This window comes from Paenibacillus sp. JSM ZJ436, from assembly GCF_044383795.1.
GTDB lineage: Bacteria > Bacillota > Bacilli > Paenibacillales > Paenibacillaceae > Paenibacillus_AQ > Paenibacillus_AQ algicola.
The window spans coordinates 1-95359 of sequence record NZ_JBISEO010000013.1 but is presented as its reverse complement, the minus strand read 5'-3'; the positions used below and the strand labels follow the sequence as shown (position 1 = coordinate 95359).

General features: G+C 51.7%; 100 protein-coding genes, 2 tRNA genes, 1 other RNA gene and 1 pseudogene. 66 read left to right on the top strand and 38 right to left on the bottom strand.

Annotated elements, in window-relative coordinates:
- Positions 1-169: pseudogene (locus ACH6EH_RS15835) on the bottom strand (IS256 family transposase); the annotation flags it as partial.
- Here ACH6EH_RS15835 and ACH6EH_RS15830 point away from each other — a divergent pair.
- The 13 genes from ACH6EH_RS15830 to ACH6EH_RS15770 all read left to right on the top strand — a co-directional run bounded on the left by ACH6EH_RS15830 (position 132) and on the right by ACH6EH_RS15770 (position 15103).
- Complete coding sequence (locus tag ACH6EH_RS15830; RefSeq protein ID WP_397333024.1) at positions 132-803, top strand: SIR2 family protein; 672 nt, start codon at positions 132-134, stop codon at positions 801-803. The pseudogene ACH6EH_RS15835 and the gene ACH6EH_RS15830 overlap by 38 nt on opposite strands.
- Positions 793-2478: an ATP-binding protein gene (locus ACH6EH_RS15825; protein ID WP_397333023.1), complete on the top strand. Its 1686-nt coding sequence runs from the start codon at positions 793-795 to the stop codon at positions 2476-2478. Before ACH6EH_RS15830 ends, ACH6EH_RS15825 begins: the two co-directional genes overlap by 11 nt.
- Positions 2479-2921: 443 nt before the next feature.
- Entirely contained in the window at positions 2922-3305 is a 384-nt protein-coding gene (locus tag ACH6EH_RS15820) for a hypothetical protein (RefSeq protein ID WP_397333022.1), read from the top strand.
- A 176-nt stretch (positions 3306-3481) separates the two neighbouring features.
- Positions 3482-5092: a Na/Pi cotransporter family protein gene (locus ACH6EH_RS15815; RefSeq protein ID WP_397333021.1), complete on the top strand. Its 1611-nt coding sequence runs from the start codon at positions 3482-3484 to the stop codon at positions 5090-5092.
- A gap of 166 nt (positions 5093-5258) precedes the next feature.
- On the top strand, positions 5259-6899 hold the full coding sequence (locus tag ACH6EH_RS15810; protein WP_397333020.1) for a GAF domain-containing sensor histidine kinase: 1641 nt from the start codon (positions 5259-5261) through the stop codon (positions 6897-6899).
- Positions 6900-6926: 27 nt separating this feature from the next.
- Positions 6927-7580 carry a response regulator gene (locus ACH6EH_RS15805; protein WP_397333019.1) on the top strand — a complete coding sequence of 218 codons (654 nt, stop codon included), beginning with the start codon at positions 6927-6929 and terminating at the stop codon, positions 7578-7580.
- Between the two features lie 195 nt (positions 7581-7775).
- Positions 7776-8399: an FMN-dependent NADH-azoreductase gene (locus ACH6EH_RS15800; protein ID WP_397333018.1), complete on the top strand. Its 624-nt coding sequence runs from the start codon at positions 7776-7778 to the stop codon at positions 8397-8399.
- A gap of 129 nt (positions 8400-8528) precedes the next feature.
- Positions 8529-8993, top strand: a complete 465-nt coding sequence (locus ACH6EH_RS15795) for a small multi-drug export protein (protein ID WP_397333017.1) — start codon at positions 8529-8531, stop codon at positions 8991-8993.
- Positions 8994-9202: 209 nt separating this feature from the next.
- Positions 9203-10540, top strand: a complete 1338-nt coding sequence (locus ACH6EH_RS15790) for an alpha/beta hydrolase (protein ID WP_397333030.1) — start codon at positions 9203-9205, stop codon at positions 10538-10540.
- The gene (locus ACH6EH_RS15785; RefSeq protein ID WP_397333016.1) at positions 10494-11654 is read left to right on the top strand and encodes an alpha/beta hydrolase; all 1161 of its coding nucleotides are present in this window, start codon (positions 10494-10496) and stop codon (positions 11652-11654) included. Before ACH6EH_RS15790 ends, ACH6EH_RS15785 begins: the two co-directional genes overlap by 47 nt.
- Positions 11655-11670: 16 nt before the next feature.
- Complete coding sequence (locus ACH6EH_RS15780) at positions 11671-12648, top strand: LacI family DNA-binding transcriptional regulator (RefSeq protein WP_397333015.1); 978 nt, start codon at positions 11671-11673, stop codon at positions 12646-12648.
- A gap of 80 nt (positions 12649-12728) precedes the next feature.
- Positions 12729-14072 carry an MFS transporter gene (locus ACH6EH_RS15775; RefSeq protein WP_397333014.1) on the top strand — a complete coding sequence of 448 codons (1344 nt, stop codon included), beginning with the start codon at positions 12729-12731 and terminating at the stop codon, positions 14070-14072.
- Between the two features lie 113 nt (positions 14073-14185).
- The gene (locus ACH6EH_RS15770) at positions 14186-15103 is read left to right on the top strand and encodes an aldo/keto reductase (protein WP_397333013.1); all 918 of its coding nucleotides are present in this window, start codon (positions 14186-14188) and stop codon (positions 15101-15103) included.
- 64 nt (positions 15104-15167) lie between these two features.
- Here the strand turns inward: ACH6EH_RS15770 and ACH6EH_RS15765 are convergent, their stop codons facing one another.
- The 3 genes from ACH6EH_RS15765 to ACH6EH_RS15755 are packed head-to-tail and all read right to left on the bottom strand — an operon-like array spanning position 15168 to position 18037.
- A complete protein-coding gene (locus ACH6EH_RS15765; RefSeq protein WP_397333012.1) occupies positions 15168-16028 on the bottom strand; it encodes a sugar phosphate isomerase/epimerase family protein in 861 nt (286 codons plus the stop codon).
- A 29-nt stretch (positions 16029-16057) separates the two neighbouring features.
- Positions 16058-16936 carry a sugar phosphate isomerase/epimerase family protein gene (locus tag ACH6EH_RS15760; protein WP_397333011.1) on the bottom strand — a complete coding sequence of 293 codons (879 nt, stop codon included), beginning with the start codon at positions 16934-16936 and terminating at the stop codon, positions 16058-16060.
- Between the two features lie 42 nt (positions 16937-16978).
- On the bottom strand, positions 16979-18037 hold the full coding sequence (locus tag ACH6EH_RS15755) for a Gfo/Idh/MocA family protein (RefSeq protein ID WP_397333010.1): 1059 nt from the start codon (positions 18035-18037) through the stop codon (positions 16979-16981).
- A 132-nt stretch (positions 18038-18169) separates the two neighbouring features.
- Here ACH6EH_RS15755 and ACH6EH_RS15750 point away from each other — a divergent pair, with 132 nt between their 5' ends.
- Together ACH6EH_RS15750 and ACH6EH_RS15745 are read left to right on the top strand one after the other, a co-directional pair.
- Complete coding sequence (locus ACH6EH_RS15750) at positions 18170-19030, top strand: AraC family transcriptional regulator (RefSeq protein ID WP_397333009.1); 861 nt, start codon at positions 18170-18172, stop codon at positions 19028-19030.
- 151 nt (positions 19031-19181) lie between these two features.
- Positions 19182-19265: transfer RNA gene (locus ACH6EH_RS15745), tRNA-Leu, on the top strand.
- A 118-nt stretch (positions 19266-19383) separates the two neighbouring features.
- On the opposite strand, the gene ACH6EH_RS15740 is transcribed toward ACH6EH_RS15745, so the two are convergent.
- From ACH6EH_RS15740 to ACH6EH_RS15730, 3 genes are all read right to left on the bottom strand, one after another.
- Positions 19384-20034: a universal stress protein gene (locus ACH6EH_RS15740; RefSeq protein WP_397333029.1), complete on the bottom strand. Its 651-nt coding sequence runs from the start codon at positions 20032-20034 to the stop codon at positions 19384-19386.
- Positions 20035-20129: 95 nt separating this feature from the next.
- Positions 20130-20318: a hypothetical protein gene (locus tag ACH6EH_RS15735; protein ID WP_138226379.1), complete on the bottom strand. Its 189-nt coding sequence runs from the start codon at positions 20316-20318 to the stop codon at positions 20130-20132.
- Positions 20319-20420: 102 nt separating this feature from the next.
- Positions 20421-21035: a helix-turn-helix domain-containing protein gene (locus tag ACH6EH_RS15730; protein ID WP_138226378.1), complete on the bottom strand. Its 615-nt coding sequence runs from the start codon at positions 21033-21035 to the stop codon at positions 20421-20423.
- Positions 21036-21283: 248 nt separating this feature from the next.
- Here ACH6EH_RS15730 and ACH6EH_RS15725 point away from each other — a divergent pair, with 248 nt between their 5' ends.
- From ACH6EH_RS15725 to ACH6EH_RS15710, 4 genes are all read left to right on the top strand, one after another.
- Positions 21284-21571: a Dabb family protein gene (locus tag ACH6EH_RS15725; protein WP_138226377.1), complete on the top strand. Its 288-nt coding sequence runs from the start codon at positions 21284-21286 to the stop codon at positions 21569-21571.
- Between the two features lie 11 nt (positions 21572-21582).
- The gene (locus tag ACH6EH_RS15720; protein WP_138226376.1) at positions 21583-22002 is read left to right on the top strand and encodes a DUF86 domain-containing protein; all 420 of its coding nucleotides are present in this window, start codon (positions 21583-21585) and stop codon (positions 22000-22002) included.
- 97 nt (positions 22003-22099) lie between these two features.
- Positions 22100-22609, top strand: a complete 510-nt coding sequence (locus ACH6EH_RS15715; RefSeq protein WP_397333008.1) for a DUF948 domain-containing protein — start codon at positions 22100-22102, stop codon at positions 22607-22609.
- A 21-nt stretch (positions 22610-22630) separates the two neighbouring features.
- Positions 22631-22981, top strand: a complete 351-nt coding sequence (locus ACH6EH_RS15710) for a YtxH domain-containing protein (protein ID WP_397333007.1) — start codon at positions 22631-22633, stop codon at positions 22979-22981.
- Positions 22982-23069: 88 nt separating this feature from the next.
- Here the strand turns inward: ACH6EH_RS15710 and ACH6EH_RS15705 are convergent, their stop codons facing one another.
- Positions 23070-24158 (bottom strand): nitric oxide synthase oxygenase, encoded by a 1089-nt coding sequence (locus ACH6EH_RS15705; protein ID WP_397333006.1) that lies wholly within the window; start codon positions 24156-24158, stop codon positions 23070-23072.
- A 260-nt stretch (positions 24159-24418) separates the two neighbouring features.
- On the opposite strand from ACH6EH_RS15705, the gene racE reads away from it, so the two are divergent.
- The 5 genes from racE (at position 24419) to ACH6EH_RS15680 (ending at position 27723) form a co-directional block, all read left to right on the top strand.
- The gene (gene racE / locus ACH6EH_RS15700; RefSeq protein WP_138227814.1) at positions 24419-25225 is read left to right on the top strand and encodes a glutamate racemase; all 807 of its coding nucleotides are present in this window, start codon (positions 24419-24421) and stop codon (positions 25223-25225) included.
- Between the two features lie 172 nt (positions 25226-25397).
- Positions 25398-26600 carry a M14 family zinc carboxypeptidase gene (locus ACH6EH_RS15695; protein WP_397333005.1) on the top strand — a complete coding sequence of 401 codons (1203 nt, stop codon included), beginning with the start codon at positions 25398-25400 and terminating at the stop codon, positions 26598-26600.
- A gap of 142 nt (positions 26601-26742) precedes the next feature.
- Positions 26743-27018 carry a hypothetical protein gene (locus tag ACH6EH_RS15690; protein ID WP_138226371.1) on the top strand — a complete coding sequence of 92 codons (276 nt, stop codon included), beginning with the start codon at positions 26743-26745 and terminating at the stop codon, positions 27016-27018.
- A 91-nt stretch (positions 27019-27109) separates the two neighbouring features.
- Positions 27110-27340, top strand: a complete 231-nt coding sequence (locus tag ACH6EH_RS15685; RefSeq protein WP_138226370.1) for a YuzB family protein — start codon at positions 27110-27112, stop codon at positions 27338-27340.
- A 116-nt stretch (positions 27341-27456) separates the two neighbouring features.
- Positions 27457-27723 (top strand): hypothetical protein, encoded by a 267-nt coding sequence (locus tag ACH6EH_RS15680; RefSeq protein WP_138226369.1) that lies wholly within the window; start codon positions 27457-27459, stop codon positions 27721-27723.
- 78 nt (positions 27724-27801) lie between these two features.
- On the opposite strand, the gene ACH6EH_RS15675 is transcribed toward ACH6EH_RS15680, so the two are convergent.
- Positions 27802-28950: a THUMP domain-containing class I SAM-dependent RNA methyltransferase gene (locus tag ACH6EH_RS15675; protein ID WP_138226368.1), complete on the bottom strand. Its 1149-nt coding sequence runs from the start codon at positions 28948-28950 to the stop codon at positions 27802-27804.
- Between the two features lie 194 nt (positions 28951-29144).
- Here ACH6EH_RS15675 and ACH6EH_RS15670 point away from each other — a divergent pair, with 194 nt between their 5' ends.
- On the top strand, positions 29145-29783 hold the full coding sequence (locus ACH6EH_RS15670; protein WP_397333028.1) for an O-methyltransferase: 639 nt from the start codon (positions 29145-29147) through the stop codon (positions 29781-29783).
- 92 nt (positions 29784-29875) lie between these two features.
- Here ACH6EH_RS15670 and ACH6EH_RS15665 read toward each other — a convergent pair whose 3' ends face one another.
- The gene (locus ACH6EH_RS15665) at positions 29876-31087 is read right to left on the bottom strand and encodes an MFS transporter (RefSeq protein WP_397333004.1); all 1212 of its coding nucleotides are present in this window, start codon (positions 31085-31087) and stop codon (positions 29876-29878) included.
- 242 nt (positions 31088-31329) lie between these two features.
- On the opposite strand from ACH6EH_RS15665, the gene hemE reads away from it, so the two are divergent.
- The 7 genes from hemE to ACH6EH_RS15630 all read left to right on the top strand — a co-directional run bounded on the left by hemE (position 31330) and on the right by ACH6EH_RS15630 (position 37905).
- Positions 31330-32376 (top strand): uroporphyrinogen decarboxylase, encoded by a 1047-nt coding sequence (hemE, locus tag ACH6EH_RS15660; protein WP_138226366.1) that lies wholly within the window; start codon positions 31330-31332, stop codon positions 32374-32376.
- 31 nt (positions 32377-32407) lie between these two features.
- A complete protein-coding gene (gene hemH / locus ACH6EH_RS15655) occupies positions 32408-33343 on the top strand; it encodes a ferrochelatase (protein ID WP_397333003.1) in 936 nt (311 codons plus the stop codon).
- 132 nt (positions 33344-33475) lie between these two features.
- Positions 33476-33628 carry a hypothetical protein gene (locus ACH6EH_RS15650; protein ID WP_175415303.1) on the top strand — a complete coding sequence of 51 codons (153 nt, stop codon included), beginning with the start codon at positions 33476-33478 and terminating at the stop codon, positions 33626-33628.
- Positions 33625-34404, top strand: coding sequence for a glycerophosphodiester phosphodiesterase (locus tag ACH6EH_RS15645; protein WP_138226364.1), 780 nt, complete (start codon positions 33625-33627; stop codon positions 34402-34404). The genes ACH6EH_RS15650 and ACH6EH_RS15645 overlap by 4 nt, the downstream gene beginning before the upstream one ends.
- Entirely contained in the window at positions 34401-35024 is a 624-nt protein-coding gene (locus ACH6EH_RS15640) for a fumarylacetoacetate hydrolase family protein (protein WP_397333002.1), read from the top strand. The genes ACH6EH_RS15645 and ACH6EH_RS15640 overlap by 4 nt, the downstream gene beginning before the upstream one ends.
- 23 nt (positions 35025-35047) lie before the next feature.
- Positions 35048-35848 carry a DUF92 domain-containing protein gene (locus ACH6EH_RS15635; RefSeq protein ID WP_397333001.1) on the top strand — a complete coding sequence of 267 codons (801 nt, stop codon included), beginning with the start codon at positions 35048-35050 and terminating at the stop codon, positions 35846-35848.
- Positions 35849-35967: 119 nt separating this feature from the next.
- Positions 35968-37905 (top strand): ABC-F family ATP-binding cassette domain-containing protein, encoded by a 1938-nt coding sequence (locus ACH6EH_RS15630; protein ID WP_397332999.1) that lies wholly within the window; start codon positions 35968-35970, stop codon positions 37903-37905.
- Positions 37906-38047: 142 nt separating this feature from the next.
- Here the strand turns inward: ACH6EH_RS15630 and ACH6EH_RS15625 are convergent, their stop codons facing one another.
- The 6 genes from ACH6EH_RS15625 to ACH6EH_RS15600 form a co-directional block, all read right to left on the bottom strand.
- On the bottom strand, positions 38048-38392 hold the full coding sequence (locus ACH6EH_RS15625) for a hypothetical protein (RefSeq protein ID WP_397332998.1): 345 nt from the start codon (positions 38390-38392) through the stop codon (positions 38048-38050).
- Between the two features lie 258 nt (positions 38393-38650).
- Complete coding sequence (locus ACH6EH_RS15620) at positions 38651-39685, bottom strand: M42 family metallopeptidase (RefSeq protein WP_397332997.1); 1035 nt, start codon at positions 39683-39685, stop codon at positions 38651-38653.
- A gap of 101 nt (positions 39686-39786) precedes the next feature.
- Entirely contained in the window at positions 39787-40173 is a 387-nt protein-coding gene (locus ACH6EH_RS15615; protein ID WP_397332996.1) for a LapA family protein, read from the bottom strand.
- Between the two features lie 82 nt (positions 40174-40255).
- Positions 40256-42046 carry an oligoendopeptidase F gene (pepF, locus tag ACH6EH_RS15610; RefSeq protein ID WP_397333027.1) on the bottom strand — a complete coding sequence of 597 codons (1791 nt, stop codon included), beginning with the start codon at positions 42044-42046 and terminating at the stop codon, positions 40256-40258.
- Positions 42047-42251: 205 nt separating this feature from the next.
- A complete protein-coding gene (locus tag ACH6EH_RS15605; RefSeq protein ID WP_138226354.1) occupies positions 42252-42434 on the bottom strand; it encodes a hypothetical protein in 183 nt (60 codons plus the stop codon).
- Positions 42435-42438: 4 nt separating this feature from the next.
- Positions 42439-42672 carry a hypothetical protein gene (locus tag ACH6EH_RS15600; protein ID WP_138226353.1) on the bottom strand — a complete coding sequence of 78 codons (234 nt, stop codon included), beginning with the start codon at positions 42670-42672 and terminating at the stop codon, positions 42439-42441.
- 176 nt (positions 42673-42848) lie between these two features.
- Between ACH6EH_RS15600 and ACH6EH_RS15595 the strand changes: the two genes are divergently transcribed.
- From ACH6EH_RS15595 to ACH6EH_RS15580, 4 genes are all read left to right on the top strand, one after another.
- A complete protein-coding gene (locus tag ACH6EH_RS15595) occupies positions 42849-43046 on the top strand; it encodes a cold shock domain-containing protein (RefSeq protein ID WP_138226352.1) in 198 nt (65 codons plus the stop codon).
- A 233-nt stretch (positions 43047-43279) separates the two neighbouring features.
- Positions 43280-44362 (top strand): tetraprenyl-beta-curcumene synthase family protein, encoded by a 1083-nt coding sequence (locus ACH6EH_RS15590; RefSeq protein ID WP_397332995.1) that lies wholly within the window; start codon positions 43280-43282, stop codon positions 44360-44362.
- Positions 44363-44381: 19 nt separating this feature from the next.
- Positions 44382-45353: a 6-phosphofructokinase gene (gene pfkA / locus ACH6EH_RS15585; protein WP_397332994.1), complete on the top strand. Its 972-nt coding sequence runs from the start codon at positions 44382-44384 to the stop codon at positions 45351-45353.
- Between the two features lie 102 nt (positions 45354-45455).
- Complete coding sequence (locus tag ACH6EH_RS15580; RefSeq protein ID WP_138226349.1) at positions 45456-45662, top strand: DUF3906 family protein; 207 nt, start codon at positions 45456-45458, stop codon at positions 45660-45662.
- 121 nt (positions 45663-45783) lie between these two features.
- Here ACH6EH_RS15580 and ACH6EH_RS15575 read toward each other — a convergent pair whose 3' ends face one another.
- From ACH6EH_RS15575 to ACH6EH_RS15560, 4 genes are all read right to left on the bottom strand, one after another.
- Positions 45784-47151: an MATE family efflux transporter gene (locus tag ACH6EH_RS15575; protein WP_397332993.1), complete on the bottom strand. Its 1368-nt coding sequence runs from the start codon at positions 47149-47151 to the stop codon at positions 45784-45786.
- Between the two features lie 99 nt (positions 47152-47250).
- Entirely contained in the window at positions 47251-48408 is a 1158-nt protein-coding gene (locus ACH6EH_RS15570; RefSeq protein ID WP_397332992.1) for a putative glycoside hydrolase, read from the bottom strand.
- A gap of 291 nt (positions 48409-48699) precedes the next feature.
- Positions 48700-48903, bottom strand: a complete 204-nt coding sequence (locus tag ACH6EH_RS15565; RefSeq protein WP_397332991.1) for a hypothetical protein — start codon at positions 48901-48903, stop codon at positions 48700-48702.
- 152 nt (positions 48904-49055) lie between these two features.
- Entirely contained in the window at positions 49056-49877 is an 822-nt protein-coding gene (locus ACH6EH_RS15560; RefSeq protein ID WP_397332990.1) for a YitT family protein, read from the bottom strand.
- Between the two features lie 288 nt (positions 49878-50165).
- Between ACH6EH_RS15560 and cshA the strand changes: the two genes are divergently transcribed.
- On the top strand, positions 50166-51788 hold the full coding sequence (gene cshA / locus ACH6EH_RS15555) for a degradosome RNA helicase CshA (protein WP_397332989.1): 1623 nt from the start codon (positions 50166-50168) through the stop codon (positions 51786-51788).
- Between the two features lie 70 nt (positions 51789-51858).
- Here cshA and ACH6EH_RS15550 read toward each other — a convergent pair whose 3' ends face one another.
- The gene (locus ACH6EH_RS15550) at positions 51859-51984 is read right to left on the bottom strand and encodes a YjcZ family sporulation protein (RefSeq protein WP_138226344.1); all 126 of its coding nucleotides are present in this window, start codon (positions 51982-51984) and stop codon (positions 51859-51861) included.
- A gap of 171 nt (positions 51985-52155) precedes the next feature.
- Here ACH6EH_RS15550 and ACH6EH_RS15545 point away from each other — a divergent pair, with 171 nt between their 5' ends.
- The 3 genes from ACH6EH_RS15545 to ACH6EH_RS15535 all read left to right on the top strand — a co-directional run bounded on the left by ACH6EH_RS15545 (position 52156) and on the right by ACH6EH_RS15535 (position 53770).
- On the top strand, positions 52156-52962 hold the full coding sequence (locus tag ACH6EH_RS15545) for a YesL family protein (RefSeq protein WP_138226343.1): 807 nt from the start codon (positions 52156-52158) through the stop codon (positions 52960-52962).
- A 41-nt stretch (positions 52963-53003) separates the two neighbouring features.
- Positions 53004-53195, top strand: a non-coding RNA gene (ssrS, locus tag ACH6EH_RS15540) — 6S RNA.
- Between the two features lie 182 nt (positions 53196-53377).
- The gene (locus ACH6EH_RS15535; protein WP_138226342.1) at positions 53378-53770 is read left to right on the top strand and encodes a DUF1499 domain-containing protein; all 393 of its coding nucleotides are present in this window, start codon (positions 53378-53380) and stop codon (positions 53768-53770) included.
- A gap of 71 nt (positions 53771-53841) precedes the next feature.
- On the opposite strand, the gene tpx is transcribed toward ACH6EH_RS15535, so the two are convergent.
- Positions 53842-54360, bottom strand: a complete 519-nt coding sequence (tpx, locus tag ACH6EH_RS15530; RefSeq protein ID WP_138226341.1) for a thiol peroxidase — start codon at positions 54358-54360, stop codon at positions 53842-53844.
- A gap of 117 nt (positions 54361-54477) precedes the next feature.
- Here tpx and ACH6EH_RS15525 point away from each other — a divergent pair, with 117 nt between their 5' ends.
- Together ACH6EH_RS15525 and gltC are read left to right on the top strand one after the other, a co-directional pair.
- Positions 54478-55098 carry a rhomboid family intramembrane serine protease gene (locus ACH6EH_RS15525; protein ID WP_397332988.1) on the top strand — a complete coding sequence of 207 codons (621 nt, stop codon included), beginning with the start codon at positions 54478-54480 and terminating at the stop codon, positions 55096-55098.
- Positions 55099-55158: 60 nt separating this feature from the next.
- Entirely contained in the window at positions 55159-56085 is a 927-nt protein-coding gene (gene gltC / locus ACH6EH_RS15520; protein ID WP_397332987.1) for a glutamate biosynthesis transcriptional regulator GltC, read from the top strand.
- Between the two features lie 250 nt (positions 56086-56335).
- Here the strand turns inward: gltC and ACH6EH_RS15515 are convergent, their stop codons facing one another.
- Both ACH6EH_RS15515 and ACH6EH_RS15510 read right to left on the bottom strand, forming a co-directional pair.
- Positions 56336-57013 (bottom strand): zinc metallopeptidase, encoded by a 678-nt coding sequence (locus ACH6EH_RS15515; protein ID WP_138226338.1) that lies wholly within the window; start codon positions 57011-57013, stop codon positions 56336-56338.
- A 25-nt stretch (positions 57014-57038) separates the two neighbouring features.
- Complete coding sequence (locus ACH6EH_RS15510; RefSeq protein ID WP_233281010.1) at positions 57039-57488, bottom strand: MerR family transcriptional regulator; 450 nt, start codon at positions 57486-57488, stop codon at positions 57039-57041.
- A 316-nt stretch (positions 57489-57804) separates the two neighbouring features.
- Here ACH6EH_RS15510 and ACH6EH_RS15505 point away from each other — a divergent pair, with 316 nt between their 5' ends.
- Genes ACH6EH_RS15505 through ACH6EH_RS15495 form a run of 3 tightly spaced genes read left to right on the top strand, consistent with a single transcriptional unit; the run spans position 57805 to position 61058 of the window.
- Entirely contained in the window at positions 57805-59199 is a 1395-nt protein-coding gene (locus ACH6EH_RS15505; RefSeq protein WP_397332986.1) for an ammonium transporter, read from the top strand.
- 42 nt (positions 59200-59241) lie between these two features.
- The gene (locus ACH6EH_RS15500) at positions 59242-60321 is read left to right on the top strand and encodes a DUF294 nucleotidyltransferase-like domain-containing protein (RefSeq protein ID WP_397332985.1); all 1080 of its coding nucleotides are present in this window, start codon (positions 59242-59244) and stop codon (positions 60319-60321) included.
- On the top strand, positions 60318-61058 hold the full coding sequence (locus ACH6EH_RS15495; protein WP_397332984.1) for an exonuclease domain-containing protein: 741 nt from the start codon (positions 60318-60320) through the stop codon (positions 61056-61058). Before ACH6EH_RS15500 ends, ACH6EH_RS15495 begins: the two co-directional genes overlap by 4 nt.
- A 4-nt stretch (positions 61059-61062) precedes the next feature.
- Here the strand turns inward: ACH6EH_RS15495 and ACH6EH_RS15490 are convergent, their stop codons facing one another.
- On the bottom strand, positions 61063-61569 hold the full coding sequence (locus ACH6EH_RS15490; RefSeq protein ID WP_397332983.1) for a Mov34/MPN/PAD-1 family protein: 507 nt from the start codon (positions 61567-61569) through the stop codon (positions 61063-61065).
- A gap of 103 nt (positions 61570-61672) precedes the next feature.
- Here ACH6EH_RS15490 and ACH6EH_RS15485 point away from each other — a divergent pair, with 103 nt between their 5' ends.
- Positions 61673-62227: a TlpA disulfide reductase family protein gene (locus ACH6EH_RS15485; protein ID WP_397332982.1), complete on the top strand. Its 555-nt coding sequence runs from the start codon at positions 61673-61675 to the stop codon at positions 62225-62227.
- A gap of 67 nt (positions 62228-62294) precedes the next feature.
- On the opposite strand, the gene cimA is transcribed toward ACH6EH_RS15485, so the two are convergent.
- Entirely contained in the window at positions 62295-63914 is a 1620-nt protein-coding gene (gene cimA / locus ACH6EH_RS15480) for a citramalate synthase (protein WP_138226332.1), read from the bottom strand.
- A 195-nt stretch (positions 63915-64109) separates the two neighbouring features.
- On the opposite strand from cimA, the gene ACH6EH_RS15475 reads away from it, so the two are divergent.
- The 3 genes from ACH6EH_RS15475 to ACH6EH_RS15465 all read left to right on the top strand — a co-directional run bounded on the left by ACH6EH_RS15475 (position 64110) and on the right by ACH6EH_RS15465 (position 67462).
- Entirely contained in the window at positions 64110-65468 is a 1359-nt protein-coding gene (locus ACH6EH_RS15475; RefSeq protein ID WP_397332981.1) for a DNA polymerase IV, read from the top strand.
- A gap of 150 nt (positions 65469-65618) precedes the next feature.
- Complete coding sequence (locus ACH6EH_RS15470; protein WP_397332980.1) at positions 65619-65858, top strand: ferredoxin; 240 nt, start codon at positions 65619-65621, stop codon at positions 65856-65858.
- Between the two features lie 179 nt (positions 65859-66037).
- Positions 66038-67462 (top strand): L,D-transpeptidase, encoded by a 1425-nt coding sequence (locus ACH6EH_RS15465; RefSeq protein WP_397332979.1) that lies wholly within the window; start codon positions 66038-66040, stop codon positions 67460-67462.
- Positions 67463-67486: 24 nt separating this feature from the next.
- Here the strand turns inward: ACH6EH_RS15465 and ACH6EH_RS15460 are convergent, their stop codons facing one another.
- Positions 67487-67618 carry a hypothetical protein gene (locus ACH6EH_RS15460; protein WP_267900153.1) on the bottom strand — a complete coding sequence of 44 codons (132 nt, stop codon included), beginning with the start codon at positions 67616-67618 and terminating at the stop codon, positions 67487-67489.
- Between the two features lie 188 nt (positions 67619-67806).
- Between ACH6EH_RS15460 and ACH6EH_RS15455 the strand changes: the two genes are divergently transcribed.
- Genes ACH6EH_RS15455 through ACH6EH_RS15445 form a run of 3 tightly spaced genes read left to right on the top strand, consistent with a single transcriptional unit; the run spans position 67807 to position 70211 of the window.
- The gene (locus tag ACH6EH_RS15455; RefSeq protein WP_397333026.1) at positions 67807-68901 is read left to right on the top strand and encodes a quinone-dependent dihydroorotate dehydrogenase; all 1095 of its coding nucleotides are present in this window, start codon (positions 67807-67809) and stop codon (positions 68899-68901) included.
- 28 nt (positions 68902-68929) lie between these two features.
- Complete coding sequence (gene yjbM / locus ACH6EH_RS15450) at positions 68930-69748, top strand: GTP diphosphokinase (RefSeq protein ID WP_397332978.1); 819 nt, start codon at positions 68930-68932, stop codon at positions 69746-69748.
- Entirely contained in the window at positions 69741-70211 is a 471-nt protein-coding gene (locus ACH6EH_RS15445; RefSeq protein ID WP_138226328.1) for a DUF309 domain-containing protein, read from the top strand. Before yjbM ends, ACH6EH_RS15445 begins: the two co-directional genes overlap by 8 nt.
- A gap of 122 nt (positions 70212-70333) precedes the next feature.
- On the opposite strand, the gene ACH6EH_RS15440 is transcribed toward ACH6EH_RS15445, so the two are convergent.
- Positions 70334-70783: a PCYCGC motif-containing (lipo)protein gene (locus ACH6EH_RS15440; RefSeq protein WP_397332977.1), complete on the bottom strand. Its 450-nt coding sequence runs from the start codon at positions 70781-70783 to the stop codon at positions 70334-70336.
- Positions 70783-71304 carry a thioredoxin family protein gene (locus tag ACH6EH_RS15435; protein WP_397332976.1) on the bottom strand — a complete coding sequence of 174 codons (522 nt, stop codon included), beginning with the start codon at positions 71302-71304 and terminating at the stop codon, positions 70783-70785. The genes ACH6EH_RS15440 and ACH6EH_RS15435 overlap by 1 nt, the downstream gene beginning before the upstream one ends.
- Positions 71305-71483: 179 nt before the next feature.
- On the opposite strand from ACH6EH_RS15435, the gene ACH6EH_RS15430 reads away from it, so the two are divergent.
- From ACH6EH_RS15430 to ACH6EH_RS15420, 3 genes are all read left to right on the top strand, one after another.
- Positions 71484-73169, top strand: coding sequence for an RsmB/NOP family class I SAM-dependent RNA methyltransferase (locus ACH6EH_RS15430; protein ID WP_397332975.1), 1686 nt, complete (start codon positions 71484-71486; stop codon positions 73167-73169).
- On the top strand, positions 73166-73951 hold the full coding sequence (locus ACH6EH_RS15425) for a pseudouridine synthase (protein ID WP_397332974.1): 786 nt from the start codon (positions 73166-73168) through the stop codon (positions 73949-73951). The genes ACH6EH_RS15430 and ACH6EH_RS15425 overlap by 4 nt, the downstream gene beginning before the upstream one ends.
- A gap of 109 nt (positions 73952-74060) precedes the next feature.
- Positions 74061-74861, top strand: coding sequence for a Cof-type HAD-IIB family hydrolase (locus ACH6EH_RS15420; RefSeq protein ID WP_138226323.1), 801 nt, complete (start codon positions 74061-74063; stop codon positions 74859-74861).
- Between the two features lie 154 nt (positions 74862-75015).
- Here the strand turns inward: ACH6EH_RS15420 and ACH6EH_RS15415 are convergent, their stop codons facing one another.
- Positions 75016-76179 carry a GGDEF domain-containing protein gene (locus tag ACH6EH_RS15415; RefSeq protein WP_397333025.1) on the bottom strand — a complete coding sequence of 388 codons (1164 nt, stop codon included), beginning with the start codon at positions 76177-76179 and terminating at the stop codon, positions 75016-75018.
- Positions 76180-76290: 111 nt separating this feature from the next.
- On the opposite strand from ACH6EH_RS15415, the gene ACH6EH_RS15410 reads away from it, so the two are divergent.
- Positions 76291-77421, top strand: a complete 1131-nt coding sequence (locus ACH6EH_RS15410; protein WP_397332973.1) for a glycosyltransferase family 4 protein — start codon at positions 76291-76293, stop codon at positions 77419-77421.
- Between the two features lies 1 nt (position 77422).
- Here the strand turns inward: ACH6EH_RS15410 and ACH6EH_RS15405 are convergent, their stop codons facing one another.
- Positions 77423-78469, bottom strand: a complete 1047-nt coding sequence (locus ACH6EH_RS15405) for a YkvI family membrane protein (protein ID WP_138226321.1) — start codon at positions 78467-78469, stop codon at positions 77423-77425.
- A 170-nt stretch (positions 78470-78639) separates the two neighbouring features.
- Between ACH6EH_RS15405 and ACH6EH_RS15400 the strand changes: the two genes are divergently transcribed.
- The 4 genes from ACH6EH_RS15400 to ACH6EH_RS15385 all read left to right on the top strand — a co-directional run bounded on the left by ACH6EH_RS15400 (position 78640) and on the right by ACH6EH_RS15385 (position 80404).
- Positions 78640-79215: a xanthine phosphoribosyltransferase gene (locus ACH6EH_RS15400; protein ID WP_138226320.1), complete on the top strand. Its 576-nt coding sequence runs from the start codon at positions 78640-78642 to the stop codon at positions 79213-79215.
- Positions 79216-79324: 109 nt separating this feature from the next.
- Entirely contained in the window at positions 79325-79654 is a 330-nt protein-coding gene (locus tag ACH6EH_RS15395; RefSeq protein WP_138226319.1) for a hypothetical protein, read from the top strand.
- Between the two features lie 134 nt (positions 79655-79788).
- On the top strand, positions 79789-80007 hold the full coding sequence (locus ACH6EH_RS15390) for a hypothetical protein (protein ID WP_138226318.1): 219 nt from the start codon (positions 79789-79791) through the stop codon (positions 80005-80007).
- A gap of 67 nt (positions 80008-80074) precedes the next feature.
- Positions 80075-80404: a carboxymuconolactone decarboxylase family protein gene (locus ACH6EH_RS15385; RefSeq protein ID WP_397332972.1), complete on the top strand. Its 330-nt coding sequence runs from the start codon at positions 80075-80077 to the stop codon at positions 80402-80404.
- Positions 80405-80513: 109 nt separating this feature from the next.
- Here ACH6EH_RS15385 and ACH6EH_RS15380 read toward each other — a convergent pair whose 3' ends face one another.
- A complete protein-coding gene (locus ACH6EH_RS15380) occupies positions 80514-80936 on the bottom strand; it encodes a YhjD family protein (RefSeq protein ID WP_397332971.1) in 423 nt (140 codons plus the stop codon).
- A 168-nt stretch (positions 80937-81104) separates the two neighbouring features.
- On the opposite strand from ACH6EH_RS15380, the gene ACH6EH_RS15375 reads away from it, so the two are divergent.
- Together ACH6EH_RS15375 and ACH6EH_RS15370 are read left to right on the top strand one after the other, a co-directional pair.
- Positions 81105-81188: transfer RNA gene (locus tag ACH6EH_RS15375), tRNA-Leu, on the top strand.
- A gap of 160 nt (positions 81189-81348) precedes the next feature.
- Positions 81349-82167 (top strand): divergent polysaccharide deacetylase family protein, encoded by an 819-nt coding sequence (locus tag ACH6EH_RS15370; protein ID WP_397332970.1) that lies wholly within the window; start codon positions 81349-81351, stop codon positions 82165-82167.
- A 55-nt stretch (positions 82168-82222) separates the two neighbouring features.
- Here ACH6EH_RS15370 and ACH6EH_RS15365 read toward each other — a convergent pair whose 3' ends face one another.
- A complete protein-coding gene (locus tag ACH6EH_RS15365; RefSeq protein ID WP_397332969.1) occupies positions 82223-84451 on the bottom strand; it encodes a methyl-accepting chemotaxis protein in 2229 nt (742 codons plus the stop codon).
- A 197-nt stretch (positions 84452-84648) separates the two neighbouring features.
- Positions 84649-85392 carry an N-acetylmuramoyl-L-alanine amidase gene (locus ACH6EH_RS15360; RefSeq protein ID WP_397332968.1) on the bottom strand — a complete coding sequence of 248 codons (744 nt, stop codon included), beginning with the start codon at positions 85390-85392 and terminating at the stop codon, positions 84649-84651.
- A gap of 147 nt (positions 85393-85539) precedes the next feature.
- Here ACH6EH_RS15360 and ACH6EH_RS15355 point away from each other — a divergent pair, with 147 nt between their 5' ends.
- Positions 85540-85734, top strand: a complete 195-nt coding sequence (locus ACH6EH_RS15355) for a YqzE family protein (protein WP_138226305.1) — start codon at positions 85540-85542, stop codon at positions 85732-85734.
- Between the two features lie 51 nt (positions 85735-85785).
- On the opposite strand, the gene ACH6EH_RS15350 is transcribed toward ACH6EH_RS15355, so the two are convergent.
- The 3 genes from ACH6EH_RS15350 to ACH6EH_RS15340 form a co-directional block, all read right to left on the bottom strand.
- Positions 85786-86871: a hypothetical protein gene (locus ACH6EH_RS15350; RefSeq protein ID WP_397332967.1), complete on the bottom strand. Its 1086-nt coding sequence runs from the start codon at positions 86869-86871 to the stop codon at positions 85786-85788.
- A 125-nt stretch (positions 86872-86996) separates the two neighbouring features.
- The gene (locus tag ACH6EH_RS15345; protein WP_397332966.1) at positions 86997-87974 is read right to left on the bottom strand and encodes a YqhG family protein; all 978 of its coding nucleotides are present in this window, start codon (positions 87972-87974) and stop codon (positions 86997-86999) included.
- A 2-nt stretch (positions 87975-87976) separates the two neighbouring features.
- Complete coding sequence (locus ACH6EH_RS15340; protein WP_397332964.1) at positions 87977-89806, bottom strand: DEAD/DEAH box helicase; 1830 nt, start codon at positions 89804-89806, stop codon at positions 87977-87979.
- Between the two features lie 59 nt (positions 89807-89865).
- Between ACH6EH_RS15340 and ACH6EH_RS15335 the strand changes: the two genes are divergently transcribed.
- The 3 genes from ACH6EH_RS15335 (at position 89866) to ACH6EH_RS15325 (ending at position 93959) form a co-directional block, all read left to right on the top strand.
- Positions 89866-92640, top strand: a complete 2775-nt coding sequence (locus tag ACH6EH_RS15335; protein WP_397332963.1) for an adenosylcobalamin-dependent ribonucleoside-diphosphate reductase — start codon at positions 89866-89868, stop codon at positions 92638-92640.
- Positions 92641-92852: 212 nt separating this feature from the next.
- Entirely contained in the window at positions 92853-93035 is a 183-nt protein-coding gene (locus tag ACH6EH_RS15330; RefSeq protein ID WP_397332962.1) for a tyrosine-type recombinase/integrase, read from the top strand.
- Positions 93036-93518: 483 nt separating this feature from the next.
- The gene (locus tag ACH6EH_RS15325) at positions 93519-93959 is read left to right on the top strand and encodes a hypothetical protein (protein WP_397332961.1); all 441 of its coding nucleotides are present in this window, start codon (positions 93519-93521) and stop codon (positions 93957-93959) included.
- Positions 93960-94517: 558 nt separating this feature from the next.
- Here the strand turns inward: ACH6EH_RS15325 and ACH6EH_RS15320 are convergent.
- Positions 94518-95359 (bottom strand): IS3 family transposase (locus ACH6EH_RS15320; RefSeq protein ID WP_397332960.1); only part of this gene is annotated, 842 nt, incomplete at its 5' end.

The following is a 95359-nucleotide window of genomic DNA, read 5'->3' as shown; positions in this document are numbered from 1 at the left end:
TCTTCACGACATGCTTCTCGTAACCCAAATGCTGGTCCATTTCGGCCTCCAGCATTTCCTGAAGTGTTTCTGCAAACAGATCTTTCAAGGCGTTTTGTGCATCCTGCGCGGTCACCAGATTATTCTCTTTAATGAAGGCGCGCAACTGTTGTTTATCCCAAAGTCCCATGTGTGCTCCCAACCTTTCTACTATGTTTCATTTTAATAGTTTTGGGAGTTTACACAATCTATTTTACAGACTCTCACAAACTAAAAGTATGAATTTATTTAAGCTTCATGGGTCATTATCCTGGAAGTTTGACGATTCCAAACCACCATATGGAATTACTGAGCAACAGTATGATTTTGCTGAAAATGGGGAAATGAAGACCATCTTACCTGAATGTATTATTTATCCAGTTCAAAGTAAAAAGAAGCATTCATTGGATTTACCATATAGTGAAATGTTCAGACAGTTTATTGAGTTTGTTAACAAACCTAGTTCTACATTGATTATTATGGGATACAGTTTTTTAGACGAGCATGTAAATGACATTATTACAAATGCCCTCACAAATCCCAGTTTTAATATGATTGTATTTTCTTATCTTGATGAAGATAGTCCATATATATCAGAGTACCAGAAACGCTTATTTGAAAGAAGTAGAGAAGATTCAAGAATAATCATGTTCTCTGGCTCTGTACTTGGAAATTTTGAGTATATAGTCAAGTATTTAATCCCTTATGCTGATGATACTAATTTTGATGCTGTCTTGTTTAATACCTATAAGAATTTAAAGGGCGATCACTCTCATGTTAAATAATGAAAAAGTATTTGGTAAGATTGTCAAAATCGAAGGAATACATGTCTTAATAGAGATTACCGAGAAAGACATTGCAAATAAGATTTCTCTTTTTATGGGAAGTGGAGACTTTGCCGTGTCTATAAATAAACTGTTGTTTTCAGTTTTGCCTAGTGGGAAAAAGGTTGTTGGAAGGATAACTAAAATTTTTGACAGAAATATGTTTGACCAAAACTCTATCTTTATTAATGCATCAGATCGCTTTTTAATAGAAGCCGATTTAATCGGAATTCATGATGATTATTTGAAAAAATTCGATTCTGGAATTAACCACTATCCAATTATTGGTAGTGAAGTCTATGCAGTAAATGAACGAATACAAAAAGCAGTTTTGGATATTGGATCAAAGTGGAGAATTGAGGTAGGTAAAAGTTTTAATGACCCTAACATTTCGATCTCAGCTAACCCAGATATTTTATTCGGGAAGCATCTAGGTGTATTCGGTAATACTGGTACAGGAAAGACCTGTACACTTGCCTCGATAATTCAAGGGATTAAGCGGAGAATATACAAAAATATAGATGGTAGCAAGAGTGAGATAAGTCCAAAAATTATTATTTTCGACTCTAATAGTGAGTATGACCGAGCTTTTTCAAGAGAAGAATTCAAAGTAAGGATTATAACAAAAAACGAACTTAAACTACCGCATTACCACCTTAATTTTTCTGAATACTATAAATTTTTAGGTGCGAGTCAAGGTGTGCAAGCTCCTGTTCTTAAGGCTTCGATAAAACAACTACGGGTAAGAGAAAACGACGGTAAGAAATTCAAATTGTCGGATGTCCCAACTGAAATAAAAAAATACTTAATGGACCAAGCAGTAAAAGGTGCAGACAACGAGAGAAACAAAACCTTTAGTTTCTCACAATGGTACGGCTGGAATGCAACAATGATAAACAGAATAGAAAGATTAATTGAAGACGAAGATTTAATTTCTATGATAGAGACTGATTTAAATACTGTTGAAGAAATCTTACAAAGTGATGACGAAGTTATATTAATTCAAGCCGATTTTAATAAAGATGAGCTAGATATTGTCATGTTTTTATTCAGTAAGCTAATTTATGAGTGGTCAATAAAGAACAGAGACAATCAAAAGAAAAATCATGTTCTAATTCTTTTTGAAGAGGCTCATCGCTATATAAATGAGGATGACGCGGAGGAATACAAACTTGGCAGTTTTTATATTGAGCGACTGGCAAGAGAAGGACGGAAATTTGGTATTAGTTTAATTATTTCAAGTCAAAGACCGTCTGAATTGTCTACAACAGTAGTATCTCAATGTAATTCCTTTATAGTGCACAGGATTACGAATAAGAGAGATTTCGATGTTATTAATAAGATTTTAAGTACAAACAATCAGAATCTGTTAAGCATTATTCCCGGGTTAGAAAAACAATACGCAATAGTAGTTGGTGAAGCATTTGGATATTCAGATGTCATTAAATTATTTGATGCAAACCCCACACCAAAAAGTGATGATCCAGAAGTTATCTCCAACTGGAATTATACCACGAAAGATATAGGGGATGTACAAGTGGGTTTGGACAATGAGAGTGCATTGGATGAATTTATTAGAGAAATTATTGATCATACACAGACGAAAAGTATCGATAGTAATGATGATTTGGAATAGCATTATTACGGTAACAAACCGGTAACAAAATGCCGATAATGACCTGAATTTACCGATAACCAGAGATAATGCAAACTGGCAAAAACCCAGACAGGGCAAGGCATCCAATACTTTGTGATAACCAGCAATAACGGTTTAATGAACCTTGGCAGCGATGAGGTCAGGGGTTCGATCCCCCTAGGCTCCATATGAAATAAAGCCGCTAAACACAAGGGATTCCGAGTGCTTGGCGGTTTTTTCTATGCCCGAAACAGCAATGATTAAAGATCGGAACTTTCGAGTGTTTTGAGATTACACCAGAGCATCATGTTTCTTGATAACAGAGAAATCGCCTTGTCCTCTTTTTTAATACCGAAACTTGTCGAATGCAATCTGGATAGCGTATAATAACAATTGACAAACATTATACATACATCATACAAATCAGAACGGGAGCGATGCAGATGTCATCTACAAAAATTTTGGACCAGGACCACAGAATTATCGAGATTGTGTGGGAACAACAAGCACAGCCCGAGGATTTTGATCATATTACATCTCAGATTGAGCGATTTGCGCTGCAGCTGGGTGGGACCTTTGACGTACTAGTCGATATGCGGAAGGTGAAGGCATTCATCCCGGAGTCTCAGGCGAAGCTGGTGGAGCACCAGAAGGAGCTGCTGAAATTTGGCATGCAGCGGGCTGCTGTCATCGTGGACGGGGTCATCACCAAGATGCAGCTGAACCGCTCGGCCAGGCAGTCACAGCACAGCACGGAGTCGCATTGGAACAGCTATGAAGAAGCGCTGTCGTTTCTCAAAGAATCAAGCCCTGCCCTACATTCCTGATTGGCGTGTATATGATCCCAAATCTTGATCCATAGTAAGGCAGGATGTTTTTTCACAAGCTCTTAGAACGAAAGTACATCCTGACTTTACAAAAATATAATTAGTAATTTATATTCCCTTTACAATGTGCTAAATTAAGTATGGTATGTAACCACACAACTAGAGGGGGATCTATTTTGGATTGGCAGGAGATTTTGTTTAAATTTGTTGGAGGGCTGGGTATTTTCCTCTTCGGCATTAAATATATGTCGGATGGACTCCAAAAGTCGGCAGGCGACAAAATGCGCGGCATTCTGGAGCGGTACACCTCTAATCCGATTCTCGGCGTGCTGGTCGGTATTTTCGTCACGATCCTGATCCAGACGTCAACCGGTACGACCGTTATGGCGATCGGCCTCGTGAATGCGGGCTTGATGACGATGAGACAAGCCATCGGGGTCGTCATGGGTGCCAATATCGGTACCACGCTGACTGCCTTCATCGTCGGGGTCAAGATTGAAGAGTACGCTCTCCCGATTATCGCGGTGGGTGCTTTCTTCCTGTTCTTCATCAGCAAAAAAAGCTATCAGTATATCGGTCAGATCATTTTCGGCTTCGGTACACTGTTTCTGGGTCTTTCGACGATGGGCGGCGGACTGAAGCCCCTGCGTGAGCTGGAGGCCTTTACAGGCTTTATGGTCGACCTGGCCGATCAGCCGATCCTGGGCGTTCTAGTTGGCACCGTGTTCACGATGATTGTCCAGAGCTCCAGTGCGACCATCGGGATCCTGCAGACCATTGCAGACGAGGGTATGGTCAGCCTGCGCGGTGCGCTGCCAATTCTGTTCGGGGATAACATCGGAACGACGATTACGGCGGTGCTGGCTTCGATCGGCGCTTCGGTGGCTGCCAAACGGACAGCGCTTGTGCACGTCATTTTTAACGTGATGGGTACGATTATCTTTACGCTGCTGCTGGTTCCGGTGGAGAAGCTCGTCCTGTGGTTGGGCGAGGATGTGAACATCCGGATGCAGATTGCGTACGCGCATGGCTTGTTTAACTTTACGAATACACTGATCTTCCTGCCGTTGATTCCTGTGCTGGCGTGGCTCGTGACGAAGAGCATTCCGGGCAAGATGGAGGAAATTCAATTCAAGGCGATCTATCTGGACGACCGGTTGCTGGCAACCCCGGCGATGGCGCTCGGACAAGCTCAGCACGAAATTGTGCGCATGGGACGCTATGCACATGAGTCTTTCAAGGATGCGACCGGCTTCTTCTTTAGCAAGGACAGTAAATTGGCGGAGGCTTCCTTCCAGAAGGAGGAGCTGGTCAATGAGCTGAACCGCAAGATCACGGACTATATTATGAAAATCCATCAGATTGGCTTGTCGCCAGGTGAATCCGAGAGCGCTACGGGTTGGTTCCAGACCGTAAGTGATCTGGAGCGGATTGGCGATCATGCCGAGAATGTAGTGGAGCTTGCGGAGTTCCGGTTCAGCAATAAGCTGGATCTATCTGCGGATGCGGAGAACGAGCTTCGGACCATGATGGAGGTGGCGGATCAGGCAGTATCCCAAGCACTGACGGCGCTGGAGCATCATGATGTAGATGCGGCGAATGAGGTGCTGGTCCTGGAAGGCCGGCTGGATGAGCTGGAGGCTGAATACCGCCAGAATCATATCAAGCGCCTGAATCAGAACCTCTGCTCCGGCGGAACCGGCACGATCTATCTGGATCTCCTGACCAATCTGGAGCGGATTGGCGACCACAGCAAGAACATTGCTCAGTTTGTTCTGAGTAAATAATGCAGTTCGGTTTAATCTGCCGGCAGGGCCTGAGGGTCCCTGCCGGTTTTTTTCGCTGTCTTGACATTGCTTCCGGGTGGAGGATCAGCTATAATCACGGCATCTTGGACCTCGACAGGCAAGCTTTGAACCAATGAGGATTTTCGGTATGGGAGGGACCGCCGGCATGACAAGAGAGGCTCGGCAGTATGAGCTTGTCGCTCTAAAGGAAATTGCAGAAATACTGAACAGCATGAACGAGATGAAGCCGATGCTGGATCAGGTGCTTCACAAGCTGCTGGAGGTTACCCGGTTTTCCGCGGGCTGGATTTTTATTATGGATGAACCGGGAGCGGACGCCGGTCGAGCCTTCTGTCAGTTGCCGGAAGCCTTGGATGCTAACGGCCAGGCGGCGATGAGAGGGCGCGAATGCGGGTGCATGGAGGGCTTCCGTCAAGGTACGCTGAAGCAGGCGGTCAACATTATTGAATGCTCCCGCATTGCCTATGCAGTTTCCAACCAGCTGGGTGATACACAAGGGATCTCTCACCATGCAACGGTGCCGCTGCGGGCCGGTGGAGATGCCTTTGGGCTGTTGAATGTCGCAGAAGCCGGGCGTGAACGGTTTACAGTGGAGGAGTTGGAGCTGCTGCAAGCCGTCGCTTATCAGATCGGAACGGCCATCAAGCGCATTCGTCTCTATCAGGCACAAGAAACCCGGGCGGGGCTGTATGCGAAGCTGAACCATGTCATTCAGCAGCTGAACGGACTGCAGGATATGCAGAGATTGCCGGCCAAGGCTGTCCAGTGCATTGGAGAAACCTTCGGGTGGCAGCAGGTATCGCTTTTTATAGAGGATGATCTGCGGTTGTCTCTCCGCGCCAGCTACGTGAACGGACACGTCAGGGAGGAAGCGCGCAGCCTGAGTCAGGATGAAGCAGGCCCCGTTGGAGCCGCCTTCCGGGAAAAGCGGCTGGTGCTGAGAAGCGACGAAAAGTGCTCAGAGCACCGGAATGGTTCTCAAGGGGAGCAGGTGCGTTACGGGGCGGCGGCTGCGATTCCGCTGCTGCATCAGGGCGGACTGATTGGAGTGCTGTTTGTCAGCAGTAACCCAGGACGGGAGCTTAGTGGCAGCCATGAGGATTTTCTGTACTCGCTGGGCAGCCATTTCGCGCTGTGTGTGGACAATCTTCGCGGAGACGCCCGGCAGCGGGATCTGGCAAGGCTGGAGGAACGGAACCGGATGGCACTGGATTTACATGATTCTGTTGTGCAGAAGCTGTTCTCAATCAGCTTCATGGCACGCGGTATAGAATCGCAGGCATCAGAAGCAAGTGCGCAAATGAAGCAGCCTCTGTCCGAGATCAGCCGCCTCGCTAGTGATACGCTGAAGGAGATGCGATCCTTAATATGGCAGCTGCGGCCGGCCGGGCTGGAGCACGGTCTGCTGCCTGCGTTGAAGCAGTATGGCCAGCATGTAGGACTGCAGGTTCACGAGCAGGCGCTGGGCGTTCGGGAACTGCCGCGTCAGGTGGAAGAGGCGCTGTGGCGGATCGGTCAGGAAGCGCTGAATAATGTCAGCAAGCATGCCGGAACCAAGGCCGCATGGATAACGCTGACCAAGTCAGGCCAGGAAGCAGTCCTGGAGGTTGTCGACCATGGAGTTGGCTTCCAAGTGGACACCCTGAAGGGGCGGATGACAATGGGGCTGACATCCATGCGGGAGCGGGCACAGCGGCTGGGAGGCAGCCTGTCCATCGAACACGGACCTGCCGCGGCTACACATATTACCGCCCGTATTCCGCTCCCATCCCCGGCAAATGGATGAAGAGGAAACCTAAAATGAGGTGCAGCAGTGAATAAGATTAACATTTTGCTAGTGGACGACCATCAGATTGTACGCAGAGGCATTGCATTTTATCTTGCGCTGCAGCCGGATTTTGAGCTGGTCGGAGAAGTCTCGAACGGCCAGGAGGCGGTAGAGCAGGCAGCTGAGCTGAATCCCGATGTGATCCTGATGGATCTGAACATGCCTGTCATGGATGGTATTGAGGCTACCCGCCGCATCCTGGAGCGCGACCGTAAGGTCCGTATCCTGATGCTGACGAGCTTCTCGGACCGAAGTCATATCGTACCGGCGCTTCAGGCGGGGGCAGCAGGGTATATTCTGAAGGATGTCGAGCCGGATCAGCTGGCAGAAGCCATCCGCAGTGCCTATAAAGGCATGATCCAGCTTCATCCGGACATCGCAGCAGCGCTGGTGCAGACCAGTCAGCCGCAGCCTGCTCCGCCGCAGACATGGATGCCCCTTCAGGGGGAGGTGCTGACACGGCGGGAAAGAGAGGTGCTGATGCTGGTCGCCAGAGGCATGAGTAATAAAGAGATTGCAGCCGAGCTGACTATCGCCGAAAAAACCGTGAAAAGTCATGTCAGCAGCATCCTCGCCAAGCTGCACGTCACGGACCGGACACAGGCTGCGCTGTATGCCGTTCAATCCCGGCAGGAATAATATATGTTTAGAGGGGCGATTCTCTAATATTATCTCGCGCAGCATAGACCTAGGTATAGTCCTAAGACCTTCAGGGAAAGACGCAAGCCATAAATCAGCCTTTTAGCCGATGCATGGACAGCCATTCCTGATTACAATAAAGTTGAAAGTTGCTTACTAAAAGTTAATACAAATAGAGAAGGCGGAGGGAATTCCATGAGTACTGTATTATTTGTTAAAGCCAATGACCGCGGAGATGCAGCGGTGAGTGTGAAGCTGTACGAAGCGTTTCTGGAGAGCTACAAAGCAACCCATAGCGAGGATGAGATCATCGAGCTTGACCTGTTTCAGGAAGAGCTGCCATATTTGAATTCCGACATGATCAACGGAAATTATAAAGCAGCCCAGGGCATGGAGCTGACACCGGGTGAGCAGGCAGCCGTCGCTGTATCCGATAAATATATCAATCAATTTTTGGCTGCAGACAAGGTGGTCTTCGGTTTTCCGCTGTGGAACCTGAGTATTCCTGCGGTACTGCACACCTATATGGACTACATTACACAAGCGGGCAAGACCTTCAAATATACCGAGACTGGTCCGGTCGGCCTGATCCCGGACAAGAAGGTGGCACTGATCAATGCCCGTGGTGGCATGTACTCCGAAGGTCCGGCTGCGGCCAGTGAAATGTCTTTGAATTATATGCGGAACATGATGTCCTTTTTCGGAGTTCATAACTTCGAGCTTATCGTCGTGGAAGGCCACAACCAAATGCCGGATCAGGCAGAAGCCCTGGTTGCTGATGGCGTAGCGCGCGCGAAGAAGGCAGCTGCAAGCTTCTAACTTGTAAAACACGCTGGAGTATTTATAACCGCCTGTCCCCTTTGAGGGGCGGCGGTTATTTAGATTCTGCCTTGGAATTAACGGCGGGCTCCGGTTACAATAAAGACAGCATGAAGGGGGGAACGAAGCTTGGATTTTTTTGGTGAGGCTTGGCAATACATACTTGTGTTTCTTATGGGGGCGGTACCCTGGATCGAGATTGCTGCAGTGATCCCGCTCGGCATTTTAGCCGGCTTGAATCCGGTGTTGACCGGGACGATGGCTTTTCTCGGGAATTTGGCCACGGTGTATGGATTGGTGATGTTTTTCGACAAAATACGGCAATGGAGAGCGGCGAAGAAAGAGGCTCTGGGTAAACCAAACAAGAAAAGTGATCGAGCAATTGCACTCTGGAACAAGTACGGCCTGCCGGGCTTGTCCTTGCTGGGTCCGCTGCTGATCGGCTCGCATATTGCGATATTCATCGCGATTGTGTTCGGGGCCAAGAAGCACCTGGCATTAATATGGATGACGATAAGCCTGGCGCTGTGGAGTCTTATATTTACGCTGGCATCCATGTACGGGGTTGACTGGTTCCAGTCGCTTCGGGGATAAGATCATAGCTGTTTTCGATAAATACATGGCAAGACAGCCCTTTCAAAGAAAGAGGGCTGTCTTTTTATATGGAAGCCAAACCTATCCTTGACAGAAGCTTTGCGGGCGGCTAAACTGCAAATAAATAGTGACTTAAACGTTTAAGTCGACTTGGACCCCAGTATAATGAGAGTGGAGTGTGTTTTATGCCCATCATCACGTTGAAAGATATGTACTCAGCAAGCCTTCATAACAGCCGGGATATTTTTGTATATCTGCCTCCTTCTTATGAGAAGGAGGACGGCCGCCATTATCCTGTCTTGTATGTCCATGACGGACAGCATATGTTTGCTGGGGATGAGCGTGGAGATTCCTGGGATCTACACCTCACGGCGGAGGGGTTGATCTCTCTAGGAGTCATGGAGGAGATCATCATCGTTGCGGTATCCTCAGTGACCCATCAGCGTGTGTCGGAGTATTTTCATGATAACCCGGGCGTCAAGGACATCTTCCATGCTGAGTGCAAGGGAGAGGCCTATGAGGAGTTTCTGATCTCTGAAGTCATGCCGCGGATCGACCGGGATTTCCGCACACGCACGGGACCGGAGCATACCGCCCTGCTGGGGTCCTCCGCAGGAGCGCTCGTCTCTTATCACATTGGCTTTCACCGGCCGGATCGATTCGGAAAGATCGGACTGATGTCTCCGTTTCTCGTGCACACCCTCGTGAATGAACAGGGGGAGGCTGGCGGGAAGCCCCCTGTCAGCCAAATGAATATGTATCGCCGATATGAGGAGAAGCCGCCGGTGTCGGTCTGGCTGGATATCGGGGGAGTGGAGGGAACGTTCATGGTGAGTCAGGTTCGTCAGTTCGCTGATGAGCTGATTGAGCTTGGCTTTCAGCCCGGGAAGGATCTGATGTTTCTGGTGGATGAGGCGGCGGCGCACACCCAGAGTGCATGGCGGCAGCGTGCAGCTTGCCCGCTGCTCTATTTCTTTGGTGACCTGGGACAGCCGGTTTCGCTGGAGCTTCCGGGACGGAAGGAGATTGTCCTTGAGGAGAAAGGCTTTCATCTTCATCCGAAGGCACAGTATACCAGCGGATTTCAGATGACGCTGCTGCATGCGCGATACCAGGCCGAGCCGCCGGAAATGCTGGAAGTAAAGAGCGACGGGGCGGTCATCCCGCTTCAGCAGGGAGCAGCGCAGGTACGGATCCACTATGGAGGCATTACGGAGTCCTTTTCAGTTGAGATTGCTGCTGGGCACACCGAGCTCGTCGAAGTGGAAGTGACCGTGACCGTGCCGCCTTCTACCATAAGGGATGATTCCATTCACTGCGGTTTTGAAATTCCGAGAGGCGGAGAGGGGCTTTATCATGGCCGCTATTTGCTGCCGCGGGACCTTTATTTTCAGGTGAAAATTTCGAAAGGCTTTGGCGTTCATGAAAAGGCGGACAGCTACCGGGAATTCAATACGTGTGAGCCCAGACGCCTTCATTTTCAAGTAGAGGAGTGGGAGCATGAGCAAAGCAGCATTTTTGGATCATCGGCTGGAGATTATTCCTGACTTTGAATCGTCCGTCCTGGGACATTCGCGGAGCATCCGCGTGTATCTTCCCCCAAGCTATTGCGAAGGGGAGGAACTTCGGTATCCAGTGCTATATATGCATGACGGACAGGGCTTGTTCGATCCCAATCCGATGTCCGGCACTTCCTGGCACATGCATGACACGACAGACCGCCTTATTGCCGAAGGGCGGCTGCAGGAAATTCTGATCGTCGGGATCGATAACCGGGGAGAGGCCCGGAGTCACGAATACAGCTTTCCGCTGCAGGGCGGAAGGATTCCGGGGGCCCCGGATATTCACTGTGAGGGCGAGCGCTACGAGCAGTTCCTGATTCAGGAGCTGAAGCCTTTTATAGACGCCAGGTATCGCACGCTTTCGGACAGAGACAATACCGCGCTCATGGGCTCTTCTATGGGAGGGCTGGTCACCTACCATCTGGGCTTTCGCAATCCGGATGTATTTTCCAAGCTGGGCATTCTATCACCGTATTTTTACCGCCTGGAGCTGAATACGCTGGAGGAGACGCGCTTCTACAATCGCTATGAGCACCGGCCAAACGTGAACATATGGATGGATATCGGAGGCATTGAGGATAACATTCTGGTTCGGCATGTACGTTCCGTCGCTGATGAGCTGGTGGAGCTCGGGTTTCAGCAGGATCACGATCTGGTGTACCGGGAGTGGCCGTATGCCGCCCATACAGAGCAGGATTGGGCTGAGCGGGTGCATTTGCCGTTGCTTTATCTATTTGGTACGCCAGCTTGTGAGAGTGAGGGTGAGCCTCCATGGGCTCGTACGGGCCTGCCAAAGCGGGATAAACGATACAGCCATGACGCCCGGGAGCGGGTGCAGGTTGAACTGTCGATTAAGGTTCCGCCAGGAACGCCGGCGAAGGATATGATATGGATCGGGAAGCTGGCGGTTCCTCGAATCTCGGCCGGCGTATTCGGCGGCACATTCAAGCTGCCCAAGGGTATGGGAGTCCGCTTCCGGATTCACACGGATCTTGGGTATCATGAAGCGGGACCTGCAGGAGAAGAGCTGCCCTTCCGCCGTATTACATGGGACCATGATATGAGGCTGGAATGCAGCGTGAAAGGATGGCGTCCGTAGAGGTGCATGCTTACCAATGAGAAAATTTACAATGAAGGATATTGCCCGGGAAGCCGGGGTGTCGGTTGCTACAGTTAGTTATATCCTCAATAAAGCCCCGGGACAAAGTATATCAGAAGAAACGAGGCAGCGGGTGCAGGAAATTGCTTCGCGGCTTCATTATGTTCCCAGCCTTACAGCCAGGTCGCTGGTGAAAGGTAAATCAGGCATGCTCGCTCTGCTCTACAGCCGCAGCGACAATGACAGCCAGTGGAAACAGTTATATTATGGAGCGCTGTGCGAGCGGATGGAAGCCCTGTGCAAGGCAGAAGGATATCATTTGCTCGTGATGGGTGTAGACGCCGATCAGCCGAAGCTTGATATTATCCAGCAGCGTGAGATTGACGGCGTGCTGCTGGTCGATGTGAAAAAAGAGGTCTTTCCAGACATCTCGGTTCACTTTCATCGCGGTGTCCCCGTCGTTCTGCTTGACAGCATCATCGAGGACCCTTTGTTCCACAAGGTGGTTCTGGATTACCCCGCTGCCTTTCAACGGTGGAGAGAGCAGGTCGGAGAGGCAGCAGGAGGTGGCTTCCTGATTATGGGTACACGGGTGAATGAAGAGCTGAACCAGGAGATGATTTCTGCTTCTGGCTTTCAGCGAGATCATATTTTTGTGCTGGATACCGAGAATGAGAAGGAGCTGCCACGCTTTCTGGAGCGGTTTCAAGGTCATCAAGGCGTCGTAATCAACGAATTTGCGGCACTGCCTCTGCTGGGCTTGAGCCGGGAGCTGCAATTGGAGCTTACGGTTATGTGTACAAGCGGCTATCCACAGCTGCTTCCGCCTGATGTGAAGACCCTGCAGATGGAGACGGGTCAGCCTCATCTTGCGGCTGCTCTGGAACTGATCAAGCATTACATCCAGAGCGGGAGTATGGCGGAGGAGACGGTCACGGACGGACACGCGGAAAAGCAGCCCTTCAAGCAATATATAACGATTTCTTTGACTTAAAGTAAGGAGCCGAAGCCGACGCGCTTCGGCTTGCTTTAGCGCTTAAGCTTAAACGATTAAGTCGGAAAGGGGGAACTCATATGCAAGCTGAGTGGAAACAGCCGGGAGCAGAAAGCGCCGTGCGGTCGTCTGCAAGCAGTGCCTCACTATGGCATAACCGGCCCTTTTTGCTGCTTTTGTCCGGCTATTCTCTGAGTGTGTTTGGCAATGGATTTCAGTCGATTGCGCTGAGTCTGTGGATTCTGGAAACGACAGGCAGTGCCAGGATGATGTCATTGGTGATGGGCATCTACATGCTAAGCTCGCTTTTATTCGGGGTGGTAGCAGGAACCGTGTCGGACCGGAGTAACCGGATTCGGCTGATGACAGCAGCAGATCTGCTGCGAGCCTTGTGCACGGCAGGCATTGCCCTGGTGATCGGGCTGGCGCCGCAGCTTACCTTTGCGGTACTGATTCTTGTTGGAATGACAGCGGTATCCGGGCTTTTTCATTCTCCCTCAATGCAGACCTCTCTCGTTCGGTTTGCCGGGCAGGACCAGATCCAGCGCTCTACGAGCCTGGTCAACATTATGGAGAACATTGCGCGTGTCAGCGGCCTGGCACTGGGTGGTGTTGTCATTACGTGGTTCGGAGGCGTGGCTGCGATCTGGGTGGACAGCTTTACCTTCCTTTTGTCAGCCATGCTGATCTCACAGGCAGGAGCCTATATCGCAGCAAGGGAGCGTCAGGGCATAAGGGCGGGAGAGGGAGAGGAGCTTGCTGCTCCGCCAGACCCGGTACAGGAGTCCTTGAACTGTAAGAGCCATCCACCGCGCAAAAAGCTGCTCAGCGAGATGTGGAGCGGTCTTCAATTCATGAAAAACGATGCTGCCGCGCGGGCTGTCATGATTTTGTCTCCGTCCCTGATGCTGTTCTTTACCTCCTGTCTCATGCTCATTCAGGTTGTAGCCGTTAAAGTGTGGAAGGTGAATCCAGCGGGCTTTGGCCTGATTGAAGCCGCCTTTCCGGTAGGCTACCTGACGGGATCTTTTCTCATTCTGACGCTGGATCAACGGCTTCGTCGGCGCGGCTGGCTGATCTTTGCGGGCATTTTCTCACTGGGTCCCGTGTTCGTGCTGATGACCTTTAGCCGCAGTCTGGTCTTTTCCGTGCTCCTTATCTTTGCGGCGGGGTTCATGTTCGCCTTTGCAACGCTGCTGGTGCAAATCCTGCTTCGCCTGCGGGTTCAGCCGGATATGCTCGGTCGTGCCTTTGGCATTCTGGGCTCCCTGACCAGTGTCCTGCCGCCAGCGGGGCTGGCCCTGTCTGCCTTTGCAGCAGATCTTTACGGCCCGGCTCCAACGCTGCTGATCATCGGACTGCTGCTGTCGGTTCTTGGAATATTAAGCTTCGCCGGGTTGAAGCCGATCAGAGATTTCGATTAAGGACAGGGACGGCTTCTCACTCTGGGAACGTTTGCAGCGCTGCTCATAGATTTGATAGGATAGAAAGCGTTAACAGTATGGCAACTATCCTCATAAGGAGTGAGAGGCTCAGGATGAAATACAGAAGATTAGGGCGTACAGAGCTTAAAGTATCCGTCGTGGGCGTAGGCACCTGGCAGTTTGGCGGCGATTGGGGAAAAGATTTCAGCCAAAAGGATGTGGATGGCATTCTGGGCTGTGCGAAGGACCTGGGAATCAATCTGATTGACACGGCGGAGTGCTACGGTCCGCATCATATTTCAGAAAAGTTCATCGGTGATTTTTTGAAGCGAGACCGCCGGGAGGATTGGGTTATTGCTTCCAAATTCGGTCATCAGTGGCATGACCACTGGGAAAACGCATGGAGTGTGGATGAGATCCGTACCCAGCTTGAGGAATCCTTGCGAGCGTTGAACACGGACTACATTGATTTGTACCAATTCCATTCCGGTTCGGATGAGGTATTTAATCATGATGACCTGTGGACGATGCTGGATAAGCAGGTTCAAGCCGGGAGCATTCGCAATTTGGGCATTTCGATCGGCAGCAACCAAAATGTGTACCAGACGGATAAGGCTACCGATGTGAACGCGAAAGCTATTCAAGTGATTTATAATCGCATTGATCAAGCGCCGGAGCAGGAAGTGTTCCCATCCTGTCAGCGGCAAGACCTGGGTGTACTGGCAAGGGTTCCGCTGGCGAGCGGATATTTAAGCGGCAAATACAAGCCGGGAGCGGTCTTTACAGACAATGTGCGCAAGAATCATGAACGGGAAGAGATGGATAAGAAGCTGCGTCTCGTGGAGCAGATCCAGCGCTCTGAAGTGCCGGATGGCGTGGGGATGGCAGAATGGGCTCTGGCATGGTGTTTGCAGCACTCCGCAGTCAGCTGCGTAATACCGGGATGTAAGAGCATTGAGCAGGTGGAGTCGAACGCGAGAGCCGTGGAGATAGGCATGGTGAAGGAAGACCACCCGGCTGCTTGGAAGTAAAGGCTTGAGATCTAACAACAACAGCCGTTCAAGGGATATCCCCTGAACGGCTGTTTCCAGTACACTAGACCTCGCTCCAAATCCGCTTGACGTTGTGAAGGGCAATTCGGGTGCCTTTGGTGCACTCCTCCATGCCTTCGTATTCAATGGACAAGAAGCCATCGTAGCCGGAAGATTTAATGCTGCGAATGATTTCAACCATATCCAGATCCCCCTGACCGGCGATGGCACCGCGGAGATAGCGGCCGCCTGCGCTCTTGAACCAGCCTTCTCCGGGATTGCGGTGAGCAGGACGGACGTAGAAATCCTTTATATGCACCATAGAAGCATAGGGCAGATTGTTGTTCACGGCAGTCAGTGGATCTTCATCCACACAGACAAAATTGCCGACATCCAGCGTGGTCTTGAAATTGTCCCGATTTACGGCATGGATCACACTTTGCACGCGGTCGCTGGCCTGGACGTAATAGCCGTGGTTCTCCAGGCTGGTCGTAATACCGTATTCTCTGGCATGGTCTGCAATCCGTTGACAGGCTGCAGCGATCCGCTCCAGGTCCTGATTAAAATTCCTTATTGATGTGTCCTGACGGGAAGCCACGTCATGGCGCATCAGCTTTGCTCCCAGGCGGTGAACGCGATCCACCTCGGAGATGACCCGGGCAATTTCTGCTTCATATTGATCTTCCGTATCGGTCAAGAAATTAGCGCCGATCGCATAGTTCGAAATTTCAATACCTGCAGACTTCGCCTTGCTGATTAGCTGCTCCTCGAGCTCCGGCTGCTCCTCAAAGCTGAAGCCGAGTCCCGGTACGATCTCAATATGCTCTCCGCCATTCTCGGCTACCCAGTCTATCGCCTCCAGAATATTCATATGTCCGGCATTCATGGCCTGAAACAGGCTGTACGAGCTAACTCCCAGCTTCATGCGGTATTCTCCTCTCTGCCATTTAAGGGTTAGTTCTTGAAGGATTTAATAAAGGCTACGGCCTTTTGGATATCCATCTCCGGATTGTCGCCGACTTCCCGTTCAATGGTCAGATAGCCTTTATAGCCAATCTCATCAAGCGCAGCGAAGTAAGCCTTGAAGTCCACCTTGCCTTCCCCTAGCGGGAGCTCCTTAAATGAGGCCCCGGAGACAGCCATATCCGCGATTTTTCCGTGGTCCATAGCATTGTAGCCCAGGAAGCCGTAGACATCGCGGGGGTCCATGTGACGCAGCCGCACACCGTCCTTGACATGCGTATGCACGACATAGTCCTTCAGCAGCTTCACACCTTCCACAGGATCGTCACCGGTAACCATGACCATATTGGCCGGATCGAAATTAACCGAGACGCCGTTCGTAGTGAGATGATCGAGGAAGCTTTTCAGATGCGCTGCGGGCTCCGGCCCAGTCTCAATCGCAAAGTAGGCATTCATGCTCTTGGCGTAGATGCCAAGCTCATCACAGGACCGCTGCATAGCATCATAGATCCGGTCGTTCTGATCCTCCGGCACGATGCCAATATGTGTGGTGACGACGTTTGTGCCCAGCTCCACGGCCAGATCCAGAATCCGCTTCGATTTCTCGATCTTCTCCGGATTGGCTGCAGCATCCTGAAAGCCATGCCCGGCGAGATCGCCGCAGAGTGCAGAAATTTCAAGGCCAAGCCCGTCAATGTATTCGCGCAGCTCGCGGCGTTTCGCAGGACTCAGGTTGGCAGGATCCATCTCGCCCGAAACGGCATAGATCTGCACGCCGTCAGCGCCAGCCTGCTTGGCCTTAACAAGTCCCTCGCGCACCCCGACTCCAAAGCTGTCTACAATGACTCCGATTTTATTATTTAGCAGCATCCAAGTCACACTCCTTATCTTATAAAGTGGTTAAACATCATATTAAAAATGAATTTCACGGCCCTCGGCAGCCGATTGATACACGGCATTCAGGATCTTGATCATTTCCACGCCGTCCTCTACCGGACTATTGGTTTGAATCAGGCCGAGACAGCTATCGACAAAATGGGAAATTTCCTGGTCAAATGCTCCTTGAAATTCGAAGCCCGGATGTGTAAGCTGCGGCTCTACATTAATAATCGTATTGTGACGCTCCGTTACAATAGAGAGCTTCGGCTCAATCTCGGCGCCGCCCTTGTCTCCATAAATATTGATCTGCGCAGAGTTATCCCGCGCGTGCAGGGTAAAGCTGACATCGACCAGCAAAGAGGCCCCGTTCTCAAAACGGATAAGGGCATTCGCCATATCCTCTACGTTGTTTAAGGCGGCGTCATAATCAGCGGCTTTGTAAAAATCCAGGTTCTGAATATGAGACCGGTTGCCAAGGCGGTTATACGTGTTGCCGCTGACCGATTTCACCTTTGGCTTGCCCATCAAATACCAGCACAGGTCGATAACGTGAACGCCGATATCAATCAAAGGCCCTCCGCCGGAGCGCTCCTGATCGGCGAACCAGCCGCCGGGGTTGCCGAGGCGGCGAATCAGGCTCGCTTTGGCAAAATAAATTTCTCCAAGCTCGTCTTCATCAATAAATTTCTTCAGGACATGAATGCTGGAGGCATGGCGGCGAACATAGCCGACCTGCAGCGTTTTGCCGGATTCTCGTACCGCCTCCTGCACCTGCAGCGCTTCCTCGACCGTCTTGCACAGCGGCTTCTCACATAGCACATGCTTGCCCGCTTGAAGGGCGGCAATACTAATCTCTGCATGTGAATTGTTCCAGGTACAAATACTGACGGCATCTACCTCGGAATTTGCGAGCAGTTCTTTATAATTACTATACACGTTCGGGATGTCATATTTCTCTGCCTTTTCACGCGCTCTGGGTTCATTCAGGTCGCATACGGCGGCAAGCCTGACCTTCGGGTTGGCACTGTAAGCCTTTAAATGCGATTCAGAGATGGATCCGCTTCCGATCAAACCGATGTTCAAGGTGCTCATAATAACCTAACATCCTTTCCATATTTCATGCTTGCTCTTGGGGCACCCGTATAGAGGGGCGCAATCAAATATGTTATATTTATTCAAGCACTTATAAGTTAGCACGTTTGTATGAGGGGGAGAATGTGCAGAATGACAATAACCATGGATTATATGATCAGTTCACATCCTATTCGGCTGTTTAACCCCAAGCTGGATGCGAGCAAGCAGAAGATCAAGTCTCTGACCCTGGTGAACGCCGGACATCTTCCAAAGAGAAGGCCCCAGCGCCTGAACGCGCAATTCTCGTATTGGGCATTTGTCATGATTACCGGCGGCTCCGGCTTTTATCAGGTCGATGAGGGGGAGCAGCAGGCGATTGAAGCGGGAAGCTGGTTCTGTCTGTACCCTGGCGCAGTATTCAATTACGGGCCTTGGGAGGGCGGAGATTGGGATGAATATTACTTCACGGTAGAAGGCTCCCGCATTACAGAATGGCTGGAGCAGTGGCTGCAGGACCCCGGGAAGGTCAAGGCCACTGTATTTGATGATTCTTTAATGCACCGGATGGAGCTGATCTTCAAGCTGATGGACAGCGGAGCGCCAAGCAATATGGACCGCGCAGTGCTTATGCTGGAAAGCTTTTTGTATGATTTAGCCTGTCATTCCGACGGTGGAGAGGACAGTACCCGGGAAAGCTTTGCGCTCAAGGTTATTCAAGACATCTCACAATCTCTCCATGTAAGGCAGGAAGCGGCAGAGATGGCGTCAAGGCATCATATTTCAGTATCCACGCTTCGAAGAATCGTACAGGAGTATACGGGCTATCCGCTGAACGAATTTCTGCACCGCCTCCGGATTTCGGAAGCACGCAGCATTTTACTGAATACCGAGCTGACTGTGAAGGAGACTGGGGAAGTGTTAGGATATAAAGATACCTTCTATTTCTCCCGGGTCTTCAAGAAAATGACCGGCGTTTCGCCGCGCAGCTATCGTAACCGGGCAGGGCCGTGAAGGGTCTTTAAAGTTTTTTGAAAAAGTGCTTGCAATCTTGCTGAAGCGAGAGTATACTCTTAATTACGGTGATTGAAACGGAACTGGTTCGGCAAGAACAAGACAACCGAGAATTCACTAGACATCTTCGAGGCTTCGAAGATATATGCTTGCGGTCGTGGCGGAATTGGCAGACGCGCACGGTTCAGGTCCGTGTGGGCTAACCCCCGTGGAGGTTCGAGTCCTCTCGACCGCATCCTATGAATAAAAGCTGATCCCTTTGGGATCAGCTCTTTTCTTAATATTCAGGGTTAGAGTGGATGCAGTGCGTGCAATCAGGCCGCGGCTAGCGGCCTGATTGCATAATCCACAGTTTATGTTGTTACTGCACCGTCGAAAATATGATATTTAATGACCTCTTGACCCCGAGTCGTCTTGAAAATGCCGTTATTGAAGTCCGTGTACACGCTCTGATAAAAGGTTCCTTCAATTGCATCCGCTGCACTCGTCTCAAATTGCAGCACATAGCTATCGCCATCCCGAACGAGATACGCCTTTGTGCCCGGCTCATAATCATCCTCATGATGCTGCTCCACCTGTCGCTTGACCGAGACAACATGAATATCCACCAGCTCAATGCTGCGGAGAATCTCGTTCATGATCGAGTCCTCCGTTAATTCCTCCCATTTCGTACGGACAGACTGACCCAGGACAATCTGGGTAATCTTTCTTTCTCTCGCCGTCTCAATGATCACCTCTGCGGCATCCCGTGAGGGACGCTTGGAAATCAGAAACTCCGCTTGCAGCTGCTGTGCGAGCGAGGTCCACAAGGCCATGTTCCGATCTCTTTCTTCGTGATACGTATCTTCATCCTGGACACCTACCGTCAAGATCGTCAGTGGCGCCTGAAAGGCCTGCGCGAGCTTGGCTCCGCGGCGGATCAGACGCTCTGAGCTCGGCCCGTAGCTGACACAGACCAGAATACTCTCAGTGGCAAATGTATCTCCGGCCGGGTTTTGATTCATATTCAATCCTGCTCCACCTCCTGTTTTGTGCATTCTGTACACATTGTAACAAAAAAGACGCCGCAGGGAGAAATCCACCTGCGGCGTTCTGCAGTTCACGGAGAAGTCTTGCTGCCAGCACGCCAGCGTATAGCCGTCACCAGGCCGCTCAGCATGCCAAGCAAGCCTCCCAAAATCACACTCCATATCAGATCATAGGAATGCCAGCCCATTAGAAAGCCGATCCCGCTTCCAAGCGTCGTGCCTCCCAGTAGTCCCAGCGCCGTGCCAATATCCTTATCCATCTTATCCCTCCGTTTATCCAAGGTTATGGAGATGGTATTCCCTGCAAAAACAGGGACCATTCTAAGATCCAGGATCTTAAAGAATGGTCCCTGTTTTTGCCGTTACGGCTGAGCTTTGGTTCGAAGATCTCCTTGAAGTGCGCAGTCAGCAAACAGTACCGAGCGCGGGATGCGAAAAAAGGCTTCTGCTTTCTCTTGAAACGCTGGAGAAGGCAGGGTTCCCTGATGCAGCCATTTACGGAATGTGCCGGGATGTACGCCGATCCAGCGGCTGACATCACTGACCGAGAGGTCATGCACCATGCACAGGCCAGTCAAAATCCGATTGCTGACGGGTGAACGGGTCAACGTCCGTTTCATGAAGCGCGAAGGCTCCGGCTGACAGATCAAGGGTGACTTCTCCAGTAATTCTTCGCGAAACAAAATATGACGGGGATAACCGAGATAGCTGCAGGCCTTCTCCAGATTGGTTTTGCCGGGCACACGCCCCTCATAGACCCAGGCACTGACGCTGCGTGAAGAAACGCCGAGCTCCTCTGCCAGCTGGGAGAGCTTGATATCATTGGCCATCAGGATGGCAAGCAGGACACGGTTTCGGATCTGACACCGGGTAGGTCTGCGGAATCGCTTCACGCGCACGCCTTTACCCAGGTATTTACGGTTGATCAGGGACCACGCCTCGATGGAGTGTTTTTCTTGCTGTGGTTGTGTAGGCATAATTCCTCCGACTTTTTTTACCACAATACTACATTATTCGACAACCAACTTTCAATAGGCTGTTTCTATCATTTGTTTCCAGCTTGCTGTGAAGTTATACTGTATGGTCTTTAAAAAGGCGGTGCAGTGTTCGGTTTACACCTGTAAAGCGTGTCTAGACGGCACAAGCCGTTCATTTCTTTTTTGAGCCGGGCAGGGTATGATAGAACAGAAAGAGTACCTATCATCCTGTGACGGAGGAATGACTTTTGATTAAACACATCGTATTTTTTAAACTGAAAGAACCGACTGCAGAGAACATTGAGCGCACAGTCCAGGTGCTCAAAAATATGGACGGACAAATTCCCCAGCTCCGCTCGCTGGAGGCAGGGGCAGACGTTGTGCGCTCGGAGCGCTCTTACGACCTGGCCTTGATCGTGGAAGTGGATTCCCTGGAGGAGCTTCAGGCGTATCAGGTGCACCCCGCTCATCAGGAAGTGATTCAATATATTAACGAAGTGAAGGATCATACCCTCGCTGTCGATTTCGAAGTTTAGGCGGTGATGGCTTGTATTACGTAAACCAGGATCAAATTGAACGTCGTCTGAATGCGATACCTCATATTGCAGAAGGTATGAGGGAGGCTGCTGCTGCCTGGAAGCCGACAGTGGCCTGCGGGTTTATTCAGGAGCGTGCGCTCCATTTGGCGATCGAGGTCGTTACCGATGTCGGCAGCTATCTGATTGACGGCTTTATTATGCGCGATGCCAGCAGCTATGAGGACATTATGGATATCATCCACGAAGAGAAGGTCATGTCCAAGCCCGTCTATGATGCCTTCATCGAGCTTGTCCGGCTGCGCCGGCCGCTGGTTCAGGAGTATTACGACTGGGACCGCTTTGCGCTGCACCCATTGACAGAGAGTCTGCCCGGCCTGCTGGAGACCTTTGCATCTGAAGTCAGGGGATATTTAGAGCGGGAGCTGTAGCGTCCACAGGAAGCGTCATAGAGCCTTTTACACGATGAATCGTGTAGAGGGCTTTTTTTCGTGCAAACAGTGTCAGGCCAGGCCCTGGCTGCTTATAATGCAGCATGCGACTAGGCATTCGCCCGGTCAGCCGGAAGGAAGGGGAGAGGCAGGTATGCAGGAGTGGGGCATTGTGGCCGCGGCAGCAGGGATCTGGATCATTGCCGCAGCGTCGATTACCATAGGGTTTCTGATCCGGAACATGCTGCTTCGAGCGGAAGCTGTGCTAAGAACCATGGAAGAGCAGTACGCAGCGCTATCAGAGCAGACGTCACAGGTTATGGAACAGGCATCTCGTTCGCTGGGGCACGTAGAGCGGCAGCTGGCTGCAGCAGAATCCATGGTTGTCCAGGTGAAAGGTGCGGTCCATTCCGCTTCAGAAGCGGTGATTGGTGTGTCCAGAGTCAGCCAGAAGGCTGCCCAGTCTGCCGCTCAGCACTTGGAGCAGGCTCGACTGGACAATGAGAAGCAGCTCGGAGAGCTGTTTCGCTGGCTGGACATCGGGGTTTCGTTCTGGCATGCATGGCATCGACGGTCTCCCCGGACCGGCGGCGGGCAGGCTGAGTAAAGATTAAAGGAGAGATGCACAATGAACGAAAAAAGCAAAGGTTTGCTGTGGGGAGCACTTATCGGAAGCATTGCCGGGTCTGTAACAGCCCTGCTGCTGACACCGAAATCCGGCCGGGAGCTTAGAGAGAGCCTTGCCGACGGCGCGCGCCTTGCTGGAGATAAAGTGCAGGAAACCGCTGAAAAGCTGGGCGAACAGGGCATTTCCTGGATTGGCGTGATGACAGACCGGGCTCAGGGGATGATCTCCGAGCTGCAGGACTGGAGCCAGAAGCAGCAATCCTGGCTGGCTGACGGTGCAGAAGCCCGGATTTCCTCTTTTCGGGAACAGGAAGAGGATGAAGAGCTTCAAAAAGAACAGCAGCACCGTTAAACCATGGTCGTAGCGTCTTATAGCATAAACGCCCTGCTTGGGCTTGGCTTGAATAGCCAAAACCGAGCAGGGCGTTTGTTGTCTTGTTCTAATAAGGCCTTTCCTGATAACGGAACATCGGAGATTTCAGCTCATTCTCATAAGCAGCGTGGAAGATGTGAGTGGATGCAGGAGACATGGGAGGGATCAGCCAGGTCCAATCTCCGGTCACGGATCTTCCCGCATCCTGCTCCCGTTCCTCGAAGCGCCGGAACTGTGAAGCGGCAGTGTGATGATCTACAATGCTGACACCGCTACGCTTGAACGAGTACAACACGGCTGTATTGAGCTCCAGCAGCGCCCGGTCGATCCACAGGGAGCTGTCTCTGGACGTATCCAGACCCAGATGGGCGGCGACGGCGGGCAGCTTATTGTACCGGAATGTGTCGGCCAGGTTTCTCGACCCGATCTCGGTGCCCATGTACCAGCCGTTAAAAGGTGCTGACGGATAGCGAATGCCGCCAATCTCTAAGCTCATATCGGAGATGATAGGCACAGCATACCATTTCAGTCCCAGGCGCTGAAAGTCCGGCACCTCGGGATGGTCAAGCTCCACCTCCAGCACAGCATCAGGAGGGAGAGGAAACCATTCCGGGACGGCATTCCCCTTCTGAATGACCAGAGGAAGGACATCGTAGTCACTGCCCTGTCCTCTCCACCCCAGTGCGCGGCACTGGGACGTGAAGTCCAGGGAGGCCGGGTCACCGGCCATCCTGCCGTCTTGCTCGTAGCCGGCATACCGGATCAGTTGATGGTTCCAGATGCGGAGGCTTTTATCTTCGTCCGTTACCGGAGCAAAGATCGTAATAGTCGGGATAATTTTGCCGCCATTGGTGGCGGTGTAAATATGATCCACCAAGTGCACTGCCGCCTGGGCCGGCGTAGAGGCAGCCCGGGCGTCCCTGACGCGGAGGCTGTCCCAGAACAGCCTGCCAATGCAGCGGTTGCTGTTACGCCAGGCCAGCTTGGCACCATGCGTTAATTCTTCCTCGGTATGTGTATATGTACCGCTCTGCCGGATTTCCAGCTCGATCGCGCGGATTCGGGTTTCTGCCTCTGCAGGAGCTTTGCCGAGCTCGGCATAGCTTGTCCTGATAAAGCGCTCGGCCTCGTGCAGCAAGCTCGTTGTGACTGACATCTATGCATCACCTGTCTCTCTTGTTTCAGTGTTCAGGGCTGTAGTTTAAGTATATGCCAAAAGCGAGGCAGAAGATAAGACAAAATTAGCGATTATGTTAACGCTAGTGCTCTCCGGAATGACTGCAGCCACAGCTAGCGGAAAGTTGAAGGCAGGCAGGAAATGGGGTAAGATTTAGGTACGTTTCGGACAGAAACGACATATGGTATCACTGTAAGTATATGAAATTATCAATTGCTAAAGAAGGAAGCGGTGTGTTCGTGCAGCAAGCCATTGCAATACTAGATTCGGGTGTCGGCGGTCTGACCGTTGCCAAGGAAGTGATGAGACAGCTCCCCCGGGAGAAGGTCATCTATTTCGGCGATACCGCCCGCGCACCCTACGGACCCCGTACCCCGGAAGAAGTCCGTCAATTCACGGAGCAGATCGTAGATTACCTGCTTCAATATGATCCTAAAATGATCGTTATCGCCTGTAATACAGCGACAGCAGCAGCCCTGGATTACATTTCCGCAAAAGTGCAGATTCCCGTGATCGGGGTCATTCATCCTGGCGCCCGGGCCGCCATCAGTGCGACCAAGACAGGACATGTCGGTGTCATTGGTACAGCCGGAACGATCGGCAGCGGAGCGTACACGGCTGCACTGAAGCAGCTTTCGCCCTACGTGCAGGTTCAGAGTCAGGCTTGTCCAACCCTGGTCCCGCTTGTGGAGCAGGGGCTGTTTCGAGCGGAGGGATCGCTGCAGGTGGTGCGTGAAGCGTTAAGCACTCTTCACCCTGATGAAATGGACTGCCTCATTCTGGGCTGTACTCATTATCCATTTCTGATAGACACCATTCAGCAGGTGATGGGCGATGGCGTCAAGCTGATCAGCTCAGCGGATGAAACGGCGAGGGAAATCAGCACGATCCTTTATGATAAGGGTCAGCTGGCGAGCAGTGAGGAAACGCCGGTGCATCAGTTCTTTTGTACAGGGGATGCAGAGATGTTTCAGAGCATTGCTGCCGAATGGCTCGGAGAGCATATCCGGCGGACGCCGGTCGTTTGGCAGATTACGAAGCTATAATATGCTGTTATTGATTCCGAAAGGGCCGGCTCCTGAAGCCGGCTTTTTTTGCTGTTCCGGGGACTAGGACTGTTAGGTGGACACATGTGGTACAACCGTACCGGCATACACTTGGAGCAGAGGATGCATGACTACATTGCGGCTGTGACGGCCGCTTGGAAGGAGCATTTCAATGCGCCAGTATGTTGTAAAACCCGGAGATACCGTGCTCAGAATCGCTGCCCGGTATGAGCTCGCCAAAGAGCAGCTGATGACCGCGAATCCGTGGATTTCCCGTCAGCCGTACATCAAGCCGGGACAAATTATGTTTTTGCCATCTTCATTTCGAAAGAGATATATGGTGATGGATGGCGATACGCCCGAGAGTGTAGCGGCTGCTTTTCAATGTGAGGTTTGTGATTTGGAGGCCATTAATCCCGGTCTTTCGTTATATCGCTTTACGCCCGGGAAGACGATCGCCCTGCCCCCGGTCTCGGGTGGACCGCTTGTACAGCTGCAGGGAGAGTATGGTCCTCGCGAGTGCGCCGAGGATCTGCTCAGGCTGACTTCTCGTTATTCATGTATGACGGTTGAGCAGATTGGTGCGAGTGTGCTGGGAACGCCTATTCAAGCACTCCGGCTGGGAAGCGGCAATCGTGCGCTGCATGTACATGGGGCACTGCACGGAAATGAATGGATCACAGCGCCCTGCCTGCTCCGGTTTGCAGAGCAGTATGCCTCCGCTTGGACCCGCGGCAGCAGCTTGCTGGGCCATGATGTAACAGAGTGGTTCAGGCAATATACGCTCTGGCTCGTGCCGATGGTCAATCCCGATGGCGTAGAGCTCGTGCAGCAGGGTGTTAGCGGCCTGGGGTCTGCAGCCGGTCAGCTGCTGGAGTGGAACGGCAGGCGCGAAAATTTCCGTAAATGGAAAGCGAATATCCGCGGCGTTGATCTGGGTGATCAGTTCCCGGCTCATTGGGAGCAGGAGGTCGAGCGGCGGGGGAAATCAGGCCCTGCACCGCAGGATTATCCGGGGCCTGCACCGCTGAGTGAGCCGGAGGCGCGGGGTCTTTATGAGCATACCTTGAGCATTCAGCCGGAAAGAGTCATTTCCTGGCACAGCCAGGGTCAGGAGATTTACTGGAATTATCGAAGCTGTGAGCCGGAATACAGTGAGCAATGGGCCAACAGGCTGGCTCAGGCAGCCGGCTATCGGGCTGTGAAGCTGTCGGGCAGCGATGCCGGCTACAAGGATTGGTTTATTCAGCATTACCGCAAGCCGGGCTTCACCGTCGAGCTGGGAAGAGGAATCAATCCGCTTCCGCTGGAGGATTTCGAGGACCTTGCCTTTGAAACGACGGCCGTTATGGCTGCATTTATGTCATTAGCCTGAGCTGAATGTGAAACGGACCGCTGCTGCCATACGTAACGATCAGGGAGATGTGTTCTCAACCGGGCCCTCAGATCTGGCAGCGCGGTCTTGTTCTTCATAAGACGCAATATCGGGTAACATAGAATTAAAGGAGGAGAACGAGATGAAATGGAGAAAGCTTCTGTCGCTGCGCCGCTGGTCGCATGTTTTGAAGCGGATTATGGAATATCTGGTTTCTCCGCAGGTCGCCTTAAAGGACAAGCTGCTCTTTGTGATACCGGCTGCCCTGTATTGGGTGCTTCCCGATCTGCTGCCGTTTATACCGATTGATGATATTGGCGTTACGATGCTGCTCGCAAACTGGTTTGTCGGAAGAGTGGATCGCAAGTATCCACAGCTGAACCACAGTTCAGATCCACAGCAGCGCCGGGTTCGTTAAGAAAGCACAGCTTGTCAAAATGCGCGGCGGGGCATACAATTAAATATTGAAATTGCTGCATACTGAACTGATTGTAAAGGATATGAACAACATGCCTAACGATATTAGAGTGTGCGAGAAATGCAAAGGCACCTCACTCAAGACGATTATTCCAAAATTGAAAAAGCTTGCCCCTGATGCGGACATCAAGGTCGGCTGCAAATCCTACTGCGGACCGTGCAAGAAGCGCGCTTTTGTGTATGTGAACGGCCGGTATATCAGCGCTCCCACGGAGGATGAGGTGCTGGCGAAAGCGAAGCCGTTTATCAAGCAGTCTTCCTGAGTCTGGTGTCGATCGGGGACAGCATGTTCATTTTATCGCTCCTGCATAGTTCTGCGTCTTGATATCCATGCTAAATAGGCAGCAGGCTATTCCAGATTCTGAAGGGAGACGGTATTATGACTAACAGCCATGACTCCAGCCTTCACGCCAACAACCCGGCAAACAGTGCGCTGGACTCGGTAGAGAAGCTTCACCGCTCCGTTTCCTCCGCCCTGTCGCATCCGACAGAAGCACTGGTGCAGCAGGCTGAGAATTCACTTGCTCATACAGAGCAGGCGGTACGCCAGGCTCATAGCCATGCGAATCCGGGGATGGTGGAGCTGGCAGAGGAGCTGCTGGGCGAAGAGAAAGCCCGGCTGTCCAAGCTGTCCTCAAGGAAGTAAGCTTAGCCAATGCCAATAAGGGGCCGCCTCATAAAGAGGCGGCCCCTTATCTTGCTTTTCATGCTGCTTTGACTTCTGTTAAGACTCCTGACGCGGACGCGGCGGCAGCGGACCCAGGAATTGATAATACTGACACTCGATGCGTCCATTGAACAGCTTGCGCCGTTTGTCGGCCTTGCGGCCCAAATAATGCTCGAACTGCTTGGCTGGGCTCAGTGCAAAAAATGACCATGTCGGCAGCTGCTGCAGCAGGTTGCCAAACTGTCTAAGCAGGCGTTCGACCTCCTCCTTCTCGCTCAGGCGCTCGCCATAAGGAGGGTTCGTAATGATGCAGCCGAAATCACCCTGAGGCAGAGCCTTGGAGGCCGGCAGCACATCCAGCTTGATTTCCTTCGCGAGGCCTGCGCTTTTGGCAGCGGCCTTAGCGACCTCAATAGCTTTCGGATCAATGTCACTGCCGCCTAATTGCAGTGGAATGTCATCTGTCACGGCATCAAAGGCTTCCTCACGCGCTTCTTCCCAGTTCCGGCTGCCAATCTTGTCCCACTGCTCGGATGGGAAGCTGCGGCGCAGGCCGGGTGCGATGTTCCAGGCCATCATGGCTGCTTCGATCAGGATCGTTCCTGATCCGCAGCAAGGATCATAGAGAGGGCGATGCGGACCCCAGCGGCTAAGCTGGATCAGCGCGGAAGCCATCGTCTCCTTCAGCGGTGCTTCAGTTACGAGCTTGCGGTAGCCGCGTTTATGAAGGGCGGGTCCGGTTGTATCCAGGGTCAGAAGTGCGCGGTCCTTCAAGAGCGATACCTCGATACGGTAAAGCGGGCCGTCCTCCGGGAACCATTCAGTGTGGTGGGACAGCTTCAGCTTCTCTACGATCGCTTTCTTGACGATGCCCTGGCAAGCCGGGACGCTGCTAAGCTGGGATTTATGCGAACGCCCTTCTACAGGGAACTCTCCGTCTGCCGGAATCCATTCTTCCCAAGGCAGCGCCTTGGTGCCTTCAAACAGCTCATCAAAGGTCGTGGCCTGAAACTCTCCCATCTTTACAAGAATCCGGTCCGAGGTCCGGAGCCAGTAATTGCAGCGGCATATATCAATCAGATCACCGGCGAAAACGACTCTGCCGTTCTCTACCTCCATATCGGTATATCCAAGGTCTTTCAGCTCCCGGGCTACAATGGCCTCCAGGCCCATGGGCGCGGTAGCGATTAATTGCAATTGAGGCATGAACACATTCAACTCCATATGCGGTATAGTTCGGCGTCACGCGCCGCCGGCTGTGGTGCTTGGTGCAGCCGAATTTATTTTTTTAGTATGGCAATAGTATAGGCGATTGTACAAGGCAAGACAATTATCATATCATTATGTGCATGAACTGCAGCATCGGCATTGGCTAGCTGCTGCAGAAGGTGGAGGGACTTATTGTGAGATCTCAGGAAGAGTACGTCAATCAGCTGTTTACCGAGGATGAGGAGCTTCGGTCTGTTCGGGACAGCATTGCAGAGGCCGGCATGAAGGATATTTCTGTAGCTCCTGCATACGGAAGGCTGCTGACCCTGCTGGTTCAGGCTTCCGGCGCGCGAGAAGTGCTGGAAATCGGTGCCTTCGGCGGATACAGCGGGATCTGTCTTTGCCGGGGACTAGGGTCAGGCGGCCGCCTGACCTCATTGGAGCTGAATGAGGAATTCGCTGCACAGGCGTCTTCACGGCTGACTCAAGCGGGCTTCGGCGGCATGTTTCAGTTCCGTACAGGTCTTGCGGCAGACAGCCTGTCTCAGCTGAAGGAAGAAGGGCGCAGGTTCGATTTCTTCTTTATTGACGCAGATAAAGGCAACTACCCCTTGTATCTGGAATATGCACTGGAGCTCGCGAATCCGGGTGCCCTGATTGCAGGAGATAACTGCTTTTTGCGGGGACGCACCCTGGACCTGGAGAAGAATGGTCCGTCGGTGCAGGCCGTGCGCCAATTTAACGAAAGGATGGCCAGCGATCCGCGGCTGACCAGCACGATGCTGCCCTCATATGATGGACTCGTGCTGGCCAGGGTGAACGAGACATAGGTTATCCAGGACAAGCGGCCAGCCTTAGAAATTCAGGCTGCCAGTCATGAGTAAAGAAAAGGGCCCCGCACGTTCTCGTGCAGGGCCTTTCTTTATTGAGGCTTCACCTTACCGCTGCCGGAATACAGCCGGAGGCGTACCCAAATCATATTGATCAGCAGCAGGCTGCCCGATACGATGAACAAGCCCTCAATGCCGATCAATCCGGCCATAAAGCCGCCCGCAATCGCACCCAGCATATTGCCTAGCGCCAGCGCGCTGGTGTTAAATCCGAACGCCCGGCTTTCCATGCCGTCGGGGGTGTAGGAGCGGATGAGTGCATTCACGCTAGGCAGCAGCCCGCCCAGGAAGATGCCCATCATGAAGCGGACGGCGACCAGCTGCCATACATCCGTCACGAACGCCTGCGGAATTAATGTTAAGCCGGCGCCGATGAGGGCGAAGGTGAGCACGCGATGGGCTCCGATGCGGTCGCTGAGGCGTCCGAGCAGCGGAGAGGCGATCATATTAGAGAGCCCCGTCACCGCGATAACCATGCCGGCCCAGATGGCAATATTTTCGGTTTGGCCGTGCAGCTGCTGGACATACAGCGGAAGCAGCGACATGGGGCTGAGCATAGCGAACTGCAGCAGAAAGGTCACGGTGAATAGTGACGGCAGCTCCCGCGTGTGGCTCAGCTCCTTCAGGCCTGCTAGGACCGAGGCCTGAGGGGCAGCCATGGCTTCCGCACGGTCAAACTTCTCTCTCACCAGGAAGAGGGCGAGCAGGGATGCGCAGAAGATCAGGGCCCCGGTAATAAAGAAAATCGGCCGGAAGCCCACCCAATCCGCCATCAGACCGCCGATCAGAGGACCGAGGATGGTTCCCGCTACCTGCCCTGACTGCATGATCCCCATGGCAAAGCCCATCCGGCTCTTCGGCGTGGTGCCGGAGACGAGCGAGATGGCTGCCGGATTGAAGCCGGAAATGGTACCGTTCAGCAGACGGAGCACGAGCAAATGCCAAGGATGGGTCGCAAAGCCCATGCAGGCAATCACGAGCGCCATGCCGAAGCCCGAGCGGAGCAGCATCAGCTTTCTCCCGTATTTGTCTGCGGCTTTCCCCCAGATCGGCTGGAAAATAAACGACGTCAAAAAGTTCGCAGCAAAAATAAAACCGGCCCAAATCCCGATCTCCCGCTCATTGGTCATGCCAAGATCCTGAGCGAGGTACAGGGTAAGGAACGGGGTAATCATCGTCATTCCCGCATTAACCAGAAACTGTCCGAACCAAAGCACAATGAGGTTAACCTTCCACGATTTCAATGTGCTCTTCACTTCCTTTCTAGGCTGTCCGTTCAGGATTAGCGATGTAGTGAAATATATACGAAAAAAATGCCGTTCTTCCAGTATAACACATTCCGGATTCCACTGCCGTCAGCACGTGTCACAGGATTGTCATCTGATCTTCATGTGAAGGCTGCGGCAGATAGTTGTTACGACCTTCTAAAAAGGGCATAATAGCTTATACAGGAAACTTTTCTTATTGAGAATTTGGAGGCCTAATCATGACTTACAATGATCAGTTTATCCGAGCTTGCCGAAAGCAGGAAATGAACCAGGTTCCGGTGTGGTACATGCGGCAGGCAGGACGTTATGATCCGGAATACCGCAAGATCAAGGAGAAATACTCGCTGCTTGAGATTTGCAGACAGCCCGAGCTGGCGGCTGAGGTCACATTGATGCCGGTACGGAAGCTGGGTGTGGATGCCGCTATACTCTATTCGGACATCATGAATCCGGTTGCCTCCATTGGGATTGATTTTGATATTGTGAAGAACATCGGTCCGGTCATTGAGAATCCGATCTCCACGGCAGCGGACGTGGCCCGCCTGACCCCGATCGACGTAGAAGGGGATCTTGGACATGTCCTGGAGACGATTCGTATCCTGGACCGCGAGCTGCAGGTGCCGCTCATTACGTTCGCTGGTGCGCCCTTTACCATTGCGAGCTATCTGATTGAGGGACGCCCTTCCCGTAACTACATAAAGACGAAGGAAATGATGTATAGCGAGCCGAAGGTCTGGTTCTCGCTGATGGACAAGCTGGGCGATATGGTTATTGCTTATTTGCGAGCCCATACCGAGAATGGCGGCAAGGCATTCCAGCTGTTTGACAGCTGGGTGGGGGCCCTCTCTCCGAAGGATTTTGAAGTGTATGTGCTGCCGACCATTACCCGCATTTTTGCGGAGCTGCAGGATCTGGATGTGCCTAAGATTTATTTCCCGGGTGTCAGTTCCGGGGAGCTGCTCCCTTCGCTGCACGGCCTGCAGGCTGACGTGATCGGTCTGGATTGGAGAGTTTCGATTCAAGAAGGCCGCCGTCGCCTGAACCATGGGTTTGCGGTACAGGGCAACCTGGACCCGACCGTGTTGACTGCTCCGATGGATGTAATCCAGCAGTACGCCAAAGAGATTATCGATCAGGGCATACAGGAGCCGGGCTTTGTGTTCAATCTCGGCCATGGTCTTTTCCCGGAGGCTTCTCTCGATAAGCTGCGGGAGCTGACGGATTATATCCACGAGTATTCCCGCGAAGCATTGAAAAGTATTTAAGCAGGTTAACAAATAAGCAGAGGTGAATAGTATGAAAATCGGTGTATTGGTGATGTCTTATGGGACCCCGCAGAGTCTGGAGGATGTGGAGGCGTACTATACTCATATCCGCCGGGGAAACAAGCCGTCGGAGGAGCAGCTGAAGGAGCTGACCGACCGCTATGAAGCCATCGTTGGCGGCGTCTTCCCGCTGCGCGAGAATACAGACCGTCAGGTTTCCAGTCTGCAGGAGACGCTGAACCGCCATGCCCAGGAGGCAGGAGTGGAGTTTGTATGCTATCAGGGCTTGAAGCATGCAGCGCCTTTTATTGAGGACGGCGTCGATCAGATGGTCCAAGACGGCATACAGAAAGCCATCGGCATTGTGCTGGCCCCTCATTTTTCTACAATGAGTGTAGGCACTTATATTAAAAGAGCCCGTGCAAAAGCGGAGGAAGCTGGCATTGACATGCAGTTTGTGGAGAGCTACCATCTTCACCCGCTGCTTCTTGAGGCGCTGGCTGAGCGGGTCGGAGCGGTGCTGGATCAATTTCAGGAAGCGGGAGCGCTTCGCGATCACGTGAGGGTTCTCTTCAGTGCGCACAGCCTGCCAGAGCGTATTTTGTCGATGGGAGATCCTTATCAGGAGCAGCTGCTGGAAACCTCCAAGGCTGTGGCTGAGAAAGCAGGCGTCAGTCAGTGGCAGTTTACGTGGCAGAGCGCCGGACGTACACACGAGCCTTGGCTGGGTCCGGATATTTTGGATACACTGCAGGAGCTGAAGCATGAGCAGGTTGAGGATGTGCTGGTTGCGCCGATCGGCTTTGTGTCCGATCATCTGGAAGTGCTGTATGACCTGGACATTGAGGCCAAAGCCATTGCCAAAGAAATGTACATGCGTTTGATGCGCACACCTTCACTGAACAGTGATCCGAAGTATATGGAAACCTTGGCTGATTGTGTGCTTACAAAGTGGAAGCAAGGTTAATAAATAGATAGCGGCACGCATGAACGAGCCCTCCGGCCAGCCGGGGGGTTCTACTTTTACACCATTTGTTGATATAATATGAAAAGTTTGAGCTCGTGCCAAAGAAGAGTATCGAGAAAAAGGGGTGACAAGATGTACCCGTCAAGAACAGAGAGAAAGAAAGCGAAGGATCAGGAGAAGCAAACCCGCTATGTCCGTTTTTGGACGGTTGTTAACATTGGACTTATTGCTGTAGCTGCAGGTCTGCTGGTTTACTATGCCAATCATCAGGAGGTCCTGCCATGAATAATTTCTGCGTGGCTCATAGAGGGTTCTCAGGCAAGGCCCCGGAGAACACCCGGGCAGCCTTCAAACTTGCCATGTCTGTGCCTTACGTAAAATGGCTGGAGATTGACGTACAGCTGACCCGGGACGGGGTTCCTGTGGTCATTCATGACTTCAGCGTCGATCGCACGACGACGGGCAAAGGCAAGGTCAAGGATTTGACCTGGCGGGAAATCCGGACGATGGATGCCGGGATCTGGAAGGGCAGTCAGTTTGAAGGCGAGCAGGTACCATCCCTGGACGAGGTGCTGCAAATGGTCAAGGGCCGTCTCAAGGTGAATATCGAGCTGAAGACCAGTGGTGATATGTACCCTGGACTGGAGGAGAAGGTGCTGGAAAGAGTGCGGGCCCATCAAATGCTGTCCGAGGTCGTCATTACCTCCTTCGAGCCCAAGGCACTGCTGCGGGCTAAAGAGCTGGAGCCGGAGGTGAAGGTAGGCCTGATCATTGATGCGCATCCAAGGGACCTATTATCCCGTCTCAAGAAGCTGGGCTGCTCGTTTCTATCCATTGGTTACTCTCACCTGGATGCTTCTTTTGCTTCAGAGCTGCTGAAGAATGGAATTACGCCGATGGCCTGGACGGTAGATGACCGGCGCAGTATGGCTGCTTTGGCCAGAATGAATCCGGAGATTATGATATGCACGAACCGGCCGGACATGTGGGGTCAGCTGTTCTCTAACGGCTTTGCGCCACGCATTCCGTTTTGGGATAAATGGAAAGGATGGTTTCGATGACAGCTTTCATCAATAACGTGTATTGTGTAGGAAGAAATTATAAATTGCATGCGGAGGAGCTAGGGAATGCCGTACCGGAGGAGCCGATGATTTTTCTGAAGCCGAATCACGCGGTTGCAACCTTGAATGGTGAGTCTTTGGCATTGCCGCAGGGTCAGGGTACGGTCCATTTTGAGGGTGAGATTGTCATCCGGGCTGCCCGTGATTATACACCTGGCATGTCTGTGAATGAGCTTGTTGATCATATGGCGCTTGGCATTGATTTTACACTGCGCGACGTTCAGAGTGTGATCAAGGCAAAGGGACACCCGTGGACGGCAGCAAAAGGCTTTAAGAACTCTGCGCCGCTGTCTGCCTGGCTTCCTTTCCCGGGAAATAAAGAGGTGGAGCAAACTCCCTTTACAGTGATGAAGAACGGCACTCAGGTACAGCGGGGTCAGGCTTCAGACATGATATTTTCATTGCAGCAGATTGTTGATTATATTGGGCAGCACTACGGCTTGTCTGAAGGCGATATTGTATTTACGGGCACTCCAGAAGGTGTCGGGCCTGCAGAGCAAGGAGATACATTCGAGCTGATCTGGGGAGAGCAGTCTCTGGGCTCCTGTGAGATCGGTTAAAGGATGAAACGGAGGTATCGTCATTGGATTGGCTGATCGGTGCTATAGGGGCCTTTGCAGGAGCCGGCGCGGCTTATTATAAACGCTCGCTTTCTTTATCAGGCGCGGCAGCAGCGATGGTGATGGGGACGGTATACTATGGAGCAGGGAACCTGTTTTGGTTTGGTACTCTGCTTCTTTTTTTCGTGACCTCTACGGCCTTATCCAAATACAAGCAGCCGCAGAAGAAGGACATGGAAGAAGCGTATGCCAAGAACGGGCGCAGAGATGCGGGACAGGTGCTCGCAAACGGCGGCGCCGGCATGGTGCTATGCCTGCTGTATGCCTGGACTGCTCATGACGCTTTTATTTTTGTATTTATCGGGGTTATGGCTGCTGTAAATGCAGATACCTGGGCCACAGAGCTGGGAAGCCTGAGCCGAAGACCGCCGCGCAGCATTCTGAATGGCCGTGTGCTGGTTCCGGGCGCCTCCGGAGGGGTATCCTGGCTGGGCTCTTTGGCCGCGGCCGCGGGAGGGCTTACCCTGGGTCTGGGTGCCTGGCTGCTGGGGGTGCCTGTCGGACTTGAGCTTTCCTTCTGGAGCTGTGCTGCGGCGGGGCTTGCCGGGGGACTGGCGGGAGCGTTCAGTGATTCCTTGCTGGGAGCTTCTTTGCAGGGAATGCAGCAATGTACCGTCTGCGGGAGAAGTGTAGAAGCGCGCCAGCATTGCGGCAGACCGACAAAGCAGGGACAAGGACTTCGGTGGATGACTAATGATGCCGTGAACCTGATCAGCTCCTGCATTGGCGGAATCACGGGATGGTTGATAGCAGCGATGCTGTAGCTTAGCTATAGGCGGCGCTCCCCGTGCAGAATGAAGGGACCCCTTCAGCTTCATGAGTTAATGCTGGGGTCTTACAATGAATGGGATCTAAAATACGGGAACAAGTAGGGAATGAAATCATGAATATTATGACAGTCGAGCAGCTCACCAAGAGCTACGGAGATAAAATATTGTTTCAGGATGCGTCTTTCGGGATGGATGCCCAGGACAAAATCGGCATCATTGGCGTCAACGGAACCGGTAAATCAACATTTCTGCGTGTTATTGCAGGATTAGAGCCGCCGGATTCCGGCAAGATCTCGATCGGCAATCGTGTCCACATCCAGTATCTCGCCCAGAATCCGGCCTTTGATCCTCACCACACCGTGCTGCAGCATATTTTTTCCGGTGAATTGCCAGAAATGAAGGTGGTCCGGGATTACACCTCGCTGCTGGAGCTGCTGGAGCTACAGCCAGGCAATACAGAGCTGCAGGAGCAGCTGCTGAAGCTGAATCAGCGAATGGATGAGCTTCAGGCCTGGCAGCTTGAAAGTGATGCCAAGGCGGTTCTCTCCAGACTGGGGATTACGAGCTATGATGCACCCATGGAATCCTTGTCCGGCGGTCAGCGTAAAAGGGTCGCGCTCGCAGCCGTCTTGATTCAGCCCTCAGACCTGCTGATTCTGGATGAGCCTACAAACCATATTGATAATGAATCGGTTGCCTGGCTGGAGCAGTATTTGCAGAAGCGGCGCGGCGCGCTGCTGATGATTACCCATGACCGCTACTTTCTCGATAGAGTCGCAAATGTCATGCTGGAGCTGGATCACGGCCGATTGTTCCGCTATGAGGCCAATTATTCCCGTTTTCTGGAGCTGAAGGCTGATCGCGAGGAGAGAGAGGCCGCGGCAGAGCAGAAGCGGAAGAATCTGTTCCGCAATGAGCTGGCCTGGATTCGCCGTGGTGCTAAAGCAAGAACGACGAAGCAGAAGGCGAGGATTGAGCGCTTTGAAGCCTTGAAGGAGCAGGAACCGGTGTCCAGCACCAATGAAATGGATGTTTCTGTGGCATCGACCCGGCTGGGACGCAAAATTCTCGAGCTTCATCATCTCCACCAAAAAGCCGGCAGCAAGCCGCTGATCACGGATATGAGCTATATTGCCGTGCCGGAGGACCGAATTGGTATTGTCGGTCCGAACGGAAGCGGGAAATCAACCCTGCTGAACCTGATTGCCGGCAAGCTGCAGCCTGATTCCGGGGAGGTCATCATCGGCCAGACGGTGAAGCTGGGTTACTTCACGCAGGAGCATCAGGATATGGACCCTAATCAACGGGTGATCGAGTATATTAAAGACGAAGCAGAGGTTGTTCGCACGGCTGATGGCTCCAGCATTACTGCAGCCCAAATGCTGGAACGCTTTTTGTTTCCGCCGGCTGCGCAGTGGACGCCGATTGCCAAGCTCTCCGGCGGCGAGAAGAGACGGCTGTATTTGCTGAGAGTGCTGATGGGTGCACCTAACGTGCTGCTGCTGGACGAGCCGACCAATGACCTTGATATCCAGACCCTGTCGGTGCTGGAGCAGTACCTGGACGAATTTCCGGGTGTTGTTATCGTAGTATCCCATGACCGCTTCTTCCTTGACCGAACTGTGGACAAGATTATGGCCTTTGAAGGGGAGGGGCAGGTTCGTGTTCATGTCGGCTCCTACAGTGAATACGCGGAATGGCTGGCCAAGCACGGTGCTGGTGATGAAGCAGGATCAGGTCGTTCCTCGGACAAGGCGGGGAGTACACCCGCTGCTCCCGTAAGCGATAACCGGAAAGAAGCGAGAAAAGAGAAGCCAAAGTTTACCTATAGTGAGCAGAAGGAGTACGAGCAGATTGACGAACAGATTGAAGCAGCGGAGAATCGGGCTGTTTCGATCCAGCAGGACATGGAGGCCTCAGCCAGCGATTCCGCTCGCCTGCAGGAGCTGATGAAGGAGCTGCAAGGCAATGAGCAGGAGCTGGAGCGGCTGATGGAGCGTTGGACGTATCTTAATGAGCTGGCGGAGCGGATTGAGCAGAGCAAGGCGTAAGCTTGCAGCTGCCTGGAGGAGATAACCTCGATTTCCTGACAAGATATCAGTATAAGACGGAGAATGCCCGGTGTGGCATGTGGACAGCCTAGCAGGCAGGGGATCTACAAGCTTACATGAAGCTGCACCGGGATATGTCTTGTTATGAATTCGGCATTTGAGTTGAATTCTCAAAGAGCCATGTGGAGAGTGAATTGAAGACCTCTGTTTCTTGCTCAACCATTTTGTACATTTTCCTCTCATCTCTTAACAGATAACCTTTTTGATTCATATCCAAAGAATAATCATTCAATTCTCCATTACGATCACGATAAAAAATGATGAATGCAAACGTAGCACCACCATCATTTCTTATGTTTCTGCTGACAAACGATCTGGGCGATCTCGTATACGACACGGAGTCTAGAATGCTCATCCATGGATTGATTTTTTCAGTTTTATTGTCCTCGAATTTGATCTCATAAGCCCCTCTACCCATCCATTTCATTTGGACTCCTTCCTGTAATATAAACACTTCATTGACTTGAAAGGTTACCAACAACTTGTGTTTATTTGTGATCATCTCTAGAAAAGGTCATAAAAAGGGGGCTCTGGTTCGTCCTTCCGAGTTACAAACACCTTGAATACGAAGGGAAGCAAAGTCAATACGATGGCGTTTGGAACCGTCGTATTGACTTTGCTCGGTAATGCGTAGAGTTAAACAGCGGTTATGTTAAGGAGGAATGATTTGCTGCTGCCTTGGGCGTTACATAATATAAGCTGCCAGCAGCTTGACGGTATTCAATACAGCCTGCTTGTGCGTACGCTCCATAGCATGGGAGGCGTGGACGCCGGGGCCGATGAGGGCGGCGCGAATATTGCTCCCAGCAGACAGCGCTGCTGAGGCATCTGAGCCGTAATATGGGTAGACATCGACGGCATAGGGAATGCCCTCGCGCTCCGCAAGCTCTATCAGGCGGCTCGTCATATCGTAGTCGTAAGGGCCGCTGGAATCCTTCGCGCAGATGGATACATCGGTTTCCTTGCAGCTCAGATCATCGCCGATACAGCCCATATCCACAGCGATGAGCTCGTTAATCTCATCAGGAATGCTGGCTGCGCCATGCCCGACCTCTTCATAATTAGAGATCAGAATCTGGAGATGATACTGCGGCGTCCATTGCTCGCGCTTCATGGACTCCAGCAGTCCGAACAGGGCGGCGACGCTCGCCTTGTCGTCCAGATGACGAGACTTGATGTAGCCGCTTGGAGTGGCTTCAGGCCTTGCATCAAAAGAGATATAGTCACCGACGGCAATGCCCAGCTTTTTCACATCCTCTGCGCTTTGAACACATTCGTCAATCCGTACTTCCATATTCTGCTCTTCACGGTCAAAGGTCCGGGCATCGCTGTACACATGTACTGAAGGCTTCGTACTCATAATCGTTCCGGTATACGTCTGTCCGCTGCGGGTATGGATGATGCAGTATTCGTTCTCAATGCTGTTCATCATAAATCCGCCGATCCGCGTCAGCCGCAGGGTTCCTTCCGGCTTGATGGCCCTGACCATAGCGCCCAGTGTATCCACATGCCCGCTCAATCCAACGGTACGGTTGCCATCCTTGCCAGGTATAGAGAGGATAACTCCGCCTTTCTCATTCCGGGTGCAGGCTACGCCAAGGGACGCTGCTTCCTGCTCAATCTCCTTCATAATGCCGCCTGTAAATCCGGTCGGGCTCGGGGTATTCAGCAGCTTCATCAGCAGCTCCAAAATATATTTCTCATTCGGTTGTATCTTCACGTGATCTTAACTCCTTCTAGCTCGAATAATATGCAGGCTAAAATACGGCCTGAGCGTGCTCCTTGACCCTAGCAGCAGCCTGCCTTCATGATTAGGGCAGATTACAGCTTATCCTTGCCAAGCTCATCCGATGGTGCGGACAGGTCATCAGTGTTTGATTCATAGTCCTTCTGAGTCGCTGACTCCTGAGCGACAGAAGATTCACCGGTAAGATTTGTGGTATTCAAATCACCATATAGCTCCTGATACTGTGCCAGCTTGGAAGATAAGGCTTTGACTTCTCGTTGCAGCCGGTATTGGCGATAGATGCCATAGGAGCCAACAATAATCCCTCCCAGCAGAGTGCAGCCGATAATTAATAGAATCAGCGGCATAGATACGGTGCTGAACAGCAGATTGACCGAGACCGGATCAACATTAATGACAGCAAAAACAGCAGTAAGAAGTGCAAATAGTAGGCCAAGAATCAGGGACCACTGCATTTTCATGATGCTTCCTCCTTCATATGAGTATAAATCCCTTGCCGCAAAGACAAGGGATTTACTTAAACGCTATAAACAGGGTGTGATGTTATTTCGTAAGCTGCTCCATTTGCGTAATGACGTCCTCAAAGACGCTCATGGCTTCGCGGATCGGCTCTGGCGAAGACATATCCACGCCTGCTTTTTTCAAAATCTGAATGGAGAAATCACTGCCGCCGCTCTTCAGGAAGGACAGATAACGGTCTACAGCAGGCTGACCCTCTTCCAGAATCTGCTTCGAGAAGCTCGTAGCCGCGGAGAAGCCCGTTGCGTACTTATACACGTAGAAGCTGTTGTAAAAGTGTGGGATCCGGGCCCACTCCATGCTAATGTCCTTATCAACCACCATATCCTTGCCATGGTATTTCACATTCAGCTCGTAGTAAATGTCGCTCAAGTCCTGAGGAGTCAGAGAATCTCCCTGCTCGGCGCGCTCGTGTACGATTTTCTCGAACTCGGCAAACATCGTCTGACGGAATACCGTCGTCCGGAATTGATCGGCATAGTACGTGAGCAGGTACATTTTTTCCTTCGGATCTGTAGATTTCTTGAGCAAATAATCCATCAACAGAGCCTCGTTCGTCGTGGAGGCCACCTCAGCCAGGAAAATGGTGTACTGTGCATCCCGGTATTTCAATGCATTGTCCGAGTAGAAGGAGTGCAGCGCATGACCCATCTCATGAGCCAGCGTGAACATGCTGTTCAGGTTGTTCTTGTGGTTCAGCAGCACATAAGGATGTGTGCCGTAGGCTCCCCAGCTGTAGGCTCCCGTACGCTTATTCTCATTCTCGTACACGTCGATCCAGCCGTTATCATAGCCCTCCTGCAGAAACCCGAGGTATTCAGCTCCAAGAGGCTGAAGGCCGTCCTTGACCTGCTGCTTCGCTTCCTCATAGGTGATGTCCAGCTTATATTCATCCACGAGCGGGGCGAACAGATCGTACATATGCAGCTCATCTACCCCGAGAAGCTTCTTGCGAAGCTGCATGTAGCGGTGCAGCAACGGCAGGCTCTCGTGAATGGTATCGACTAGGTTCGTGTACACTTCCTTCGGAATGTTGTCTCCGTACAGCGACATCTCCAATACGGATGGATACTTGCGTACCCGCGAGTAAAAAATATTCTTGTTTACGTTCGCATTCAGCGTGGCGGCAATGGTATTCTTCTGCTTGCTGTACGTTTCATAGACCGCCTTGAAGGCAGCTTCGCGGACCTGACGGTTCGGATTCTCAAGGAACTGGATGTAGCTGCCGTGAGTCAGCTCGACTTCCTTGCCGTTCTCATCCTTGATCTTCGGGAATTTCATATCTGCATTATTCAGCATACCGAAAATGGTCTGCGGAGCAGAAGAGAGGTTGCCGACCTGGGCGAGCAGGGCTTCTTCGGTTTTGGACAGAATATGGGCTTTCTCTCTCTTCATCTCTGTCAGGGTGAAGGTATACTCCGACAGCAGCGGGTTCTTGATCAGCTCATCGAGCTGGCTGTCTGTCATCGCCAAAATCTCCGGAGTTATGAAGGAGAGGGCCTCGCCCACCTCAACACTCAGCTTTTTGGCTTTCTGCGTCAACGCCTGGTATGTAGGGTCTGCGGTATCCTCATCATGATGCATATGGGCGTATACAAAAAGCCGCTCGGTGTGCTGTCCGATCTCATCCTCCAGCTCAAAGCATTGCTTGATGGCTTCAGCCTCGTTCAGCTTTCCTTGGTACTGCTTGCTGCTTTCCGTCAGTCTGCGGACCTCCTCATAGGTCTGATCCCAGGCCTTCTGGTCTGCAAACATATCCCCCAGCTTCCATTTATGCTCGGCAGGTACTTCGGTGCGCTTTGGCAAAGTTTCCATTGAAATCCTCCTAATCGGGTTATCGTTGAATGGCATCCGGGCTGCCTGAACAGAAGCGCCGGGATGGGGGCTTGACAGCGGCAATAAGGACAACACCAGCGTCAGGCACAGTGCTCTGGTGTACTTCATTGGCAGTAACCTCCTCGATGAAACAGCATCGAGCGATAGTATGCCTTGCCGCGCCTGCTTTCATCCGAGTCTCAGATCAAGAAGCACCCAGTGTGAAAAAGCTGTATACAATAATATAAAAGGCAAACAGAATCATGAAGATGGCGGTAATCGCCATGCCTTTGCGCAGCTGCGCAGGAATCCGGTCTCTGTTCATGATCATAATCAGGCCAAGACTGAAGGCCAGAATAATGAAAATGACGGCATTGGAGTAATCCATCGGCCTAGACCTGCTTGAAGCTCTGGATCAGCTCGTTCCACTCATCCTCGCGCCCCTTGAAATCCTCTTCAGGGAATCGGTTATGCGCCCACTGCATCAGCGCCGGACGGCTCATGAACGTATGCGTTTCTTCGCCCCACTGATCCGAGATTTCACGGAGCACGAGATAGCGGCCCTGCACCTCGACCGTCATCATGTTCCATTTGTCTCTTTTGTATATTTCGTGTTTTTTAATCATATGCATTCTCCGTTTTTTGGGCTTTTGGGTAAATGATAACGCACCCGCTGTGCTAAAAGCAAATCATGAGCATCATATTTTTGCGTCAGAGCCATGAACGGATTGCATTGTTTTCGAACATGGGATATAATATGGATATTCGCCATAGATGGCGGTATTTTTAGGAGGTTGTTCATTTGAAAGGTACAGTTAAATGGTTTAACGCAGAAAAGGGTTACGGTTTTATTCAATACGAAGGCGGCGAGGACGTATTCGTACATTTCTCCGCTATTCAAGGCGACGGTTTCAAGACTCTTGACGAAGGTCAAGAAGTTGAATTCGACATCACTGAAGGTAACCGCGGTCCTCAAGCAGCTAACGTAATCAAGCTGTAAGCTAACTCCGTGTAACGGGGATCTTATAAAGCAAGAACCATTACAGTAATGAAGATGAAGGCACAGCTCCTCGGAGCTGTGTTTTTTTCTTGTTCTTTTTTGACGTCCCCCCATCTTTGTCCTCTTCATACAACCTCGTCAAGAACCCATTTGTACAATAGGAATGATCATATTATAATAGGTTTGATTTGGATGAATATAAAAAAAACACAAGCATGTGGAGGCCGGGTTCATTGAATGATCAAGAGCTAAGCCGTAAAGCTCCGCGCAGTCCCATCGGCCTGATGAGCCGGGTGTACCGATTTATTCTGCCCGAGGTTTCTGCCGAATTGGGGAAGTGGCGGCGGGACGCCGAGCAAATACCCGATGAGGAGCTAAGAAGCCAGGCGCTGGCAAGTATTGATACGAAGCGGTTTCACTGTCAGGGCGGCGCAGTCTATGCTGCGGCGAATTTGCCGGAGAAGCATATTCTGATTCCGCTGATTGTCGCTTATCAAACGATCAGTGATTATTTGGATAATTTATGCGATCGAAGCACCTCCCTGGATCCGAAGGATTTCCGGAAGCTTCACCAGTCGATGCTGGATGCCGTAACCCCGGACAAGGCCCTGGAGGACTACTATGCGTATCGCTCTGAGAAAGAGGACGGCGGCTACCTGACCCGTCTGGTCATGACCTGCCGGGAGGCGATCAGCCAGCTGCAGGGATACGAAGCAGCCCGACCATACATAAGGGATTTGGCTTCGTTGTACACGGATCTTCAGGTTCACAAGCACATTCATCCAGAGCAGCGTGAGGCGGCTTTGCTGGAGTGGTGGTCCATTCATGCCCACCGGACACCGCACCTGCGCTGGAACGAATTTGCCGCGGCGACAGGATCAACGCTTGGAGTGTTTATGCTGTTCCTGGCGGCGTCAGATCCGTTTTTGGATGATCAGGATGCATCTAGCATTCATGCGGCATACTTTCCTAATGTATGCAGTCTCCACATCATGCTGGATTATCTGATTGATCAGGATGAGGACCGGATCGGCGGCGATCTGAATTTCTGCAATTACTATGATGACGCCGAGGCCATGCTGAGCAGGCTAACCTCCATTGTAGAATGGGCGCGCAAGGATGTGGCAGCCATTCCTTCGGCAGGATTTCACCGGATGATCATCGAGGGGCTTCTGGCATTATATTTATCCGATCCTAAAGTCAGTGAGCAGCAATTGGTTCGCAGTGTGTCCAAACGGCTGATGAAGCGGAGTCCGATGACCCGGATTTTCTTTCTGGTAAACAGCCAATGGATTCGCAGGCATAAAAATGATTGACCCACAAGGAGGAATAAACATGTCAGAAGTTAAAAAAATTGCAGTCTTGACCAGTGGCGGTGACTCTCAGGGGATGAACGCCGCACTGCGCGCCGTGGTCCGGAGCGGCCTGTACTATGGGCTGGAGGTGTACGGCATCCAGCGGGGATATCAGGGACTGCTCAACAACGAGATTAACAAAATGGATCTTCGCAGTGTAGGAGACATCATTCAGCGCGGAGGAACTGTGCTTCAATCCGCCCGCTGCCCGGAGTTTATGCAGCTGGAAGGGCAGCAGCGAGGTGCAGAAATTCTGAACCAGCACGGTATTGACGGCCTGGTCGTTATTGGCGGTGACGGTTCCTACCAAGGAGCGAACAAGCTGAGCAAGCTTGGGATCAAGACGATGGGACTGCCTGGCACAATTGATAATGATATTTCCTTTACCGATTATACGATCGGCTTTGACACGGCGGTAGGCGTCGTGGTTGATGCGGTGAACAAGCTTCGGGACACCATGTCATCGCACGCGCGTTCATCCATCGTTGAAGTCATGGGACGCCATTGCGGAGATATTGCGTTGCATGCGGGCCTGGCTTCCGGAGCCGAAACCATTCTCGTCCCGGAAGTACCTTACGACATGGACGAAATTGCGGATCGGATGAAAGAGAACTTTGAGAAGGGCAAACGTCACAGTATTGTGATCGTCGCTGAGGGCGTCGGACGCGGCGAAGATGTCGCCCATGCCTTGAAGGAGCGCCATGCCTCGATCGATGCACGAGTAACGGTCCTAGGACACATTCAGCGCGGCGGGGCTCCGACTCCGTTTGACCGTAATCTCGCCAGCCGTCTTGGTGATTTCGCCGTGCGCAGCTTGATCCAGGGAGAATCCGACAAGGGCTGCGGCATCATTAACGGGGAGCTGGTGCTGACCGATATTGATAAGGTCGTGAACACGAAGAAGGATTTTGACATGGATATGTACGAGCTGGCACTGCGCTTATCCCAGTAGTATAAACCTGTTGAAGCTCTGCGGAATGATTCCGCAGAGCTTTTTGACCAAGTATATGGAGCTGCGCATGCAAGCAGGGATGCAGAGAGAGGAGCATAAAGCATGTATTTGTATCGTATGGAAGTCCTTTGTGACCAAGGGAGCTTTGTTGTAATCACGGCAGCAGAGAATGAGGAGAATGCATTTCTTGCGGTGGACGAGCATCTGGAGCGGCATTTCTTGACCGTGCCCGACATTCAGGAGGTTACGATGGTGGAGAAAAAGCGCATTACGCCGGGGGCGGCGTATGTGATTGAAGCGAAAGGCTAGGCTAAGATCATGGTGCAGCAAGGGGACTCAAATGGATCATCTATTTGAGGGAGGGCCTCCATATAAATAAAGAAGCTGTCCCTCTAGATCTAATGATCTTTTAGGACAGCTATTTGTTTATTTACAATGCTCTAGCTTCTGCTGCAGGGTCATATCGGCGCTGCACCTTAATGAGCCGCAGCAGCAGCAATACTGCGCCTACCGCGAGACCGGTGATAAGCCCGATCCAGTAACCGAACGCGCCCAAGGAAGTAAAGGAAGCCATCACATAACCGACAGGCAGCCCAATCACCCAATAAGAAAGAAAGGCAAGCATAAACGCCACATTGACATCCTTATAGCCCCGCAGCGCGCCCTGGGTTGGGGTAGCAATCGCATCTGAAATTTGAAAGAACACAGCGAACAGCAAAAATTGCGAGATCAGCTGAACGACGGCGGGTTCGTTGGAGTACAGGCCTGCTACCTGCTTGCCCGCCGTGAACAAAATCACAGCAGCGAGAAGAGAGAGGAGCAGGGCGAAGCCGATGCCGAGCTTGGCATACAGCCTTGCGTCCTTCATGCGCCCAGAGCCTGCTTCATAGCCGACCAGAATCGTAAGACTCAAGCAGATGCTGAGGGGGAGCATATACAGCGTCGTCGCAAAATTGAGCGCTGCCTGATGGGCAGCAATGGTTGTCGTGTCATAGCTGCTCATCAGCAGCGTGACCGCCGCAAATACGGCAGTTTCAAAGAAGATGGAGAAACCGATCGGAACGCCGATCTTGGTCAGCTCCTTCCATGCCTTCAATGACACGCCGCGCAGCCTTCGGAAGATCATAAAATCGGAGAACGGATGCATCCAGTGAATGATCGCCACGGCAATGATGAAGACCACCCAATAGGTAATAGCAGAAGAAACCCCCGCCCCAACGCCTCCTAAACGTGGAAATCCTGCAAGTCCGAAGATAAACAAGGCATTCAGGCCGACGTTCACCGGCAATGAAATCAGTGTAATGGCCATTGAAATCCGAGTCTGGCCCAGCGCATCCAGAAAGCTGCGCAGCACGGTATAGACAAATAACGGGATGATGCCGGCCGAAATGGCAGTCAAATAGCCCCCTGCAACCTCTTTTACCGCAGGCTCCAAAGGCATGTGCTCCAGAATAACCGGAACGCAAGCATAACCAATGCCCAGCACGAGAAGTGCGAGGAGGACCGAGAACCATAGCGCCTGAAGCACTTGATAAGCCACCTTGCTTTCCTGGCGGGCTCCCATCAGCTGGGATACGATCGGGGTTATGCCGATCAGAATTCCGCTAAGGCCGGTCTGAACCGGGATCCAGAGGCTCGTTGCAATCGCAACGCCGGCCAGATCGCTGGAGCCAAATTTACCGGACATATTAGAGTCAAAAAAGGCCATTGCCGATAAGGACAGCTGTGTAACAAGAATGGGCAGCAGGATGACGAGAAACTGCTTGAATTTCTGCCCTAAAGAATGGGTTTGCTTCATGGTATTTGTCCTTCTTTTCTATTGTTCTATCCATGGACAATATAAAAACCCGGCCACAGGGCCGGGTGCTCATGGTTCAGTAGGATGCATGATGGCGGCTTACTTGTATTCAACTCCCTTAGTGTACCTGTTGGACGCGTTCCAAAGCAAGTATTCGTCGACCTTCATCTCTTTCAGGGCGCGAATCTGTTCCTCGACTTCCTTCTTGCCGTACTTGGCATAGTTTCCGCTGCCCAGCCAGCTTGCTGTGAAATCCTGAATCCATGGCCGGATAATCGGCTTGTAGGAGCCAAGTGGATCCAGCTTCTCGTGCGTATCCTCCATCGAGCCCTTAATCGTCTGATAAGGGGCCTTGTCCGGGGTCTTGGAGCCAAACCAGCCGGTCGTGTAATGACTTGGATACACCATAGGGCTGATGACGTCCACATGCTTGGATATTTTGACAAAGTCCTGTCCAATGCCCTCCGCAGCCGGTACAGAAGCAGCATATCCAAAAATATCAACCGAAACGCGAATGCCCAGCGGCTCCAGCTCCTTGCGGGCATACTTCACGAATTCTGCAACAATATCCACGCGCGACTGCTCGCTCTTGGTGTACTTCAGGGAATCAGCACGCTTCTCAAAGCCCTCCGGGAAGCGGACGTAGTCAAACTGAATTTCTTTGAAGCCCATCTTGGCTGCTTCCTTGGCGATTTCTACATTGTAATCCCAGACCTCCTTGCGGTAGGGATTGACGAACATATCACCGCTGCCGTTCTGCCACACACTACCGTCACTCTTCACAAAGGAAAGCTCCGGATTCTTCTTCGCCAGAATGGTGTCTTTAAATACAACGACCCGGGCGATTGGATAAATTTCATGCTTGTCCAGGCGTTCCATCAGCTGGCCCATGTCCTTGATAAAAGGCTGGGGCTTGCCCATCTCCTGAAGCTTAGCGTTCTCCGTCTTGTACGTTATGTATCCCTCGTCATCCTTAATGTCGATGACCATCGCATTCAGCTCCGTGTCATCCACCAGCTTGACCAGCTCTTCCATGCGGGAGCCGCCTGCACTGTATGCTGTGACGTAAATTCCCTTCACAACCGGCGCTTCGTCCTGCTGCGGATCGGATTTCACAGCGTTACCACTGCCTGCTGCCGGCTGCTTTGCGACCGTGCTCACGGAGGTCTGCAGCAGGCTGGTCACCTCGCCGTCCGGCTGGCCGTACATCCCCATGCCGCCTGCAGTCCAGATGAGTAAAGCCAAGATGATGTTCATAATTACCTCTCTCCCTTGTGTCCTTGCACAATAATAAATATTATATACAACCTGTGTCTGACAAAAAGAACGGAATTGTTACAACAAAACAACCGATATGTCATTTGATACCCTCAAACACAGATACCTCACTTTTTTAAACGAAATTGAAGGGCTTCAAACGCTAACCAATCAATAGATGGATATGCATCTAAAAAAAGGAATGCAAAAAAAATGCCGCCATCCATTAAGAAGCAGGAGGGCGGCATTTCTGGTTCTCTCCCGAAGCAGGTATGCTGCGGGCCGATATCGTTAATGAAGCAGAGCTTGATTCTGTTGCTCACAAATGCTGTACTGAATAATTTCAAGAGCGTCTTCTTCTTCAAGGATCCCTAAGCCGTCGCGGAGGACAATCCGGAAATTGAGCTCACTCTGGTTAAAAAAGGGCATCATCTCCGGAAACCATTTCAAGACGATTTCTGACAATTTGACCGTTTCCATTTCCACAAAAATCACCCTTTCCTTCCTTTTTGTGAGGCCAGGCAGGATCTTCTTAGTAAACGGAAAAGCAAATGCGGCTGTAATCTTGGAAGAGCAGCCTATCCATATTGTAGGAGCTGAGCACTCGTATTATACCACAAAGTCTAATTCTTTTAACAACTACATAATTAACCCCGGCGGAATTGTCCCATCACCCCAACGGTTTCTACAATGTTCACAAAGGCCTCCGGATCAGTTTCTTTAATAATAATTCTGAGCTCCGCCAGCTCGTAGCGGGTGGTGACGGTCATGAGCATGTCTTTTTCCTTATGGCTGAAGGCACCCTGAGTCTTGATCCGCGTCACCCCGCGCGGCCTTTGCAGCAGCTTCGAGAGCAGCTCCTCCGTCCGGTCTGTGACGATAAAGACGGTGACTTTGATATTATTGATGTAAATGAAGTCAATCACGCGTCCGGTGACGTACATCGACAGCATGGAGGCGAGCGCAAGGTTCCAGTCATTCTCCAAGTAAGCGACAGCCAGAATTACCAGCGTATTCATGCCGACGAGCACGCTGCCCACTGGGAAGTCCCGGTATCGGGTCACTATGGAGCCCATGACATCAAAGCCGCCCGTAGAGCCGCCTGCCCGGAAAGACACACCTGCACCGAAGCCGACGAGCAGACCGCCGAACACGGAGGACAGCAGCATATCAGAGGCAACAGACTGCACGGGTATGAATTCCAGCAGCAACGTAACAATGGCAACAGACAGCATGCTGAGTCCGACAAAACGTTTGCCGAGCTTGATCCAGCCTGCAATCAGGATAGGAATGTTGATCACAAAATACATCACGCTGATATTCAGCGGAGAGAAGTAGCCGATCAGCATGGCTACCCCGGATACGCCTCCGCTGAGCAGGTGGTGGGGGATAAGAAACAGGTTAAAGCCGCAGGCAATAACGACAGCCCCGGTAATGATGGATATGTATGTCCAAAGGGCTTTGATCATAAGTGTTCACCTCGGTAGTTAGTATGACATTATGGATGCGGCTGGTATTCCTTCATCAATGTGTGATATACTGTATTAGATATTCTTGAGTAGATGATTACTAAGAAAACTTTGCACGCTTATCAGGATGATTATACATTAGCCGACCTTGTATTTCGGCAGTAATAAATTATGGTCAACCCTCATGCAGAAAATCCTGCGGGCCGGGAAAGCCTAAACAAGTCACCGCTACTTAAGAATACAGAGAAGAATGTGGGATGTCCACTAGATAGAAGGAGTATGAACCTATTGAAAACATTTGCAGATTTTGGTCTGGAGCCCCGCGTGCTTCAGGCAATTACTGAGCTTGGCTTTGAAGAAGCCACTCCGATTCAATCCCAGTCGATTCCGATTGCTTTGACCGGACGGGATATGATTGGTCAAGCACAGACCGGTACCGGAAAGACGGCAGCATTCGGGCTGCCCCTCATCTCCAAGATTCAGCGTGAAGAGGAGCGCATTGTTGCTCTCGTTATGACACCAACCCGTGAGCTGGCGATCCAGGTCGCTGAAGAAATTGGAAAGCTGTCCCGTTTCAAGGGAATTCGCAGCTTGCCAATCTATGGAGGCCAGGATATCGGCCGTCAGATCCGCGCGTTGAAGAAGAAGCCGCAGATTATTATCGGAACACCGGGCCGTTTGCTGGATCATATTAACCGCAAAACCATCCGCCTGGATGATGTTCAGACCGTTGTTCTGGACGAAGCGGATGAAATGCTGGACATGGGCTTCATGGATGACATCCAGTCCATCCTGAAGCTGGTACCGGAGGAGCGTCAGACGCTGCTGTTCTCGGCGACCATGCCTCCGAACATTCACAAGCTGGCTCAGCAATTTCTGAAGGACCCTGAGCATGTATCGGTTATTCCGAAGCATGTCAGCGCACCTTTGATTGATCAAGCTTACATTGAAGTGCCTGAGCGCCAGAAGTTTGAGGCGCTGAGCCGCCTGATCGATATGGAGTCCCCGGACCTTGCGATCGTATTCGGACGCACGAAGCGCCGGGTTGACGAGCTGGCTGAAGCGCTCCAGAAGCGCGGTTATTCAGCAGATGGCCTTCATGGCGATTTGTCGCAGCATCAGCGTGACACGGTCATGCGCAGATTCCGCGACGGAAGCATTGATGTTCTCGTAGCTACCGACGTTGCAGCGCGTGGACTGGACGTTTCCGGTGTATCGCACGTTGTTAACTTTGATCTTCCGCAGGATCCTGAAAGCTATGTACACCGTATTGGACGTACGGGCCGTGCCGGTAGAGAAGGAACAGCATGGTCTTTTGTAACGCCGCGTGAAATTGACCATCTTCGTTTCATTGAACGCGTAACCCGTCACCGTATTCCTCGTAAGCCGTTGCCAACGATGGCTGAGGCAATCGAAGGCAAGCAGCGTGTAACGGCTGAGCGTGTACTAGAAATGATCGAGAAAGGTGAACTGAACGAATACAAGGGTCTGGCCATTCAGCTCCTGGAGCAGTACGATTCCGTTCAGCTTCTGGCATCAGCTATGAAGCTGTTGACAGGCGATGACAAGAAGGAAGCTGATATTCAGCTGACTCCGGAAGATCCGATCCGCGTGAAGCGCCGGAAGCCGGACATTCGCAGTGGCCGCAAGCCTAGCGGCGGTTACAACCGTGATCGCCAAGGCGGCGGGGGCGGATACAACCGTGATCGTCAGGGTCAAGGCGGAAGCGGCGGCCGTGGAGGCTACAACCGCGGTGGCAGCAGCAGCGGCGGATACAGCCGTGATGGCGGCTCTTCCTCTTCCCGTGAGGGTGGATACAACCGGGACCGCAGCGGCGACCGGGATCGCAAGCCGCGCTCGTACAACAATGACCGCAGACCGAGCTCGAGCAGCAACGATTACAATAGCTAAGTCGAATGAATAATACAAAGACGGAGCTGCGCCATCACGGCGTCAGCTCCGTCTTTATATTCTTGCCGTCTTAGATGTAGAATGCGCGAGTGATGATGACGAGTAGGATAAACAGAACCAGAACGATACCAACCGTTGAGCCGTAGCCATAGCCGCAAGCGCCGGCACCAGCGTAACCTCCGGATACACAAGACATGAAGATTCAACTCCTTTGAAGGTGGTGTTAGTTTACATCCATATCATATGGAGCAAAGCGTCACCGGGTATGGACGAAAGCCCGGTCTTTCCAATTTAGGCTCTGGTCACAGAGACATAAAATAAGGTATATTAGTAGGTACATGCATGAGACAGTGAGGAGGAAATGGTTTTGGAAATGAAGGGACCCATGGGGGGCTTATACAGAATAACCGAATGGATCACCCGTATCGCGTTTACGAACATCCTGTGGGTGTTATGCTCTTTACCGTTTTTGTTTTTTCTGGTGACTAAATTTATGATGATGGTGCAGGTGCCGGACGCTGTGAACGAGCAGATCCTGGCCAACTGGATTATGGGCATACTAGCGCCGTTCGTCTTGTTCCCGGCAACTGCTGCCATGTTTACCGTAGTCAGAAAATGGGTGATGGGCGATCCCGACGTCCCCGTGTTCAAGACCTTCTTCAGAGGCTATAAGGAAAATTATAAGCAGGCTATGATTGGCGGTTTCGTGTACACTCTGTTATTTGTGATCATGTACATTGACTACACCGTATACATGACTCAGATGGGAGACGGCTTTCAGCTTGTAGGCATTGTCATGCTCGTGCTGCTGCTGGTGCTGTTCGTTTCCTTGTTCAATTTCTTCTCCATGGCAGTCCATTATGAAATGAAGTCGACCCAGCTGCTCAAAAATGCGGTGCTGCTGACTCTGATTCGTCCATTCCGCGTCTTCTCGACACTGGTGGGAAGCGCTCTCTTGATCTTTATTGGCATACGGGTTCCTGTGCTGTTCGTATTCTTCTTGTTCTGCATCATGGCAGTGTTTGCGTTCTTTAACTTCTATGGAACCTACATGAAGATGCAGGAGCAGGCTGAGCGGATGAAGCAGCAGGAAGAAGAGGAATCTGCCGAGCGAGCCCTCCTGGAAAGTATGGAGCATGTAAAATCGGACGAGAAATCGAAAGATTCCCGTTAACATAAGGTTTACTTTTTCGCAAAAAACCCCTATAATGATTTTACATCCTGCGATGTACGTTTCGGTACTTACGTTGTTTTGAACCAATGACGATGTCTAGGGAGATCGACATTGAATCGCGGCTGAAATGCCCTGTCTATATGACTAGGGGAATTCATAACCGATTTTGAGATCACCCACCTGCTATAGCAGGTTCGAAGACAATGTTACCGGACGGCATAGGCGGGTGTTCCACCCATTTAAGTTTTGGCGTCTCTTCCTTTTATTAACATAAAGGGGAGAGGCGCTTTTTCATGAATGCACGTATAGAGAAGAAAAGACGCAGCGGCCTAGCAATAAAGGTTTGCTGAGAGGCTAAACAATGGTAAACTAGAGAGTGAAAAGGGAACGGTCATTTATAAAGGAGGAACGGTCTTTGTCATTCAAACGAGTTCTAGTGGGTATCGTGCGCAGTTATGACGGCACAAGCGACCGTGCTAAAGACCCGAAACTAAAGACACGATATTATAATCTTTCTAAAGAAAAATGCTTTGAGGAAGTAGCCTCGAACCTAAAGAAAATTCCCGGCTACAAGGTTCTGCATGAAGTCCCTTCCGTAGGGGAGATTATTCTCGAGAAAAGAACCAAGACCGGTCGTACTCTGGATATTACCGTGTCTGTACTTGGGATTAATCCCGTTCGCTCGGCTGTGGATATGTATTCGGCTTCCCGGGGCTCCCTGGGTGACTTGGGGGCTAATTATCGAGTGATTCTACAATTGTTCTCTGTACTGGACAAAAGATTGTCCAAGCACAGAATTGATGCATAGCACAAGCAAAAAGCGGGAGAGCTGCTCTCCCGCTTTTTTACAGGTGTTATGTAACCTGGTAATGACTGCTTCTAGCGCAGCGACTTGACGGCTTCCATAGCAGCGTCATAGTTCGGGTGCTCTGTCATTTCAGCCAAATATTCGACATAGGCAAGCTTGTCATTCTGGTCCACCACGAAGATGGAACGCATGTCCAGCTGGAATTCCTGAATGAGCACACCATACGCTTGTCCGAAGGAACGTGTCTTATAGTCGGACAGGGTGATCACTTGCTCAACACCGGCTGCACCACACCAGCGGGCTTGGGCGAATGGAAGGTCAGCACTGATGGTCAGGATGACAACGTCCTCACCGAGCGAAGCGGCTTCCTCATTGAAGCGGCGCGTTTGAGCGTCGCAGACACCGGTATCCAGTGATGGCACTACGCTGATCAGTTTGATTTTGCCGGCGTAATCCTTGAGGCTGACCTCCTCCAGCAAATTTTTGCTTACTGTGAAATCAGGTGCCTGATCGCCTACCTTCAGCTCGGGGCCTATCAATGTAATAGGATTGCCTTTAAATGTCGCAGCATCTTTACGTTCTTGAGCCATGTACATCTCCTCCTTGGAAATTCAAAGTTTGGTGATTGGTTTCATGGTACATTATAATCTTTTTAAAATAAGGATGTCCACCCGGGGTCCTGATGCACATCCAGGAAGGAGGATTCCATGATTTTTATTCGATACGAAAGCTATAAGAGCTATCTCCGGTATTACCCGTTTACCTCACTGCTGCTGCTTGCCAATCTGGTCATGTTTCTGATCGTAACTTTTGATGGCGGCTCGAATAATGTCTACGCGCAGCTGAAGTATGGTGCGCTGGCTGTGGTGGAACCGTTCAAGAGTGAATGGTGGCGCTATTTCACTTCCATGTTTCTTCATGGGGGCTTGGAGCACCTGTTCTTTAACAGCTTTGCGCTGCTTGTCATTGCGCCGCCGCTGGAGCGGATCCTTGGCAGTGTCCGTTATGCCGTGCTTTATCTGGTCAGCGGCGTGATGGGGAATGTGCTCAGTGTGTCCTACTACGTACAGAGCTCATCAGACGTGATCTGGCTGGTTGGTGCCTCCGGGGCCATTTACGGTGTGTATGGAGGGCTTCTGTATATTGCCTTGCTTCAGCAAAACAAGATGGATGAGAGCTCCAAGAAGACGCTATACGCGCTGCTCATTATGGGCGCCGTGTTCTCGTTCATGCCGGGCATCGGTTGGATGGCTCATTTTGGCGGTGCCATTACCGGATTCTTCATCTATGGATTGATGCTCCGGCTGTTTAAAGGGTCACGAATGTAAAAGATTAATTACAGGAAAAAGCATGAGCTTTATGGAATGCAGAATGGAGCGAGAAATAGCGTGGAATTAAGACAGTTGCAGTACTTTGTCAAGGTTGCGCAGAAAGAGCATGTTACCCAGGCCGCAGAGGAGCTGCATGTGGCCCAGTCCGCCGTAAGCCGTCAAATCCATCAGCTGGAGGAGGAGCTCGGAATCAATCTGTTCATGCAGAAGGGGCGTAATCTTCAGCTGACGCCAGTGGGTCAGCTGTTCTGTAAGCGGGTAGAGGGAATTATGAAGGATCTAGATCGGGCGGTAGCAGAAATCCATGAATTTCTGGACCCGGAGCAGGGCGAGATCCGAATCGGATTTCCACATAGCCTGGGTATTCACCTGATCCCTTCCATCGTTGCAGAATTCAAACAGAGATATCCGAATGTCAGATTCAGGTTTAAGCAAGGGATGTATCCAACGCTAATTCGGGATGTGTTGTCAGCCGAGGTTGACCTGGCTTTCGTATCTCCGTTTCCGGATCGGGAAGATCATATCCAGGGAGATGTAATGCTGACCGAGGAACTGTTTGCGATTCTTCCGCCGAATCATCCGCTGGCCGGAGAAGAAGAGATCAAGCTGGAGCAGCTGAAGGAAGAGCGCTTTATCCTGTTCAGCAAGGGCTACTCGCTGCGGCCGATTGTATGGCATGCCTGCCTGGAGGCTGGCTTTACACCGAAGATTGCTTTTGAGGGAGAAGAGACAGATACGATCCGTGGACTTGTAGCAGCAGGGATGGGCGTCAGTCTGCTTCCGGAAATGGCGTTGTTCCAGACCAATCCACTTCAGCCGGCCAGAGTTCGCATCTCAGAGCCGAAGGTCACCCGCTCGATCGGTTTGATTCATCGGGCAGACGAGAAGCTGCCGCCCGTAGCGCAAGCGTTCCGCAGCTTCCTGCTGAATTATTTTGGGCTATGCCAAGGACAGGGAGAGGGAAAGCTCCCCGGGCAGGCATAGGAGTGATCCTGTGACTTGACATGAAGGAAGATACTTAGGAAGGTGAGGTCGCATAGCAGAATGGGCTGCATGACCATCATCATTGATAAAGGCTGTGACACAATAAAAGGCGGTGCCGGAGAGCTTGCTCCTGGCGCCGCCTTTTCATATTCCCGGGAGATCTGACGCTGCTTACAAGAGCGATGACCTGCACGCATAAAAAAAGCTGCTCTCTAAGACCGTTGGTCTAAGAGAGCAGCTTGGGATCGATCTACTCGCGGTTCGTGAAGATCATAATGTAGCGAATGAGCTCCAGGAGGGATAGCAGGGCTGCAGCGACATAAGTCAGAGCAGCGGCGTTCAGAACCTTAGCTACACCGCGTTCCTCGTCATTCGTAATATAACCTTCGGAGACCATGATTTCCCGGGCGCGGTTACTTGCGTTAAATTCGACGGGCAGGGTTACAAGCTGGAAAGCAACGGCGGCCGAGAAGAAAATGATACCCAGACCAATCAGGTTGAAAGCGCCGAACAGAAAGCCTGCAATCAACAGAAACGGTGCAATGCCGGATGCGAAGTTTACGACCGGAAACATCTTGTGGCGGGCAACCAGCATCGGATAGCTCACTTTATGCTGAATAGCGTGACCGACTTCGTGGCAAGCAACGGAAACCGCAGAGATCGTACGCTCATAGTAGACCGGCTCGGAGAGGCGAACGACACGCTTGATCGGGTCATAGTGGTCACTTAGTGCTCCGGGAACCGGCTCAATCGGTACATCGTACAGGCCGTTGGCATCCAGCATGTGACGCGCTGCATCATAACCGGTCATCCCTCTGAGATTCTCGACCTTGGCCCATTTGTTGAAGGTACCCTTAACTCGAAACTGGGCCCACAACGAGAAAATAAAAGCAATGATGATAAGAATAAACATACCATCTGTATACATTTGTCATTCCTCCAGTAAATTTGATTTACATTGATGTAAAATGGTTCAGAAAAATTTGCAGCGACTCCATACAAGCCGCTCCCTTCGGCAAAATCCTGGATAAAGCCGCCTTGGCCTGGTTCGGCTTCATGCCCTGGAGCATGGGACCGATCTCATTTACTTCCCGTTCAAGCTTCTGAATCTGCAGCTCCAGCTGGGACAGCTTATCGGAAACCTCATGATCCTCCACAATTGAACAGCGCTCCAGCGTTTCCTTGATTTCTTCGAGGGTATATTTCTCTTGTTTCAACTGATTGATACGTTGCAGCGTGGCTAAAGTTTCAGGGTTGTACAGCCGGTAATTTTTTACAGTCCGTTTCTCGGGAGTTATCAGTCCGAGCTTCGTGTAGTAATCGATCGTTCTCTCGCTGATTCCTGCCGCCTTTGCCAGTTCCCCGATTCTGAACAGCTGATTGGAGGCGTTAATCTCTCCCACGTATGATCACCTCGCAGGCTTGTTTAATGATACTTACTATATAATTGAATGATACATGATTGCCAACCGTACAGTCAAACGTCATGCTTTTTAGAACGGAGTCACACTTTACAATCATAATTCTCAAAGCCCTACATATAGATATAAACGGAGGAGTAAGGTTTGCTCACTTCGCTTAATGTTATATTATCTTACATAAACTATGGATTTATCGTCCTTTTTCAAAATTAACCATTGCCATTCTGAAAAGTGTATGTTTATAATACATTAACAGCAAATCATGTAAGGAAAGCTTACACTAAAGGGAGTGGTTGAAATGAGAAAAAAATGGTTTGGTTCATTGTTAGCAGCAGGTGCTATGCTGGCATTTCCGGCAAGTGCATTTGCAGACGAGGCGGCAAGTAACACGCAGCTGCAGGCGGGTCTGAACTCCGTATTCGTATTCCTTGCCGCATTACTCGTGTTCTTCATGCAGGCAGGCTTCGCACTTCTGGAAGCTGGCTCGGTAAGAATGAAAAATGCAGGCCATGTGGCCGGCAAGCAAATGCTTACCTTCGGAATTGCCATTATCTCCTTCTGGGCACTAGGCTTTGGCTTAGCATTCGGAAACGGCAACAGCTTCTTCGGTCTTGAAGGGTTCTTCCTGAGTGGAGACAACGTAACCGCATCCTTCGATGCTTTTGCAGCCTTCGATGTACCGACGACCATCATGTTCCTGTTCCATTTATCCTTCGCTGCTGTATCGCTCGCTATTGCTTGCGGCGGCTTGGCAGAACGGGCGAAGCTAAGTGTCTATATCATCTTCGGCATCTTGTTCTCCATCGTGATTTACCCGATTGTTGCTCACTGGGTATGGGGCGGCGGCTGGTTAGGCGCGCTGGGCATGCAGGATTTCGCAGGCTCCACAGTCGTTCACTTGACTGGTGCTACAGCAGCTCTCGTGGCTACAGTAATGCTGAAGCCTCGTCTTGGCAAATACAACAAAGACGGAAAGCCTAACAGCATTCCTGGTCACAACCAAGTGTACTCCGTACTGGGTGTACTGATTATCTGGATCGGCTGGTTCGGCTTTAACCCAGGCAGCACGATTTCCGCACTGATGGATGGTTTCTTCGGATTTGTCGCACTGAACACGAACATTGCCGCTGCAGCGGGTGCACTGGCCGCCCTGCTTATCTCCTGGGCAGTTCTCGGTAAAGCAGACATTCCTAGTATGCTGAACGGTGTCCTTGCAGCATTCGTAGCAATCACAGGCGCTTGTGCCTTCGTTGAGCCTTGGGCTGCGGTAGTGATCGGTGCTGTTGCGGGTACAATTGCCTTCTTCTCTGCACAATGGTTTGAGCGTAAAGGTGTGGATGATCCGATTTATGCATTCTCTGTCCACGGTGTAGCCGGGATGTGGGGCGCGGTATCGACAGGTATTTTTGCAGCACCTCGCCTCGTTGAAATTACAGGCGTAGGCCAGGCTGGACTGGTATATGGCGGTGGCTTTACACAGCTGGGCGTACAGCTGCTTGGATTGGTAGGTACTTTCATCTTCGTACTCATTATCTCTGCTATCATTCTTTATCTGATCAAGATGACAACCGGTCTGCGTGTTACGGAAGAAGAGGAATTGATGGGTCTGGATTTGAGCGAGCACGGAACCTACGGATATCCGGAGCAAATGAAAATGGCTTCAGAATCCGGAGCAAAAGGCTCAGCCTTGTAGAATCCTTCGGCCATTAAGTCCATCTCATGAGGAGGGTTGTCAATGGAACCTCTGCCATCATTACATTCAGAGCTTTCTTTTAAAGAGATTCCAGGCTGCCGCTCGGCGGAGGAACTGAAAGAGGCGCGGATTGCCTGTCAAGAACGACTGCTAGAGCAGAAGCCCTTCATGGATTTGTATACATGGATTCAGCAGGTCAACCGCATGCATGATGAGATTGGCCGGCGGGCAGTGCATATCGGGGAAGAGCATATGAAAGGGGCTGGCTTCGGCCAGCCTCCTGCCCGTTATGCCTTCGTTAGCTTCGGGAGCAGCGGAAGGCAGGAAGCTACGCTGTGGAGTGATCAGGATAACGGAATGATTATCGGGGATGAGGTGGATGAAGAGGGGAATCGCTATTTTCAGACATTTGGCGAAGTACTGTCGGACATCCTCGTCACCGCCGGTTATCCGAAATGCAGCGGCAAAGTGATGTGCTCCGAGCCGATGTGGCGCAAAACGCTGTCGGAGTGGAAGCAGCAGCTGGATCATTGGAGCTCACAGCATGCCTGGGAGCCTACGAGGTATTTTATTATCGCTTCGGATCTGCGGCACATCGCCGGCTCTCAGGAGCTTTCGGAGGCCTGGTGTTCTCATTTTCAAGATTGCATTGATCAGAACATTGAGCTCATCCCGGCTCTTCTTCGGAATACCGTACGCCATAAGGCGACCCTGAATGTAATGGGACGTATTGTGACGGAGCGCTTCGGAGAGCATGCGGGCGGATTTGATGTCAAATACGGTGTATACATCCCGCTTGTAAACAGCGTCCGCACGCTGGCACTGCAGCGGGGCATTGTGGAAACCTCAACCCGGCGAAGAATTGAAAAAATTATATTGCTGGAAGGAGGCGGCCTGCTGCTGGAAAATGTGCAGGATGCTTTCCGGGTGGCATTGAAGCTTCGAACAGAGACGAAGACAGAGTGGGAAGAGGGCTTTATCAGCAGCAGTGGCTATATGAGCAGAGAACAGTTAAAGGACAAGCAAATACAGTATGATCTTCGAAATACCTTGGGAGTGGTGCGCCGAATTCACCGCTCTCTGCAAAGAGAGCTTCGGGCTGCGGAGCGTAAAGGGCGTTGAGAGATCCCAGACAGACCGGAGCGGGCTTCTGGAAATCACTGCGCATGGGCGATCTTAATTCGGCGGTAGCCTCCATGCGTGGAAATCCTTCAGCTCAGCAAATCGCCTTTATCCGATCCCAGATGCGAGATCAGCGCAGGCCTGAGGTACTAGGGACACCGCTGAAAGAACTGGAGACGGTCGTTTTTGATCTGGAGACGACGGGCTTTTCATATCAGCACGGAGACGTCATATTGTCCTTCGGAGCGGTCAAGACGCACGGCACAACCATTTTGCAGGATCAATGCTTTCATTTGGTTGTCAACAGCGGAGCTGCCGTGCCATCTGATATTACACGGCTGACCGGCATTACGCAGTCCATGGTGGATGATGCGGTGCCGCTTACGGAAGGGCTTCATGATTTCATGGCGTTCGTAGAGGGCAGGGTGCTGATCGCGCATGCGGCAGGGCATGATAAAGCCTTCCTCAATGCCGCCTTGTGGAAAACGTCCAAGGTTCGCCTCACGCACCGGCTGCTGGATACGATGATGATTGCCAGACAGCTGTATCCAGACCTTCCGGAGCATTCCCTTGACCTTCTCCTGCATCAGGCGGGCATTCCGATAGAAGGGCGCCATGATGCCTTAAAGGATGCTTTAATGACGGCGCGGCTCTGGACCTCCTACATTGAAGCGGTTCAAGAGGAAGAGGGCGTGGGTACGCTGGGAGATTTGTATATGTATCTGAGTCGACTGTAGGCGGCTATGTGATGAGAAGCCCGGCTGCAGTCAGGGACCACAGAGAACGACCGGCCGCGGCTTGATCGTGGCGTGAATGAGTGATCCGATAGACGTTCAGGTCCAGCTCCAGATCGGGCTCCAGTTTCGGAAGTCCCGAATGGTTGCTAGCTGCTAGAGAGCCAATAAGATAAGAAGAGAATAAGCCTCCGAAATTCTGCAGCTGCTGCAAATCCTCAATGGAGGGCAGCGGCGGACTTGAAGGATGGCTGTGATAAAGCGCCTGCACAGGCGCTTTTTTCATGAGAAGGGAGGCCCAAGCTGCAGGATCCAGTGTGAAGTGGTGCCGCGGCTGGGCTGCAGTATTCGTGACGGGAATAAACTGCTGCAGGTGGTTACAATCAGGTCCCGTCAGGATTCCACAGGCTTCAAAGGGCTGACATTGCAGGGTGTGAAACTTCAGGTCTGTAAAGGCTTGTACTGACAGGCTTATCATCTGATCTCGGCAGCCGCCATTCAAAGGGTTCGCCATTTCGTCACCTCCGGGTCGGGATTTTGGCCGGGCTGGTTTGAATCTTGGGTCCTTCAGGGTACAATAGGGACTATACCAAGTCTATCAGTAAAGGAAAAGATCCATGAAGCGTAATATCATCATTTTGTTAGTCATCCTTGCAGCGGCAGCGACTGTAATCTACAAGCAGGCCGGTGACGAGATCCAGTCGGTGTTTAAGACTGAGCAGCCGCTGCCTGTCGAGGTGGGAGCCAAAGCCGGCATGCTGTCGCCTACCTTTACACTGCAGGGCATGAACGGAGGGAGCTACTCTGGCGGAGGCGTCCGCGAGAAGGCGCTCTTGATAAATTTTTGGGCCTCCTGGTGCGAGCCTTGCCGGCAGGAAACGCCGGAGCTGATCGAGCTGGCGCGGCAGTACTCTGAGGAGCTGGACATTTACGGAATTAACGTGACCAAATACGATGTGGAAAAAAGAGCCCGCGCCTTTGCCGACGAATTCAATATTCCCTACCCGCTTCTGATGGATGAAGAAGCCGAGGTGTTTGAAGCGCTGTTCAAGGGTCAAGCTTTCCCGACGAGCGTTCTCGTCGACCGCAACGGGGTTATTCAAGAGGTGCTTGTTGGCTTGCCCGAGCCGGCTGAGCTGAGGAAAAAGGTAAAGCGGCTCACCTCTCTTTAATGGAAGCAAGAATAAACATGGCATTGCCCTGGATTGCGGCAATGCCATGTTTGTATGATGGATCTATTTAGTGATTCACGATGCCCTGGCGGGGAAGGGCTTCGCCTTCCTGCAGCTCTGGGGACATTTGTCCGATCAGCGCGTAACGCATACTGTCTACAAGTGCCTCCCAGCTCGCTTCAATAACGTTGCCGGATACGCCTACGGTGTTCCACGATTGATCAGCGTTCTTGGATTCAATCAGCACGCGTACGCGGGCGGCTGTGGTTTCTTTATCATCGAGGACGCGCACCTTATAGTCTGACAGATGCATATCTGTAAGGGTCGGGAAATATTGCACCAGCGCTTTACGCAGCGCATTGTCCAGCGCGTTGACCGGACCGTTGCCTTCTCCGGCTGTGTAGATGCTCTGTCCTGCTACGTTAATTTTGACGAATGCTTCAGATACGACCGGGCGTCCTGCTGTTTTCTCCACCAGCATCTTAAACGATTCGAATGTGAACAGCTCATGGACCTCGCCATTCGCTTCCCGCAGCAGAAGCTCAAGGGAGGCGTCTGCTCCTTCGAATTGATAGCCCTGATGCTCTAGATCCTTGATCTTGGAGATGACATTCTTCGCCTGCTCACTGCTGGGATCGAAGCTCAGGCCCATATCCTGAGCTTTCGAGACGATGTTGCTCTGTCCTGCAAGCTCGGAAACGAGGATTCGCTGCTTGTTGCCAACGAGCTCCGGTGCGATGTGCTCATATGTTCTGGAGTCCCGCATGATGGCAGAGACATGGATGCCGCCCTTGTGCGCGAAAGCGGCGTTGCCGACATAAGGCTGATTGACCGGCATGTTTACATTGGCAATCTCGCTAATATATCTGGCCGTGCTTGTCAGGTTGGTGATGCTGTCATCGCCGATGACCTGATAGCCCATCTTTAGCTGCAGGTTCGGAATGATGGAGCAGAGATTGGCATTGCCGCAGCGCTCGCCATATCCGTTCATTGTGCCTTGCACCTGTGTGACACCGGCTTGAACGGCACTGAGCGTATTCGCAACCGCCAGCTCGCAGTCATTATGGGTATGGATGCCGAGCGGTGCTCCCGGCAGCTCTGTATTCAAAGATGTTACAATGCCATGCACCTCGTGCGGCAGTGTACCGCCGTTCGTGTCACACATCACCAGCCAGTCTGCCCCGGCTTCACGGGCTTTCTTCAGGACTGAAACCGCATACTCCGGGTTGTTCTTGTATCCATCAAAAAAATGCTCTGCATCGAAGATAACCTCCAGCCCGCTGGCCTTCAGGTAGGCTATGGAATCATAAATCATGGCAAGATTCTCTTCCAGTGTCGTCTGGAGCGCAGTATGCACATGGAAATCCCACGATTTACCGACGAGTGTAGCGGCCTGCGCGCCCGATTCCAAAATACACTTCAGATTAGCGTCATGCTCGGCTGCCATCCCCTTGCGCCGGGTGCTGCCGAAAGCAGTGATTTTGGAGGAGAGGCCCAGATCCTTTGCTCTTCTGAAAAACTCGATGTCTTTACTGTTGCTTCCCGGAATGCCGCCTTCTATATAGTGAACACCAAGAGCGTCAAGCTTCCGTGCGATTTTGATTTTGTCGTCCGCTGAGAAGCTAATTCCTTCGCCTTGTGTGCCGTCGCGAAGCGTCGTGTCAAAAATGGAGATAGACTTAGACATGATGTCCTCCTTATAAGTCCGCCGATGGACCGCCTAATATATAATGTTGTCATTATAGCACTTCTTGGCCTTAAAGGGACAAAGAAATGTAAATTTAGGCTCAGCCTGTTTCTTGACCGGATAATGGGGGAAGGTTAAGCTAAGGGCAGCGAGCTTCCTGCAGGTATAAGATGAGGACTCGGTTCATAATATGGTATGAAAAAGAAGGGTTTAATGGTGTCCAATATTACCGATTTTTATCCGGTGAGCGGCAGGGTTATTTTGCATGTGGATATGAATGCTTTTTACTGCTCGGTGCACGAGGCAGAGGAGCCGGGAAAATTCCGGGGCAAGGCGACGGCTGTTGCAGGCAGCATGGAGTTGCGCAAGGGTATTGTGGTTACCTGCTCCTATGCCAGCCGGGCGAAGGGCATTGCCACTGGCATGACAGTGCGCCAAGCGCTGAAGCTGGATCCTGACCTCATTTTGATTAAGCCGGATTTTGATTTATATCGTAAATATTCCAAAGCATTTATGAGCATTGCCTATGAGTACACGCCGCTGCTGGAGGCCACCTCCATTGATGAGTGCTACCTCGATATCACAGGCTCGAAGCAATTCGGTACGCCGCTCGACATTGCCCGGGAAATTCAGCAGAGAATTCAGGAAGAGCTGTCGCTGCCCTGCTCTATTGGAGTGGCTCCGAATAAGCTGCTGGCCAAGATGGGGTCGGACATCAAGAAGCCGAACGGCATAACCGTGTTGAGAATCCGGGATGTTCCGAAAATGCTGTGGGGACGGCCCTGCGCTGATCTGTTTGGCATTGGCGTGAAGACGGCCGAGAAGCTGGCAAAGCTGAATATCCGGACCATCGGTCAGCTGGCGGCAGCGAAGGAAGAGCTCTTGACAGGAGCGTTTGGTGTGAACGGACGCTGGATGAAGCAGGCTGCGAACGGGCTGGATCATTCCCCGGTCCAGGGAGAGCGGGAGCAGAGCAAATCCATCGGTCATACGACAACGCTGCCGGCGGATATTACGACCCCTGAACAAGCCCGTAAGGTGTTTCTCAATCTGGCAGATCAGGTCGCAAGGCGGCTTCGCCGGCAGGAGCTGATGGCCTCCGGCATCCAGATTACACTGCGCACACCGGATATGAAGACACTCACCCGCTCCAAGCTGTTTCCAGGTCCCACGGAGAATACAGAAGACATCTACCGGGAAGCCTGTACATTGTACGATAGGCATTGGCAGGATGGCCGTCCGCTGAGGCTGCTCGGCATTACGCTGCAGCAGCTTGCACCGCGCATACACTCTGCCATTCAGCTGGATCTGTTTGATTATGAACAGCAGCCGCGCAAGGAATCGTTAACCCGGGTCATGGATGAGCTGCGAGACAAATTCGGGGAGAGCGCGGTGCTTACCGCCGGGATGCTGGGAGATGATCCGTCCTCTTTGATCCGGAATCACAAGCTTCGGGGAACCTCCCTGCAAATGGATTTTGCGGACAGGAAGCGGGATCATGAAAAGTCAGCCCGGAACGAGACTGAAATGAAGAAATGGCACGATCCAGATTAATACAACTATTTTTGTCGGAAAACTCCGGAAAAGCCGGAAAACCATTTGTGTTATCGAATCATTTGTATTACTATACTATATAGTTGGTGCTCAAGATCTGATGCTTGCAAGCACCGGAGTACGTTTTAGATATACAGGAGGCAGAGAACTATGGCGAAGTTTACATGGGTAGATAAAGATACCTGCATTGCATGCGGCGCTTGTGGAGCCACAGCACCCGACATTTACGATTATGATGATGAGGGTCTGGCTGAAGTGATTTACGAGGGTGACAACAACCGCGGTCTGAAAGAAATTCCTGAAGACATGTATGAGGATATGGAAGATGCATGTGACGGCTGCCCGACAGATTCCATCCGAATCGCGGACGAGCCATTCAACGCGGAATAAGCTCTTGACCTGAACGGCTGCTAGAAGAGCAATCATAACGATCATTGTGGAGACGTCTTTTGCCCCAGGGGCAGAGGACGTTTCTTTATTTTTCTGAAGAGATGGTTTCAAGCTGCCGATATAGAGAGTATATAAGTCGCAATAGCGATTAACGCAACTTCGATTGACGGAGGAATTTTATGAGTGAATCGGTACATCTCAAGCGATATGTCGAAAGTCATCCCGATAATAAGATGGCATGGTATCTGCTGGGCAAGGACTATGAGCGTCATGGGGAGCATGGAAAAGCCAACTTCTGCTTTAACCGGGCTGAAGAGGTTTACGAGGCCTTCGAGCACAGTAAAGTGCCGGCTGACATTTGGAAAAATTATCAGCAAAAGCTGCTGCAAGAGGAGCAGCAGAGAGAAAAGCGGGTGGGCAGCATCAGACGGGCGGCGCTCGCACTAGCCTTGTTTCTGCTGTTTCTGGTCCCGTCAGCGGCGGCCCCGGAATGGAGCATGGACAGCTGGGCGAAGGAGGAGCTGGATTCGGGGGAGAAGCTTTCTGCGTTAGCGGAAGCAGAGTCTCGAGCGGGCGAAGAGAAACCTGAAGCTGAAGGCCCTCTGTTTACTGCTGCCGGAAGTGATGCTGAGGGACAAGGAGGACTGTCCTCTCTGTTTCAGAAGCCCTCCGAGCTGCCGGAAAGCAGCGTCGTTCTTGGTATGAGGCAGGCCGGGACGTGGAAGCTGTGGTCGGATCAGATGCCTCTGTTGTACGGTGTGAAGGTGATGGAGGGAGGCGGAATTACAGTGACACCGCTGCAGGGAGATGGTGCAAACTGTGACTGTGGCCCTCTGGAGGGCGGTACGCTGAAGGAGATGGCAGCAAAATGGAGTGAGAACCAGCTGAACCAGGCGGTGCTGGCCAGTGCGCTGGACAGCTTCTATGCTGCAAAAGGCAGACTGCCGCAGGAATTGAAGGAGCTGAGTGGTCCTTTTCCCGACAATTGGCTCGCAGGCTCGTCCGATAAGCTGGAAGAGCTATATGAAGTGTATGCAAGTGTAACCGGTTCCGTGACTAAAGCAAGAGCGGAGGGAGAGAACGGATCCACTGAGCTGGCCATGCTGGAGAAGATGCCAGGGCTGCTGGGCTCATCGCCGGATGGCGCTCCTTTTTTTAGAGAGAAGCTTAGGGTTGTCATCGACCGCAAGCAGCACCGGCTTGCTGTAGTCAGCGGGGATATCATTCTTCGCAGCTATAAGGTGGGGCTTGGCGAGAGCAACAAGACACCTTTAGGGACGTTCCGTATTGCGGATAAGGTGATTAACCCGAACGGCACGGGCAATGGAGTGTATGGAACACGGGGGATGCAGCTGTCGGATACGAATTATGCCATTCACGGGACGGCGGACGTCAACAGCATCGGGGCCAATGTGTCCGAGGGCTGTATCCGGATGCTCACAGAGGATGTTGAAGAGCTGTTTGATCTCGTACCGATGGGGACAGAGGTGAAGATTGGAGAGGGACTGCTCCCGGATCTTGATCTCACCTCAGAGGAGCGCTTCGCGCTGAAGCGCTCCTCCGGGCAGGGCAATCCCAGCAAGACTTATGTGTGGCTGGATTGATTCATGAGATGATGAGTGCAAGCATCAGAGCAGGATAATCAGAAATACGATAAGCACAATGAGCAGAGTAAGGCTGACTCCGATCCATAGAACGGCTTTTTTGTTCACTTCTTCTTTCTTCTGCTTCAGGGTGGGCTTGCTGCGTTTAACGGACATGTCTATTCCTCTCTTTCTAATCATGATTCATGAAGGATTGTCTTTACATTGTAAAGGATTCGCATTGGAAATGCCATGCTGGTCAGGCGCTGGAAGGAGCAGAGCAGGGCGTAAAGAACTTTCTTTTTTATGCAGAAAGCGATAAACTGGTGGGTAGAGAACAGAAAGCCTGGAGAGGAAGAATGGATGTGCTGTACCGCAACGTAGGCAAACCGATTTTTTTCAAGATGGACCCTGAAAAGGCTCATCATCTCGTCGTGGACGGGCTCGCCAAGAGTATGGCGCTGCCGGGAGCGGAAGCTGCGATGAGGACCATGTACGGAGTGCGTGAAACATCTGAGCTGGCGGTTGATTTATGGGGAATTCACTTTCCGACACCGGTGGGGCTCGCTGCTGGCCTGGATAAGAATGCTAAGGCCGTGAGAGGCTTCTCTTCCATCGGCTTCGGCTTTATGGAGGTCGGCACGGTGACCCCGAAGGGACAGAGCGGCAATGAGCTGCCTCGGTTGTTCCGGCTTCCGGAGGATGAAGCACTCATTAACCGGATGGGGTTCAACAATGAGGGAGCGGCGGCTATGGCCGGCAGGCTGAAGCAGCTTCAGGAGCGACGAATTCCGATTGCCGTCAATATCGGAAAGAATAAGGCAACGCCGAATGAAGAGGCCAACCGGGATTATGAGACTTGTATCCGTGAGCTGTATCCTTACGGAGATTTTTTTGTGGTTAATATCAGCTCGCCGAATACGCCGGACCTTCGCAGTCTGCAGCATGGCAGTGAGCTCTCCTCGCTTCTGGAGGCGGTCAAGCAGGAGATGGGGCGTCAGGCTGAGGTTTATGGCACAAGCAAGCCCGTGCTCGTGAAGATCGCTCCGGACGTCAGTCAGGATGAACTGGAATTTATGGTAGACACAATCTCCCGCAGCGGGGTATCCGGAATTATCGCGAGTAATACGACGCTGTCAAGGGAAGGTCTGTCACATCCCAATGCGAAGGAGACCGGAGGCTTGAGCGGCAAGCCGCTGAAGGAGCGGTCTACGGAAATCATTTCTTTGATTTATCAGCAGACAGAAGGCAAGCTGCCTATTATTGGCTCCGGCGGTATATTTACGGCGGAGGACGCGTATGACAAGATCAAAGCGGGCGCGAGCCTGGTGGAAATTTACACTGCGCTCATCTACGAAGGGCCCGAGGTGAACCGGAGGCTTCATGCTGGACTGCAGCAGCTCTTAAAGCGTGATGGTTACACGCATATTTCCGAGGCAGTCGGAGCGAAGCACCGCTAAGCTAAGGGCAAAGACAGGAGGCTAGGCGATGGACGGCAGAGACTGGGGAACATTTTTACAGCCTTATGAGCAGGCAGTTGAGGAATTGAAGGTCAAATTCAAGACCATGCGCTCGGAGCTGAAAAAGCGTGAAGAATATGCGCCGATTGAGTTTGTAACAGGGCGTATCAAGAAAATTTCAAGCATTCTGGAAAAGGCCAAGCGCCTGCAAGTACCTATGGATCAGCTGGAGACCGGCATTGAGGATATCGCAGGAATCCGGATTATGTGTCAGTTCGTAGAGGATATCCGCCGGGTTGCTGTTTATATACGTGCAAGAAAGGATCTCAAGGTGCTGTTTGAGAAGGATTACATTACGAACTATAAGGAAAGCGGATATCGCAGCTTCCATATGATCGTGGAATATCCTGTGCAGACGGCGCTGGGACAGAAAAATGTGCTGGCTGAAATCCAGATCCGGACGCTCGCAATGAATTTCTGGGCGACCATTGAGCACTCCTTGAGCTATAAATACCGGGAGAGTCTGCCTGAGGAGATTCGGCTGCGCCTGAAGAAGGCGGCAGAAGCAGCGAATACCCTGGATAATGAAATGTCCAGCATCCGGGAAGAGATTCTGGAGGCCCAGAAGCAGTTTGAAGACAATTCCAATATTACTTCTCAGCTTCTCAAGGCAATTCATCAGCTGTATTTCTATCATCTGGTGAATGAGGCGATTGAATATCAGGAGCGGTTCAATGAGATCTGGCAAAATCCGGATCAGGATGCAGAAGCGATCAAGGAGCTGCTTGGAGAAGTGAAAGCACTGCTCTCCCTGGCGAAGCGGGGTGTGGAGGAGCAGGATGTATGATTCGCTGTATGCTGCGTATCTGATTTATTTCAACCGGGACCGGGATTATTTTGAATGCCACGAGGTTCTTGAGGAGCTTTGGCTGGCTAAAGATAAGGATCCCAGATACAAGGGGCTGCTGCAGGTTGCCGTCAGCCTGTATCATTTCCGAAATGGGAACATCCCGGGGGCGTCCAAGATGATGCGCTACGCGGTCAGCCGGCTCACAGGGCTGGCTGATCGGGAGCTCGGCATCCGGATGGATATGCTCTATAAGGAGATTGAGCACTATGCCGCTCAGCTGGAGCGATACAGAGAGCAGCCGTTTCCATATCGAGATTTGACCATTCTGATCGCCGATCCGCTCCTGCAGGAGCAGGTTGAGAGGACTGCGCCGGAGATCCAGCCCAATGTACCGCAGCGAAGAGGACCTCAACGTTCTGCGAAGCATGAGCTGAAGCATAAGCAGCATGGAGCTGAATAGAAGAGCGCGAGGGCAGCAGCGGCCGGGGAAGGAGCGGACGCTGCTGTTTTTGTTGCCAACACAAAAACTGCCCCGGTCTTATTCGATCCGGGACAGTCTGAATCAGACTCTATGGTGAATGCTTAGATACTGCCGTGGTACTTCTTATCGATGGAGGAACGGATCTCCTCCACGGTCTTTCCTTCTCCGTGCAGGCGCTTGACATCTTGAAGCTCACTGAGGCAAATTCCGCATAGTGCACCATGATCACTCCATTGAATGCCTTCTTCACGCTCGTCCGCGACGAAGCAGCGGAGCAGCGAATCATGGTCATTATCCTCCATACAGCCGCAATAGCACTTCATTTCCTTCAGGATCTCTTTCAAAGCACCAACGTCTCCGTAGGCAGCCTGCGTGTTATCCGTATATACTGAAATGAGTTGCGGCATGATGTCATAGGAAGCCGTGATTTCATAGTTCTCCGAATGGGCACCATGGCTATGGGATTCGTGATTATCCTTCCCGGCCCCGGCGCATCCGGACAGCAGCAACGCAGCTAGAACACTGGCGGCGAGCCAGGATCGAGGGGCCATTATTCCTTTACGCTCCCTTTGTGCTTCTGCAGAAAATCTTTGAAGTTTTCCGCGCTGTTGCCTTCGGCCAGATTCTCTGTGGTGATGCCCCCGACCAGGCGATCCTTCTCTTTGCCATTCTCGAAAAAGACAAGGGTTGGCGTATATTCGATATTATACTGTCTGAAGCCCTCCTGAAATTCCTGGAGATTATATTGATGCAGCGTTACGCCAAGATCTTGCGCGAGCGGCATCAGCTCCGGTGTTGTGGCTTTGCAGGCAGGGCAGGTCGAGGAGAAGAAGTATACATAATAGCTCTCTGCTGCGGCTTCCTTCTTGCTAAGCTGATCTGGTAGAATGATCTGCTGGTAATTGGGATCCTCCAGCTGGGCTTTCGTTGCCGGATTAAGCTCCGCTACCTTCTTGCCGCCATACAGCGCGCTTGCTTCGCCTTGAGTGTTCAGGAAAGCCAATAAACCGATTAATGCAATCAATATGCCTGCAAATACGTACAGGCCGAAATAGTTCTTCTTGCGCTTCAAACACTCACCCCCCTATATGATCGACATGCAATTAGGGCATGTCCCCTAGAAACGTAATTTATTATACAATAATCAAGAGGACTGCGGTACAATTTAAAGCTGTTTGGCTTCGACAATTTCATGAACGAGGTAAAGCTGCAGCCAATGAATACAAAACTAACGAACAGGCAGGTAATGCTATGGCTCCACAACGACCGAGCGCTTTCGATGCAAAAATGAAAAGTCTGCTGGGAGATGACTTCGAACAATTTCAGAGCTCGTATAACGATACGCCCCTTGGGGGCCTACGTGTCAATACATTGAAGATTAGCCGGGAGGCATTTCAGAAGCAGTCTCCATTCGCCCTGACCCCGATTCCGTGGTGTGAGACCGGCTTTTATACAGGGGAAGGCGTGCGTCCAGGCCTGCATCCCTATTACCATGCCGGGATGTATTACATTCAGGAGCCGAGCGCCATGGCGCCGGTTGAGCTGTTGGATGTAGAGCCTGGTGACCGCGTGCTGGATTTATGCGCCGCGCCTGGCGGAAAGTCTACGCAGATTGCAGCCAAGCTGGCAGGGAGGGGACATCTGGTCACCAATGATCTGCACCCCGAACGAACGAAAGCGCTGGCCAAAAATATAGAGCTCTATGGCGTGCGCAATGCGGTTGTACTGAATGAAGCGCCAGAGGCCATTGCGGCTTCATTTCCTGAATATTTTAACAAAATACTGATCGACGCTCCCTGCTCCGGCGAAGGCATGTTCCGCAAGGATGAGGATATGCTGAGGCATTGGACGGAGGATTCTCCACGGAAGTATGCCGCCATGCAGAAGGAGATTCTGGAATCGGCAGCCCGTATACTGGCTCCGGGCGGAACGATGGTATACTCTACCTGCACCTTTTCTCCCGAAGAGAATGAAGGAATGATTGCCGTCTTTCTGAAGCACCACCCTGAATTTTCGCTCCTCTCCAAAGCAGGGACAGAAGCCCCCTGGTTCTCCGCGGGAGAAAGTCAGTGGCTTTCAGAGCATGGCCTGGAAGAAACCGGTCCCGATGCGGCGGGCGATGCTGCATGGATGGCAGAAGTCTCGAAGACCTTGCGGCTGTGGCCGCACCGTGTCAAAGGCGAGGGACATTTTATGGCTGTGCTATGCAAGGAGGTACCGGAGATGACGGGAGCTTCGCACCGTGAGGAAGAATACCGTCTTTCCTTGCCAGTGACAGGGGTCTCTAAGGGGCAGCTATCCATGGCGCTTCAGGCTGGAGGAGAGCGCCGCCAGAAACGGCTGGAGTCTAATACCAGGCCGGAGGCTAAGCATCGGCGCGGGGCAAGCGCAGGCATGGACCCAGGAGGAAGACGAGGCTCCAAAGGTGGACGCGGGTCAGAGCGAGTGCTGAGGCAGGACACGGGAACGGAGATCGGGCGGAACGAGGCCGAGGGTCTGCTGCAGCACTTTATTTCCGACAACCTCAGCTGGGAGGAATATCACGGTTATTTAAGGCTTCACGGACAGCATCTGTACCTCTCCCCGCTCCCTGAGGAGCGGCTGCAGGGACTGAAGGTGGTGCGCGCCGGCTGGTATGTGGGCAGTGTCAAGCATGGACGGTTTCAGCCATCCCACCCGTTGGCTGCGGCTTTGCAGCCGGAGGAAGCACGCCGAGTTATTAACCTGTCCTCAGACAGCGGAGAAGCGGTAAGGTATTTGAAGGGGGAAACGCTGGAAATAGAAGCCGGCCGCGTGCACAGCCGTGACTTCTCGTCAGATGAGCCGAAGGGATATGTCCTGGTCACGATTGACGGCTGCTCGGCCGGCTGGGGAAAATGGCAGTCCGGCATCCTGAAGAACGAATATCCGGCAGCATGGAGGTGGACATCTGCATGAGCTCCAAGCAGAACAGCAAAGGCAAAGGCACGGGCAAGGGCAAATCAACGCAGCGCCTGGACAAGGTATTGTCCAATATGGGCTGGGGCTCCCGAGCCGACATCAAGAAAATGGTCAAGCAAGGCATGATTGTCGTCAACAACGCTGCGGTCAAGGACTCTGGCATGCAGGTCGATCCGCATAGGGATATTATTGAAGTACAGGGCGAACGGGTTCTATACCGCGAGTACGTGTATCTGATGATGAACAAGCCGCAGGGTGTAATCTCTGCAACGGAGGACAAGCGTGACAAGACCGTCATCGACCTCTTGAGCCAGGATGACCGGTGGCTGCAGCCGTTCCCGGTAGGAAGGCTGGATAAGGATACAGAGGGACTGCTGCTGATTACGAATGATGGGCAGCTCGCTCATGAGCTGCTGTCACCCAAGAAGCATGTGCCCAAGACCTACGAGGCCTATGTACAGGGGAATGTGGATGAAGAGGATGTGATCCGGTTCAGAGAAGGTGTTACGCTGGATGACGGGTATACCACGCTGCCGGCAGAGCTGAAGATTCTGTCCCGGGAAGATGAGGCTGATGGGGTGAAAAGCCATATTTCCCTGACTATTCATGAAGGGAAGTTCCACCAGGTCAAGCGCATGTTTGAGGCCGTCGGCAAGAAGGTCGTGTACTTGAAGCGAATTTCTATGGGCAGCCTCCGTCTGGACGAAGCGCTTGCCCTTGGCACCTACCGGGAGCTGACCTCTGCAGAGCTGGAGCTGCTGGGACGAGCTCAGGACTAAGCCTGCGTTTCGCAGTACGGTCTGCAAAGCTCTTGGCAAACCGGCGGCTTCCCTATAACATGGAACGTAAAGAGAGATATTATGACGTGAAAAAGGATGGGATGAGAGTATGGCATACAAGCTAGTGGCACTGGACGTGGACGGTACGCTGTTAAACGATAACCATGTGATGACCGAGCAGACCATGCAGACGGTCATGGAGGCGTCCCGGCAGGGGATAGAAATTGTACTCTGCACCGGCCGCGGACCGCAGAACACGATCCCTTTTTTGGAAGAGATGGGCTTGAAGGGATATGTAATCAGTCACAACGGTGCGGCAACGGTGGAGGTAGAGAGTCGGAAGGTTGTCCATCAGTTCGCCCTGGATCATCACGCCCTGAAGCCATACATGGAGCACTGCCGTCAGCAGGGAATACACTTTGATATTAATACGCCATTTGGCATGTACGTGGACCAGGTGGAGGCTTTGGCAGGTCCTGTCCGCTATATGTATGAGAAATATCTGATGATGCCTTCCAATCTGCCCGCCTGGGAAGAGCTGGATGGACCTGTTGTAAAGTTCACTGCGTTCGGAGAAAGCAAGGATATGGATGCCCTGTTCCAGGCGTGGAGCCAGTGGACACCGGTGTACAATATGCTGCGCAGCGGTGAGTATTTCATTGATTTGATGCAGGAGGAAGCCTCTAAAGGAAACGCGCTCAAGCTGCTCGCGGAGCAAAGAGGCTACAAACGGGAGGAAATTCTCGCGATCGGAAATTATTATAACGATGTGACGATGCTGAGCTATGCCGGCTTGGGCATTGCCATGGATAATTCGCCGGTGGATGTCAAGGCTGCGGCAGATGAGATCACTCTGTCCAACAATGAGGATGGGGTTCATGCCGCGCTTCTTAAGCATTGTCTCGTATAGTATGGACAAAGTATAAATAGAAACACAAAGAGACCGCCTGTCGGCAGTATACGGGAGAATGCCAGACCCCTCATCGCCCCCAAGAACGGTCTCTTTGTGTTTCATGTGAACGTATGATTAAGCCATGTCGCTGCCTCTACTCCGGGAGCCAGGCTTACCCTTCTAACTCCAGGGGAGCACCGCCCGCCGTCCGCGAACGGCTGTGGAGCGTGCGGAAATCCGTGACCTGATTCTTACCGGAGGCTTTAGAGTGATACATAGCCTGGTCCGCCTGCTTCATCAGCGCTTCACCGGTTACTCCCTTGCGAAGAGAGCTGTATCCGACGCTGACGGTGACGATCGTCTCTTCTTCGATGCGCCGGCGGATCTTTTCCGCAACGAGAGAAGCTTTACTGCCGCGGCTCACCACCAGGGCTACGAGCTCCTCGCCTCCATACCTGCCGGCCAAGCCGCGTCCTTCAAGCTCTTCCTCCAAAATACAGGCCGCCTGCTTCAATACTTCATCCGCGCGGGCATGGCCCTGCGTATCATTCAGCTTCTTGAAGTTGTCAATATCGCAGAAGATCGCCGCCACCTTCACTCCCTGAGATACATAGCGCTCGAGGTGCTTCATGAAGTATCGCCGATTGTACAGACCCGTCAAGCCATCTGTAATAGAGGAGCGGTAGATTGACTGCATCTGTTCAATCATTCGCTGAAACAGCATCAAGAAGATGACACTATAAAATAGCAACGGAAGCCCGGACAGCAGATCCAGCAGAGGCAGCATGTCCGGGTTAGCGTCGATGTAAGAGTGAAATCCGTGGACTCCAGCCCAGACGGCGTACCCGCTGAGCCCGAGTATGTATCTGCGCCGCTGGCGAATGTAAGGGGCGACAAATAGGAAGGAGCCAGCAATGACAGCCCATTCCAATACATCATAGAACAGGACTGAAGCGAATGTATCAGGGGAGGCCTGCAGCAGCACCGGAATTAGCAGCAGTGTACCGCATATAAAAATAAATCCGTAGTACAGACGGCGCATCCGATGGTAAAGAAGCAGCACGGCGAGGTTCAGCAGAACCAGGGAAAACAGCTGCAGCGGGCGATAGACATCCTGTGTATGTAACAGCGGCTCGCCGGATAATAACAGATGGATGTTCAGTCCTTCATATGTCATAATAAAAAAGAAAGCCGCCGCCATCAGCAAATAAGCCTGCTTTCGCTGTCTTAGGTACATCAGTGTACACATGATCAGCACCATGAGCGAAGCGTAGGCAATGCAGAATGTGGTGAGGCCGGAGAACGGAAGGTTACTCCAGAAAGCCGAAGGATCCATCAATACGAAACACTCCTGAAGGGATATTTTTCCTGAAATCATTCGTATTCATCGTATCACAACCTGCGGCTGCCTAAAAGAGAGAGATTTGCAGAAAGGGGAGCATGCTCCATGAAATTGCTACAAGCGTTATTCTTCCCTCCTGAACAGCCAGGAGGCGTCTCCTCCATGATCCCATATCTTCAGGAGCGCTTTCATTCCGCCAGATGGGAGATGGAATTGTTCTGGCTTCCCAAGAGAATCCGCAATAAAGGGCAGGAGGAGCCCGTGTTTCGCACCTTTGACTGGCGTGAGTTTGGTGAGAGCCTCATTGTCCAGAAATATATTCAGACCTACATGGATTACATATGGTGGGCCCGCCTGCGGATTCACAAGCCGTACGACCTGATTCATGCACATCATCCCATTGCCGGAATGGCCATGAAGACCGTTTTTCCCGACGTGCCCCTGGTGCAGACGGTGCATTCCAGCTATGAACGGGAGCTTATTCTAAACGGGCGGATTCAGGAAAATGGACTGGAGCACCGGTTTCTAACGTCACTGTATCGGGAGTTGGAGGTTGTCAGCGAACAGGTGCTGACGGTTTCCCGTTCCTTTGCTCACTACATGGCGCCATATGTGCAGGAGCCGGAGCGCATTGGCGTCATCTATAACGGATTTGATGAGAAGCGCTTCAAGCCTGTCCCGCATGAAAATATTGTCCCGCAGCTGATCACGGTATGCCGGCTCGTTCCGGCGAAGGGGCTGGATACTTTGCTGTACGCCTGTGCTGAGCTCAAGCGCAAGGGCTATGATTATGTGCTCCATATTATAGGGGATGGCCCCTGCCGGCAGGAGCTGGAGCACCTGGCTAAGGAGCTGGACATCTATCAGGAGACGATTTTTTACGGATATACGCTGCATCCGGAGGAGTTTATGCCCTTCTTCGATATTTTCGTGCTTCCATCGCGGGCAGAGGCCTTTGGATCTGTATTTGCGGAGGCAGCGCTCAGCTGCCTGGCACTAATCGGAAGCGATGTAGGAGGGATTGCAGAGCAGATTGAGGACGGTGTAAACGGTCTGCTCGTGCCTCCGGGGGATGCTGCCGCACTCAGTATTGCGCTGGAAAAGGTAATTTCTGACCCGCTGTTTCGATATGAGCTCGCCCGTTCAGCCTGGGATAAGGCCAAGAATCATTATTCTCTGTCCAAATCCGTCAATGAGCTGAAAAAGCTCTATTTGAAGCACGGTGCTACGCTGTAAGCTACAGCTTCCGGCTGGCAGACAGCCCAAAGAGGGATAGACGCGCTGCCCAGAACAGACAGAGGATACCGAAGAGCGGGTACAGGATGGAGAGCAGCGAGCTAAAGCCAAACTGACTCATCAGATAACAAATAATCATAATGGTGAGTGTGATCAGCCTTGGGTGCAGCGTCGTGCGCTGCTGAAGCTGCAGCGTAATGCCATATATATTAGCGACAAATGTGCTGAATATTTCAAGGAAGATCAGGATCACATACACGATTTGTACGTACCAGCCCAGCTGCTGGGCAATGCTTCCCATCGGAATTTCGAATTGGCTGATGCCCGGCATTCGGGCAGATAACGCAAAATGTGCCGAGATCAGCATCAGGCCGATGCCAGTTCCGCCGAGTATGCCTCCAAAGCGTACTACCTTCGTGCTGCCCGTCTGGCTGCCCAAAGGAACGAGCACGGGCATAGCCATAACCAGGTTGAACGCGGTATACAGCAGTGGCGCCAGCCAGACGCTGGGCAGGCTGTGGTCACCTGTCATCGTTATAAAGCGGTCCGCACCCGGCAGTGTGGCTGTCTTCGTAACGATCAGAAGCGACATCATAAGCATCATCGGTACGACCAGGCTGTTCATGTACAGGATGGATGACATGCCCCGGCGCAGAATAAGGAAGGACCCGGCAATGGTGATGAGCAGTCCGGTCTGGTAATGGAAGTGAAGGTTCTCCATAAACACAGAGCCTGCACCCGCAAGCATGATGCTGTTCACGCCAATGAGGATGATGAGCATGATGAGACTGATTATGCTTCCGAAGCGCTCTCCGAATAAATGCCGATTAAGGTCCTCATAAGAGGCGGCTCCGATGGCTCTGGAGAGGGTCATCATTTTGGAGCCGAGAAAGATAAACAGCACGGTCGACAGAAGGATCGTAAAGACGGCGAGATAGCCGTACTGCGTAAAGAACTGAAGAATCTCCCGTCCTGTGGCAAAGCCTGCTCCGACGATGGTTCCGATATATGTAAAAGCGATTTGAAGCACACGCACCTGTTTGTTCACGTTGCCAGCCCTCCGTTTCCTGTCAATACAGCTTTAGTACAGGGTATGCCCGTCCCCGGCAGGACATGACTATGGAGGGCTCAGCAGGCTATCGGGATTTACAGACTTGCCGGATGCTCTTGAAATGTGGTAATTTTACGACAAAGGTTATTGGCGTGGGAGGTCAGGATATGGAGTGGTTGAAGCAGCGGGTTCTACAGGAAGCTGTCGTATTATCAGATCAGGTGATTAAGCTGGACGCATTATTGACGCATCAGGTGGATCCTTCCCTGATTATGGAGATGGGTAAGGCTTTTGCTGCCCGGTTTCGGGATCAGGGTGTGACCCGGGTTGTGACCTTGGAGTCCTCCGGAATCTCCGTTGCCTTTGCAGCAGCGCTTGCGTTGGAAGTTCCCATGGTGTTTGCCCGGCGGAAGAAGACGCTGCTGGCGGACCCTGATGCGCTGTGCGAACGAGTGCCTTCCTTCACGAAAGGCATTGTGACAGACATTATGATGTCCCGCCAGTTTATTAGTAAGGAAGACCGGGTATTATTTATTGATGATATTATCGCGAATGGGGATGCCGCCCGCGGCCTGATCAAGATTATTGAGCGGGCAGGAGCAGAGCTGGTCGGATTAGGCGTTGTCATCGAGAAGAGCTTTCAGGCAGGGGCGAGAACCTTGAGAGAGCAGGGCATTCAAGTGGAGCCGCTGCTTCAGATCAAGTCTCTGGAAGGCGGCAGAATCACCTTCGTGGATGAATAAACTTTATGGAAATTTTGTGAAACCTGTGCCTAAAATAGCAACTATGCCTTTCCTGTGCGGGGTTTTTATTTTATAATGTAGGAGCAGGAAAGAGAGAGGAGGCAACAACATGGGGAAAGAGCCGGTAACTGAAACTTACTTGATCGAGAAGCTGAGCGGAGCGAAGGTTCACTTTGAACGGGCGCTGGATTGCAAGCACACCGAATTCGATGACCTTTATCCCTATATGATCGAACATCCTCAGTTCTTTTGGTATAAGCGTTATGTAGCCTGGTCTGAGCTTCTGACGATTGCTGGCATGTGTGAAGAGCTTTCTTATAACTGGAGAGAGCAGTTTACAGAGCAGCAGGTGGAATATGTAGAGAAGCGGGTTATGTCATCCACAGTCCTTGATTTCTGGTTTGAGAAGAATGACAGCATCGAGCCTGCTCAGCGTTAAGGCGTATGTGCGTGCGGGAGTGAATGCTCCGCACAAGGCTGATGTTTCCATATGATGCTTTATTGTTGAAGGCTGCCTGCGGGATGACATTCATCCTGCGGGGGCCTTTTTAATCATGAGAAAGGAGGGCCTGTATGATTAACGACGAGCAGTTAAATGAGCTGCGTTTGTCCGGGGAACGAGTGCGTGTCGTTCGAGATGGTCTGGAAAGCAATGATGTGAGCGGGATTGTAGTCGCCTGGGATGAAGAGCATGTTATTATCCGCCGCAGGAACCGCCGGGTGGTCAAGCTTAGCCGCGGCTACAGCTATCAGCTTCATAGCGAACCGCGCATTAGTCCACTGGATGCCTAGCATAGATTTCTGCCATCGGGACAACCTAGACGGGAGAAGTTAAGCTACAGTGAGGTGGAATAAATCGATGGAATTTCACAGTGATAAGGTCAATGCCTACAAACATGAAATCCACAATCTGAAAACAGCCATGCCGGCCATTGCAGAGTCTTATCATCACTTCACCGGGGCCTGCTTTCAGGTTGGGGAGCTGGATGAAAAAACAAAGCAGCTGATCGCGCTGGGGATCGCCATGTTCGCGAACAACGAGCTTTGTACGTATTACCATATGGAAGAGGCGAGGTCGAAAGGGGCTAGTGATGCCCAGATTATGGAGGCTGCTGCCGTGGCCTCGGCTGCCAGTGCAGGACATGCTATGTCACAGGGCTTGATGAGAGTTCAGGCCAATCTGCATTAGCACAGAGTGACCAATCTTCTCAAGGTGCAAGCACGCTAAGGAACCGTCTGTATTGCAGCCCTGCTGCCTGTCAGGCGGTTCTTTACGTATATCTATATGCTAATGCACTTCAAGGCAAGGGACAGGCAGGCGCAGCAGAAATTTCGGTTTCCGCCTGCGGCGCTTTAGGAAGATGCAGGCCCAGGTAAGCCCGCATACGGGACATGACCTCCTGCTGGAAACAGGGCCACAGAATTTGAAGAGTACCGATATATCCCCGGCAAGCATAACGGGCCTGAACGCCGTCAGCATCTCGGGTGATTTCGATGATCTTGATTGTACGGGTGGCAAATTGGAGCTTGATTTCCTTTAGCATTAGAGCGGTCTTCTTAGCGCCATTGCCGACGAGCTCCACATAAAGCTCGGGGGTCTTAAAGACGCCGCTCTCCTGAATAATCCGGCAGTCCCGTTCAAACACGCGGTGCGTGAATCGAAGCAGCATATAGCTCCTGATCAGTGAACGGTCTTCAGTACTCATTCCCGATACAGCCATGACGATCACCTCAAATGTAGAATTAAAGTACGAACTTATGTTCTTATTTTAACCGAAAGTCTGAGATTTAATCAAGCTTTTAAAAAAGTGTTGACACGATATAGCTAGCATGATAAGATATATCTTGTCGCCGCGATATGGATCATGATGGTGCGACAAACACAATTTGCGGTCGTGGCGGAATTGGCAGACGCGCACGGTTCAGGTCCGTGTGGGCTAACCCCCGTGGAGGTTCGAGTCCTCTCGACCGCATCCTTAAAGAATCATCTACTCTCTGAGTAGATGATTCTTTTTGCCGTAAAGCTGTTCAAAACGTAGCCTGCGTTTCTTCACCGCCAGGTACATAAAGGGTCTTTCCATTGGACATGTTAATTCAAATCCGGATGGGTGCACGTGGAAGGAGATGCAGGTGATGAACAAGCTTATATTGTGGTTATGGATTCTTGGAGTGTTAAGCTGGACAGGTACTGTGGGGGTGAGTGCGGAGGGCTTCTTGCAGGGTGAGGAAGAAATGCTTCGTCCTGGAAAGGTGTCCATTATTATCGACGATTTTGGCAGCGGCCAGAAGGGGACCGAGGAGATGCTGCAGCTTCCGGTCAAGATCACGGCAGCGGTGATGCCGTTTCTGAGCACAAGCCGTGAAGATGCGGAACGCGCCCATGCAGCGGGTCATGATGTCATCATTCATATGCCGATGGAGCCCAGGCAAGGCAAGGCAAGCTGGCTAGGTCCGGGAGCCATCACGAGCAGCATGAGTCATCAGGAGATTCGTGAGACGCTGGAGGCGGCCATTCAGGAGGTTCCGCATGCTGTCGGCATGAACAATCATATGGGCTCCAGGATTACCGGAGATGAACGGATCATGTCGGTGGTGCTGGAGGTTTGCCGGGAGCATGGGTTGTTTTTTGTGGACAGTAAAACGAATTACCGCTCGGTTGCCGGACGGCTGGCTGTTGAAAAGGGGCTGCCGGATATAAGCAACCATCTTTTTCTGGATAATATCCATACCAAAGCGCATGTTGTCAAGCAGCTCAAGCTGGCTTCTGAATATGGTGCTAAGCATCAGTACTGTGTCACCATCGGACATGTCGGGATTGACGGGCTCATTACGGCCCAGGGGCTGAGTGACAGCGTTGCAGAGCTTCAGCGGCAAGGAGTCGAATTTATCGGCATCTCACAGCTCGTGCTGGAGAGCACCGGCTGGAGCAGAGATGTATTGCCGGTAAGGTAGGAAAGAGAACAAAAGAAAGCAGCAGCACAGAATGAAATCTGCGCTGCTGCATGGATTAGCGGATGCGTGACTCTGTCAGCTTGAACTGGCTCACCAGCTGCTGCATGGAATGGGCGATGGCCTCCACGCTGCCCGAGGTGTGCCGGACACTCTGAATGTCGGAGGTTAAAGCCTGCATTTTGTGCTCGACATCCTTGGAGATCTTACGGTTCTCTTTGCTGACTAGAGCGATTTTCTCCATCAGGCTGACCACTTCGTCCACCGCCTGGTGCTTCCGTTGATCCTCGGCCGCCGCTGAAGAGAGCAGCTCAGAGGCTGCGGCAACCAGGCGTGTCCCTTCATGGATGACACGGCTTCCGTCTTCCATAGAGCGGAAGGCTTTCTCAGTGTCCTGGTAAATATGCCGGATAATCTCATTCACCTCGTCCGTGGATTTGCTCGTGAGCTCGGCCAGCTTGCGTATTTCCGAGGCGACGACAGCAAAGCCCTGTCCATGCTCGCCTACCCGTGCAGCTTCAATGGATGCATTTAGCGCAAGGAGCTGCGTCTGTGAAGAGATTTGCTCAATGGCATGCAGTACATTTCGAATTTCCTGAACCGTTTCCACGAAAGCACGAATGCTCTGATTGCTCTCTTCCACTCGGGTGGAGATATGAGACATCTTGTCGCCGATGCCCCGAACCTCGCTGCGTGCCACTTCGATCTGCTCGTGAGCCTGACGTTCCAGCTCCAGCAAAACTTCCTTCATATTCTCGGTGCTCTCTCGGGCAATATCAATGTCCTGCAGCTGCATCCGCATGCTGCGAATCATCTCATGTACATTCCCGCTTACCCTTTCTGCGGAGGTAACGGTCAGTGAAGTAGTATCCTGCATCGTCTGCTGGCTGGCGGAAACGTCGCTGGCTGTCCATTTGACCTGCATCATAATTCCTTCCAGCGAGTCGATCATATTATTGATCCATTTGGCCAGCTCCCGTGTTTCATCTTGAAAATGCCCGGGGTCCAGCCGCTGAGTCAGATCACCCCGTCCTTCGGCGTTCATACGAATGAAGCGGGTCAAATCAGACATTTGGTCACTTACGCGGCTAATTTCACGGGATCGGAGCCATAAGAAGCTTACCAATCCGAAGATCAGGCAAAGGGCTCCGCCGCTGAAGGCCGTGATGAGAGGAGAAGTAAAGGAGGCAGCCGCAAACAATATGCCGAACGCTAGTGTCGCAAGGACAAGAGATGACATAAGCTGGGACTTGAACATCCGAAAGCCAAGGCTGCGAATCCGGTATACCTCTTCGAAGTCTCCTTCACACATCATGCCCCATACATCCGGACAATGCGGGAGCTGAAAGGTGACTCCCTTGCCGATCACGGGAATATGCCGATAGTCGGGATATCCGGGATAAGCCACAAATAAATTACTCCCGTTCTGTATCGTTCCGGCCACACCGGGATGCAGACTGCCTGTGGCGGGATCACTGAATATAAGCTCCAGCTCTGTATGGTGCTTGACTGTGACCGTCCCGTATTCCGTGTGAACACCGTCCTTCAGGTTCTCTCCGTGTGTAAAGGTCCGATCCTCGAAGCGGCTGCGTGATAATGCGGTGCCAGGAAGAATCTGCTTATGATAGCTGGGCTTCGCCATAAATATGTAATTATCTCCGGAGTCAGGATAGACATGACCCGATTCACGCTGGATCAGGTCTCCGATGACGTCATTTGGTACTCTGCCGCATAAAATTCCGATACATGTCCCTTCATGCAGCATGACCTGAATGAACAGCAGCGTCATGGCGTCGTGAAAAGAAGAGCTTCTCGCTCCCAGCTCCTGCGTCCTGGAGTCTGCGTAAGGACCTAGCAGCATCCGGCCTTCAGCCTTATTCTGCGCATACTGAACAGCATCCCCGATGAAGCTTCCTGCAGCATAACAAGTGCCAATATGATCTGCATGCGTGGAGTATTGCACTTGTCCCTGAGGGTCCAGTATAAACAGCTCTGTAAAATCGGCCGCCCGGGTATAGACCTGTCCCAATAGAGAGCTCCAGTGCTCGGGCTTGCTATGACCGCTCCTGGCATTCGCGATTGCATTGGAAGCCGTAAAGGCTTCTTGCATCACATGCTGCAGACGCTCCAGATGCCCCCAGTACTCTGTCGACCACGACATCAGCAAATCCTTGCGGTTCTCCGCAATGCCCTCAAAAATGTGCTCGACATCCTTCTGCATGTGGCGGTTTAAGCGCCAGGATCTCCATAACGGAAAGCCTTCCTTTACTCTCAGTCCCTCAAACATGGTGATCTCCCCCTGATCCCGATGATACTTTTTATGATCCTATATGTTAGTTATACTACCATAAATTTTGGGAAATAAAAGAGAGAATTCAGGGAAAAATCACGAATTTCATTATAAAATGTCATAATAAATCACATAAAATCATTTTTAGGCACACATAATGGATTTGTATAACAAAACCATGTATGAATAACCAATTATTCATACATGGTTAGATAGCTGATAATGCCTTTAACTATCGCCTCCGAAATTTCAACCTGCCCTTTCCGGCTGGTCAGCTTTTGGCGGTCTGATGGATGGCTGATAAATCCGGTTTCGACAATGACAGCGGGAACCTCGGACAGCTTCAGCAGGTAAAAGGGCTTGCCGACTGTAAAGGTGTGCTGAAGCTGGTAGAGCTCATTGAATTGCCGCTGAATACAGCCGGCTAGCAGCGTGCTGCGGCCCTCAGGCTGATGGAGAACGATCCCGCCGCTTCTGGAGCTGTTCTTGGCCCAATTCACATGGATGCTGACAATCATCGCGGTCGGAATTTCATGGCTCAGCTGCTTTCGCTGGGACAGATCCCGTTGATGCCTGGAGCGGCTGGCATGCCAGCGATTATCGTCGCTAAGCGCATAATCCTGATCCCGGTTCAGTACCGCAGGAATCCCCTCACTGCGTAGCAGCATATACAATCTTCGGGAGATGGCGAGATTGATATCTTTTTCCAATAAGCCTTGGAATGAGGTGCCGCCGTCGATCCCTCCGTGTCCGACATCAATAAGCACCGCACGGTGCATGAACGGATGCTGCTGTATTTGACTGCTGCTGTCTTCGGAAGAATGAAGCTGCTTTGAAGTTTGAGGCGATGAAGCCCAGCAGTCTGACGGCAGCAGTCCCAGCGTTACAACAAGAGCCGCCCACAGGCTCAGAAGAGCTTTTAGATTGAATTTACGCATTCAAGGAGCACCTGCCTTCCTTCATAATCATCTGCTCCTAGGATGCGCATTATCCGGTATATCATGCCTTAAAGGTCTAGAATGGAGGCGTTCCGTGCATCCTGTAGAAGAAAGAACACGCTTTATACTCAAGGAGGAGGTGTCATAATGGCCAGTAGTGATGATTTAATAAAATATATTACACAGCGCGTCGTCAGCTATATGGGAACGCCCAAAGAAGAACGGCGCAGAAGGATGGCGAAGGAGCCCTGGAGCACCCGCTGGTTCGGGATGCTGCCATTTTCAATGTCTCTTTGGAAAGAGGATGTGGTGGAAAAAACCCGCAAGCGACGGCGTCGCTAACGTCCAGGCTAAAGTGATCTGCTGCCGGAGTTGGCGCTTTGAGATGGCTAGTCAGGGACTGCCCAAGCTTAGTGAACGTACGGTCTCTTGAGCCTGAACATAGAATTGTCCATGTCTGATCAGAATTTCAGAAGGCAAATAGCGTTGAAGCCGGATGCCATGATGAGAAGCAGCTACGTACATCATCACTTGATTGTCACGGGACCATAGCTGTGAGCCCGTCAATGACAGCGGCCCAGCGAGAAGAGGATTCAGCTTCCCGGCGTCAAAGATAACGGCGCTGCGGCTTTGTGCAATTAGCAGCGGCTGGAGCGACTCTGCGGTCACTATGCGTCTTGGTGTACCTAGCTTCCATAGCAAATTACTATAGGGATCAGGTGAGCCCTTGCCCAGTGCAGCTGCTGCCGGAGCCCATGACGAGGCGGAAGAGACTAAGCCTGCGGCGATGGAGGTATGAACGTCTTCGTTTGTGGCTCCAGTAAGAGCCTTACTGGTGAATGCCGTATTAGGCAGCAGATCGCCTGTAATGCCGTGGATATACAGTGAAGGGCTGTTGGCTGAAGAGATTCTCCAGAAAGGGCTGGAGGGATCATAAAAGGTTTCCACGGTAAGAGATGTTCCTTGATTCATCCTGGGATCCATGGGCAGGCTGAGTCCGAGAGCAGCCAATGCATCTTCCAGTCGGTTCAGGCTGTAGGGCAGATCACTTCCGATGCCGTATTCACTCAGCATGTAGCCGCCTTCTTCGTCTGCGGTAATGATAAGATATCCAATCGGCACCTGCGCTTCCTGAAGCATGACTAGCCAGCTATGGGTGCCAGGCCCCAGCGGAACGTAATCAGCGCTGGCTTCTGTCCAGCCTGTGAACGGCGGATGCTGCGAGAGCTGCTCAATGCTTTCGCGAGCGAAGCTCTCCACGGCAGAAGGCACGCCGAGGGAAAGGGCGGCCTGATTGATGAAGGTGCTGAGTCTCTTAGGTGAAGGGACTTGTGTGCCAGCACACGGTTGAAGCCCGGGCTTAATGACAGCCGGGGCTTCCTTGGCATATCCTGCAGGTGCCGCGCACAAGCTGAGGGAGAGCAGGGCGCATATGGCTCTGATGACAGAGCTTTGTAATAGAAACGAAAGGATGGGCACGGGCTACACCGCCTTTTTCAATATACGGTTCATTGTAGGGGACAAGCCCTGAAAAGACTGCTGCATCGTGTCGGTGGACATGCGGCAAAAGCAGGTGTGATTTTGGCTAAATGTAGCGAGAAGGCTCAGGAGGGCGCATGAACCGGCGAATGCAGATGAAACAAACCGCAGGTGATGGCGGACAGCGAGATTTTGGGCTCATACTGCCACTGCATTTCACTGCGCCGAGCCTCATGCTGCTCCTGAATGAGTCTTTGCTTCTCCTCGTCCGGCTCCTTCAGGAGCTCCTCGTAATAGCTGTCCACGATCCGCAGCTCCTCTGCAAGCCTGACCTCCGCCTGGGAGGCCCAGCTGTAATCCCGCTCGCTCAGCTGCTCCAGCAGATGCTGCTCCAGCAGCTCCGCTCCTTGAGCGAGGGACAGCACCGCTGGACGTATATGCACATACTCCGGCAGCCGTGGAGATAAGCTTCGCTCCTGCAGTTGCGTGTCAAACTGGGAGACAATCTGTTTTCGGGATAAAGAAATGGCCACATAGTGCAGCTCTTCCCGCTTGAGGTCACAGCTGAACTCTACCTTGAAGCAGACGCCCAGCCATTGCTCCAATGCCGCGGATCTGGTCTTGGGCCTGGCCTCCGGCTCCGGCTCCTCAAACAGATACAGATACTGCCCTTCCTCGCGCGCAGCCTGCCAGATTTGCTGCAGACGGCGGCTGCCGAAGGTCACATCCTCCCGCTGGATTCGCCCCGGCCCCAGCACGGGAAGCATAGGAACAGGAGCACTGCCGTAATAGCGGGACAGCAAAGGGTCTTGAGCAAGAGCAGCAGAGGCTCCAGAGCCAGAAGTCTGATCAGCGCGGGCTTTGGCTTCAAGCTGTGCATCGTAAGCGTGGGGATCAAACACAAACGTGAAGGATAATGTCTCGGCCGGCGCACCGGTTCGCTCGATAAAGCCCCAATAATAGGGGCGGTTCGTCAGCATTTTATCCGCCTGAGGGGACAGCTTTACGGTTACATGCTGGGGAGACCGCTCCAGCACCTGACACTGTGTAGCATCTAAATATACGGAAACATGCTGCTGAATCTGCTGCGGGGACAGGCTCATATTCAGGCCTCCTCTTCTCGTAGGATGTTCGTGGGTGTCTGTAATTCCAGCTCTTCCTTGAGCTGATGCAGTGAATCTCCCAAAGAGCCTAGCTTATGGCGGATTTCGTCATCGCTGCTTGATTCCAGCATGATTTTGTACAGGCTTTTCTCGATAGATTCCTTCTTCTCCAGCCGCTCCAGGATCACATCCAGTCCGCCGATGACCAGCTCAAACATGTTGATCTTCTCATGCAGCAGGCTCAGGATATGCTCTTCAATCGTGCCCTTGGTGGACAGGTTATGAATGTGAACATCGTTCTGCTGACCGAGGCGGTGGACGCGTCCGATCCGCTGCTCCACCCGCATGGGATTCCACGGCAGATCAAAATTAATCATATGGTGGCAAAATTGCAGGTTGATGCCTTCACCGCCGGCTTCTGTGGCGATCATAACCTGGGCCTTACCCCGGAACAGGTCCATCATCCAGTCTTTTTTACCGCGGTTCATGCCTCCCCGATAAGGAACGGAGGTCAGACCGTGATCGCGGAAATAGTTCAGTAAATACTCCTGTGTTGCCCGGTATTCGGTAAAGACGATTACTTTTTCATTCATGCCCTGGATGAGCTCGATCGCTTTCTCTGCTTTGGTGTTGGCTTTAACGGCTTTAATCAAATGAACCAGATCCCAGATCCGGTCGCGGACAGGAGAATCCTCGGGCAGCTTCTTGGCCAGGTTCACGAGGGTGACAAAGACGGCATCGCGGCTGCTGCACACCTCCCGCTGCAGGGTGACGAGTGACAGCATGCTGCTCATATTACCCCCGGCTGCCTGATACTGATCCTTCACAAATGACGTAACTCCGTCATAGAGTGTTTGCTCGTCATCAGAGAGCTGGAGCAGTGCATTACGCACCGATCGTTTGGTGAATTGTACCGGCCCCTCTCCCCGGCGATTGCGGATCATGACCTTGGCCAGCTCGTCCTTCAGCTGCTCCTGATTTTTCGGTCGGCGCTTATCCACGACAAAGTTGGCCGAGAATTCGCCCTGGCGGCCGAGCTGGCCCGGCTTGAGCAGGGTAATCAGGTTAAACAGCTCGCTGAGATCATTTTGCACGGGTGTAGCGGTGAGGAGCAGGCAATATTTTTTACGCAGCTTCTGAATGAATTGATAGTTGGTCGTCTTCTTGTTCTTCAGCTTGTGGGCCTCATCAATGATCAGCATGTCATATTCCTCATTGAGTAACAGGTTCTGATGGGGCTCCCGCTTGGCAGTGTCCATAGAGGCGACGATGATGTCATTGCCCCAGGAGTAGGCTTTTTTTTGGGCGATGGCCGGAATGCCGAACTTGGAGTTGAGCTCCCGCACCCATTGCAGCACGAGGGAGGCCGGGACGAGAATGAGCACCTTGGAGACGAGGCCGCGGATCATATATTCTTTTAGAATCAGGCCGGCTTCGATCGTCTTGCCCAGTCCTACCTCATCGGCAAGAATGGCCCGTCCGGACATTTGGAACAATACCTTTTGAGCTGTATCGATCTGGTGGGGAAGAGGAGACAGGCTCCCGATCTGCTTCAGGCACTGCAATTCCTCAAAGCTCGTGACCAGGGAGGCCTCTTCACCCTGCAGCGCTAAGCGGGACAGTGCGTAATCTCCCCAGGGACCGCCTTTGTCCAAGCGGCTTTGCAGGTCATGAAGCCAGGTTCGGTCTAGGTGAAGGGGAACAGGGATGCGCTGATCCGTAATAATATGGCTGGAGTCCGATGACGATGAGTTCAGGTGAATCTCCTCCTCTGATTTAAGTGTCCGGGCATGCGGTGTAAAAGTAGTATGGACGAAAAAAAGAAGCTTCATAACCAGAGACTGTCATTATAAGGTGCTGATCCATTCATTGATGAAGGAGGTCGTTGAGAATGACGGGTAAAAGGGTGCACAGGCTGGAGGGGCTTAGCGAGAAGATTTTTCTGGACCGATACGCCTGGAAAAATAGCGATGTCCAGCAGGCCAAGGTGGGGGATGTGGTTCTCGTGCTGACGAAGGACGACCCTAAATTTCCCGCCAAGGAGGTCGGTGAGATTGTTGAGCGGGAAGGAGATCACGTTACGGTGAAGACTCGCTCGGGAGAGCTTGTCACTACAGAGGTAGAAAAGCTGACCTTGACGGTGGAGAGTACACCGGAAGAAATGTGGGATCGGCTGGCGGGCGCGATGGCGTCAGCAGAGCCTACAGCGGCGCTGCAGCAGGAATGGAGGCGTAGATTCCGGCATATTCTGGATGACTGGAAGCTGGTTCCAGGGGGGCGTATTGCAGCCGGGGCGGGTGCAAGCGATGAGTTGACGCTCTTTAACTGCTATGTGATCCCTTCCCCGCAGGACAGCCGGGGCGGCATTATGAAAACGCTGGGCGAAATGACGGAGATCATGTCCCGTGGCGGCGGGGTTGGCATCAATCTGTCTTCCCTTCGTCCCCGCCGCGCTCTTGTTCGCGGCGTAAACGGCGCCTCTAGTGGTGCCGTGTCTTGGGGTGGGCTGTTCAGCTACACCACGGGCCTGATTGAGCAGGGCGGGAGCCGCCGGGGGGCCCTGATGCTGATGATGAATGACTGGCATCCCGATGTGCTGGATTTTATTACGGTTAAGCAGAAGATGGGCGAAGTGACCAATGCGAATCTTTCGGTCTGTGTCAGTAATGCCTTTATGAAGGCGGTCAAGGAGGATGCATCGTGGGAGCTGGTATTTCCGGACACCCGCGACGCGGCGTACGACGAGAGCTGGAACGGAGATCTGGATGCCTGGAAATCAGCCGGTCATAAGGTCATTCCTTACAAAACCGTCAAGGCTCGCGAAATCTGGCATACGATTGTGGAATCGGCATGGAAATCGGCAGAGCCGGGTGTCGTGTTTATGGAATATTACAACCAGATGTCGAACAGCTGGTATTTTAACCCTATTATCTGTACTAATCCGTGCGGAGAGCAGGGGCTGCCAGGCTGGGGTGTATGCAATCTATCGGCCATAAACTTATCCAGGTTTTACGATGACTGCAAGCAGGACGTTGCCTGGGAGGAGCTGGCGGAGACGACCCGCTGGTCGGTACGTTTTCTTGATAATGTAATCGATACGACGCCGTATCATTTCCCGGAAAATGAAGAGAATCAAAAAAAGGAACGTCGGATCGGCCTGGGCACGATGGGCTTGGCGGAGCTGATGATCAAGCTGAAAATTCGTTATGGCAGCCCGGAATCGCTGGAATTCCTGGACAAGCTATATGGCTTTATCGCCCGTGAGGCTTATCTGGCATCCGCAGATATTGCGATGGAGAAAGGCTCGTTTAAGGCTTTTGATGCAGAGCTGTATCTGCAGAGCGGCTTTATGAAAAATATCGTTGAGGTCTATCCGGAGGTAGGCGAAGCCGTTCGCAGCAAAGGCATCCGAAACGTAACGGTCATTACACAGGCGCCGACGGGCAGCACCGGCACGATGGTGGGTACCTCGACAGGCATTGAGCCCTACTTTGCATTCAAGTATTTTCGCCAAAGCCGCCTAGGCTATGATGAGCAGCTCGTGCCCATAGCTCAGGAATATCTGGACAGCCATCCGGGGGAAGAGCTGCCGAGCTATTACGTGACGGCGATGGAGCTGTCGGCGGAGGATCATATTGTAGCACAGGCCGCCATTCAGCGATGGGTGGACAGCTCAATCTCCAAAACGGCGAACTGTCCGGCAGATTTTACGATCGAGGATACGAAGCGGTTGTATGAGCTTGCCTTTGACCTGGGCTGCAAGGGTGTGACCATTTATCGGGACGGCAGCCGGGATGTGCAGGTGCTGCAAACAGAGAAGAAGGAGCAGGACCTGTCTGTGAAGGAAACATCGGCACAGTCCGCAGGGGACGGACCGGATGCGGAATTGAGGGAGCAGGTGGTTTCTCCGGAGCCGGGGGCCTCAAGGGGGACGGAGGAGGACCATGGTGGATCAGCAGGGGCAGGAACAGCCGGTGATTTCGGCATTCAGCATCCTCATGAGCAGAGGGCAGCGGAAGAAATGACTGGGGCAGGAACAGCCGGTGGAAAAAGCAGTCTGGATCAGCAGTATAAGAGACGTCCTGCCGTACTGCGCGGTGCTACTTACAAGATGAACACGCCTTTCGGCATGGCGTATATTACCATCAATGATTTGAATGGTATCCCGGGAGAAATTTTCCTGAATGTCGGCAAAGCAGGCTCTGATGTATTTGCCATGGCGGAAGCTCTGGGGCGCGTATGCTCTCTGTTCCTGCGCTATGGGGATCATGGCAACAAGGTGGAGCTGCTCATCAAGCATCTTAAAGGCATCGGCGGTTCCGGGGCTATTGGCTTTGGTGTTAACCGCGTAGAATCTATTGCCGATGCCGTGGCCAAGGCGCTGGAGCTGCATGCAGTCAGTGCCAGCGGTCAAGGAGAGACTTGCGCAGCAGGGACGGGGCTGGCTGGAGGCGGTGAAGGCGGTGCTAAGATGAGCATAGAGCTTGGAGATGGTGCAGTCGAGACTCATGCAGAGATGAGCGCTGCCGCTAGGGCTGAGACGGACGGGGCTGATGAGCAGATCGCCGGCTCGCGGGATTTATGCCCCTCCTGCGGCAGTGCAACATTGATCAACATCGAGGGCTGCAAAACGTGCAGCAGCTGCGGCTACAGCCGCTGCTCGTGAGGCACGTGGCGGAACTAAAAGCGGCTTGTTTGTTAAGCGGGAGAAGCTTTATCCTATGTATGTAGGCAGCGAAGCACGAAGCCTGTAGGTCATCATGATGGCCTGCAGGCTTTTTGTGAGCTTTTGAGCAGGCATGGAGTATAGGAAGTGTTTTTTCATTGTTAGAAATCTGTAAGTCACCACAAGATCCTTTCGCCGTGCTGGAAATAAATGTGGCTAAAAAAGTGAGCGTTCACGTACTGAGGCATTCATTTGCAGCTCATTTGCTTGAAGCGGGCACAGATCTTCGTTATATTCAGGAGCTGCCCGGTTATGCCAGCAGCCGTACAACCGAGCGCTACACCCATGTGACGGTAAAAGATGCGAGACGGATCAAGAGTCCATTGGACTTCTAATTTTGTTTCATTAGTGATATAGAAAAATCTGTAGAAGGAATAAAGGTCGATGCTTAGTCACATCGCATAACATCCTCCCAAACGGGTATTTACGAAGTTCATTAAACCACGTATTATTAACGTATTCGTGAAGTTCGTGAAGTAAGAAGTTAGGTGAAATTATCAGCAAACATTTAAAAAGAAATGAGCCGATGATGCATGCACATTGGAGACAAAATTAATTTCAATACAAAAAAAGACCCAACTGCATATTACTATTCAATTGCATTAAACAACTATTTTGCAAGTTCAGACTTAGAGTCATCCGATAATTATCACTCTTTTAGGAATAATCTTTCTTGCTGTATCTTTTCGTTTATGGTTTTAGAATCTACAATTTGGTCAATTTACTTTGATGGATTAAATAAAGACCTACAGACCGATTATCAATTTAAACCGGTATTACGAAGGAATTTGGTTACTCGTAGACAAACATTCAAGAACATGAGTATAGAAGAGAAATATAAAACACTATTGAAAGAGTTGTTTGATTTTACATTTAATCAAACTGAACAACCTTATGTTTTATTTGAAGAATTTGTTCGATTTCGTAATATGCTAGTCCACCCTGAAAGCACATATACGACTACACACATTGAAATTACGGATATAAGAGAAAGTAATTGGTCAGGAGAGCTTATTGGCGAGTCTTCAACTTCACAGAGACAAGTAGGAGAATTTCGGTTAACAGGATTCTCTAATAACTTTTCAGATATTTCTCTTCAGGATTGTCAGAAAGCTTTAGAGATAGTACACATAATGAGAAGGACATTAATTGATAACCGTATCGTTAAGCCGTTAATACTTTGTTTAGACAAAAATAAAAAATTATCATATGAATCCGAAGACATAATTAAAGATATATTTGAACAGCACTTCTCGTAAGCAACTCAGAGAAGGTTGATAACTCCACCTAACACCACATTCAAGCTGCGTCGCTGTCGCTCCTTGTTCCAGCCGAAGTAGAAGAAGTGGATTTCAAGAAGTAAACTCAATGCATGAAGTGTAATCAGCCGGACAACCCTGCACAGCCTAACCGCGTCGCGGCCGTTTCCTTTGGTCAAGGCAGTGAGGGTTCGTGTATGCAAGAACGTTAGATGAAATCAACTTATTACAATTTTGTTGGAATAAGAAGGAAATAATAGAAATACGTCGAATTACCTCATTTATGAAATATAAATGGGGTGGGAATAATGAGAAAGCATCATTTATATGTTGCGAAATTTAGCATTAATGAAAATCTCTTTACCAGACCGCTGGAAGAACTTAAGCCTCTATTCTATGAGGGGATTGTTACAACCGGCATCTTTTTGGAGTTATACAATTCCTTATGGAGTTTCATGGATATAACTCATATAAACATTGAAGGAAGGGCTTTGATAGCGGGGAGAGTTGTAAGAGCAAAAACTGAATCAACCAAAATTGTGGACTGTCAACAGTAAATCAGACAACTTTTTTAAGGGCCGCAGCTTTATACTGAACGGGTGTCATGTAACCTAGTGAACCATGAACCCGGTGTTTGTTAAACCAGTTCACATAATCATATAATTCTAGCTTTAGATGGTGGAGACTCTGGAACGACATCTGGTTAATGAATTCGGTTTTCATTACTTTGTAAGTCGCTTCAGCAACGGCGTTGTCGTAAGGACAGCCCTTCATGCTGAGCGAACGACCGATGTCAAAGGTCTTTAACAACGTATCCATGGCCTGGTTTTTAAACTCACTTCCACGATCCGTGTGGAACCACTGAATGTCGCTCAAATCGCCTTCTACTGTGGCAAAGGCGCGGGAAACTAGAGCAGCGTCCTTACGCGGACCTGCACTGTGCCCAATAATTTCTCTGTTGAATAAGTCGACCAGTACACAAATGTAATGCCACTTGTGCCCGACTTTAACATACGTCAGATCGCTGACGACAAAGCGTTTTGCTTCTGTTTGGTTGAACTCACGTTTCAATACATTGGCTGTGTTTGCATCATTACAAGCCGTTCTATGCGGCTTATACTGAGCCATCGTGTACGTGGACACAAGACCTTGCTCTTTCATAATCCGCCCAATACGGCGTCTGGAAACCGTGTATCCTTGCTCCTGGAGTTTCGTTTTAATCTTCCGTGTCCCATAGACTTTGCGGTTGCTTTGAAAGATCGCTACGATCGCCTTCGTAAGGATGCTCTCGTCTTCGCTTTCTTTCTCGCTTACGTCATAGTAAAAGGTGCTTTTAGGGATTTGTAGGACGTTACACATTGCTGATACCGAGTATTTATCACTATTTTGTTTAATGATGT

Excerpts from the sequence above, each read along its gene's own strand:
- ACH6EH_RS15605 (WP_138226354.1), bottom strand. The coding sequence starts at position 42,434 with ATGGATTACTCCAATGCCGTCATTTTCATTATTCTGGCCTTCAGTCTT.
- ACH6EH_RS15600 (WP_138226353.1), bottom strand. The coding sequence starts at position 42,672 with ATGATTAAAAAACACGAAATATACAAAAGAGACAAATGGAACATGATG.
- ACH6EH_RS15420 (WP_138226323.1), top strand. The coding sequence starts at position 74,061 with ATGGCATACAAGCTAGTGGCACTGGACGTGGACGGTACGCTGTTAAAC.
- ACH6EH_RS15640 (WP_397333002.1), top strand. The coding sequence starts at position 34,401 with ATGACAGCTTTCATCAATAACGTGTATTGTGTAGGAAGAAATTATAAA.
- ACH6EH_RS15715 (WP_397333008.1), top strand. The coding sequence starts at position 22,100 with ATGCAGCATGCGACTAGGCATTCGCCCGGTCAGCCGGAAGGAAGGGGA.
- ACH6EH_RS15550 (WP_138226344.1), bottom strand. The coding sequence starts at position 51,984 with ATGTCTTGTGTATCCGGAGGTTACGCTGGTGCCGGCGCTTGCGGCTAT.
- ACH6EH_RS15395 (WP_138226319.1), top strand. The coding sequence starts at position 79,325 with ATGGGGAAAGAGCCGGTAACTGAAACTTACTTGATCGAGAAGCTGAGC.
- ACH6EH_RS15570 (WP_397332992.1), bottom strand. The coding sequence starts at position 48,408 with ATGAACATCATCTTGGCTTTACTCATCTGGACTGCAGGCGGCATGGGG.
- ACH6EH_RS15770 (WP_397333013.1), top strand. The coding sequence starts at position 14,186 with ATGAAATACAGAAGATTAGGGCGTACAGAGCTTAAAGTATCCGTCGTG.
- pfkA (WP_397332994.1), top strand. The coding sequence starts at position 44,382 with ATGTCAGAAGTTAAAAAAATTGCAGTCTTGACCAGTGGCGGTGACTCT.
- ACH6EH_RS15630 (WP_397332999.1), top strand. The coding sequence starts at position 35,968 with ATGAATATTATGACAGTCGAGCAGCTCACCAAGAGCTACGGAGATAAA.
- ACH6EH_RS15695 (WP_397333005.1), top strand. The coding sequence starts at position 25,398 with ATGCGCCAGTATGTTGTAAAACCCGGAGATACCGTGCTCAGAATCGCT.
- ACH6EH_RS15740 (WP_397333029.1), bottom strand. The coding sequence starts at position 20,034 with ATGAATCAAAACCCGGCCGGAGATACATTTGCCACTGAGAGTATTCTG.
- ACH6EH_RS15385 (WP_397332972.1), top strand. The coding sequence starts at position 80,075 with ATGGAATTTCACAGTGATAAGGTCAATGCCTACAAACATGAAATCCAC.
- ACH6EH_RS15775 (WP_397333014.1), top strand. The coding sequence starts at position 12,729 with ATGCAAGCTGAGTGGAAACAGCCGGGAGCAGAAAGCGCCGTGCGGTCG.
- ACH6EH_RS15415 (WP_397333025.1), bottom strand. The coding sequence starts at position 76,179 with ATGGATCCTTCGGCTTTCTGGAGTAACCTTCCGTTCTCCGGCCTCACC.
- ACH6EH_RS15820 (WP_397333022.1), top strand. The coding sequence starts at position 2,922 with ATGTCATCTACAAAAATTTTGGACCAGGACCACAGAATTATCGAGATT.
- ACH6EH_RS15380 (WP_397332971.1), bottom strand. The coding sequence starts at position 80,936 with ATGGCTGTATCGGGAATGAGTACTGAAGACCGTTCACTGATCAGGAGC.
- ACH6EH_RS15705 (WP_397333006.1), bottom strand. The coding sequence starts at position 24,158 with ATGTCAGTCACAACGAGCTTGCTGCACGAGGCCGAGCGCTTTATCAGG.
- ACH6EH_RS15460 (WP_267900153.1), bottom strand. The coding sequence starts at position 67,618 with ATGTCCGTTAAACGCAGCAAGCCCACCCTGAAGCAGAAGAAAGAAGAA.
- ACH6EH_RS15650 (WP_175415303.1), top strand. The coding sequence starts at position 33,476 with ATGTACCCGTCAAGAACAGAGAGAAAGAAAGCGAAGGATCAGGAGAAG.
- ACH6EH_RS15580 (WP_138226349.1), top strand. The coding sequence starts at position 45,456 with ATGTATTTGTATCGTATGGAAGTCCTTTGTGACCAAGGGAGCTTTGTT.
- ACH6EH_RS15575 (WP_397332993.1), bottom strand. The coding sequence starts at position 47,151 with ATGAAGCAAACCCATTCTTTAGGGCAGAAATTCAAGCAGTTTCTCGTC.
- ACH6EH_RS15465 (WP_397332979.1), top strand. The coding sequence starts at position 66,038 with ATGAGTGAATCGGTACATCTCAAGCGATATGTCGAAAGTCATCCCGAT.
- ACH6EH_RS15785 (WP_397333016.1), top strand. The coding sequence starts at position 10,494 with ATGAGCAAAGCAGCATTTTTGGATCATCGGCTGGAGATTATTCCTGAC.
- ACH6EH_RS15370 (WP_397332970.1), top strand. The coding sequence starts at position 81,349 with ATGAACAAGCTTATATTGTGGTTATGGATTCTTGGAGTGTTAAGCTGG.
- ACH6EH_RS15730 (WP_138226378.1), bottom strand. The coding sequence starts at position 21,035 with ATGCCTACACAACCACAGCAAGAAAAACACTCCATCGAGGCGTGGTCC.
- ACH6EH_RS15680 (WP_138226369.1), top strand. The coding sequence starts at position 27,457 with ATGACTAACAGCCATGACTCCAGCCTTCACGCCAACAACCCGGCAAAC.
- ACH6EH_RS15340 (WP_397332964.1), bottom strand. The coding sequence starts at position 89,806 with ATGAAGCTTCTTTTTTTCGTCCATACTACTTTTACACCGCATGCCCGG.
- ACH6EH_RS15765 (WP_397333012.1), bottom strand. The coding sequence starts at position 16,028 with ATGAAGCTGGGAGTTAGCTCGTACAGCCTGTTTCAGGCCATGAATGCC.
- ACH6EH_RS15685 (WP_138226370.1), top strand. The coding sequence starts at position 27,110 with ATGCCTAACGATATTAGAGTGTGCGAGAAATGCAAAGGCACCTCACTC.
- ACH6EH_RS15470 (WP_397332980.1), top strand. The coding sequence starts at position 65,619 with ATGGCGAAGTTTACATGGGTAGATAAAGATACCTGCATTGCATGCGGC.
- ACH6EH_RS15485 (WP_397332982.1), top strand. The coding sequence starts at position 61,673 with ATGAAGCGTAATATCATCATTTTGTTAGTCATCCTTGCAGCGGCAGCG.
- ACH6EH_RS15515 (WP_138226338.1), bottom strand. The coding sequence starts at position 57,013 with ATGTATACAGATGGTATGTTTATTCTTATCATCATTGCTTTTATTTTC.
- ACH6EH_RS15790 (WP_397333030.1), top strand. The coding sequence starts at position 9,203 with ATGTACTCAGCAAGCCTTCATAACAGCCGGGATATTTTTGTATATCTG.
- ACH6EH_RS15355 (WP_138226305.1), top strand. The coding sequence starts at position 85,540 with ATGGCCAGTAGTGATGATTTAATAAAATATATTACACAGCGCGTCGTC.
- yjbM (WP_397332978.1), top strand. The coding sequence starts at position 68,930 with ATGGACGGCAGAGACTGGGGAACATTTTTACAGCCTTATGAGCAGGCA.
- ACH6EH_RS15645 (WP_138226364.1), top strand. The coding sequence starts at position 33,625 with ATGAATAATTTCTGCGTGGCTCATAGAGGGTTCTCAGGCAAGGCCCCG.
- ACH6EH_RS15445 (WP_138226328.1), top strand. The coding sequence starts at position 69,741 with ATGTATGATTCGCTGTATGCTGCGTATCTGATTTATTTCAACCGGGAC.
- ACH6EH_RS15560 (WP_397332990.1), bottom strand. The coding sequence starts at position 49,877 with ATGATCAAAGCCCTTTGGACATACATATCCATCATTACCGGGGCTGTC.
- ACH6EH_RS15505 (WP_397332986.1), top strand. The coding sequence starts at position 57,805 with ATGAGAAAAAAATGGTTTGGTTCATTGTTAGCAGCAGGTGCTATGCTG.
- pepF (WP_397333027.1), bottom strand. The coding sequence starts at position 42,046 with ATGGAAACTTTGCCAAAGCGCACCGAAGTACCTGCCGAGCATAAATGG.
- ACH6EH_RS15475 (WP_397332981.1), top strand. The coding sequence starts at position 64,110 with ATGAAAAAGAAGGGTTTAATGGTGTCCAATATTACCGATTTTTATCCG.
- ACH6EH_RS15710 (WP_397333007.1), top strand. The coding sequence starts at position 22,631 with ATGAACGAAAAAAGCAAAGGTTTGCTGTGGGGAGCACTTATCGGAAGC.
- ACH6EH_RS15500 (WP_397332985.1), top strand. The coding sequence starts at position 59,242 with ATGGAACCTCTGCCATCATTACATTCAGAGCTTTCTTTTAAAGAGATT.
- tpx (WP_138226341.1), bottom strand. The coding sequence starts at position 54,360 with ATGGCTCAAGAACGTAAAGATGCTGCGACATTTAAAGGCAATCCTATT.
- ACH6EH_RS15425 (WP_397332974.1), top strand. The coding sequence starts at position 73,166 with ATGAGCTCCAAGCAGAACAGCAAAGGCAAAGGCACGGGCAAGGGCAAA.
- ACH6EH_RS15360 (WP_397332968.1), bottom strand. The coding sequence starts at position 85,392 with ATGCGTAAATTCAATCTAAAAGCTCTTCTGAGCCTGTGGGCGGCTCTT.
- ACH6EH_RS15345 (WP_397332966.1), bottom strand. The coding sequence starts at position 87,974 with ATGAGCCTGTCCCCGCAGCAGATTCAGCAGCATGTTTCCGTATATTTA.
- ACH6EH_RS15830 (WP_397333024.1), top strand. The coding sequence starts at position 132 with ATGAAGGCGCGCAACTGTTGTTTATCCCAAAGTCCCATGTGTGCTCCC.
- hemH (WP_397333003.1), top strand. The coding sequence starts at position 32,408 with ATGAAAATCGGTGTATTGGTGATGTCTTATGGGACCCCGCAGAGTCTG.
- ACH6EH_RS15675 (WP_138226368.1), bottom strand. The coding sequence starts at position 28,950 with ATGCCTCAATTGCAATTAATCGCTACCGCGCCCATGGGCCTGGAGGCC.
- ACH6EH_RS15625 (WP_397332998.1), bottom strand. The coding sequence starts at position 38,392 with ATGAAATGGATGGGTAGAGGGGCTTATGAGATCAAATTCGAGGACAAT.
- ACH6EH_RS15410 (WP_397332973.1), top strand. The coding sequence starts at position 76,291 with ATGAAATTGCTACAAGCGTTATTCTTCCCTCCTGAACAGCCAGGAGGC.
- ACH6EH_RS15780 (WP_397333015.1), top strand. The coding sequence starts at position 11,671 with ATGAGAAAATTTACAATGAAGGATATTGCCCGGGAAGCCGGGGTGTCG.
- ACH6EH_RS15365 (WP_397332969.1), bottom strand. The coding sequence starts at position 84,451 with ATGTTTGAGGGACTGAGAGTAAAGGAAGGCTTTCCGTTATGGAGATCC.
- cimA (WP_138226332.1), bottom strand. The coding sequence starts at position 63,914 with ATGTCTAAGTCTATCTCCATTTTTGACACGACGCTTCGCGACGGCACA.
- ACH6EH_RS15525 (WP_397332988.1), top strand. The coding sequence starts at position 54,478 with ATGATTTTTATTCGATACGAAAGCTATAAGAGCTATCTCCGGTATTAC.
- hemE (WP_138226366.1), top strand. The coding sequence starts at position 31,330 with ATGACTTACAATGATCAGTTTATCCGAGCTTGCCGAAAGCAGGAAATG.
- ACH6EH_RS15335 (WP_397332963.1), top strand. The coding sequence starts at position 89,866 with ATGACGGGTAAAAGGGTGCACAGGCTGGAGGGGCTTAGCGAGAAGATT.
- ACH6EH_RS15735 (WP_138226379.1), bottom strand. The coding sequence starts at position 20,318 with ATGGATAAGGATATTGGCACGGCGCTGGGACTACTGGGAGGCACGACG.
- ACH6EH_RS15825 (WP_397333023.1), top strand. The coding sequence starts at position 793 with ATGTTAAATAATGAAAAAGTATTTGGTAAGATTGTCAAAATCGAAGGA.
- ACH6EH_RS15400 (WP_138226320.1), top strand. The coding sequence starts at position 78,640 with ATGGAGTGGTTGAAGCAGCGGGTTCTACAGGAAGCTGTCGTATTATCA.
- ACH6EH_RS15800 (WP_397333018.1), top strand. The coding sequence starts at position 7,776 with ATGAGTACTGTATTATTTGTTAAAGCCAATGACCGCGGAGATGCAGCG.
- ACH6EH_RS15760 (WP_397333011.1), bottom strand. The coding sequence starts at position 16,936 with ATGCTGCTAAATAATAAAATCGGAGTCATTGTAGACAGCTTTGGAGTC.
- ACH6EH_RS15755 (WP_397333010.1), bottom strand. The coding sequence starts at position 18,037 with ATGAGCACCTTGAACATCGGTTTGATCGGAAGCGGATCCATCTCTGAA.
- ACH6EH_RS15490 (WP_397332983.1), bottom strand. The coding sequence starts at position 61,569 with ATGGCGAACCCTTTGAATGGCGGCTGCCGAGATCAGATGATAAGCCTG.
- ACH6EH_RS15440 (WP_397332977.1), bottom strand. The coding sequence starts at position 70,783 with ATGGCCCCTCGATCCTGGCTCGCCGCCAGTGTTCTAGCTGCGTTGCTG.
- ACH6EH_RS15615 (WP_397332996.1), bottom strand. The coding sequence starts at position 40,173 with ATGAAAATGCAGTGGTCCCTGATTCTTGGCCTACTATTTGCACTTCTT.
- ACH6EH_RS15325 (WP_397332961.1), top strand. The coding sequence starts at position 93,519 with ATGAGTATAGAAGAGAAATATAAAACACTATTGAAAGAGTTGTTTGAT.
- ACH6EH_RS15390 (WP_138226318.1), top strand. The coding sequence starts at position 79,789 with ATGATTAACGACGAGCAGTTAAATGAGCTGCGTTTGTCCGGGGAACGA.
- ACH6EH_RS15750 (WP_397333009.1), top strand. The coding sequence starts at position 18,170 with ATGACAATAACCATGGATTATATGATCAGTTCACATCCTATTCGGCTG.
- ACH6EH_RS15430 (WP_397332975.1), top strand. The coding sequence starts at position 71,484 with ATGGCTCCACAACGACCGAGCGCTTTCGATGCAAAAATGAAAAGTCTG.
- ACH6EH_RS15690 (WP_138226371.1), top strand. The coding sequence starts at position 26,743 with ATGAAATGGAGAAAGCTTCTGTCGCTGCGCCGCTGGTCGCATGTTTTG.
- ACH6EH_RS15810 (WP_397333020.1), top strand. The coding sequence starts at position 5,259 with ATGACAAGAGAGGCTCGGCAGTATGAGCTTGTCGCTCTAAAGGAAATT.